The sequence below is a fragment of the Pseudomonas sp. HN2-3 genome (assembly GCF_020691745.1).
GTDB classification, from domain to species: domain Bacteria; phylum Pseudomonadota; class Gammaproteobacteria; order Pseudomonadales; family Pseudomonadaceae; genus Aquipseudomonas; species Aquipseudomonas capeferrum.
Map to the genome: position 1 here is coordinate 5,345,893 of NZ_CP085704.1, position 114,884 is coordinate 5,460,776.

Sequence of the window (114,884 nt, forward strand, 5' to 3'; positions counted from 1 at the left end):
GTACGGGTGTTCCACTCGTCCATGCGCGCCAGCACTTCGTCACTGTGGTGAATGGCGATCACCGGGCCTTCGGCCAGGGTGTTCAGATCGCTGTCGGTGACAATCGTGGCCATCTCGATGATGACGTCGCTGTCCGGATCCAGGCCGGTCATTTCCAGGTCGATCCAGATCAGGTTCTGTGGGTTGTGCATGCAGGGGCTCCTCGTATAGGCCGTCATAGTAGCCTAGCGGGGGCGGCCGGCGCATGCGCGGCGCAAAGGTAAGCCCAATGGTCGAGCGCCCGGCGTGCTAAACTGCCTGCCGTTTTCAATCTGTCCCAGCACGGAACCTTCATGGCCAAACGCCAGCTCAATCGTCGCCAAAACTGGCGTATCGAAAAAATCCAGAACGAGCGCGCCGCTCGCGCCGCCAAACGCGAGCAGCACACGCTGCATGAACTGGAGGGCGGCGACCTGGGGCCAGAACAACTGGGCCTGGTGATTGCCCACTTTGGTGTGCAGGTCGAGGTCGAGGCCCAGGACGGCGATACGGCCGGCCAGGTGTTCCGTTGCCACCTGCGGGCCAACCTGCCTGCACTGGTCACAGGCGACCGTGTGGTCTGGCGTGCAGGTAACCAAGGCATCGGCGTGATCGTCGCGCAGATGCCGCGCAGCACCGAACTGTGCCGGCCGAACAACCACGGCCAGCTCAAGCCGGTGGCGGCCAACGTCGACCTGATCGTGATCGTCTTCGCGCCAGCGCCCGAGCCACACCCGAACCTGATCGACCGCTACCTGGTAGCCGCCGAGCATGCCGGCATCCGTCCGCTGCTGCTGCTGAACAAGGCCGACCTGATCAACGACGAGAACGGCCCGGCCCTGCATGCGCTGCTCGAAGTCTATCGCGACCTCGGCTACCCCTTGCTGGAGGTTTCAGCCCACCAGGGTGATGGCATGCAACGCCTGCAGCAGATGCTGGACGGGCACATCAGCGTATTCGTCGGCCAGTCGGGCGTGGGCAAGTCGTCCCTGGTCAACAGCCTGCTGCCTGCCGCCGACACCCGCGTCGGTGACCTGTCCGAGTGGTCGGGCCAGGGCACGCACACCACCACTACCGCGCGCCTGTACCACTTCCCCAACGGCGGCGACCTGATCGACTCGCCGGGCATTCGCGAATTTGGCCTGGGCCATGTCAGCCGCGATGACGTGGAAGACGGTTTCATCGAGTTTCGCGACCTGTTCGGCACCTGCCGCTTCCGCGATTGCAAACATGACCGCGAGCCAGGCTGCGCACTGCTCCAGGCCTTGGACGATGGCCGTATCAAGCAGCAGCGCATGAACAGCTACCGCTCGATCATCGCCAGCCTGCCGGAAGACAGCTACTGATTAGCCTTTATTGTAGGAAGTATTACCGGGGCATGTAGGACTGCTCCGGTTTTACCGTCATCTATTGCCCCTTCTACTGCTTTCGCTGATGGTCATGCCTTCTATCAGGGAGGGCAACCGCCATGCCGGTTCTTATCAGCTACCGCCACGAAGAGCGGCTCGATGCGTTCATCCTCAATGAGCGCCTGCTGCTCGAAGGCATCGCCACCCAAGTGGTACAGCTTGACAGCGAAGGGCATACCCGCGATGACCTGCATGGCAGTTTTTGCCAGCAGATGAGCGATGCTACTCATTGGGTCGGGGTGCTGCCCGCCGACGCTGCCGAAGACTGGTGGACTGCTTGGCTGCTTGGGGCTGCGGCAATGGCCTGCCGGCGGATCAGCTTCTATCGCAAAGGGCCCGCGCCACTACCGGAATGCCTGGGCAGGTGGCCGTGCATGCGTGAGCGGGCGCATATCGACCTGTTCGTGCGGGCCTATCATGACGAGCGCACGTTCGAGCGGGCCATGACACTGCCGCCAGGGCGAGGGTTGGGTGCTGACAGGGATAATGCCGATTTCTTTCATGCCGATCTCAAGGCCAAGATCCGCCGAGGGTTTTGAGGGCCATGTGATGGCTGGCACCGGCTTCGCCGGTGCTCGCGGGGCAAGCCCGCCCCCACAGAGGCACAGCTATCAATGCGATAACTGTTTGTCTATCGGAGCGGCTGCGCGAGGGGTTACTGCTCTTTGGCGTCGTCCAGCTTCAGCGCCCCATCTTCGAAGATGTTCAGCTTCTCGCGCAGCTCACGCGGCTGCATCGGTGCCTGCTCGGCCTCTGGTACAGCCGGGGCCGAGGCGCCCGGTGCGGTGTCGGCAGGTGCTGCTGGCTCGGCCGGCGGCGTTTCGGGCGCTGCCTGTTCACCCTCGATGTTGCGCTGGGCCTTCTTGGTCAGCACGATGATGTCGATGCGCCGGTTGACCGGGTTGAACGGGTCCTTGCGGTCGAACAACGACGACGAGGCGTAACCCACCACCCGGGCCACTTGCTCGTCCGGATAGCCGCCAGCGACCAGCGCGCGCCGCGCCGCGTTGGCACGGTTGGCCGACAGTTCCCAGTTGCCGAACTCACCGGTGCCAGCAAACGGCTTGGCATCAGTGTGGCCACTGATGCTGATCTTGTTCGGCACCGCCTTGATGGTGTCGGCCATGGCCAGCAGGATGTCCTCGAAATACGGCTGCAAGCGCGCACTGCCGATGTCGAACATCGGCCGGTTCTCGGCATCCATGATCTGGATACGCAAGCCGTCCTGAGTGATCTCGAACAGAATCTGGTCCTTGAACTTCTGCAGTTGCGGGTTTTCCTCGACCTTGTTCTGCAGCTCCTGCAGCAACAACTCGAGGCGCTCGCGTTCGACCTGCTCGGCCATGGTCTCGACCTGGTCCTTGCTCAGCTGAACGCTGGATTCAGGCGTCGGTTCGGACTTCACTTCAGGGTTGATAGTCTTCTCCGGTGCCATCTCGGGCGAACCGCCCAGGTCGATGACGTAGGGCGTGCCACTCTCGGAAAAGCCGATCGGGTCCTTGAAATAGCCGGCAATGGCGATCTTCTGCTCAGGCGTGGCTGTGGACAACAGCCAGAGCACCAGGAAAAACGCCATCATCGCCGTGGCGAAGTCGGCAAAGGCGATTTTCCAGGCGCCGCCATGGTGGCCGCCGCCGAAGCGCTTGACGCGCTTGATGATTATCGGCTGATTGTTCTCCATGACTCAGCGACCGCGAACCGCTTGTTCCAGCTCGGCAAAACTTGGGCGATGCTTGGGGTAAAGCACCTTGCGACCGAACTCGACAGCCAGGGACGGTGGCATGCCCGAGGCCGACGCGACCAGCGAGGCCTTGATCGACTCGTACAGGTTGATCTCTTCCTTGGCATCGTGCTCCAGGCACTTGGCCAACGGGCCGAAGAAGCCATAGGCCGCCAGGATACCGAAGAAGGTACCGACCAGTGCCGCACCCACGTGCATGCCGATGGCCGCCTGGTCGCCCTCGCCGAGCGAGGCCATGGTCACCACGATGCCGAGTACCGCCGCAACGATACCGAAGCCCGGCATGCCGTCGGCAATGCCGTTCACCGCATGGGAGGGGTGTTCGAGCTCTTCCTTCATGCTCAGCAGCTCCATGTCGAACAAGCCTTCGAGCTCGTGCGGGGCCATGTTGCCGGTGGACATGATGCGCAAGTAGTCGCAGACGAACGCGGTCATGCGCTCATCAGCCAGTACGGTGGGGTACTTGGCGAAGATGGGGCTGGCCGCGGCGTCCTCGATATCACTCTCGATGGCCATCATGCCTTCACGACGGCTCTTGTTGAGGATCTCGTACACCAGGCCCAGCACCTCCAGGTAATAGGCGTGGGTGAAGCGCGAGCCGAACATCTTCATCGACTTCTTGATGACGTGCATAGTCATGTGGCCAGGGTTGGCCTGCAAGAATGCACCGAAGGCCGCACCGCCGATGATCAGTACTTCGAACGGCTGGATCAGCGCCGCGATCTTGCCGTGGGAGAGCACGTATCCGCCGAGCACGCTCGCGAATACGACGATGATGCCGATAATTTTAGCCATAGGTTCAAAGCACTTGCTGTCGTGGTCAGGGTGAGAGACGGGAGCTTTAAAACTCTTCTTCTACTTATCGGCAGAACTGCGCCAGACTATAGCCACTCAAAGCGAAAAGCCAGTTCGGACTGATGTCAAAATGCCAATTGAAACCAAGGTGCCCGCTCAGCCGCCACGTACGTTAGAGGCCTGGGTAAAGCTGCTGGAGAGTGTTCGCATACCTGTGCCGAAACAGAGTTACGACCGGGTATTGGCGGCCATAAACGACAGCCGCCGCTCCCTGCGCGATATCGCCGAACTGATGCAGGATAGCCCGGCACTGGTGCTTTCGGTCATGCGTGAGGCCAATCACCCGGCCAACGCCAGCCAGGCCGAGCCCGCCGAGAGCCTGGAAATTGCCCTGAACCGGCTGGGCCTGACGCGTATCGAGCAGTTGCTCAAGCGCCTGCCCTCGCTGCCAGCCGACGAGGTCCCGCCGGTACTGGGCCAGTTCCAGCTGATCAGCCAGCACGCCTCGCAGCAGGCCAGCGGCCTGTTCGCCAGCCGCCTGGCGCGCTTGTGGCAAGAAATCCACTGGGGCAGCCTGCTGTTCCTCGCCCCACTCTGGCCGCTGGCACTGGCCTACCCGAAGCTGCTCGACACCTGGGAGCTGCGGGTTATCCACAAGGGTGAGAAAGCCGCCGAGGTGGAGCAGGAACTGTTCGGTGTGCGCATCATGGCGCTGTGCCAGACCATGGCCGAGTACTGGCGCCTGCCGCAATGGGTGACCCAGGGCTACCGCATGCTGCTGGATGAACGCGAGCAACTGGCGCAGGTGTTCAACATTGCCCGCGATCAGGACGTGCTGAGCCAGCAACACCGCCTGGATGAGGAGCCCGGCCTGCGCCGCTGGTTCAACCAGCCGGCCAATACCGCGCTGCTGGCCAACGGCCTGGCCCTGGCGGCGCAGGTGGGCTGGGACAACCCGCACCTGCTGCGCTGGCAGTTGCTGACCGCGCTGTACCTGCAGACGTCGCTGGATGACGTGCAGCAGCAGGTTCACCAACAAGCGGCGGCCAGCGCCCGGCGCCATGCCCACCAGGCACTGTTCCACCCGGCCGAAGCGCTGATCTGGCCCTGGCAGCAACGCCGCCCGCACCCAGGCATGCTGGCGCCACCGCCGCCCAGCAGTGAAGAACTGAACCGCTGGCGCACGCTGTGCCAGGACCTGCTGGCGCAGCCAAGCCCGTTCACCAATACCGTGCACCTGGCCACCCAGGCCCGCGAGGCCCTGCTGGCCTGCGGCATGCAGCGCATCATGCTGCTGACCCTAGACAAGGCGACCGACTACCTGCGCGTACAGCAGACCGCCGGCCTGCCCAAGGAAGCCGCTGCCATGGCCTTGCAAGTGCCGCAAAGCAAGCTGCTGCAAAAACTGATGAGCAAGGCCGGGCAACTGCGCCTGACCCCGGAAAACCACGGCCAGTTCTCGGCCCTGCTGCCTGCACCGCTGCGCGCGCTCTTTCGGAGCGAGCACCTGCTGCTGCGCTCGCTGGCAGTCAACGACCAGGTCATGATGCTGGCGGTGGCCGACCAAGGCGGCAACCCTCTGGCCGATATCAGCGTGCAAGCCTTTGGTAAAACCGCGCAATGCATCGAGCGCGCGCTGTCCGTGTTTGCCAACCGCAAGGGCTGAGCCTTGCGCTACAATCGCCCCTCTTTCCACACTGGAGACCGTGGATGACTGACTTTTCCGGCCTGCCCCTGGTGATCGAAGCCGCGGATCTCTTGCCGCGCCTGGGTTCGCCGCACTTGATCCTGGTCGACTTGAGCAGCGCGAACCGTTATGTCAGCGGGCACGTCCCCGGCGCCCGCTTCGTCGAAGGCAAGCGCACTCAGCTGGGCCTGCCACCAGCGCCGGGCCTGCTGCCGGCACTGGCCGACCTGGAAAAACTGTTCAGCGAGCTCGGTCATCGCGACGATGCCGTCTACGTGGTCTATGACGATGAAGGCGGCGGCTGGGCCGGGCGCTTCATCTGGTTGCTCGACGTGATCGGCCACAAGGCCTACCACTACCTCAATGGCGGCATTCAGGCCTGGCCGGCGGACACGCTCTCCACCGACGTGCCGGCCAGCGGCAATGCCACCGTGCGCCTGCAGGTGCACAGTGAGCCAACGGCCACCCGCGAATACCTGCAAAGCCGCCTGGGCGCCGATGACCTGGTCATCTGGGACGCCCGCGGCCCGCTGGAGTACAGCGGCGAGAAGGTGCTGGCAGCCAAAGGCGGCCACATCCCCGGCGCGGTCAACTTCGAGTGGACGGCCGGCATGGACCTCAACGACCACTTGCGCATCCGCAACGACATCGCCGAAGTCCTGCAAAAGCTGGGCATCACGCCCGACAAGGAAGTGATCACCCATTGTCAGAGCCACCGCCGCTCCGGTTTCACCTACCTGGTGGCCAAAGCCCTCGGTTACCCACGCGTCAAGGCCTACGCTGGCTCGTGGAGCGAATGGGGCAACCACCCGGACACGCCTGTTGAAGTTTAAGGAACCTGCATGAAATCCCGTTTGTTCATCATCAGCCAGTACCTGCTGCCGCACCACCTGCTGTCGCGGCTGGCCGGCTGCATTGCCGAGTGCCGTGCACGCTGGTTCAAAAACGCCTTCACCGCCTGGTTTGCCAAGCGCTACCAGGTGAACATGTCCGAGGCCCTGGTCGAGGACTTGAGCGCTTACGAACACTTCAACGCGTTCTTCACCCGTGCCTTGAAGCCCGGCGCCCGTCCGCTGGACGAAACCCCCGGCGCCATCCTGTGCCCAGCCGACGGTGCTGTCAGCCAGCTTGGCCCGATCGAGCACGGCCGCATCTTCCAGGCCAAGGGCCACGGCTACAGCGCCCTGGAGCTGCTGGGTGGCGACCCGGCCCTGGCCGCGCCGTTCATGGGCGGCGAATTCGCCACCATTTACCTGTCGCCGAAGGATTACCACCGCGTGCACATGCCGCTGGCCGGCACCCTGCGCGAGATGGTGTACGTACCGGGCCGCCTGTTCTCGGTGAACCAGACCACGGCCGAAAACGTGCCCGAGCTGTTTGCCCGTAACGAGCGCGTCGTCTGCCTGTTCGACACCGAACGCGGCCCGATGGCCGTGGTGCTGGTAGGTGCGATGATCGTTGCTTCGATCGAGACGGTCTGGGCCGGCCTGGTAACGCCGCCCAAGCGTGAGTTGAAGACCTTCCGTTACGACGAAGCCAGCCGTGCGCCGATCCACCTGGAAAAAGGTGCCGAGCTGGGCCGCTTCAAACTGGGCTCGACCGCCATCGTGCTGTTCGGGCCAGAGCAGGTGAAGTGGGCTGAAAGCCTGGGTGCGGGGTCGGCAGTGCGCATGGGCCAGCAGTTGGCAGCGCCTGCGCAGGCTTGATCACCTTGTAGAAGCTGGGGCTGCTGTGCAGCCCCGGTCGTTCAGATCAACCGCGCGCGTCGCGATCGCGCAGGCCCAACAGGTACAGCACCCCATCCAGCCCCAGGGTGGAAATCGCCTGCTTGGCCGATTGACGCACCAGCGGCTTGGCGCGGAAGGCCACGCCCAGGCCGGCCAGCGACAACATTGGCAGGTCGTTGGCGCCATCCCCCACGGCGATGGTCTGGTCCAGTTGCAAGCCCTCTTCGCTGGCCAGTTGCTGCAGCAGTTCAGCCTTGCGCTGAGCATCGACAATCGGCTCCACGGCAACGCCGGTCACCTTGCCGTCGACCACTTCCAGCTCATTGGCGAACACATAGTCGATACCCAGGCGCGCCTGCACCTGCTTGGCGAAGTACGTGAAGCCACCGGACAGGATCGCAGTCTTGTAACCCAGGCGCTTGAGCTCGGCGAACAGGTTCTCGGCACCTTCGGTCAGGCGCAGCGACGCACCGATCTCATCCAGCACCCCTACATCCAGGCCTTTGAGCAACGCCATGCGCTCCTTGAAGCTGGCGCGGAAGTCCAGCTCGCCACGCATCGCCCGCTCGGTGATCGCTGCCACCTGCTCGCCAACGCCAGCGGCCTTGGCCAGCTCGTCGATGACTTCGGCCTCGATCAGGGTCGAGTCCATGTCGAATACCGCCAGGCGGCGGTTGCGACGGAACAAGTCGTCCTTCTGGAAAGCGATGTCGACACTCAAGGCTTCTGCCAGGGCGAAGAAGTCTGCGCGCAACGCCTGAGCATCGCTCGGCACGCCGCGCACGGAGATCTCGATGGCCGCCTTGCCCTTCTCGGTCTCGGCATCCAGCCCCACGCGGGCAGACAGCCGTTCGATGCGCTCGATGGTCAGGCCGTACTGGCTGATGACCGCACTGACGCGCTGCAACTGCTCAGGGGTGATCTTGCGGCTGAGCAGGGTGACGATATGACGCGCCTCACCGTGGCCATCGGCCCAATGCTGGTAATCCGCCTCGGAAATCGGCGTGTAACGGGCCTGCAGATTCAGTTCGTGGGCCTTGGCCTGCACGCTTTGCAGCAGGCGAGTGGCCACTTCGTTGTCCGGGATATCGACCAGAATGCCGAACGACAACGTGCCGTGCATGACGGCCAGGCCGATGTCGAGAATGCTCACACCGCCCTGCAGCAGGACGCCAGTGATGGCCGCAGTGAGACCTGGACGGTCTTCACCTGTGATGTTGATCAGGACGATTTCGCGCAAGACCGGACTCCGACTTCGATGAAAAATGCGCATTCTACCGATTTTCAGTGACCATCGGGCGCGAACGATGCTTTGCCGACAAAACCGGTGTCGCTATACTGCCCCACACTTTTATGCCATTAAGAGCCGAGCGCTGTGAACCGGCCCACCCCCGTCAAGCCAGACAACTTCTTCCTGATGATCTATCGTGCCCTGAGTCAACGTCGCGTCCCTCTGGCGCTACGCATCGCCTGCACCAACATATTCCTGGTGGCACTGGCACTGGTCATCTATGCCTGTGTGATGGGCCTGCAGTTCAAGCAGGCCATGCACGAGCAGGCCGACGCGCTCGGCCAGAGCCTGACCACGCAGACGGCCACGTCGGCCACCGAGCTGTTGGTGTCCAACGACATCCTCAGCCTCAACGTGCTGCTGGGCAACCTGGTGAAAAACCCGCTGGTGGCCCATGCGGCCATCTACAGCGTGGACAACCGCATCCTCGCCGAGGCTGGCCAGCGTCCGCGCAATAGCCTGCTGGGTGAAGCCGAAGGCCTGTACCAGACCAAGATCACCTTCCAGGACGTCACGGCCGGGCAACTGCGCATCAGCCTGGACATGAGCCAGTTCCAGCAGCCGATGCTGATCAGCCTGCAGAGCATGGGCATCCTCGCCGCCATCCTGCTGGCCCTGGCGCTGAGCCTGAGCCTGCGCCAGGCACGCCATATCACCACACCGCTGCTGCAGTTGCGGGTGTGGCTGCGCGACCCGCAGCCCTATACGCCGGCCACCGACCGCCAGGACGAGATCGGCGATATTGCCCGCCAGCTGCATACTCGCCTCGCTCCGCCGCCGCCACCTGAGCCAGAGCCGGAAGAAGAGGACGACGAAGACGACTTCGACGACCTGCACGATCACGCGCCGGCCCCTAAGACTGCGCCGCGCGCCAAGGTTGTCGCCCAGGTTGACGAAGAGGACGACGATGCCTTTGCCGGGCTGCTGGACAACGACGAAAGCGCGCCCAAGCCTGTGCCATACGATTCGGACGAGCCGCAGAACAGCGCCGTACTGGCCGTTCAGCTCGGCTCCCAGGAGCAACTGCGCCGTCTGCCGCGCACGCGCCTGACCGAATTGCTCGAGCGCTACCGCGACTGCCTGGAACAGGCCGCTTCGCTGTATGAGGGTGAAACCCACACGCTTAACGACGGCAGCACCCTGGTGCTGTTCCACAGCCGCGACTGTGGCGAGGACTACCTGACCAACGCGATCTGCTGTGGCGAGTTACTGCGTGCGCTGGGCCATGCCTTGCAGATCGAAGTGGCCGACAGCGGCATTACCCTGCAACTGCAGCTGGGCCTGGCGCTGGGTAATGACCTGCAAGGGTTGGAGCTGGTTGACCTGCTGATGGCCGAAAAAGCCCAGGATGCCCTGGCGCTGTCGCAGCACAGCCGTAACCTGCTGCTGGTGGAGCGCCAGATCAGTGATGACGCGCTGATCCGTCAACGCGCGCGGATCCGCCCGATTGCCAGCCCGGAAGGCGCTTGCTGTGTAGAGCGGTTGATGGAGCCGTATCCGTCGATGCTGGAGCGGCAATTGGCGCGGATGCACGAGCGCCGGGCCTGACACAAAGGCCGCCTTGCCGGGGCGCCGGACCGGTCGGAAAGGGCTGCGCAGCGCCCCTTGTAGGAGCGGCCTTGCGTCGCGAAAGGGGCGCGCAGCGGCCCTTGTAGGAGCGGCCTTGCGTCGCGAAAGGGGCGCGCAGCGGCCCTTGTAGGAGCGGCCTTGCGTCGCGAAAGGGGCGCGCAGCGGCCCCAGCAATAGTGGCGTCGACGCTGAAATCTGGGGCCGCTGCGCAGCCCTTTTCGCGACGCAAGGCCGCTCCTACAAAGGCCCGCGCAGCTGATACAAAAAAGCCCGCATCGATGCGGGCTTTTTTGTATCAGGCGGAACCATCAGAACCGATAGACTTCCATATCGGTACGAATCGGCGAAGCCATCGGGATCTTGGACTTCTCGGGTGCCTTCTTGACCTGTACCGGCGCAGCGGGCTTCTTCGGCGCCTCTTCGGCAATGGCTGGCTGATTGGCCAGCGGCTTGACCGCCGTGCTCAGCTGTTCGGCCAGCTTTTGCAGCAGTTGCCCTTGAGCCTGCACCTGCGACGCTTCGCTGCCCTCATGCTGCTGCTCAAGGTGAACGATGCGGTTGTCACGCACATGGCCACGACGGTCGAGCAGGCGCCATTGGGCGTCCAGAATCGCCGGTTGGTCCTTGCCCGAGTCCAGGCGGGTAATCGACAGCAACACTTGCACGTCCGGGCTGAAACCGGTGGTCGCCGGGGCCAGCACCACGCGCTGGCTGTCCAGGCGCCAGGCCAGCTGGCGAACCAGCAACTGGTCAATGTCCGACGAGAGGCTGCCGGCCCAACGACCGTCGGTCGCCGAACTCAGGCTGCCATCGGCCTGACGCTGCAGGAACGTCTCGCGTTGCAGGTAATCGGCAACCGATACCGGGCCCAGCACCACGGCCATGCCCGCGCTTTGCGACGGCTGGCCAGGATCACCGCTGTCGAGCTGGTACAAGGCCACAGGCTGATGCATGCTGCATCCGCCCAGCCCCAGAAGGCCCGTCATCAACAGCGCAAATGGAAGGCGCAGAAGTTTCATCATCCCATCCAGGCGGTCGCCACAGGCAGACCGCAGTGATACTCATGTAGATTCAATCGGGCACACGGCCACGCCGGCACCGCAAGGGCCATATCATCCGCGAAATAGCTGTCCGACTCCAGCATTTCTGCCCGGAACGGCCCTGAAATTGCCGTTCCAGACATTTCAGCAGCTTACGCCGGGCCTTCCACCTGCAACCCATCGACGCGCTGGAAGCCGCGTGGCAGCTTGCTGCCGCGCCGGCCCCGTTCGCCCTTGTAGTGCTCCAGATCGTCCGCTTTCAGCGATAGCGTACGCTTGCCGGCTTGCAATACAAGGGTTGCGCCTTCAGGGATTACCGCAAGGTCGGTGACAAATTCTTCACGACTGGCCACCCGATCACCAGGCACGCCGATGATCTTGTTGCCCTTGCCTTTGCCCAACTGTGGCAAGTCGCTGACCTTGAACACCAGCAGCCGGCCCTCGGTGGTGACCGCCGCCAGCCAGTCCTGCTCGCGGTTGGCCACCGGGCGCGGGGTCATGACCTTGGCGCCGTTGGGCAGGCTGAGCAGGCCTTTGCCGGCCTTGTTCTTGGCCTGCAGGTCTTCGCCCTTGACCACGAAGCCGTAACCGGCATCCGACGCCACCACATACAGCGCATCGTCCTCAGGTAGCAGCACGCACTCGAAGGTCGCCCCAGGTGGCGGCGCCAGGCGGCCCGTCAGCGGCTCGCCCTGCCCCCGCGCAGACGGCAAGGTATGCGCGGCCACCGAGTAACTGCGGCCGGTGGAGTCGATCAATACGGCAAACTGGTTGGAGCGCCCGGCGGCTGCGGCCTTGAAGCCATCGCCAGCTTTGTACGAAAGGCCGGTGGCGTCGATGTCGTGGCCCTTGGCGCAGCGCACCCAGCCCTTTTCCGACAGCACAACGGTGACCGGCTCGGTCGGCATCAGCTCGTTTTCCGACAGCGCCTTGGCTTCTGCACGCTCGACGATCGGCGAGCGGCGGTCGTCGCCGTAGGTTTCGGCGTCCTTGATCAGCTCGCTGCGCACCAGCTTGCGCAGCTTGGCGTCGCTGCCGAGCAGGGCCTGCAGCTTGGCCTGCTCCTTGAGCAGCTCGTCCTGCTCGCCGCGAATTTTCATCTCTTCAAGGCGCGCCAGCTGTCGCAGGCGGGTCTCGAGGATGTAGTCAGCCTGGATTTCGGTCAGCTCGAAACGCTCGATCAGCGCCTGCTTGGGATGCTCCTCGGTGCGGATGATATGAATCACTTCATCCAGGTTGAGGAAGGCAGTCAGCAAGCCTTCGAGCAGGTGCAGGCGCCTCTGCACCTTGTCCAGGCGGTGCTGCAGGCGGCGCCGGACGGTGTTGGTACGAAACTCCAGCCACTCCAGCAACAGTGCCCGCAGGTTCTTCAACTGCGGCCGGCCGTCCAGGCCGATGATGTTGACGTTGACCCGGTAGCTGCTTTCCAGGTCGGTGGTGGCGAACAGGTGCTGCATCAGCTCGTCGGCATCCACCCGGTTGGAGCGCGGGATGATGACGATACGGCACGGGTTCTCGTGGTCCGACTCGTCACGCAGGTCGGCCACCATCGGCAGCTTCTTGGCCTGCATCTGTGCGGCGATCTGCTCCAGCACCTTGGCCCCGGAGACCTGATGCGGCAGTGCGGTGACCACCACGTCGCCATCTTCGACGCGATAAACGGCACGCATGCGGATCGAGCCGCGGCCGCTTTCGTAGATCTTCAGGATCTCGGCGCGGGGCGTGATGATTTCGGCTTCGGTCGGGTAGTCCGGGCCCTGGATATGCTCGCACAACTGCTCGATGGTAGCCTTGGGCTCGTCCAGCAGGCGCACGCAGGCACTGGCCACTTCACGCAGGTTGTGCGGCGGCACGTCGGTGGCCATGCCCACGGCGATGCCGGTGGTGCCGTTGAGCAGGATGTTGGGCAGGCGCGCCGGCAGTACTGCGGGCTCCTGCAGGGTGCCGTCGAAGTTCGGCACCCAGTCCACGGTGCCCTGGCCCACTTCGTTGAGCAACACTTCGGCGTAGCGCGACAGGCGCGCCTCGGTGTAACGCATGGCAGCGAACGACTTCGGATCGTCCGGTGCACCCCAGTTGCCCTGGCCATCGACCAGGGTGTAGCGGTAGCTGAACGGCTGCGCCATCAACACCATGGCTTCGTAGCAGGCCGAGTCGCCGTGGGGGTGGAACTTGCCGAGCACGTCACCGACGGTACGCGCCGACTTCTTGTGCTTGGCATCGGCATCGAGCCCCAACTCGCTCATGGCGTAGATGATGCGTCGCTGCACCGGCTTCAGGCCGTCGCCGATGTGCGGCAGGGCCCGGTCCATGATCACGTACATGGAGTAGTTGAGGTAGGCCTGTTCGGTGAAGTCAGCCAGCGAGCGGCGTTCGACGCCGTCGAGGCTGAGTTCCAGTGGGTCGCTCATGCGGGCCTCGTCATTTCAGGTTCTGGCGCAACAGCATGGTGCCGCCGCGCTGGGTAAATTCAAGTTGTTTCAGGGCGCTCATGCCCAGCAGCACGGTCTGGCCGTCCAGGCCTGGCACCACGGTTGCACGCACGCCCTGTAAACGGATATCGCCCAGTTGCAGGGTATTCAAGCGGGTGCGGTAGCCTTCGGTGCGGCCATTTGCGGTGCTGAGCAGCACCGGGCTGCCTCGCGCCAGGTCCAGCTCGCTGGCCAGGGCCTCGGGGATCGCCACGTCGGTGGCCCCGGTGTCGAGCATGAAATGCACCGCCTGGCCATTGATCGCGCCATTCACCACAAAATGCCCCTGGCCATTGCTCAGCAGGCGCACCTCGATAAAGCCTTCGCCGTGCTCGGAACGCACCTGGGCATTGGGATTGCGCTGGCTATCTTCCCATTGACCGAAAAAGCGCGTGGCAAGGAACAGCGCCGCCGCCCAGGCGACGATCATCAGTACCTTGCCAGCACGCTTGCCCGGTGCCTGGCTCATGGTTTGGCGCTCCAACCGCCCTCTGGCGCTTCGAAGCGCCAGACAATCGGCCGCACCTGGCCATCGGCGCGGCGGCCATTGTTGTTGTCCAGGCCAATCCAGGCGCCTTTGGCGTCGATCACCAGGGCTTCTGCCAGGCCGAACGGCTGATCATAGCGGCGAGCATCCACCAGCGCATCGGCGGCAAACGACCAGCAACGCTCGACCTTGCCGCTGTCGGCGTCGCGGCGACAGATGCGGTAGGCGTTACGCTCAAGGGTAAACAGCTTGCCCTCGAACCAGGCCAGGTCGGCGAAGTCACGCGACAGCGCGCGCGCGTTGGGCATCTGCGGCGGTTGCATCTCGACCCCGGCCTCGCTCAGCAGCACGCAACTGCGCCCGCACGTCCACACCGATTGCTGGCGCTCGATCGCCACCAGCCCCCGGCGCTCGCGCTCGGCGGCAAGCCAGATGCGGTCGCCCGCCGGGTTGATCGCCAAGCCTTCGAACAAGGCATTGAAGTTCAGCAGCATGCCGCTGGCCCGGGCCTGTCGTACCATGGCCGGGTCGATCTTCAACCAGTCCGGCTCGCCTTCGACGGGGACCTGCAAGACAGCAGCGTGGGCCTCACTGACCAGGTAAAGGTTACCGGCCTGGTCACAGGTGATGCCTTCGAAGTCCAGCTCACCACCGCGGACATAGGACGCCGCCCAGTTGCGCGACTTCAGCCCCCACGGCAAACCGCTCTCCGGTACCGGCGCAGGGATGAAGGTCAGCGGTTGGGCACGCCACACGGCATTTTGTTGATCGAACCGGTAAACGCGGTCGTCGTCACGGTCGGAAACGCCCCATAGCGCACCTCGGCACTGGGCCAGGCCAGACAGGTTGCCGCCGCGCATACCCTCGATCGGGTGCTCGGCGGCCATCTTCAACTGCGGCCAGTTGCCCGCCAAACTCGGCAAGGCAAACAGTGCAAGGCAAGCGGCAAGTAGCAGCCGAATCAAACCATGACCTCGGCCAGGTTGCCTTTGGTTTCCAGCCAGCTCTTGCGATCACCGGCACGCTTCTTGGCCAGCAGCTTGTCCATCAGCTCGCAGGTGGCCTCGACGTCTTCCAGGGTCAGCTGCACCAGGCGCCGGGTATTCGGGTCCATGGTGGTTTCGCGCAGCTGTGGCGGGTTCATCTCGCCCAGCCCTTTGAAGCGCGTGACTTGCGGCTTGCCGCGCTTCTTCTCGGCCACCAGGCGGTCGAGGATGCCATCACGCTCGGCTTCGTCGAGGGCGTAGTAGATTTCCTTGCCCAGGTCGATGCGGTAGAGCGGCGGCATGGCCACGTAGACATGACCGGCCTCCACCAGGGGGCGGAAGTGCTGAACGAACAGCGCGCACAGCAAGGTGGCGATGTGCAAGCCGTCGGAGTCGGCGTCGGCGAGGATGCAGATCTTGCCATAGCGCAGTTGCGACAGGTCGGCGGCGCCGGGGTCGACGCCGATGGCCACGGCAATGTTGTGCACCTCCTGGCTGGCCAGGACTTCACCGCCGTCCACTTCCCAGGTGTTGAGGATCTTGCCGCGCAGCGGCAGGATCGCCTGGAACTCTTTGTCCCGCGCCTGCTTGGCCGAGCCACCGGCCGAGTCACCCTCGACCAGGAACAGCTCGGCGCGCATCGGGTCCTGGCCTGCGCAATCCGCCAGCTTGCCTGGCAGCGCCGGGCCCTGGGTGATGCGTTTGCGTTCGACCTTCTTGCTGGCCTTGAGGCGACGGCCGGCGTTGCTGATGGCCAGTTCAGCCAACTGCATGCCCAGCTCGGGGTGTGCGTTGAGCCACAGGCTGAAGGCGTCCTTGACCACACCAGAAACAAACGCGGCCGCCTCACGGGACGACAGGCGCTCTTTGGTCTGCCCGGAGAACTGCGGCTCCTGCATCTTCATCGAAAGCACGAAGGTGATGCGCTCCCAGACGTCTTCCGGCGCCAGCTTGACGCCGCGCGGCAGCAGGTTGCGGAATTCGCAGAACTCGCGCATGGCGTCCAGCAGGCCCTGGCGCAGGCCGTTGACGTGGGTGCCGCCCTGGGCGGTGGGGATCAGGTTGACGTAGCTTTCCTGAACGCTGTCACCGCCCTCGGGCAGCCACAGCAAGGCCCAGTCCACGGCTTCCTTGTTGCCAGCCAGGCTGCCGCAGAACGGCTCGTCCGGCAGGCGCAGGTACTCGCTGACCGAGTCGACCAGGTAGGAACGCAGGCCGTCCTCGTAGTGCCACTCGACCTTCTCGCCGCTGCCCTTGTCCTCGAAGCTGACCAGCAGGCCCGGGCACAGAACGGCCTTGGCCTTGAGCACATGCTTGAGGCGGCTGATGGAGAATTTAGGCGAATCGAAATACTTCGGGTCGGGGCTGAAGTACACGCTGGTGCCGGTATTGCGCTTGCCGACCGAGCCGACCACTTCCAGTTCACTGGCCTTGAAACCATCGGCGAAGGTCATCTGGTACTCGTTGCCGTCACGCTTGACGCGCACGCGCACCTGGGTCGACAGGGCGTTGACCACCGAAATACCGACGCCGTGCAGGCCGCCGGAGAACTGGTAGTTCTTGTTGGAGAACTTGCCGCCCGCGTGCAGCTTGGTAAGGATCAGCTCGACCCCGGACACGCCTTCTTCCGGGTGAATGTCCACCGGCATGCCGCGGCCGTCGTCGCTGACTTCCAGCGAGTGGTCGGCGTGGAGGATGACCTGCACCGAACGGGCGTGACCGGCCAGGGCTTCGTCGACGCTGTTGTCGATGACCTCCTGGGCCAAGTGGTTCGGTCGGCTGGTATCGGTGTACATGCCCGGTCGCTTGCGGACCGGATCAAGGCCCGAGAGGACTTCGATGGCGTCTGCGTTATAGGCGCTAGCGCTGGGATTGGCCATGGGGTCTCGTCGTCAGTCAGGTGAATGCAAAAGGTCAGAGTACAAAAGTCAGAGCACAGAAAAGTCGAGCGCCGCATGCAAACTCGGGGCAACACCGGCGAAGGCCAGCATCGCCGGCAAGTGCTCGACGAAGCCCTGGAAGCTGTGGTCGCCACCGGCCTGGATACGCAGGGCACAAGCACGGTAATAGCGCTCGGCGTGGCGATAGTCCAGGGTTTCATCGGCGGTCTGCAACCACACTTGATAGCGGTTGGCATCCACGGGGGCGGGCACTTCCAGCTCGGCCAGGGCCTGCACGTGATCGTGAGTCAGCTCCCAGGCCTCATCGGTGTAAAGGTTGCGCTGGGTGCCGAGGTAGCCATCGAACAACCGATGCGGTGCCACTGCCGGGTTGATCAGCAGGGCCTTGAGGCCATGGCGCTCGGCCAGATAGGTGGCATAGTAGCCGCCGAGCGAACTGCCGACCAGCAGGGGCGCGCCCAACTCGGCAATAGCGCCTTGCAGTTGGGCAATGGCCTGGCGCGGGTGATGGTGCAAGGCCGGTACGCGCAATCGCTCGGACAACCCCAGCTGCTGCATGACGGCCTCGAGCTGGCGCGCCTTCTTCGACAGCGGCGAGCTGTTGAAGCCATGGATATAGAGGATGGAACCCGACATGCTGCCCCCGGAATCTGTGGCTTCGCGCCCAATCTGGCAGGCGCAGGGACGCGCAGTGTAGCGCGTTCGCCGGGTTTTGACGCAGCGGCGGGGTTTTCGCAACAATTTCTTCGGCAACCTGAAGGGCCGCTGCGCAGCAGCCCCAAGGTCGTCAATACCCCGGGCTGTCGAAGTCCAGCTTCACGTCGAAGTCCCGCGCCCGCTCTACACCAGTCTCCAACCGCCCGTCGGCGTGCAGACGCAGCCAGCGGTAGCCCGGCTGTTCCTCGCTCACCTTGAAGTCCTCGCTGTGCGCCGCGAACTGAATGCAGGTAGACGGCGTGGCCAGCAAGCGCAACCCCTCGCGCATTTCATCCCACGGCTGGTGGACATGCCCCCAAAGCAGCCCGCGCACCTGTGGATAACGTTCAACGATGCCGAACAGCGCCTGGGCATTGCGCAGGCCGATCGGGGCGATCCAGGCGCAGCCGATGTCCACCGGCTGATGATGGAAGCACACCAGGCAATGGCGCTCGCCCGCTGTCTTCAATGCACCCTCAAGCAGGCTCAGCTGAGCCTCTTCGAGCAGGCCATGGGTCGCGCCGGCCACCGCAGAATCGAGCATCACGATGCGCCAGCCACCGATATCGGTAACCGCTTGCACCAGGTCCGTGCCTTGCGCGATGTCGGCCATCACCCTGGCTTCGTCATGGTTACCCGGCAACCAGCGCGTCGCCACGCCAAACCCTGCGGTCAACTCGCGGAACGCTTCATACGACGCCACGCTGGCGTCCTGGGAAAGGTCCCCCGTGCACAGCAGCAGGTCGATGGCCGGTTGCTCGCGCTGCACCTGGGCAACCACATGGCGCAGGCTGTCCCGGGTATTGAGACCCAGCAGGGTGCCGGCCGGGTCGGCGAACAGGTGGGCATCGGTGAGTTGCACCACATGCACGGGGCGGGTTGGGTCTAGGTGCGGCAACGGCCGTCTCCTCGAACGGATTCAGCACGAATTATGGCTGTGCAACGGGTGCGAGCAAACACCCGAAGCCGACGCACATCACATTTCAGCGAACGCTTGCCAATTCGTGACCACAGGCCAGGCAGTGGCTCAGCCACTCGCCGAGGAACAGGTTGAGCTGCGCCTTTTCATCGGGCTGGTGCATGCCTGCATTGGGGTACGGGTAGATACTGCGCAGGCGCCGCGCGTGCTCGGCGCTGACCACCTCGGCCATGCGCGCATCGTGGTACACCTGAACCTCCAGGTGCGGCACTGGCAGCCACGGCAAGCTGTGCTCCTGGCGCACGTGCAGCGTGGTGGTATACGGGCAGGCCAGCACCACATCGAGCACCAGCACACCGAGCATCTGATCGCCTTGGGTCATACCGATACGACGCGAGCTCTGGGTGGTGCGCATGTCAGGCAACAAGCGCATCAAGCGGGCGTAGTTGGCCTCGCAGGCTGCTTGCAGCCCGACCAGGTCGACCCGATATCGCTCGCGCAGCAGGTTCACTTCCACATACCTCGAACTTCGTCTCTGTTGAGCGCCAGCCATTGCAGGCCAATGATCGTCGCAGCGTTGCAGATACGGCCGTCACGCACCGCCTGCAAGGCATCTTCGAACGACCAGACGCGCACTCGGATGTCCTCGCCCTCTTCTTCCAGGCCATGCAGGCCGCCCGCGCCCTCGCTGGTGCAACGCCCAAGGAACAGATGGACGTATTCGTCACTGCCACCGGGCGACGGGAAGTAGCGGGTCATCGGCCACAAGGCGCTGAAGGTCAAACCGGCCTCTTCTTCTGCCTCGCGGTGTGCAACCTCTTCAGGCTGCTCGTCCTTGTCGATCAGCCCGGCGACCATCTCGATCAGCCACGGGTTGGCGACCTTGTCGAGCGCGCCGACACGAAACTGCTCGATCAACACCACTTCATCGCGTAGCGGGTCATAAGGCAGCACACAGACCGCATCATGACGCACGAACAGTTCGCGGCTGATCTCGCGGCCCATGCCCCCGGCAAACAGTTCGTGACGCAGGTGCACCTTGTCGAGCTTGTAGAAGCCCTGGAAGCAGTTGGCCCGCTTGACGATCTCGACCGCCTTGGGGACTGAATTGAGCGTGTCTGACATAGAAATCCTCGTTACCTCATTTACCGCTTCGCGCCATCCTACTCCGCCTGCCGGCCTCTTTCATCCGTTTCCAGCAACCGTTCGCGCACTCGGGACAGCGCGCCTTCTGTCTGTTAGCTTAGTGGCGAACTGAAGGCCGCGCCGACGGTCAAAGGCCGACTTTTCCCTGTTCTGCAAGGATCATCATGACACTTGTCAAACTGACTTCCGTGGCCGTGCTGGCACTGGCCCTGGGTGCCTGCCAGAGCCTGTTCACGCCTAATTACCGGGCACCGCTCGAGGTCAAGCGTGACGCCTGGGAGCACGTCAAACCCGGCTGCAGCGAAAGCGACTGCCCCCTGGTGAACATCGACACCATTCACTTCCCGGCCCTGCCCAAGCTCGACGGCATCGTCGAACAGCGCCTGCTGCAACTGACCGAAGACAACCAGCGTGGCGCCGCGCCAACCACCTTGCAGGCGTACGAGCAGCAGTACCTGGCCAGCGCCGACAAGCGCAACAGCAGCTACCTGCAGGCCAAGGTACGCGAGCAGCATGACGGACTGGTGATCATCGAACTGTCCAGCTACCTGGACAGCGGGGGTGCCCACGGCATGCCGGGGCGTGGCTTCATCAACTATTCGCGCAAACTGGACAAAGTCCTGACCCTGCAGGACATGCTGGTGCCAGGCCAGGAAGAGACCTTCTGGAAAACCGTCGAAGAGTCGCACCGCGCGTGGATGATCAGCGTGGGCATGGACAAGGACGCCGAATTCATCAAGACCTGGCCCTTCAAGAAGTCGCCGCACGTCGCCCTGACGTACGGCGCGGTGGTGGTCAAGTATGAGGTCTATGCCATCGCGCCCTACTCCATGGGCCACGTCGAGCTGAAGATCCCCTACCCGCGCCTGAACGGCGTGATCAAGCCTGAGCTGTTTCCCGGCCGCGGCTGAAGCTCAGTAGCGCATGCAGCACACCTGCCAGCACCAGCGCTGGCAGGGTCGCACCCAGGTCCGGCGCTTGCGCGGCGATCAGATGATAAGCCGCCACCCCCGCGGCCCAGGCCAGCAACGCCTGCCAGTGCAAGCCATCGACCTGCGCCGGCAAGCGGCGGCGGCGGATCACGTAGTGGTCCATCAGCACCACGCCGAACAGCGGTGCGAACACCGAACCGATCAGCAGCAGGAAGTTTTCGTACTGGGCCAGCGGCGCCAGCAGGGCGATCAGGGTGCACAGCACGCCGATGGCCAGCGCCAGGTGCTCGACCTTCAGTGGCAAAAGCACACCGGTTGAAACCGCTGCCGAATGGATGTCGGCGAAGGCCTTTTCCGACTCGTCCAGCAGAATGAGCAGCAGCGGAATACCCATGCCGGCGCCAGCCAGGGCCAGCAGCAGGGCATTGACTTCGCCGCTGGCGGCAAAGGCCAGGGTGTAGGCCACGCCCAGGCTCATCAGCCAGGTGTTGCCGATAAAGTACCCAACTACCGTGCCGCCGAACACATGCTTGCCATTGCGGGCGAAGCGCGAGTAGTCGGCGATCAACGGCAACCAGGACAGCGGCATGGCGATGACGATGTCAAAACCCACCGCCAGCGACATAGAGCCATCCCCGGCGCGGCTCCACAGCTCAGCCAGGTCGGCCTTGGCAAACAGGTTCCAGGTCAGCCACAGGCAAGCGCCCATCAACAACCAGATACCCCAGGCGCGCAGCACCTTGCGCACGAAAGCCAGTGGCCCGCTGACTGCCAACACAGTGGCCAGCGCACCGAAGCACAGGGTCCACAGCACCGGGCTGTTCCAGGCACTGTCTTCACCGAAGGCCCGCGCGCCCAGCAGGCTGGCGGCATCGCGCATGACGATGATCTCGAAGGCGCCCCAACCGACCAGTTGCAGCAGGTTGAGCAGTGCCGGCAAACGCGCGCCATGGCTGCCCAGGCTCAGGCGCAGGGTGCCCATGGCGGACAGGCCGGTGTCGCTGCCGATAACCCCGGCGGCCCCTAGCAACAGCACACCCACACCGGTGCCCAGCGCGATGGCCAGTACCGCGCCGGCAAGGCCCAGGCCTGGGGCCAGCATGGCGCCGACCTGCAGCACCATCAGGCCGATGCCGAGGGAGAACCACAGCGCGAACAGGTCACGTGCGCCAAAGATGCGTTGCGGGGTGGGGACCGGGTGGTCGGGGGAGAATTGGCTGGGGGTGGTCATGCTTGCAGACACTCGGCATTAAAGGAGGTTGAACACGGTCGCTGTAGGAGCGGCCTTGCGTCGCGAAAGGGGCGCGAAGCGGCCCCCCGGTTTCAGCTTCGCCGCTGATCGTGCCGGGGCCGCTTCGCGCCCCTTTTCGCGACGCAAGGCCGCTCCTACAGAGGGCAGTTTTGCAGTCAGACTTTTTTGTACAGCTGGCTGCCTTCCTGGCGGAACCGCTCGGCCTGCTCACGCATGCCATCTGCAACCGTCACGTCCACGGTTTCGATCTTGGCGGCGTATTCACGCACTTCCTGGGTGATCTTCATCGAGCAGAACTTCGGCCCGCACATCGAACAGAAGTGCGCGACCTTGGCCGACTCCTTGGGCAGGGTTTCGTCGTGGTAGGCGCGAGCGGTGTCTGGGTCCAGGCCAAGGTTGAACTGGTCTTCCCAACGGAACTCGAAACGCGCCTTGGACAAGGCGTTGTCACGAATCTGCGCGCCCGGGTGGCCCTTGGCAAGGTCGGCGGCATGGGCGGCGATCTTGTAGGTGATGATGCCGGTCTTGACGTCGTCCTTGTTCGGCAGGCCCAGGTGCTCCTTGGGCGTCACGTAGCAGAGCATGGCGCAACCGAACCAGCCGATCATCGCCGCGCCGATACCCGAGGTGATGTGGTCGTAACCCGGCGCAATGTCGGTGGTCAGCGGGCCGAGGGTGTAGAACGGCGCCTCGTCGCAGCATTCCAGCTGCTTGTCCATGTTCTCCTTGATCAACTGCATCGGCACGTGGCCTGGGCCTTCGATCATGCACTGCACGTCGTGCTTCCAGGCGATCTTGGTCAGTTCGCCTAGGGTTTCCAGCTCACCGAACTGTGCAGCGTCGTTGGCGTCGGCAATCGAGCCCGGGCGCAGGCCGTCGCCCAGCGAGAAGCTGACGTCGTAGGCCTTCATGATTTCGCAGATTTCGTCGAAGTGGGTGTACAGGAAGTTTTCCTGATGATGCGCCAGGCACCACTTGGCCATGATCGAGCCACCCCGGCTGACGATGCCGGTGACGCGCTTGGCGGTCAGCGGTACATACCGCAGCAGCACGCCGGCATGGATGGTGAAGTAGTCCACGCCCTGCTCGGCCTGCTCGATCAGGGTGTCGCGGAACAGCTCCCAGGTCAGGTCTTCGGCGACGCCGCCGACTTTTTCCAGGGCTTGGTAGATCGGCACGGTACCGATCGGCACCGGCGAGTTACGGATGATCCACTCGCGGGTTTCGTGAATGTGCTTGCCGGTGGACAGGTCCATGACCGTGTCCGAGCCCCAGCGAATGCCCCAGGTCAACTTGGCCACTTCTTCCTCGATCGAGGACCCCAGCGCACTGTTGCCGATGTTGCCGTTGATCTTCACCAGGAAGTTGCGGCCGATGATCATCGGTTCCAGCTCGGTGTGGTTGATGTTGGCCGGGATGATCGCGCGGCCGCGGGCGATTTCTTCGCGGACGAATTCGGGGGTGATTTCTTTCGGGATATTGGCGCCGAAGCTGTGGCCGGCGTGCTGCTGGTCGAGCAGGCCGGCAGCGCGGGCTTCCTGCAGCTTCATGTTCTCGCGGATGGCCACGTATTCCATCTCGGCGGTGATGATGCCCTGGCGGGCGTAGTGCATCTGCGAGACGTTGACGCCAGCCTTGGCGCGGCGCGGGTTGCGCACGTGGTTGAAGCGCAGCTTGGCCAGCTCTGCATCGTTCAGGCGCTGTTGGCCGAAGTTCGAGGTCAGGCCGCCCAGGCGTTCGGTGTCGCCGCGGGCGTCGATCCAGGCCGAACGGACGTCGGCCAGGCCCTTGCGCACGTCGATGATGACGTCAGGGTCGGTGTAAGGGCCGGAAGTGTCGTAGACCAGCACCGGGGCATTGGTTTCGCCGCCGAAGTCGGTCGGGGTGTCGTGCAGGCTGATTTCGCGCATGGGCACGCGGATGTCCGGGCGAGAGCCCTCGACATAGACCTTGCGCGAACGGGGGAACGGTTGCACGGACTGCTGATCGACTTGTGCCGATTCGCTGAGGTTGATCGTTTTTTCTTGTTTGCTCATCACGGGCTCTCCAGACAGCTTCCTAGCGGATGGAATGTCGGGGAGAACCTGAAAGACGCGGACGCACCCAGAGATGGATGCAGTGCCGGACATGGGGGTGCCTTGCGCTTTTTACAGCGGCGACAATCCCGGACCTGGCACAAGAGGCTCACCGGGAAAGCGAGCAATCTTGTTCCCTACGCAGGCGCTAACCTGATCAGGTTCAACGGGATCCGGAACTTCCGATCTCAGCCTTTGCAACAAGGCACCCCGACAAGAACATGCGCAGTCTAGACTGGAGTGGCCGGCAAAGCCAAGCGGGTAAATGCGGGGATGATGAAAGGCGCACTGGGCGATTGTTGCCGGGGGCGCATGGCACTACACTGGCCCATCGCTCGATACTCAACAGTTCAGTAATTAATTTTCGTACAAGGATTGCCTCTATGCTGCGCAAACTCTCACTGGCGATAGCCGTGTCTTGTGCGTCCAACGGAGTGGTCTGGGCAGCGGATGTGCCCATGACGGTGAAGACCGACCTGGTCAGCGTCTACCAGGAGGCGGTCGACAACAACGCCGACCTTGCAGCGGCCCGCGCCGATTATGGCGCCCGCCGCGAGGTGGTACCGCAGGCCCGCGCCGGCCTGCTGCCGAACCTGTCGGCCGGTGCCGAAATGTTGAACACCCGTACCAAGCTCGACGAACCGTCGATGACTTCCAACCGCAGCGGCAACGCCTGGAGTGCGACCCTGGCGCAGCCGGTGTTCCGTGCCGACCGCTGGTTCCAGTTGCAGGCCGCCGAGGCGGTCAACGAGCAGGCAGCGCTTGAGCTGTCGGCCACCGAGCAGAACCTCATTCTACAGACGGCGCAAAACTATTTTGCGGTGCTGCGCGCCCAGGACAACCTGGCCGCGACCAAGGCTGAAGAATCAGCCTTCAAGCGCCAGCTCGACCAGTCCAACGAGCGTTTCGACGTGGGCCTTTCCGACAAGACCGACGTCTTGCAGTCCCAGGCCAGCTACGACACCGCCCGCGCCAACCGGATCATCGCCGAGCGCCAGGTACAGGATGCCTTCGAAGCCCTGGTGACCCTGACCAACCGCGAGTACGCGTCGATCCAGGGCGTTGTCCACACCCTGCCGATTCAGGTGCCCACGCCCAACGATGCCAAAGCCTGGGTCGAGACCGCCGGGCGGCAGAACCTCAACCTGCTGGCGACCAACTACGCCGTCAACGCCGCTGAAGAAACCCTGCGCCAGCGCAAGGCCGGCCATGCCCCGACCCTGGATGCGGTGGCCAAGTACCAAAAGGGTGACAACGACAGCCTCGGCTTCACCAACCCTTCGCAGCTGGGCGTGCGTTACAGCGGCGACGTCGAGCAGACCAGCATCGGCCTGCAGCTGAATATTCCGATCTACAGCGGCGGCCTGACCAGTTCGCAAGTGCGCGAGGCCTACCAGCGCCTGAGCCAGAGCGAGCAACAGCGCGAAAGCCTGCGCCGCCAGGTGGTAGAGAACACGCGCAACCTGCACCGTGCGGTGAATACCGATGTGGAACAGGTGCAGGCGCGCAAGCAGTCGATCATTTCCAACCAGAGCGCGCTGGAAGCCACCGAAATCGGCTACCAGGTCGGTACCCGCAACATCGTCGACGTGCTCGACGCCCAACGCCAGCTGTACACCTCGGTGCGTGACTACAACAACAGCCGCTATGACTACATTCTCGACAACCTGAGCCTCAAGCAAGCGGCCGGCACCCTGAGCCCGCAAGACCTGCAGGACCTGGGGCGGTATCTGAAACCGGACTACAACCCGGACAAGGACTTCCTGCCACCAGACCTGGCGGCAGCTGCAGCGAAGAACTTCGAACGCAGGCCTTGAGATGGGTAGGGCTTCTTCGCGGGTAAAACCGCGAGGAAGCCAGAACCAGAATCAGCGAATAAGCGCACCCAGCCCATCCAGCAACCGCTGCAAGGCCCCCTGATTGGCCTGCATCACCGCCCTGCCCGCCTCGCCCATGCGCTGACGATCCTGCGGCAATTCGATCAGCCGCCGTACCGCCTCGGCCAGCCCTTCGACATCCTCGACCTGCTGCAACGCCCCGGCTGCCTTCAGCATCGCGCTGATTTCAAGGAAGTTGAACACATGTGGCCCCATGATCACCGGCAATGCCAGCGCTGCCGGTTCCAGCGGGTTGTGCCCGCCAGTGGCGACCAGGCTGCCGCCGACGAAGGCGATGTCGGCCAGTGCATAGAGGAACAGCAACTCGCCCATGGTATCGCCGAGCAGTACGCGGGTCTGGCCATCGACTGCGGCACCGGTTGAACGGCGCACGGTGGCGAACTGCTCGGCACACAGGGCATGCACCGAGTTGAACCGCTCAGGGTGGCGAGGCACCAGTATCAGCAGGGCATCGCCGTGCACCTGCAGCAACGCCCGATGGGCCTGCAGGATCAAGGCATCCTCACCTTCATGGGTGCTGGCGGCGATCCACACCGGGCGCTGGCTTGCGCCCCATTGCTCGCGCAGCGCCCTGGCGCGCGGCAGCAGTTGGTCATCGACCTTCAGGTCGAACTTGATCGAACCGGTCACCTGCACACACGCAGGCAGCGCGCCCAGGTTGCGAAAGCGCTGCGCTTCGGTGTCGGTTTGCACCGCGATCAGGCTCATCTCGGCGAGCATCGGCCGGGTCAGCTTGGCGAAACGCGCATAACCACGGGCGGAGCGCTCGGACAACCGGGCATTGGCCAGCGCCACCGGGATGCCCCGCTTGGCACACTGGTGGATGTGGTTAGGCCACAACTCGGTTTCCATGATGATGCCCAGCTTCGGCTGCACATGGTCGAGAAAACGCCCGGCGGCCCATGGCAGGTCGTAGGGCAGGTAGCAATGCTGCACGCGCGGTTCGTCGGCAAACATGGCGCGAATGCGTTCGGAACCGGTCGGGGTCATGCAGGTAAGCGTGATCGGCAGGCCTGGGTAGGCCTTGAGCAGCGCCCGCACCATGGGTGCGGCGGCGATGCTTTCACCCACCGACACGGCATGCACCCAGATGCCGCCCCGCTGCATGGCCGGCAGGTTGAAGGCGAAGCGCTCGCCGATGCGCTGGCCGTAGGCCGGTGCCTTGCGCGCCCGCAGGAACAGGCGCAGCGCAACCAGTGGCAGGCCCAGGTGAAACAGCAAGGTATAGAGAGTTCTGTTCATGGCGGCGAAGTTTACCCGATCGCGCGCAGGTGCACCGCAAAGCGCTCGGCCAGCCATTGCGCGGCCGGCCCCAACGGCTCGTCACGGCGCCAGGCCAGCTCGACGACCAGCGCCGGCGGCCGCCACTCGCTGGCAAGCTCGACCATTTGCGCCTGGTAGGTGGGGTACTGCACCACATGCCGGGGCAGCCAGGCCCAACCCAGGCCGCGCATCAGCAGTTCAGCCATGGCGTAGAAGCTGTCGGCACGCCAGACCTGCGGGCTGATCGCTTCGCCGCCGGGGTAGCCACTCTGCTGCGGGGTGATCAATAACTGCCGGTGGCGTGCCAACTGCTGGCGGCTGACCCTTGCCTGCTGCGCGAGCGGATGGCCGACCGCGCACACCGTGACCATTTCCACACTGCCCAGGGCACGACGCTCCAGCGACGCCGGCATGCTTTCATGATGAAAAAACAGGCCAAGGTCGGCGCGCCGCTCCACCAGCTTGCGCGCCACATCACCCTGGGCGGCGCTGGCCAGTTGCACGTCCAGGTACGGGTAGCGGCTGGCCAGCTCGTCCAGGCTGTCGATGACGGGCTGATAAGGCATCGCCTCGTCCTGGGCGACCCGCAACAGGGCTTCCTGCCCGCGCATCAGGGCCAAGGCGCGCCCGTCCAGGCGCTCGCATTGGCGCAGCAATTCACGGGCGTCCTCCAGCAGCGCGGTGCCGTTTTCGGTCAGCTTGGGCTGGCGGCCGCTGCTGCGTTCGAACAGGGTTACGCCCAGGTCCGCCTCCAGCAGGGCGATGGCGTTGCTCACCGCCGACTGGGCCTTGCGCTGTTCACGGGCAACGGCGGAGAACGAGCGCAGTTCAACAACGCGCACGAAGGTGCGTAGTTGCTCGAGGTTCCACTGTTCGGCCATCAACCTATCTCCATGGGTGATAGGTAATGACTTTAACCCATCCAGGCAACGTCTAGAATGCCCGACCAGTCACCGGAGAACCGCCATGAACGCCTACACCTACCTTGCCATCGCCATCTGCGCCGAAGTCATCGCCACTGCCTCCATGAAAGCGGTGAAGGGGTTCAGCACGCCTCTGCCGTTGCTGCTGATGGTGGTCGGCTACGGCATCGCGTTCTGGATGCTGACCCTGGTGGTGCGCAGCATTCCGGTGGGGATCGCCTATGCCATCTGGTCGGGGCTGGGCATTGTGCTGATCAGCGTGGCGGCACTGGTGATCTATGGGCAGAAGCTGGATGTACCGGCAATGCTGGGCATGGCGATGATCGTCGGTGGGGTGGTGGTGATTCAGCTGTTCTCGAAGACTGCCGGGCATTGATACGGGCTGTATACTTGCCAGCTGTCCCAGTCTTCGAGGTACCGCCATGCCAACCGCCATTTCCACTGACGTACTGATCGTCGGCGCCGGGGTCGCAGGCCTCTGGCTCAATGCCCGGTTGCGCCGTCAGGGCTTTTCGACCGTGCTGGTGGAGCGCGCCAGCCTCGGTGGCGAGCAGACCATCAAGTCTCAGGGCATCATCCACGGCGGCACCAAGTACGCCCTGCACGGCGCCCTGACCGGCGCCTCGGAAGCCATCGCCGACATGCCGCGGCGCTGGCGGGAGGCTTTGGCGGGCAATGGCGAACTGCCGCTGGGCAACACCCGCCTGCTGTCCGAGGCACACTACCTGTGGTCCCCCGGCACCCTGGCCGGCAACCTCACCAGTTTCTTCGCCAGCAAGGCCGTGCGCGGCCGGGTCGATCAGGTCAAGGGCGAGCAACTGCCGCCGGCCCTGCAGGACCGCGCCTTCAAGGGCAAGGTCTATCGCCTGGCGGAACTGGTCATCGACGTGCCCAGCCTGCTGGCCAACCTGGCCGAACTGGCCGGCGACAGCCTGCTCGCCGGCGAGCGCATCGAACCCCTGCGTGACGGCGATGAGCTGGTGGGTTTGCGCGTGGACGACCGTGAAATCCGCGCGCAGCGTATCGTGCTCAGCGCCGGCGCCGGCACCGAAGACCTGTTGCATGCGCTGGGCCTGAGCCAGCCGGCCATGCAGCGCCGCCCCTTGCACATGGTCATGGCCAAGGGGCCGAACCTCAAGCCGCTGTATGCGCACTGCCTGGGCGGCGGGCCCAAGCCACGGGTCACCATTACCACCCACCCGGCGGCCGATGGCCAGTGGGTCTGGTACCTCGGCGGCGACCTGGCCGAGGCCGATGGCGTGGCCCGCGAGCCGGCCGCGCAGATTGCCGCGGCGCAAAAGGAAATCGCCAACCTGCTGCCCTGGGTCGACCAAGGTCAGGTCCGCTGGGCAACCCTGCGCGTGGATCGCGCCGAGCCCGCGCAGTCGGGCCTGGTGCGCCCGGACAACGCCTTTATCGCCGACCAGCAACGCCTGCTGGTGGGCTGGCCGACCAAGCTGGCGCTGGCCCCGGACTTCAGCGACCGGGTAATCGCCATGTTTGAACGCGACGGCATCCGCCCAGGCGCCCAGGCCGACCTCAGTGGACTGCCGCGCCCTGCGCTGGGCGTGCCTGCCTGGGAGCGACTGCTGCCATGAGCCTGCCGACCCTGCACGACTTCCATCGCCCCCTGGGCAGTACCGGCCTCAAGGTCTCGCCCCTGGGCCTGGGCACGGTCAAGCTTGGCCGCGACCAAGGCGTGAAATACCCCACCGGCTTCACCATCCCCGATGATGACGAAGCCCGCATGCTGCTGGCCCAGGCCCGCGAACTGGGCATCAACCTGATCGACACCGCGCCGGCCTATGGCCGCAGTGAAGAGCGCCTTGGCCCGCTGCTGCGCGGCCAGCGTGATGCGTGGGTGATCGTCAGCAAGGTCGGTGAAGAGTTCGACAACGGCAGCTCGCACTTCGACTTCAGCGCCGCCCACACCCGCCGCTCAGTGGAGCGCAGCCTGCGCCGCCTGGAAACCGACCACATCGAGCTGGTGCTGGTGCATTCCGACGGTAATGACCTGGCGATCCTCGAGCAGCAGGAGGTCTACCAGACACTTGCGGCCCTTAAGCAAGAAGGCAAGATCCTTGGCTTCGGGCTGTCGGGCAAGACCGTCGCAGGTGGCCTCAAGGCCTTGGAACAGGGCGACTGCGCCATGGTCACCTATAACCTGAACGAGCAGGCAGAACGCCCGGTGCTGGACTACGCTGCCGAACACGGCAAGGCGATCCTGGTGAAGAAGGCCCTGGCCAGCGGGCACATCTGCCTGGCACCCGGGGTCGACCCGGTGCAGGCCAGCTTCGAGCTGCTGTTTTCCCGCCCGGGCGTCAGCAGTGCTATCGTCGGCACCATCAATCCGTTGCACCTGGCCCATAACGTGGCCACCGTCGCCCGAATTCTGGGCCAGCATTGAGCCGCCCTCGCGGGCGTCCGACAGGAGGAGGAACCTCGTGCCGCGAACGCTGATCCGCAAGAACCCGAGCAACTTCAAGACACTGCCGCTGCATGTCGAGGCCACCGCCGAAGGCCTGGTTTACCAAAGCATCGGCATGCCGCTGAACTTCGCCCAGACCCAACAGCGGCGCCGTGCCATCCAGCTGCCCGACACGCAGCGCTTCGTGGCCGAGCTTGCCAACCTGGGTGTCTCGGTACGCCTGACCCTGCACTGGCAAAACCGTGACTACTGGGTATTGGTCCGTCAGCGGCGCCAGGACCGCGGCGACGTGGTGCTGAAGCTGATTTCTGGCTACGTCCCCGCCCAAGAACTCAACTTGCCGCTGCACACCGCCGTGCAGGAAGTGGCCGAAGAATGCCTGCTGGAAACCCCGGAAGGCTGGCTGGGTGGGCGTTTCAATGACACCTGGCTGCCGGCCCCCTACGCCGCCGCTCTGCACTACCGCGAAGCGCTGCCGTTTGTGCTGACGCCGGAGTCTGGTGCCGCACGGCCGGTGCACTGCGCCAACCTGATGCTGCTCGAACGGCCACGGGCCTATGTGCACTTGCCGACCGCCTCGTTGCAGCTCATCTATGACATGCGCCTGCAGGTGCCCAGGGACGCCAAGAAGCTCAGCCTGTTCCATGTCGATGAACGCCTGGAAGGCGACCAGTTGGTGGCCCGGCTCAATCGCAAACGGCCGGACCTGTACCTGATGCCCTTGAAGGACGGGCAACCGTTGGCCGAACTCTACACGCTGAAAAAGGACGAGCTGGTGCCGGCGAGCACACGCGGGCTGTACCTGGCCGAGAGCTTTGCCCGGCAAGAAGGTTGGGTGGTCAGGGATGAGCGGATTCGCTGGCGGGATTGGGTGAAGCAGCAAGGGTTGGTGGAGGCCAAGCCCGGGCGGGCTTCACATCTGCAGCGGTTTGGCGACAAGGCGCGGGCATTGCTGGCCAAGGCGCGGACTTCGTTGCACAAGTAACACTGGGGCCGCAACGCGGCCCCAGTTACATCAGTTTTTGCGGATCTTCTCGACAATGGCTGTGGTCGAGCTGTTCTCGACGAGCCCCAGCACCTTCACGGTGCCGCCATAGGCCTTGACGATGTCGGCACCCACCACCTGGTCGATGCCATAGTCGCCGCCCTTGACCAGCACATCCGGCTTGACCTGGCTCAGCAGGTTTTCCGGCGTACCCTCGGGGAAGCTGATCACCCAATCCACCGCCCCCAGCCCTGCCAGCACCGCCATGCGGCGGTCGACGCTGTTGATCGGGCGGCCCGGGCCTTTCAGGCGGCTGACCGACGCATCGTCGTTGACCGCGACGATCAGCCGGTCGCCCTGGGCACGCGCCTGCTCCAGGTAGGTGACATGGCCGGCATGCAGAATGTCGAAGCAGCCGTTGGTGAAGACGATCTTCTCGTTGTGCGCACGCGCATCATCGATCGCCAGCAGCAACTGCTCGAGGCCCAGCACCCCGCGCTCGGAGCCCTCTTCGCGCTGGATCGCCCGGCGCAGCTCAGGGGCGCTGATGGCGGCGGTACCCAGCTTGCCGACCACGATACCCGCCGCCAGATTGGCCAGGGCCACCGCGTGCGGCAGGTCTTCACCGGCCGCGATGGCCGCCGCGAGGGTGGAGATCACCGTGTCGCCGGCACCGGTGACATCGAACACTTCGCGGGCGCGGGCCGGCAGGTGCAGTGCGGGGTGGCCCGTACGCAACAAGGTCATGCCGTGCTCGCCACGGGTCACCAGCAAGGCGCCAAGGTCCAGGTCCAGCAGCAACTGCAGGCCTTTGGCGACCAGCTCTGCCTCATCGGCGCAACGGCCAACGATGGTTTCGAACTCGCTGAGGTTCGGGGTGATCAGGCTGGCGCCGCGGTAAATGGAGAAATCCTTGCCCTTGGGGTCGGCCAATACTGGAATACCCTTGGCGCGTGCAGCCTGGATCAGGCTCTGGTGGTTCTTCAGCGCGCCTTTGCCATAGTCGGACAACACCAGCACCTTGACGCCATCGAGCAGGCTGTCGACCTCCGTACCCAGCGAGAGCGGGTCGGTGGCGAACGGTTCTTCGAAATCGATACGCAGCAGCTGCTGGTGGCGGCTCATGACCCGCAGCTTGACGATGGTCGGCTGGTGCGCGATGCGCTGGAACACCGAGCGCACGCCCGCAGCTTGCAGGCTGTTGGCCAGGCTGTCGGCCGCCTCGTCCTGGCCGGTAACACCGATCAGCGACGCGGGCGCACCCAGGGCGGCGATGTTCAAGGCAACGTTGGCCGCGCCGCCGGGGCGATCCTCGATCTGATCGACCTTGACCACCGGGACTGGCGCTTCAGGCGAGATACGCGAAGTACCGCCATGCCAGTAGCGGTCGAGCATGACATCGCCGACCACCAGTACCGGGGCTTGATCGAAACGCGGCATGGACAACTTCATGGGCAACCCATATGAAAATAATGAACAGGGGCAGGATATTAGCACAGGGCAAGCGACGGCTTTACGGCCAGATCGGGCCCTTGAAAATTCCGGTGACAATCGGGGCCGGCACGGCCCCGATCAAAGAGGTTCAGGTGATATCGGCCTTGGCCGGCTCATCCAGGCCCATGGCATGCAGGCGGGCATAATGGCCATTAGCCTGAAGCAGCTCGGCATGGGTGCCACGCTCGACCAGGCGGCCCTGGTCCATGACCAGGATCATGTCGGCCTTTTCGATAGTCGACAGGCGGTGGGCGATCACCAACGTGGTACGGCCCTCCATCACATGGTCCAGTGCCGCCTGGATGTGCCGCTCGGACTCGGTATCCAGCGCCGAGGTCGCCTCGTCGAGAATCAACAACGGCGCGTCCTTGAGCAGCGCCCGAGCAATGGCCAGGCGTTGGCGCTGGCCACCGGAGAGCAGCACGCCGTTCTCGCCGACCTCGGTGTCGAAGCCCTTCGGCAGCTTGTCGACGAACTCCTTGGCGTAGGCATCTGCAGCCGCAGCCTCGATGTGTTCACGCGGCGCACCGGCCAGGTCACCGTAGGCAATGTTGTTGGCGACGGTGTCGTTGAACAAGGTGACGTGCTGGGTAACCTGGGAAACATGGCGACGCAAGTTGCGCAGGCGATAGTTTTCGATCTCCACGCCATCGAGCAGAATCTGCCCCTTGTCGTGGTGATAGAAACGTGGAATCAATGCCGCCAGGGTCGACTTGCCACTGCCAGAGCGGCCCACCAGGGCGATCATCTGCCCCGGCTCGGCGACGAAGCTGATGTCGCTCAACACCTCACGGTCGGTGCCTGGGTAGGTGAAGCTGAGATCACGCACTTCCAGACGGCCTTCGACCTTTGCCTTCTCGATGGTGCCGCTGTCCACTTCAGGCTCTTCGTCGAGCTGCTCGAAGATGCTTTCTGCGCCTGCCAGGCCTTTCTGGATGGTCGAACTGACTTCGGAAAGCTGGCGAATCGGTTTCGGCAACAAGCCCGCTGCGGTGATGTAGGCCACCAGGTCACCGGCGGTGGAGTCACCACGGAGGTACAGCACCAGGAACATCAAGGCGGCCATGGCGCTGTAGATCACCAGCTGCAGCATCGGCGTGTACAGCGAGCCGGTCTTGGTCATGCGCAGCTGCTTGTCGGTGTTGCTCTGGCTGGCGCGGCCAAAGCGCTGCTGTTCGTAGGCCTCGCCACCAAAGCTGCGCACCACGCGATAACCCTGGATGGTCTCGGAGGCGACGTGGGTCACATCCCCCATGGCCACCTGGATTTTCTTGCTCTGCTTGCGGAATTTCTTGCTGGCGACGCTGACCATCACCGCGATCACCGGCAGGATGGCAACCATGACCAGGGTCAGGTGCCAGTTCATCCACAGCAGGTAGGCAAACAGGAAGACAACCGTCAGGCCCTCGCGGATCACCACCTTGATCGCATCGGTCGCGGCACCGGTGACCATGGTCACGTTGAAGGTGATGCGCGAGATCAGATGGCCCGAGTTGTGGTTGTCGAAGTAGCGGTTGGGCAGCACCAGCAATTTGTTGAACAACTCGACCCGCAGGTCATGCACCAGGCACAACGACACTTTGGCCAGGAAGTAGTTGCCCAGGAACGAGCCCAACCCCTGCCAGGCCGCGATCAGGATGATCAGCAGTGGCACCGCCTGCAGCAACTGCAGGTCGCGCAGGTAGGGCACGGTAGGGAACAACACCGCTTGCGGATTGCTCAGGCCATCGACGAAATACTTGAGAATGCCGGCCAGCATTGGCTGGGTCGAGGCGAAGATCACGAAACCGACGATGCTCAACAGGAAAATGCCGGCATAGGGTTTCACGTAGCTCAACAGCCGGAAGTAGATCTTCAGGCTGGAGGTGTGCTCCGCGGTTCGCGGTGTTTCGGCCATCATCGAGCTCGCTGTTCAGGTTGAACCGGAAATTTTACCACAGGCTTCATTTTCGGCACGCCCCCAGGGCAACAACATGGCCAGGCCGACCGGCAACCAGCTGATGAACCACTCCGCACGCGGCGTACCGGTCAGGCTGGCGGCATCGAACTGCATGGCCAGGGTCGAGTAGACCCAGAAGCACAAGAGTACCTTGCCGAACAGTGTGGCACGGGCCCGGACGATTTCACCGAGGGTGTACAGCCACACGGTCACCCACAGCAGCATGCCGGGCAGGCCCATTTCCACCGCAACGTGGGTGAACATGTTGTGGGTATGGTCGAAGTGCTTGCCGACTGCGCTCACATCGTACCCAGCGCCCAGGCCCAGGCCTGTCCAAGGATGGGCGGCAATCATGTCCACCACCGCATGGAAAATCTCCGGCCGGTAGGACGAGCCGCGCTTGGCGATCAGGTCGTACATCACATAGAACGCAGCGCCCGTGGCGATGACCGCCAGGATCGAGAACACCCGGCTGTGACGATCACGGAACCACAGCGGCGCCATCACCACCGTGATCACCAGGGCCAGGATCGCCCCGCGGCTCTGGCTGAGCACTGCAAACGCGCCCAGGCAGGCCAGCGCTGCCAGCCACAGCAACTGCATGCCACGCTTTTGCGGCGGCTCGTACAACAGGAACAGCGCGGCGGCCCCGACCACATAGGCACCCAGAATGGGGTGTGATATTTCGCCGATGCCTGCCAGCCGGGCCAGCAGCGATTTGCCCTGCAACCCGTAGAAGTTGATGATCGACACCAGCGCGGCGAAGGCCAAAAGGCCACTCCCCAGCAGCAACAACTGGCGGATCCGGGCCAGCCCCAGCTGGGCCAGCAACGGGAACGCCATCAGGAAGACCAGAATGTAGATCAGGCGCTTGATTTCACGCCCCGGCTCTTCGGCCGGCGACCAGGCCAGGCTCAACCCGCTCCAGGCCAGCAGCAACAAGATACTGCCCCACAATGCCGGCTGACGCCGCCAGGCCTGGGCAAACACCTGCCGGGCAGACCACGCCAGCACGAGCGTCGGTAACCACAAAAACAACACCAGCCCTTGCTGGTAGATCTTGTTGCTGGGCGCCAATGCAATTGCCGCCAGGAACCAGACCAGACCCAAACCTAACCAGGCCCGAGCCCAGCGTTTTTCATACAACATCCTTTTCCCCCGATGAATCAAAGACACCATCCATGGTGCTACCGCATTATTTTCGGCATTATTGCCGGTCATTTTGCTCGCCAGACGACAAGGCTCTATTCATGCAATGCTCCCGGCTCACCCAGATCGACTTCGATCAGCTGACACTAGGCGCACAGGTGCTAGAGGCAGACAGCCATGGCGCCAAAGTCTACCTGCTCAAGGATGGTAATTTCCTTAAGGTTTTTCGCCGTAAGCGATTGATTTCATCTGCCCTGTTGCGCCCCTACTCGCAGCGCTTCGTCGACAACGCCGCGCGCCTGGCGCAATTGGGCATTCCCACCCTCGAGGTGATCAGCCAGCACAAACTCGACCTGCCCGGCAGAACCGCGGTGCTGTATCGCCCGCTGCCCGGGCGGACCCTGCTGCAGATGTCGCGCGACGCCGACTTCAGCTGGGACACCTATCTGCCGCGATTGATCGAACTCATACGCCAGTTGCACCGCGCGGGTGTCTACTTCCGCTCACTGCACCTGGGCAATGTCGTGGTCACCCCCGATCAGCGCCTGGGGTTGATTGATGTGGCCGACATGCGGTTCCTGCGCCCGCCGTTATCTGCCCGCATGATTCGTCGCAACGTGCAGCACATGGTGCGCTACATCGAGCGGGAGAACCTGGGTGACCAGTTCCCCCTCGCCGACTTCGAGGCAGCCCTGCTGGCCCGCTGAGGGTCAACCTCGCAGCAGGTTTTGCGAGCCATTCTGGAAGGCTTGCCAGGCCTGCTCCGGCGCCAGTGCCTGGCGTTGTCGGGCGGCCACGGCTGCGGCGTCTGGCAGGCTGCAGCGCGCTATCGCCTCGGCCCAGGCATGCTCATCGGCAATGGGCAGGTAGCCACCGGTGTCCAGCAACTGCTCACGGAACACCAGCAGGTCACTGCACACCACCGGCACGTCGGCCATCACCGCCTCTTGCACCACCAGCCCCAGGCCCTCCGAACGCGAAGGCACCAGTAGCCAGTCAAATGCCCGGTACAGCCGCTGCAGGTCTTCACGATGGCCGCACAGATGGACCTGCCCGGCCAGGCCCAGTTCGTCGATGCGCGCTTGCAGCACGGCATGCAGAGGGCCTTCACCAATGATTGCCATCTGCAGATCGGGCTTGTCGACAACGGCCTTGGCAAACGCCTCGATCAGCATTTCAAAGCCCTTGCTTTCGACCAGCCGCCCCACCGCACCGAGCACCTGGCCGTTGCCTGGCCGCAACGCCAGTGCCTGCCTGGCCTGCTCGCGGCTCAACAGCGTTTCGACGAAGGCCCGAGGGTCGAGCGCCATGCGCAGGGTCTGTACCGGCCGCCCAAGGTCATGCTCCAGGGCTTCGGCAAGCGTGTGCGAAACCGCTGCGATGCTCAAGCGCTCGGCGGGCAATGCCCGCAACAGGCGGATATCACTCGCCGTCAGGCGCGTCTTGCCGTGGAACAGTACCTTGGCACGCACCTCGGGAATCTGCTGCAGCAGCGGCAGCACCAGCCTTGCCACGCCGACACCGTCGAGCAGCACGATCTCGGCCTGGGCCTCGGCCAGCGCCTTGCGCAGGCGCATGCGCAGCCACGGCCGCAGCAGGCGCCACAGGTGCCGGCCCTTGAGCGCACGCGGCGGCATGTGCCACTCCCGGGTCGAGCCGAGCCCACAGCACAGCCCGCTGCCCAACAGCAGCCAGTTGCTGATCCTGGCATCGGGCCCGGCGTGGGACAGCACCTGTCGGTGAACCTTGTGGATGGACATGTACGGCGAACCGCCTGCCCACATCATATTGACGATGTTCATGGGGTTAGCGCCCCTCTCCCGCTCAAAGTCAGGTGGGACTGCGACTTCATTGAACAAAAATGGTGATACCCATGCCGATCACGGCACCTGCCACCAGCGTCAATGCCAGCTTTATCCGATCACGTTGACGACGTTTGGCCTTGCGCTCCACTTCTATGGGCAAGGTCACGTGATTACCAAATCCTGTGTGCAATACTGCATCACCCTCCAAGGTGACCGCTGTCAGATTTAACTCAGCATAACGACGGGAAAGCGCCTTTTCTCCAGCATAGGCGGCAAATGGTGCACAGCGCTGATAATCGCTCAAACGACGCAGGCCGGGGTTGAGCGAAAACGCTTGCCACTCCGCTTTTTCGGAAAGCAGTGGGTAGCAAGGCACGCCCGCGATCACCTGACGGTCGCCCAGGTGGATGTAAGGGCTGTGCACGGACAGGTCATGGGCATGGCTGCGCAGCCAGACCTGCAGGAGGTTGGGGCTGACCTCCAGGATCGCCCGGGAATCTTCGACAAAGCCCTGCCGGTAGAAATGCCAGTCATCCTCGCAATGGAAGATGTAAGGCGTCTTGACGTGGCTGTAAGCCAGGTCGATCGACGGCAGCTGGCCCAGCTTCGGCCGATTGACGAACACCTTGCAATGCGGTTTCCAGTGCTCTGGCACTGCCCCATGCACGGCATCGTCACCGGAATCTTCGGTGATGAAGACTTCGCGAATGGGCGCGGTGTTGTAGCGATCGAAACTCTCAAGGGTGTCTTTGAGCAGATCGAACCGCCCACAGCTGGTCACGACCAGCGTGACATCACTCTCATTTGAAAAGCGCACCGGACTCCCTCCGCATTGCGACAATCGACTTCCAGCACCCGCTCCGTAGGCACGAAAGTGCTTTATTAAATGCCCAGTTTCAGACGTAGCCGCTGCCAGGCAGACAACGGCGGATGAGGCCTGAGCGCAGGGCGCATGTGGTCGACGATGCTACGTCCAACTTCACCGAAACTGAAACGAGAAACCGCCAGATGGCGGCCATTTTCAGCAATCCGCTGGGCCAGCGCAGGGTCGGCGCGCAAACTGCGCAGCTTTTCCTGGAGGGTCGGGATGCTGTCATAGAACACCACGTTGTGCATGTCCTGCAGGCCCAGGGCGCGGTTTTCTTCCTCGCCCTGGTCGAACGCCAGCAACACACAGCCACAGGCCATGGCCTCGAAGTTCTTGATCATGTACTCGCCCATGCCGACATCGGCACTGACGAAGAAACGAATACGGTTGAGCGTGTTGCAATAGTCCTCACCCGACTTGGTGCGGGTCACCACCAGGTTCTCGACCCGCCCCAACTCGTCCAGCAGCGCCTTGCGCCCGCTGTAGGCAACGCTGTTGGTACTGCCGACGAACGCCAGGTCGATATCGCGCTCACGTTCCTGGTCGGTCAGCAGCTGCTCATCGTAGCCCTTGGGCACGAATACCGCGTCAAAGCCTTCCTGGCGCAGGCGCTCGCTGACCATGTAGCCCGAACTGATCACCCGCGCCCACGGCAGTTTGCGGTAATGCGCGCTGAACTTGCCGGTGTACTTGCAGGGGATGTAGTTCTGGTAGGCGTCATGTTCGAGGATGACCAGGTTTGGCACCGTCTGGATGAACGCCACTTGGCGGATTTCCTGCTTGAAGCGCAGGAAGAACACGATGCGGTCGTAACGCTCCACCTGCACTTCACGCTTGAAGTAGCGGCGCAGGTTACGCTGGTCTTCACTGGTCAGCCAGCGCAGGTCACATTCGCAGTTGGCCGCGACGCCATCGTACAGGCGGTCGAGGATCGCCCGCTGTTCCTTCTGCACCAGAAATAAGACTTTCATTGCTTTCCTTGGGCGCGCTGCGCCATCGCGGTCAACCATGGGCATTGTTTACAGCTCACGGCGCCAGAACAGTTCATGCCGGCGCACAGCCTTGCGGAAGAATTCGTTTTCGCCATAGGGCGACGGCCTGCGCCCGGCAAGCCAGCGTTGCAACAACCGCCGCAGGCGGCGTTTGAACGGCGCGGGAGGCTGCAGGTCGTGCATCATGCCCAGGGCCATGGCTTTGTCGTGCTGGGTCGGCACGTCCAGCACCAGCGAGCACGGTGCCCACGGCTGCTCGGCACTCAGTTGTGGTGGCAAGGCCACACCGTCGCCGCTGTCACCCATCGGCCAGCGGTCGTTGTCATGCAGGTGGTTGGCGTAGCACAGCAGCGTTTGCGGCTGCCACGCTAGGCCTTGCAGGGCTTCCAGCACGGCCGCCTGGGCACAGACATGATCGGGGTGCGGGTCGAGTTGCGGGTGCGGCATGACCAGCACCTCGGGCTTGGCCATTGCCAACAGCGCACGCAGGTCGGCCAGCAGGTTGTGCCAGGTCGGCGCACCGTCATTGTCGGCCGGCAGCGGGAACGGATTGAACTGGCGGAACGGGCGGATATCAGCCATGTCGGCTTCGCGTGAAGCCGCCGGTACATCTGGCGCGGCCTGCATGGCGGGCAGTTGCAGGCAGAAGTAGCCCAACTGCACGCAGCGCGATTGCGGCACGCCAGCCCAGCGCGGCACGGCAATGCTGTCCCAGGCGCGCAAGCGCCCTTTCAGGCGTGCCGCCTGGGCCTTGCCCAGGCCCATTTTCTGATAGTGCTCGGCTTCGATCTCGCCGGCAGTCAGGGTGACCACCCAGGTTTCGTCAGCCTGGCTGTACAGCCCATAAGCCGCCAGCTCGGCATCATCGGCATGCGGCGCAATCACCATGACGCGGCGGCGCTGCAACTCGACGCTGGGGGTTATCCACAGGCGCGGTTCGCCCTGCAGCTGGCAATGGCGGCCACGCACACGCAGCGTGCCGGCCTTGAGCGGCAAGGCCATGCCGGTCAGGTTCAGGAAGCGCACCCCGTTGACGCCGCGCTCGAAGGTTTGCCGATCACTCAGCGCATCCGCAGAAAGCTCCACCCGCGGGTCGAGAAAGCGCCCCAGCCAGGTGCTCTTTATCCGCAGTTCCAGGACGAGGGTCTCGTCACCTTGCAGTGTCGCATCGGCCTGCAGCAGCCCACCCTGCAGGCTGACCGCCGCCGCGCGGGTTTGCTCACCGAAGTTGTAGGCGTAATCCTCGCCGGGTGCGTAGAACAAGTGATCGGCGAACCAGGCCTCATGGGCGGCCCAGACCAACGGCAGCAGCAAGAGCGGCAGCCACCACCAGGCCAGTACCCCCAGCGCGATCAGTGCGACCAGGCCGGCAAGCAGGCCCAGGCGCTTGTTGCGCCGATGGTGCTTGAGCAATTGCTGCTTGCGGCTCACGCCTGGAACACCGGCACGGGGTTGCACCAGCGATCCTTGTACTCGCGGTCGGCACGGCCGAACGAGAACCGCAGTGGCTTGTTACGTGCGCGGGCGTCTTCCCAGGCTGCCTGGGTGTTGAGGAAGCTCAGCACGCTACCGGGGCTGAATGCCTTGGTCTCGGGGTCGACGCCGCCGTTGACGTACTCGACGCTGATCCACTCGGGCGCTTCGACCCGGTACACCAGCTGAATCGCGATCGGTTTGTCGTCCAGCAGCAGCACCGAACCGATCAGCAGCTCGCGTAAACGCTCGAGCACCTCGGCCAGGCGCTCGGCGCCGGTAGCCGGGAAGCCCCAGCGGCGCTGGAACAGGTCACGGTACATGGCGGCTATCTGGCCGGCGTCGAAGTCACTAATCGGCCGCACCACCCCGCCCGCCTCTTCCAGCAGGCGCAACTCGCGGCGCTGGTTGTAGCGGAACTTCTTAGACAGGTCTTCATGAGCGCGGGCCATGGCCAACTGCTCGGTCTGTGCCTTGAGGCCGGTAAAACGACCCTGATTCAGCTCGGACAGGTAACGCGCGGCATGGCGCAGCGGCGCGCTGGCATCGGCGGCGGCCGGCAGGATGATCTCGGCATTGCCCAGGTCGAACAGGCCCTTCTTGCCCGCGCGCTTGAGCACGTCCTTGGACAGCGCCAGGTGGCGCCCCCAAGTCGGAATCGCCGCTTTCAACTCGCCGTCTTGCAGCCATCCCAGGTAGCGCACGGGGATCTGCGCCAGCTCAGCCAACTGCTCGACCACCCGCGGATGGGTGGCAACGCTGCCACCAAACCGCGCCCAAGCCTCGGCATACGCCTTGGCGTCGATGACTTGCCAGCCGCGCTCGCGGAAGGCTTGAATACGATTAAGCATCACGCCTTCGCCACCAAGGCACGCACCTGCGGCAGTTGCCAGAAGGCTTCGCGTACCGCCGAGTCAGAGAAGCGCTGGTGCAGGCGTTGCAGCATGTGCTCGGCGCACGCCTCGCGCTGCTGGTCGTCTAGCGCGGCCATGTGCTTCAGGCCTTGAGCCAGCTGCGCATTATCGCCAAGGGGGAACAGCACACCCACACCCTCGACCACTTCGCGTGCCCCACCACAGGCCGTGGCCAGCAGTGGTACGCCCGCGACCATGGCTTCGAGCAGGACCATGCCGAACGGCTCATGATCGGAACTCAGGGCAAACACATCGAACGCCTTGAAATAGCGCCGCGCGTCCGGCACCTGGCCGAGGAAATCCACCTGGCCGGCAATGCCGAGCTCGGCCGCCAATGCCTTGAGTTGGGCTTCGAGGCGGCCTTTACCCAGAATCGCCAGGCGCGCGCCTGCGGGAAGCCCCGGCAGCGCTTCGGCAAAACCACGCAACAGCGTGGCCTGGTCCTTGTCCGGGTGCAGGCGCCCGACATTGCCGACAATCCACGCCTGAGGGTCCAGGCCAAGAGCCTGGCGCGCCGCTTCACGCGGCACCAATGCCGCTTGCAGGGCCTGGATATCGATACGGTTGTACAGGGTCTGGATGCGTTCGGCCGGCCACTGCGGCAGGCAACGGCGCATGTCGTCACGCACCGCATCCGAAACACCCAGCAGGCTCAGGCGCTTGCTGAACAGGTTGGCAAACAGCCGCCGCCCCTTGCGCTGATAGTCGCCAAAGGCATGGTGCACGCCGATTACCGGTAGGCCGGTACCCAGCAATGCCACATAGATCGGCTTGAACCGGTGGGCGATGCAGAAACTGAAATTGCGCTCGGCAGCAATCCGCCGCAAGGCGCGGATGGCGCCTAGCTTCAGGCCACGCACAGCCTTGGAGCTGAACTCCAGAAACAGCACCTCGTCCGACGCGCAGCCCGCCGCAACCTGCGGGTCGGCGGCGCCGGTGAGAAATACCGTGGTGACCTGGTAGCCACGCCCCTGAAACAGGCTGGCGTACTGACGGGCACAGTCCAGGAACGGCCCGTCATAGCCATGGCAGAACTGCAGGATGCGCGGTTCAGAGCGGCTGGTCATACGCGGCCGCGCCGTCCTTCACTACCAGGATGTCTTCCATGATCAGGTACTGCAGGTCCGAGCCAAAGAACATGTTCAAGGCATCGGTCGGCGAGCAGATCATCGGTTCACCACGGCGGTTCAGCGAGGTGTTCAGCGAGACGCCGTTGCCGGTCAGGTTTTCCAGCGCCTTCATCATGTCGTAGTAGCGCGGGTTGTACTCGCGCTTCAGCACCTGGGCACGCGAAGTGCCGTCCTCGTGGACCACTTCCGGCACACGGGTTTTCCACTCTTCAGCCACTTCGAAGGTGAAGGTCATGAAGGGCGCCGGGTGGTCGACCTTGATCATTTGCGGCGCGACGGTGTCGAGCATCGACGGGCAGAAAGGCCTCCAGCGCTCGCGGAACTTGATCTGGTGGTTGATGCGGTCAGCCACGCCTTCGACGCTCGGGCAACCGATGATCGAACGACCGCCCAGGGCGCGCGGGCCGAACTCCATGCGGCCCTGGAACCAGGCCACCGGGTTGCCGTCGACCATGATCTTGGCGATCTGCTCTGGCATGTTGTCGAGCTTGCGCCACTTCGGCTGGTCCGGGTGACGGGCGCAGGCGGCGATCACGTCCTCGTTGGAGTACGACGGGCCGAGGTAGACATGTTCCATCTTCTCGACCGGCACGCCACGGGCGTGGGAAACATAAGCAGCAGCACCCACCGCAGTACCGGCGTCACCGGATGCCGGCTGGACGAACAGCTCCTTCACATCCGGGCGGGCGATGATCTTCTGGTTGAGCTTGACGTTCAGCGCGCAGCCGCCGGCGAAAGCCAGCTTGCCAGTCTGCTTCAAGGTGTCGCCCAGGTAATGGTCGATCATCTGCAGGGCCAACTTTTCGAACAGCGCCTGCATGCTGGCTGCGTAGTGGATGTACGGCTCGTCGGCAATGTCGCCTTCGCGCTTGGGGCCCAGCCATTCGATCAGCTTCGGCGAGAAGTAGAAGCCCTTGCCCTTCTCTTTATAGCGGCGCAGGCCGATGACGTTGGCGTATTCGGTGTTGATCACCAACTCGCCGTTCTCGAAGCTGGCCAGGCGCGAGAAGTCATACTTGCTGGCATCGCCGTACGGCGCCATGCCCATGACCTTGAACTCGCCGTCGAGCATCTCGAAACCGAGGAACTCGGTGATCGCGCCATACAGGCCGCCCAGGGAGTCCGGATCGAAGAACTCCTTGATCTTGTGGATCTTGCCGTTTTCGCCGTAGCCGAAGAAGGTGGTGGCGTACTCGCCCTTACCGTCGATGCCGAGGATCGCGGTTTTTTCCTTGAAGCCCGAGCAGTGGTAGGCGCTGGAGGCGTGGGCCAGGTGGTGCTCGACCGGCTCGATCTTGACCTTTTTCGGGTCGAAACCCAATTGCTCCAGGCACCAGACGATCTTCTTGCGGTAGCGCTTGTAGCGGCGGTTGCCCATCAGGATCGCGTCGAGGGCGCGGTCCGGGGCGTACCAGTAACGCTTGGCATAGTGCCAGCGGGCTTTGCCGAACAGGCTGATCGGGGCAAACGGAATGGCTACCACGTCGACGTCGGACGGTTTGATGCCCGCCTGCTCCAGGCAGAACTTCGCCGACTCGTAGGGCATGCGGTTCTTCGCATGCTTGTCACGCACGAAGCGCTCTTCTTCGGCGGCGGCAATCAGCTTGCCGTCAATGTACAGGGCCGCGGAAGGGTCATGGCTAAGGGCGCCGGACAGGCCAAGAATCGTCAATGCCAAGGGATTAGCCTCTTCATTCGGTAGAGATGCGCCAGCGGCCTTGTGGGCGGATGGCGGCTAAAGGGCGGGATTATAACGCAAACAACAAGGACACACCGCCCCTTGTAGGCGCCTGGTTATTCGGCGATCAGCCAGTCCATCCGGTAGCTGCCAGCGGTTTGCGCCAGCTCTTTGGCCAACCACGGCAGCAGCTCGTGGAGCTCTTCTTCCAGCCCCCACGGCGGGTTGGCAATGGCCAGGCCAGAGCCATTGAGCCCCTGCGGGCTGTCCTGGTGGTGCACGTACAACTCGACACGCAACAGCTTGGGCGCGCCGGTGCTGGTCAGGTCCTGATAAAAGCGGGTCAGCGAGCGCTGATCCTTGATCGGGTACCAGATGGCCGCGACAGTCTGGCGCATGCGCCCGATTGCCTCTTTCATCGAGTTGGTGCAGCGCTTGAGCTCATCGGCCTGCTCGAACGGCGGGTCGATCAGCATGATCGCGCGTTTTTCCTGCACCGGCAGCAGGGCACGCGGCACATGCCAGCCCTCGCCCAGGTGCACGAATACGCGCGGGTCCTTCTTCATGTTCTCTTTGAGCAGCGGCCCGTCTTCGGGGTGCTTCTCGTTGAGCAGGGCGCGGTCCTGCTGACGCATCAGGCGGCGGGCGAGCTCTGGCGAGCCTGGGTAGTAACGCAGTTCGCCATCGGCATTGAGCCGCTTGATGATGCGCAGGTAATCGCCGGCCATGGCCGGCAGGTCGTCGCGATTCCACAGCCGGGCAACGCCCTCGAGGTATTCACCGGTGCGGGTCGCCTGGTCGCCCTGCAAGTCATACAGTCCAAGGCCTGCGTGGGTGTCGATATAGGCGAACGGCTGCTCCTTGCGCGACATCAGGGCGATGAGGCGGGTCAGCACGATGTGCTTGAGGACGTCGGCGTGGTTGCCGGCGTGGAAGGCGTGACGATAATTCATGGCAACTCCTGCGGGGGTGGCAAGTTTACCTTGCCTTGCAGGCGGAGTCAGGCCTGGCTGTCGATCAGCGGCGCCCGCGAAGCAGGCACCGCTCATTCAACAGGTATTACTTGTCGGCGTGATACGCCGCGTCGGCCGTCTCGAAGCGCTGCACCATCGCTTGCGATGGGCTGCCCAGCTTGCTCACCAGAATGATGGCGATGCTGCCCAACAGGAAGCCCGGGATGATTTCGTACAGGCCCCAGACATCGATCTGCTTCCACACGATCACGGTCAGCGCACCCACCACGATACCGGCCAGGGCACCGTTACGGGTCATGCCCTTCCACAGCACCGAGATCAGCACCACCGGACCAAAGGCAGCACCGAAGCCTGCCCAGGCATAAGCCACCAGGCCCAGTACACGGTTGTCCGGGTCGGCTGCCATGGCGATGGCGATCAGCGCCACGGCCAGCACCATCAGGCGGCCGATCCAGACCAGCTCGCGCTGCGAGGCATTCTTGCGCAGGAAGGCTTTATAGAAGTCTTCGGTCAAGGCACTGGAGCAAACCAGCAACTGGCAGCTCAGGGTGCTCATCACCGCCGCCAGGATGGCCGACAGCAGCACACCGGCGATCCATGGGTTGAACAGGATCTTCGCCAGCTCGATGAACACGCGCTCGCGGTTCTCGGTGACCGGGCCTGCCAGGTCAGGGTGCGCCGAGAAGTAGGCGATGCCGAAGAAGCCCACGGCGCAGGTGCCAGCCAGGCACAGGATCATCCAGGTCATGGAGATGCGGCGTGCCTTGGCGATCGACTTGACCGAATCGGCGGCCATGAAGCGCGCCAGGATGTGCGGCTGCCCGAAGTAACCCAGGCCCCAGCCCATCAGCGAGATGATGCCGACGAAGGTTGCACCTTTGAGCATGTCGAAGTTGGCCGGGTTCTGCGCCTCGATGGCCAGGAAGGTGGTGTCGACGCCACCGGTGGAGATCAGCACGATGATCGGGGTAAGGATCAGCGCGAAGATCATCAGCGATGCCTGCACGGTATCGGTCCAGCTCACCGCCAGGAAGCCACCGACGAAGGTGTAGGCGATGGTCGCCGCAGCACCGGCCCACAGCGCGGTTTCATACGGCATGCCGAACGTGCTTTCGAACAGACGAGCACCGGCCACGATGCCAGAGGCGCAATAGATGGTGAAGAACACCAGGATGACGATGGCCGAGATGATCCGCAGCAGGCCGCTTTGGTCTTCGAAACGGCTGGCGAAGTAGTCCGGCAGCGTCAGTGCATCGCCGTTGTGCTCGGTCTGCACCCGCAGGCGGCCGGCAACGAACAGCCAGTTCAGGTAGGCACCAACGGTCAGGCCGATGGCGATCCAGGCTTCGGAAAGGCCCGAGAAGTAGATGGCGCCCGGCAGGCCCATCAACAGCCAGCCGCTCATGTCGGAGGCACCGGCGGAAAGCGCGGTAACCACACTGCCCAAGCTGCGCCCGCCAAGGATATAGTCGGAAAGGTTATTGGTGGCGCGATAGGCGGCGAAGCCGATCAGCACCATTGCCGCGATGTAGATCACGAAGGTGATCGTTAGTGGATTGCCCATGCGTGTGCCCTGGCGTTTGTTTTTATTTCATGCACAACCACAACGAGGTGGTTGCACCCAGGCGACGAATCCTATGCAACAACACAAACGAGGTGCAACCATTTTTCTTCCTGTAGTTGCACCTACTTATGCATTTTCAGTTATTGCCTACTTTTTGCTCCTTTTTGGAGCAAAAACCGCGTTTTTCAGATTAAAACGCACCATAAACAACCCTTTATTACGTGTAGGAATGTTCGCCGGACGAGTTGCACCTTTTCTGCCAAAAAAACGGGTTGCACCTGGTTGCACCCGAATTGCCCTACAGATACTCTTGGCGTCAGCTTAGGCCACAACCGTGGCAATAACGAGGATAAGAAATGGCGACGACCACCCTTGGGGTCAAACTTGATGACCCTACCCGTGAGCGACTCAAAGCAGCTGCGCAGTCCATCGACCGCACGCCGCACTGGTTGATCAAGCAAGCGATCTTCAACTACCTGGAGAAGCTCGAGGGTGGCGCCACCCTGACCGAACTGAACGGTCAGGCCAGCAACCTGGCCGACGACGCGGGCGAAATCCAGCCCGACCATGCTCACCAGTGCTTCCTTGAGTTCGCCGAGAGCATCCTGCCGCAATCGGTCCTGCGTTCGGCCATCACTGCCGCCTATCGCCGCCCCGAGCAGGAAGTCATCCCGATGCTGCTGGAGCAGGCTCGCCTGAGTGCGCCGCTGGCAGAGGCCACCAACAAACTGGCCGCCGGCATCGCCGAGAAACTGCGCAACCAGAAGAGCGCAGGCGGGCGTGCCGGCATCGTCCAAGGGCTGCTGCAAGAGTTCTCGCTGTCGTCCCAGGAAGGCGTGGCGCTGATGTGCCTGGCCGAAGCCTTGCTGCGCATCCCCGACAAAGGCACCCGTGACGCGCTGATCCGCGACAAGATCAGCAACGGCAACTGGCAGCCGCACCTGGGCAACAGCCCGTCGCTGTTCGTCAACGCCGCCACCTGGGGGCTGTTGCTGACCGGCAAGCTGGTGTCTACCCATAATGAGTCTGGCCTGACCTCGTCGCTTACCCGCATCATCGGCAAAAGCGGCGAGCCGATGATCCGCAAGGGCGTCGACATGGCGATGCGCCTGATGGGCGAGCAGTTTGTCACCGGCGAAACCATCGCCGAAGCCCTGGCCAACGCCAGCCGTTTCGAGGCCAAGGGTTTCCGTTATTCCTACGACATGCTCGGCGAAGCTGCACTGACCGAGCACGACGCCCAGAAGTACCTGGCGTCCTACGAGCAGGCCATCCACTCGATCGGCAAAGCCTCCCATGGCCGCGGCATCTATGAAGGCCCAGGCATCTCGATCAAGCTGTCGGCGCTGCACCCACGCTACAGCCGCGCCCAGTACGAGCGCGTGATGGAAGAGCTGTACCCGCGCCTGCTGTCGCTGACCCTGCTGGCCAAGCAATACGACATCGGCCTGAACATCGACGCCGAAGAGGCCGACCGCCTGGAGCTGTCGCTCGACCTGCTCGAGCGCCTGTGCTTCGAACCTTCGCTGGCTGGCTGGAACGGCATTGGTTTCGTTATCCAGGCCTACCAGAAGCGCTGCCCGTACGTCATCGACTATGTCATCGACCTGGCCAAGCGCAGCCGCCACCGCCTGATGATCCGCCTGGTGAAAGGCGCCTATTGGGACAGCGAGATCAAGCGCGCCCAGGTTGAAGGCCTGGAAGGCTACCCAGTCTATACCCGCAAGGTGTACACCGACGTTTCCTACGTTGCCTGTGCACGCAAGCTGCTGGCAGTACCCGAAGCCATCTACCCGCAGTTCGCCACGCACAACGCCCACACCCTATCGGCCATCTACCACATCGCCGGCCAGAACTATTACCCAGGCCAGTACGAGTTCCAGTGCCTGCACGGCATGGGCGAGCCACTGTACGAACAAGTGGTCGGCAAGATCTCCGAAGGCAAGCTGAACCGCCCGTGCCGCGTGTACGCGCCGGTCGGCACCCACGAAACCCTGCTGGCCTACCTGGTCCGCCGCTTGCTGGAAAACGGCGCCAACACCTCGTTCGTCAACCGCATTGCCGACCATTCCATTTCCATCCAGGAACTGGTCGCCGACCCGGTCGCCAGCATCGAGCGCATGGGTACCCAGGAAGGCAGCCTCGGCCTGCCGCACCCGCGCATTCCGCTGCCGCGTGAGCTGTATGGCAGCGAGCGGGCCAACTCGGCCGGTATCGACATGGCCAACGAACACCGCCTGGCGTCGCTGTCCTGCGCCATGCTGGCCACCGCCCATAACGACTGGAAAGCCACCCCGCTGCTGGCCTGCGCCGCCAGTGAAGCAGCCGTAGCACCGGTACTGAACCCGGCAGACCACCGCGACGTGGTCGGCCATGTTCAGGAAGCCACCGTTGCCGACGTCGACAACGCCATCCAGTGCGCACTCAACGCCGCGCCGATCTGGCAGGCCACCCCGCCCGCCGAGCGCGCTGCGATCCTTGAGCGCACCGCCGACCTGATGGAAGCCGAGATCCAGCCGCTGATGGGCCTGCTCATCCGCGAAGCCGGCAAGACCTTCGCCAACGCCATCGCCGAAGTGCGCGAGGCCGTGGACTTCCTGCGCTACTACGCGGTGCAGGCACGCAACGACTTCAGCAACGACGCCCACCGCCCGCTGGGCCCGGTGGTCTGCATCAGCCCGTGGAACTTCCCACTGGCGATCTTCACCGGCCAGGTGGCCGCTGCCCTGGCGGCCGGTAACCCGGTCTTGGCCAAGCCTGCCGAACAGACCCCGCTGATCGCGGCCCAGGCCGTGCGCCTGCTGCTTGAGGCCGGCATTCCCGAAGGCGTCCTGCAACTGCTGCCAGGCCGTGGCGAGACCGTGGGTGCTGGCCTGGTCGGTGACGAGCGCGTCAAAGGCGTGATGTTCACCGGCTCCACCGAAGTCGCCCGTCTGCTGCAGCGCAACGTCGCCGGGCGCCTGGACAACCAGGGCCGGCCGATCCCGCTGATCGCCGAAACCGGCGGCCAGAACGCGATGATCGTCGACTCCTCGGCGCTGACCGAGCAGGTGGTGATCGACGTGGTGTCCTCGGCCTTCGACAGCGCCGGCCAGCGTTGCTCGGCCCTGCGCGTACTGTGCCTGCAGGAAGATTCTGCCGACCGCGTGATCGAAATGCTCAAGGGTGCCATGGCCGAAAACCGCCTGGGCAACCCGGACCGCCTGGCCGTGGACATTGGCCCGGTGATTGACGCCGAAGCCAAGGCGGGTATTGAAAAACACATCCAGGGCATGCGTGAAAAAGGCCGCTCGGTGTACCAGGTCGCCATCGCCGATGCTGGCGAGGTCAAGCGCGGCACCTTCGTCATGCCGACCCTGATCGAGCTGGACAGCTTCGATGAGCTCAAGCGCGAGATCTTCGGCCCGGTGCTGCACGTGGTGCGCTACAACCGCCGCAACCTCGACCAGTTGATCGAGCAGATCAACAACTCCGGCTACGGCCTGACCCTCGGCGTGCACACCCGCATCGACGAGACCATTGCCAAGGTGGTGGAGAACGCCAACGCCGGCAACATGTACGTCAACCGCAACATCGTTGGTGCGGTGGTGGGCGTGCAGCCGTTCGGTGGTGAAGGCCTGTCTGGTACCGGCCCGAAAGCTGGTGGCCCGCTGTACCTGTACCGCCTGCTGTCGACCCGCCCGGCTGACGCGATTGGCCGTCACTTCCAGCTTCAGGATGGCGAAGGCAAGCCGGACCGCACCCTGCACGAGCAGTTGATCAAGCCGCTGCACAGTCTCAAGGCCTGGGCCGAGAGCAACCAACAGGCCGACCTGGCCGCGCTGTGCACACAGTTCGCCGGCCAGTCGCAGAGCGGCATCGCCCGCCTGCTGCCAGGGCCTACCGGCGAGCGCAACAGCTACACCATCCTGCCGCGCGAGCACGTGCTGTGCCTGGCGGACAACGAGGCTGACCTGCTGGCGCAGTTTGCCGCGGTGCTGGCCGTTGGCAGCTCGGCGGTGTGGGTGGATGGCGAGCCAGGCAAAGGCCTGCGCGGCCGCCTGCCGAAGGAGCTGCAGGGCAAGGTCAAGCTGGTGGCAGACTGGAACAAGGATGACGTGGCGTTCGATGCCGTGATCCACCATGGTGACTCGGACCAGCTGCGTGGCGTTTGCCAGCAGGTGGCCAAGCGCGCCGGGGCGATCGTCGGGGTGCACGGGTTGTCCAGCGGGGATCATCAGATTGCGCTGGAGCGCTTGGTGATCGAGCGGGCGGTGAGTGTGAATACCGCTGCTGCTGGCGGTAATGCCAGCTTGATGACCATTGGTTGATAGCTGACGGTTGGTGAAGAAGGAGAGCTTAGGCTCTCCTTTTTTTTATGGGTTTGGTGTTACGGCCACCAGGTGCATGCCACTGGCTTCTCGGGCGCGCTCAAGATCGAGCGCCGCCCGCGCGGCGCATCGCGACGCAAGGCCGCTCCTACATTTGTTTCGGGCCAATTATTCCTGAGGTATTGGCGCGCGGCTCCTTGGTGTTCGCCTCGATATTGCGTCGTGCGAACAAGGCGGTCGCGCGCAAATGCCATAGGCCTCACTGGCCCGAAACAAATGTAGGAGCGAGCAGGCTCGCGATGCGCCGCGCGGGCGGCGCTCGATCTCAGGACCAGCAAATACGTCACGGCTAGCGCCTGCCCGCCCCCACACCTTCTAAACCCATATCACCCCCACCTATTAACCTGTCTCCCACCCCTATTTCAATCCTAGACTCGGTCCAACCCCGCCCAAGGACCGCCCCGATGCCCGAGACCCTGCTCAGCCCCCGCAACCTCGCCTTCGAACTCTACGAAGTGCTCGACGCCGAAGCCCTGACCCAGCGCCCGCGCTTCGCCGAGCACAGCCGCGAAACCTTCGACGCGGCCCTGACCACCGCCCGCACCATCGCCGAAAAGTACTTCGCGCCCCACAACCGCAAGGCCGACGAAAACGAGCCGCGCTATGTGGACGGCCGCGCCGAGCTGATCCCGGAGGTCAAACCGGCAGTCGATGCCTTCCTCGATGCGGGGTTTCTCAACGCCAACCGCGACTTCGAAGCCGGCGGCATGCAGCTGCCCAGCCTGGTCTCGCAAGCCTGCTTCGCCCACTTCCAGGCTGCCAACGCCGGCACTACGGCCTACCCGTTCCTGACCATGGGCGCGGCCAACCTGATCGAAAGCTTCGGCAGCGAGGAGCAAAAGCGCCTGTTCCTGCAGCCGATGATCGAAGGCCGCTACTTCGGCACCATGGCCCTGACCGAACCGCATGCCGGGTCTTCACTGGCCGATATCCGCACCCGCGCCGAACCCGCCGGCGATGGCAGCTACCGGCTCAAGGGCAACAAAATCTTCATCTCCGGCGGCGACCACGAACTGTCGGAAAACATCGTGCACATGGTCCTGGCCAAGCTGCCGGACGCACCGCCCGGCGTGAAGGGGATCTCGCTGTTCATCGTGCCCAAGTACCTGGTCAACCAGGACGGCAGCCGCAGTGAACGCAACGACGTGCTGCTGGCCGGCCTGTTCCACAAGATGGGCTGGCGCGGCACCACCTCTACCGCGCTCAACTTCGGTGACAACGGCCAGTGCGTCGGCTACCTGGTCGGCCAGCCGCACCAGGGCCTGGCCTGCATGTTCCAGATGATGAACGAGGCACGTATCGGCGTCGGCATGGGCGCGGTGATGCTCGGTTATGCCGGCTACCTGTATTCGCTGGAGTACGCCCGCCAACGGCCGCAGGGGCGCCTGCCAGACAGCAAGGACCCGCAGAGCCCCGCCGTCCCTATCATTGGGCACAGCGACGTGAAGCGCATGCTGCTGACCCAAAAAGCCTACGTGGAAGGCGCCTTCGACCTGGGCCTGTACGCTGCGCGCCTGTTCGACGACACCCAGACCGCCGACGACCAGAGCTCTCGGCAACAGGCCCAGACACTGCTCGACCTGCTGACCCCGATCGTCAAATCCTGGCCGTCGGCGTACTGCCTCAAAGCTAACGAACTGGCCATCCAGATCCTCGGCGGGCACGGCTACACCCGCGAATACCCGGTCGAGCAGTATTACCGCGACAACCGCCTGAACCCGATCCACGAGGGCACTGAGGGCATCCAGTCACTCGACCTGCTCGGCCGCAAACTGGCGCAACACAACGGCGCCGGGCTCAAGCAACTGATCCGCCTGATCGCCAGCACGGCCGAGCGCGCCAGCCACCACCCCGGCCTCGACACCCTGCGCCAGCCACTGGAGCAACTGGTCAATCGCCTGCAAGCCGTCACCCTCGCCCTGCTGGGCGATCTCGCCCAAGGCAAGGTCAATGCCGCCCTGGCCAACTCGGCCCTGTACCTGAAGGCGTTCGGCCATTGCGTGATCGGTTGGCGCTGGCTGGAGCAAGCCCTCCACGCTGAACTGGGCCTGCTCAAGGGCAATGCCGCAGACCGCGACTTCTACCAGGGCAAACTGCAGGCCGCCCGTTATTTCCTCACCTGGGAAGTGCCTGGCTGCCATAATGAGCTGGCATTGCTCGAGGCCCGCGACGATACGTGCCTGAGCATGCAAGAGGAGTGGTTCTAGGGGGAGCCACCACTGACTCGGAGGTTCCCGCATGTTCGATTCCAGCGCCCTGCTGCGCCAGCGCTTCGCCGCGCTGCGCAGCACGGCGGAGTTGTTTTCCCTGCGCCATGTGAAACAGTCGCACCAGGCGCTGTCGGTGCGCCGCAATGTGGCCGAGCCACCGTTCTTCAGCCAGGACGAGGGCGCCATGCTCACCGTGCGGGTCAATGGCGTGGAGGCTTATGCAGCCACCGCAGACCTGTCCCAGCACGGCCTGCAACAGGCACTCGAACGCGCCGAAGCCCTGGCCCGGCAGATCGCCGGGCATAGCCTGCTGGACCTGCGCGAGCAACCGGTGACCAGCGCGCGCCACGACCACGTTTCGCCCCACTTCGATCAACCCTTGCCCAGCCTTGCCGACTGCCTCGGCCTGCTCGCCGCCGAATCGGCCAGCGTGCCCAAGGACAGCCGCCTGGTGGACTGGCAGGCCGGCCTGGGCATGAGCGTGGTCGAGCAAACCTACCTCAACTCTGCCGGCGCCGAACTGCGCCACGCCCAGCGTTTCCTGTTCCCAGGCCTGAGCGTGACCGCCAGCGACGGCCAGGACAGCCAGAGCCGCAGCCTGGGCCGTGACAACTTCGGCCAGCAGGGCGGTTTCGAGATCGTCGAGCGCTGTGGCCTGGTCAGCGCCGCCAGTCGCGTCGCCGACGAAGCGCTGCAACTGTTGCTGGCACCCAATACACCCAGCGGCCCGCGCGACCTGCTGCTGATGCCCGACCAGATGATGCTGCAGATTCACGAGTCCATCGGCCACCCACTGGAGATGGACCGCATTCTCGGCGACGAGCGCAACTACGCCGGCACCAGCTTCGTCAAAGCCAGCGACTTCGGCCACCTGCAATACGGCTCGGCGCTGCTCAACGTGACCTTCGACCCGACCATCGGCGAAGAGCTGGCCAGCTACAGCTACGACGATGACGGCACCCAGGCCAGCAAGCAATTCCTGATCCGCGACGGCTTGCTGTTGCGCCCGCTGGGCGGCGCCCTGTCGCAGTTCCGCTCGGGCCTGGACGGCGTGGCCAACAGCCGTGCCTGTGGCTGGAACCGCGCACCGATCGACCGCATGGCCAACCTCAACATCGAGCCAGGCGACCGCTCGCTGGCACAATTGGTCAAGGGCATCGAGCACGGCATCCTGATGCGCACCAACCGCTCGTGGTCCATCGACGATGCACGCAACAAGTTCCAGTTCGGCTGCGAGTGGGGCCAACTGATCGAGAACGGCGAACTCAAGGGCGTCGTCAAAAACCCCAACTACCGCGGCATCTCGGCGCAGTTCTGGCGCAACCTGTCGGCAGTCGGCGACCGCAGCACCTTCCAGGTGCTGGGCACGCCCAACTGCGGCAAAGGCGAACCCAACCAGGTGGTACGGGTCGGCCACGCCTCGCCGGCCTGCGTGTTCCGCCAGATCGACGTATTCGGAGGCGACGCCTGATGAGCGCCACACCCCAGCAACGCTTCGAAACCCTGCTTGGCGCCCTGCGCGATACCCTTCAGGTGGGCGAGCAGTTCACCCTTGGTTACAGCGCCGAACAGTCGCAGTTCATCCGCTTCAACCACGCCCTGGTGCGCCAGGCCGGCGAGGTCAGCCAGGCCAGCGTGCAATTGCGCCTGATGCGTGACGGCCGCCAGGCCGAGCAGCAGATCACCCTCGGCGATGATGCCGTGCTGGACCGCACGCGCCTGGCCGATGCCCTCAACCAACTGCGCCAGACCCTGCCGCTGTTGCCGGTCGACCCCTACCTGCGCCTGGACGATACCCCATGGCACAGCCATAGCCAGCAGGATCACCCGCTGCCGGAGCTGGATGAGGTCCTTGCCCTGATCGAACGTGAAGCCGGCGACCTGGACTTGGTCGGCATCTATGCCGCCGGGCCGATCTGTCGCGGTTTCGCCAACTCGTTCGGCGCCTTCGGCTGGCACCAGGCCAACAGTTTCAACATGGACTGGAGCCTGTTCCACAGCAACGGCCAAGCAGTGAAAGCCAACTATGCCGGGCAGGTGTGGCACGCCGACGACTTCACCGCCCGCCTGCGCCAGGCCCGCGAACAGCTGGCCTTCCTCGGCCGCCCGGCGATTACCTTGAAGCCGGGCAGCTACCGCGCCTACCTGGCGCCTGCGGCCATGGACGAGATTGCCGGCATGCTGTGCTGGGGCGGTTTTTCCGCGCAGGCGCTGGCCACCGGCAACAGCGCCCTGCAACGCCTGTACAACGGCGATGCCCGCTTGAGCCCGCTGGCCAGCTTCGACGAGCAGATCAGCGGCTCGCTGAGCCCGGCGTTCTCGGATGAGGGTTCACCACGCCTCGATGTGCCGCTGATCACCCAAGGCCAGGCCGTGCAGCGTTTGATCAGCGCGCGTAGCGCGGCCGAGTTCGCACTGCAGGCCAATGGCGCCGACAGCTACGAGTCGCCCTGCGCCTTGAGCCTGGCGCCGGGCAACCTGGCCAGTGAGGCGATCCTCGAACGGCTTGGCACCGGGCTGTATATCAGCAACCTGTGGTACCTGAACTACTCGGACCTGCCAGCGGCGCGCATGACCGGCCTGACCCGCTTTGCCACCTTCTGGGTAGAGAATGGTGAGATTCAGGGGCCGGTGAGCACCATGCGCTTCGATGACAGCCTGTACAGCCTGCTGGGCAACCAACTGGAAGACCTGACCCGCGAGCGCGAGATGATCCTTTCCACCAGTACCTATGGACAGCGCAGTACCGGGTCGAGTCATTTGCCGGGGGCTCTGGTCAAAGGCCTTACCCTGACATTGTGATTGGCGTTGCTGGCCTCTTCGCGGGGCAAGCCCGCTCCCACACATAGCCGCCGCTTCTGGTGGCTGCGCGGTACTTGTGGGAGCGGGCTTGCCCCGCGAAGAGGCCGGTACTGACAAACGAGGACGTCATGCCCGAACGCACCCCGCTCGACCCCGTCACCGCCCGCTGGATCCCGTGGGTAGTGGCCATCGCTTTCTTCATGCAGTCCCTGGACGGCACCATCCTCAACACCGCGCTGCCGGCCATGGCCCGCTCGCTGGAAGAGGACCCGCTGCGCATGCAAGGCGTGATCATCGCCTATATGCTCACCGTGGCCTTGCTGATACCCGCCTCCGGCTGGATCGCCGACCGCTTCGGCACCAAGCGCATCTTCTTCAGCGCCATCCTGTTGTTCAGCTTTGGCTCGCTGCTGTGCGCGGCCGCCAACAGCCTGGGCTTTCTGATCCTGGCGCGGGTCGTGCAGGGCCTGGGCGGCGCGCTGATGCTGCCGGTCGGGCGGCTGGTGGTGCTGCGCGCCTATCCACGCACCGAACTGGTGCGCATCATGAGTTTCATCACCATCCCCGGCCTGCTCGGCCCTCTGCTCGGCCCTACGGTCGGCGGCTGGCTGGTAGAGATCCTCAGCTGGCACTGGATCTTCCTGCTCAACCTGCCGGTGGGCGCCATCGGTTGTTATGCCGTGTGGAAGTTCATCCCCGACCTGCGCGGTGCCGAGCGCACCAGCTTCGATGGCCCGGGTTTTCTGCTGTTCGGCGCGGCGATGGTGCTGATCACCATCGCCATGGAAGGCTTGGGTGAGCTGCACTTGCCACACCTGCGGGTAATGTTGCTGCTGTTCGCCGGCATGGCCTGCCTGGCCGCGTACTGGCTGCGTGCCGGGCGCGACCCAGAGCCGCTGTTCTCACCCAGCCTGTTCCGTGTACGCACCTTTGCCATCGGCATCCTCGGCAACCTGTTCGCCCGCCTGGGCAGCGGTGCCCTGCCCTTCCTGGTGCCCTTGCTGTTGCAGGTGGCGCTAGGCTATTCGCCGGCCCAGGCCGGCATGAGCATGATCCCGCTGGCAGCGGCGGCGATGCTCGCCAAGTCCATCGCCCGGCCGCTGATCGAGCGCCTTGGCTACCGCATCATCCTCACCGGCAACACCCTGCTGCTGGGGCTGCTGCTGGCCAGCCTTGGGCTGATCGACGAACAGACCCCCTACGCCGTACTGCTGATACACCTGGGCCTGCTCGGCGCGGTCAACTCCATGCAGTTCACGGCCATGAACACGGTGACCCTGATCGACCTCGACGATGCCAGCGCCAGCAGCGGCAACAGCCTGCTGTCGGTGGTCGCCCAGCTGGCCCTTAGCCTGGGCGTGGCCTGCGCCGGGGCATTGCTCGGCGGCTTCACCGCCGCGGGCAGTGCCGAAGGCGTGGAAAGCACCTTGGGGGCGTTCCAGCTGACCTTCGTCACCATCGGCATCATGTCGATGCTGGCAGCGGCGATCTTCCTGCAACTGGCGCCGACAGACGGAAGGCGTGCCCGTCGTCCGGAACAACACATGGAGTCGTAGGGCGAATGGCCACGAGGCTGGTAGACTGTGCGGCATTTTTCGCTTCGCTACACAGGCCCGCCTCGTGACCACCGAAACCACCGCCTTTGCCACTCTGCCGCTGTCCGCCGCCATGCTGGCCAACCTGGACGCCCTCGGCTACGCCTCGATGACGCCGATCCAGGCCCAGAGCCTGCCGGTCATCCTCAGGGGCCAGGACCTGATCGCCCAGGCCAAGACCGGCAGCGGCAAGACCGCTGCGTTCGGCATCGGCCTGCTGAACCCGATCAACCCGCGTTACTTCGGTTGCCAGGCACTGGTGCTGTGCCCGACCCGCGAGCTCGCTGACCAGGTCGCCAAAGAGCTGCGCCGCCTGGCCCGTGCCGAGGACAACATCAAGATCCTGACCCTGTGCGGCGGCGTCTCGCTCGGCCCGCAGATTGCCTCGCTGGAGCACGGTGCGCACATCATCGTCGGCACCCCGGGGCGCATCCAGCAGCACCTGGAAAAGGGCACGCTGGTACTCGACGGGCTCAACACTCTGGTGCTGGACGAAGCCGACCGCATGCTCGACATGGGCTTCTTCGACGCCATCGCCAGCATCATCGGCAAGACCCCGGCGCGTCGCCAGACCCTGCTGTTCTCGGCCACCTACCCGGCCGGCATCGAGCAACTGGCCGCAGACTTCATGCGCAAGCCGCAGCAGGTCAAGGTCGAGAGCCTGCACACCGACAACCAGATCGAACAACGCTTCATCGAAATCGACGCGCAGCAGCGCCTGGATGCGGTGACCCGCGTGCTCGGCCACTACCGCCCGCAATCGTGCGTGGCGTTCTGCTTCACCAAGCAGCAGTGCGAAGACGTGGTCGCCCACCTCACCGCCAAAGGTATCGTCGCCCAGGCCCTGCACGGTGACCTCGAACAGCGCGACCGCGACCAGGTGCTGGCGATGTTCGCCAACCGCAGCAGCTCGGTGCTGGTGGCGACCGACGTGGCCGCACGCGGCCTGGACATCGACGGCCTGGACATGGTGCTCAACGTCGAACTGGCGCGGGATGCCGAAATCCATGTGCACCGTGTCGGCCGCACCGGCCGTGCGGGTGAGAAAGGCGTTGCGGTCAGCCTGGTGGCCCCGGCCGAAGGGCATCGCGCCCAGGCCATCGAGGCACTGCAGAAGAGCCCGTTGCGCTGGGACCAGCTCGACAGCCTGAAAAACAAGGGCGGTGAGCCGCTGCTGCCGGTGATGAGCACCTTGTGCATCGCTGCCGGGCGCAAGGACAAGCTGCGCCCGGGTGACATCCTGGGTGCACTGACCGGTGATGCCGGCATCCCGGGCAAGCAGGTGGGCAAGATCGCCATCTTCGACTTCCAGGCCTTTGTGGCGGTGGAGCGAGCACTGGCCAAGCAGGCCATGCAGCGGCTGAACAGCGGCAAGATCAAGGGCCGCGTTCTGAAAGTTCGTATTCTCTGAAATCCTTTGGGGCCGCTTTGCGGCCCGTTCGCGACACAAGGCCGCTCCTACAGGGGCATGCATATCCCTGCCGCAGCCCAGCAATCTCCAAGAGGTACCCCGTGCATTCCACCGACGTGATCATCCTCGGCGCCGGCGCCGCCGGCCTGATGTGCGCCCAGCTCAGCGCCCGCCGTGGCCGCCGGGTGCTGCTGCTCGACCACGCTAACAAGCCAGGCAAGAAGATCCTCATGTCCGGCGGCGGGCGCTGCAACTTCACCAACATGTACACCGAGCCGGCCAACTTCCTCTCGCACAACGCGCATTTCTGCAAGTCGGCCCTGGCCCGCTACACCCAGTGGGACTTCATCGAGCTGGTGGCCAAGCACGGTGTGCCCTACCACGAGAAAAAGCTCGGCCAGCTGTTCTGCGACAACAAGGCCAGCGACATCCTCAACATGCTGCTGGCCGAGTGCGACGAAGCCGGTGCCGAGTTGCGCATGGACACCAGCATCTCGCACATCGAAAAGACCGAAACCGGCTACCTGCTGCAGACCAGTGCCGGGCAGTTCGCCTGCCAGTCGCTGGTGATCGCCACCGGCGGCCTGTCGATCCCGACCCTGGGCGCCAGCGGTTTCGGCTACCAGGTGGCTCGCCAGTTCGGCCACACCCTGCTGCCGACCCGCGCCGGGCTGGTGCCCTTCACCATCACCGAGCCCCAACTCAAGGCACTGTGCACAGAACTGTCGGGCACCTCGCTGGACTGCACCGCCAGCTGCAACGGCACCCATTTCCGCGAAAACCTGCTGTTTACTCACCGCGGCCTGAGTGGCCCGGCGATCCTGCAGATTTCTTCGTTCTGGGAGGCGGGCGACACGGTGGAGATCAACCTGCTGCCCGACCGTGACGCCCTGACCTGGCTGCAACAGCAGCAGGCCGAGCGCGCCAATGCAGAGCTCAAGACCGTGCTCGGCGAGGTGTTCACCCGCAAGCTGGCCAACCTCTTGGCCGAGCAGTGGTTCGAATCGAAGCCGATGAAGCAGTACACCCCGGCCGAACTGACGCAGATCGCCGACAAACTGGCGGCCTGGCAGGTCGTACCTGCCGGCACCGAGGGCTATCGCACCGCCGAAGTGACCCTAGGCGGCGTGGATACCCGCGAGGTGTCGTCCAAGACCATGGAGTCGCTCAAGAGCCCAGGGTTGTACTTCATTGGCGAGGTGCTGGATGTGACCGGCCACCTGGGCGGGTTCAATTTCCAGTGGGCGTGGGCATCGGCTAACGCAGCGGCACAGTTCGTGTAGAGTAGAATCCATTCAGCAGCACGGAACGCTTCTTGCTGGTCCGTGCGGCAATGTATTCATTCGATCACAGCCCAAGGCCATCATGTCATCGAGCTCGTTCCGTCAGTCACTGCGTCGCCTGTGGGGCCAAGACAAGTTCAGCTATAGCATCCGGGTAACGGTCGCCCTCACCGGCAGCATGGCCTTGTGCTGGTACCAGGATGAAATGGCCCTGCTGATCCCGTTGTTCCTGGGCATCATCGCCAGCGCACTGGCCGAGACCGACGACAGTTGGCAGGGCCGTCTCAGTGCCCTGGCCGTGACCCTGGTGTGCTTTGCCATCGCTGCCCTGGCCGTGGAGCTGCTGTTCCCCTACCCGTGGGTGTTCGCCATTGCCCTGGCCCTGGCGGCGTTCGGCCTGACCATGCTGGGCGCCTTGGGCGAGCGCTATGGCGCAATCGCCTCGGCAACGCTGATCACGGCGGTGTACACCATGATCGGCGTGGACCAACGCGGCGGCCTGGTCACCGACTTCTGGCACGAGCCGATGCTGCTGGTGGCGGGCGCAGCCTGGTACGGCCTGCTGTCGGTGCTGTGGCAGGCGCTGTTCTCCAACCAGCCGGTACAGCAAAGCCTGGCCAAGCTGTTTTTCGAGCTGGGGCGCTACCTCAAGCTCAAGGCCAACCTGTTCGAGCCGATCCGCCACCACGACCTGGAGGCCCGGCGCCTGGAACTGGCCCAGCAAAACGGCAAGGTGGTCGCGGCGCTCAACGCCGCCAAGGAAATCATCCTGCACCGGGTCGGCAACAGCCAGCCAAATTCCAAGGTCAGCCGCTACCTGAAGCTGTACTTCCTGGCCCAGGACATCCACGAGCGGGTGAGCGCCTCGCACTACCCCTACAACGCACTGGCCGAAGCGTTCTTCCACAGCGACGTGATGTTCCGCTGCCAGCGCCTGCTGCGCCATCAAGGCTCGGCCTGCCAAGACCTGGCGCGCTCGATCCGCATGCGTCAGCCGTTTGTCCTCGACAGCCGATTTGCCGACACCCTGGAAGACCTCAACGCCTCCTTGGAGCACCTGCGCAACCAGAACAACCCAGCCTGGCGCAGCCTGCTGCGCTCGCTGCGGGCCCTGGCGGCCAACCTGGCCACCCTGGACCGCCTGCTGGGTGCCGCCAGCAACCCGGACAGCCTGGCCGATGCCAGTGACAGCAGTCTGCTCGACCGTTCGCCACGCTCCCTGAAGGACGTCTGGAGCCGCCTGCGCACCCAGCTCACACCCACCTCGCTACTGTTCCGCCATGCCTTGCGCCTGCCCTTGGCACTGTCGATCGGCTACGGCATGGTGCACCTGATCCACCCCACCCAGGGCTACTGGATCATCCTCACCACACTGTTCGTCTGCCAACCCAACTACGGTGCCACCCGGCGCAAGCTGGTGCAGCGGATTTTCGGCACGGCCATCGGCCTGACGGTTGGCTGGGCGCTGTTCGACCTGTTCCCCAACCCGATCATCCAGTCGATGTTCGCCGTGGTCGCCGGGGTGGTGTTCTTCGTCAACCGGACTACCCGTTACACCCTGGCCACGGCGGCGATCACCTTGATGGTGCTGTTCTGCTTCAACCAGATCGGCGACGGCTACGGCCTGTTCCTGCCGCGCCTGTTCGATACTCTGGTGGGCAGCCTGATCGCCATTCTGGCGGTGTTCCTGTTCCTGCCCGACTGGCAAGGCCGGCGCCTGAACAAGGCGTTGGCCAACACCTTGGCCTGCGCCAGCGTGTACCTGCGCCAGATCATGCAGCAGTATGCTCATGGCAAGCGCGACGACCTCGCCTACCGCCTGGCTCGGCGCAACGCCCACAACGCCGATGCAGCGCTGTCCACCACGCTGGCGAACATGCTCATGGAGCCAGGGCACTTCCGTAAGGAGGCGGACGTCGGCTTCCGCTTCCTGGTGTTGTCGCACACCCTGCTCAGCTACCTCTCGGGGCTGGGCGCGCACCGTGATACCGCCCTGCCGGCGGAGGTTCAGGAGCAATTGATCGAGGGCGCCGGGCAAAGCCTGGCCAACAGCCTGGACGAAATCGCCAACGGCCTGGCAGCGCGGCTACCGGTCGCCATCCACAGTGATGCCGAAGAGGCGCTGGCCAACGACCTGGAGCAGATGCCGGAAGAGCTGGATGAACATCAGCGGCTGGTGCAGACCCAACTGGCGCTGATCTGCCGGCAACTGGCACCGTTGCGCACGCTGGCGGCGCACCTGGTCAAGGAAAGCCCTACGGGCTGAGTGCTTTGTGGCCTGGGTCAAAAACCATGCTGGCGCAGCAGGCGCGCATAGCTGCCATCCGCCTTCATCGCCGCTATCGCCTGCTCGAAACGTTCGACGATCTGCTGGTGCTGGGGGTGCTTAAGGCTGACCAGAATATGCAGGCTGTTCTCCCCCAGAGGCGGCTCGACCATCTCCACGCCATCGCGCACCGCCTGCGGTTCACGTTGCAGGTTGTAACGGGCCACGTATTCATCCTCCACCGCCAGGTTCACCCGGCCGGCCGCCAGCATGCGCACGGCCGACGAGAAGTTGCGCACCGCTACCTTGTGCAAGCGGGTGTCGCTGTCGAACTCGGGTGAATAGGCATAATCGCGCACCACGGCGATGCTGTAGGGGTACAAGTCGGACGGCTGCTGGTAGGCGAAGGCCTCACCCTTGCGTTTGAGCAGGTGAATCTTGTTGTTCAGATAAGCGTTGGAAAAATGCCCGATGCGTGTACGTGAGTCGTTGTACCAGGCATTGATCAACACGTCGTAGCGCCCTTCGCTGACGCCCATCAAGGCCCGTGCCCATGGCGCCTCCTCAAACCCGCTGGCGTAGCCGGCCCGGGTCAGTGCCGTGGTAACGATGCTGGTCGCCAAACCGCCGCCCGGCATGCTTGCATCGGTGAACGGTGGCCATTTGTCTGCCACCAGCCGCAGCTTGTCTTCACCCAGGGCTGGCGCAGCCAGCAGGGCTGCCAGCAATCCCAGAACACCAAGCAGTGGCCGCATGCTCAAGTCCTTTTGCAATGGAGGGCGCACACTGTGTAGGCGGCCTTTGCCGCGACTGCGGATGAGAGTACACAAAGCCGTGGCTCACGGCAGCGGGCAATAGTGTCATTTTGCCTCTATTTTGGCCGAGACACGCAGGCAATGCCCTGCAGCAATCATCCACTCGTCCACAGCCACAGGATTTGCGATGATCGACGGCCCATTCAAGGAGTTCGCCAATGTCTATCGACTGGCTCTGCAAGCACCACACCGACCTGAGCAAGGACCAGCTCTACGCCATCCTGCAATTGCGCACCGAAGTGTTCGTGGTCGAGCAGCGCTGCAGTTACCAGGAAGTCGATGGCCAGGACCTGACCGGCGATACCCTGCACTTGATGGCGTGGCAGGACGACAAGCTGGTGGCCTACCTGCGCCTGCTCGACCCGCAATCCCAGGGGGGTGATGTGGTGATCGGGCGCGTGGTGACCTCACCGGCGGCGCGTGGGCTGAAGCTTGGGCATGCGTTGCTGCTGAAAGGGCTGGAGGCTGCCGAGCATTGCTGGCCGGGGACGCCGGTGTATCTGTCGGCGCAGGCGCATCTGCAAGGGTTTTACGCAGGGCATGGGTTCGAAGCGGTTGGCGAGCAATACCTGGAGGATGACATACCGCACATCGGCATGCGTAAGGGCTGAGAAAGCCGGGGGCGCTTTGCGCCCCCACAATCACCGATACCCCAGCACTTCTCGGATTTGCCGCAAATGCTGGATGATCCACTGCTTGTCGATCGCGCCCCAGTCATGAATGCGGTAGTGCCCGGCATGATTGCGCGCGCCCTCCTGCTGCTCGAACTCGCAGATGATATCCAGGTCGGCCAGGGCGGCGATGGTGTCCTGGGCGGTGCGCCGTGGCATGCCGGTGGCCTCCATCAGGGCCGGCACGCTGGTCGCAGTCTGGCTGTCGATCAGCCAGGCCACGTACAGGCGCCGGTAGAAGCTGCTCTTGGTCTTGCTCACTTCCATGCTGCGTGGTCCTTAACAGTTGCCCGGCAGCTCCCGATAGGTCAGGTAGACGCGCAGGTCGAATTCCAGTTGGTGGTAGTCCGGCTCCATGTGCTGACAGAGCTGGTAAAACGCCTTGCTATGGTCGCGCTCACGCAGGTGCGCCAGCTCGTGCACCACGATCATGCGCAGAAACTGCGGCGCGGCCTCCTTGAACAAGGAGGCGATGCGGATTTCCTTCTTCGCCTTGAGCTTGCCACCCTGAACCCGCGATACCGCCGTGTTGAGCCCCAGGGCACGGTGGGTCAGGTCGAGGCGGTTGTCGAACAGCACCTTGTCCAGGCCGGGCGCGCTGCGCAGGTACTGCTGGCGCAAGTCCTGGGCATAACTGTACAACGCCTTGTCGCTCTGCACGTCATGGCGGTCGGAGTAGCGACGCTGCAGGTAGTCCCCCAGGCGGTCGCTGTCGATCATCTGCCGTACCTGCTCCTGCAGGTGTGGCGGGTAGGCTTGCAAGTAACGTAATACGGTCATGGCACTGCATTCGGCGGGGCGAATGGCGATTCTAGCCAATCATGGCCGGGGCCAGGAGAAAATCGCCGGGAAGCCGCTGGCATCCGCCGCCGTCATCGGGTGTGCAACCAGAAACCCCTGCACGTAGGCACAGCCATTGGCCTTGAGCCAGTCGGCCTGGGCCGGGGTTTCCACGCCTTCGGCTATCACCGTGATGCGGTAGTCGGCGCACAAGCCGATCACACTGCGCACCAGCGCGGCGTCTACCGCAGAGCCCGGCAAGCGCGCAACCAGGTGGCGGTCGAGCTTGAGGGTGTCGATCGGCAAGTCACGTAGCATGCGCAACGAGCAGTCACCGGCGCCAAAATCATCCAGCGCCACCCGCACGCCCAGTTCGCGCAGCCGGTGTATCTGCTTCACGGCCGCGTCGATGTTGTACATCAACGACGTCTCTGCCACCTCGACCTCTAGCTGCGCCGGGTCCAGCTGGTAGTCCTGGATCACCCGCTGCAGCTCCTCGACCAGGCCCGGCATGACGAACTGAGCGCGGCTCAGGCTGATGCCCAGCACCAGCCCCTGGGCAAAACGTTCGCACCAGGCCTGGCGCTGGGCCGCGCCCTGGCGGTAGATCCAGCTGGCCAGGCGGTTGATCAGCCGCGCCTCTTCCAGCAAGGGGATGAACAGCCCCGGGGGCACATCGCCAACACTGGGGTGCTGCCAGCGCAGCAACGCCTCGAAACCGCGCAAGTGGCCGTCGGCGAAAGCCACCTGGGGCTGATACACCAGGCTGAAATCGTGCTGCTCGATAGCGGCGCGCACGCTGTCTTCGAGCATCAGCCGTGAGCGCGCCCGGCCGTTGAGCTCCTGGTCATAGAAGCGATACTGCTGACGCCCGGCCTGCTTGGCCGCATACATCGCCGCATCCGCAGCCCGCAACAGGCCTTCGACAGTTGCGCCACAGTCAGGAAAGGTGGCGATGCCAATGCTGACGCCAAGGCATACATCCAGCCCTTCTATCTGCTGGCTGATCGAAACGCGCTCGAGCAGTCGCTCGGCGTAACGCCCGGCCTGCTCGGGGTACGGCAGGCTGTCGAACAACGCCGTGAACTCGTCACCGCCCATCCGCGCCAATAACGCCTCGCTGCCCAGGCAGTCCTTGAGCTGTTCTGCCACCCAGCGCAGCACGCGATCGCCCGCCTCATGGCCCAATGAGTCGTTGATCCGCTTGAAGCCATCCAGGTCCATGTACATCAGCGCCTGGGCCTTGTCCGAACGCTCGTTGCGCAGCAGCACGCCCTCGGCAGACTGATAGAAGCCGCGGCGGTTGAGCAGGCCGGTGAGTGGGTCGGTCACCGCCTGGTACTCAAGCTGTTGGTGCAGGTTGCGCACCACCGACATGTCCAGCACCGTCACCACCATCGCCTGCTGATCGGCTGGCAACGGCGCACAGGACAGCGCGACCGGCACCAGTTGGCCACCCAGGGTGCGCAACTGCGCATCGTGCACGCGAAAGATCTGCCGCCCCAGGTAGGCCTGGTAGAAGTCCGACTCGTTCCACAGATTGGCATTGGCCATCTGCACCAGGTCAAGCAACTGGGCGCCCTGCAATTGCTCCACCGCAGCGGCCAGCAAGCGTGAAATGGCCGGGTTGGCGAAACTGATGGTACCTGCGGCATTCACCACCAGAATGCCTTCGGCAGCGTTCTCCAGGATCGAGGCGTTGAATGCCCTCGCCGCTTCCAGCTCGCGGCTCAGGCGTTGCAGCATGCGCCGGTTACGCTGCTGGTCGAGCAGGGCCTGGACCTTGGGCTTGAGAATTTGCGGGTCGAACGGCTTGAACATGTAGTCCACGGCGCCACTGGCGTAACCCTTGAGCACAGCGGCATCGGACTGCTCGTTGGCGGTGAGGAAAATGATCGGGGTCAGCCGTGTACGCTGGCTGCCGCGCATTAGCCGGGCGACTTCGAAGCCGTCCATTTCCGGCATTTGTACATCCAGCAAAACCAGGTCGACGTCGTGCTCGAGCAAGGCGCTCAGGGCTTCTGTCCCTGAACTGGCAGTCAACACTTGCCAATCCTGCCGGGCCAGCAAGGCCCGCATGCTGATGAGATTTTCGGGGTAATCGTCTACTACCAGCAGAACCGAGCTGCCATCCACTGGCTGAGGTTGAGGGTGAGCGCCATCCATGCTGCTTCTCTATTTGTGACCGACTTCACATCGCGGTTGGATCCGATAACTACTCTAGACCCGAGTTTGTAACAAGCAATGCAATCAGAACGCTATCAGTGCCTAAACTGTACGGTAGCCGACTAACGGTTGCTCTGCGGTGAATATCTGCGCGCTTGAGCGCAGGCATAAAAAAACCCGCATCGCTGCGGGTTTTTCAGTGCGGCCTGCGAATCAGTTGACCTTGGCGGCCAACTCACCTTTCAGGTAGCGCTGGTACATGCCGTCCAGGGAGATCGGTTTGATCTTGGAGGCATTGCCGGCAGTACCGAAGGCTTCGTAACGGGCGATGCACACGTCACGCATGGCCTTGACGGTTTCACCGAAGAACTTGCGCGGGTCGAACTCACTTGGATTCTGCGCCATCAGGCGACGCATGGCACCGGTGGACGCCAGACGCAGGTCGGTGTCGATGTTGACCTTGCGCACGCCGTGCTTGATGCCTTCGACGATCTCTTCGACCGGTACACCGTAGGTCTCTTTGATGTCGCCGCCGTACTGGTTGATGATCGCCAGCCACTCTTGTGGCACCGAGGACGAACCGTGCATGACCAGGTGGGTGTTGGGGATGCGCTTGTGGATTTCCTTGATGCGGTCGATCGCCAACACGTCACCGGTAGGTGGCTTGGTGAACTTGTACGCACCGTGGCTGGTACCGATGGCGATGGCCAGGGCATCGACCTGGGTCTTCTTGACGAAGTCGGCCGCTTCTTCCGGGTCGGTCAGCATCTGGCTGTGGTCCAGCACGCCTTCGGCGCCGATACCGTCTTCTTCACCGGCCATGCCGGTTTCCAGCGAACCCAGGCAGCCCAGCTCGCCTTCTACCGAAACGCCACAGGCGTGTGCCATGGCAACGGTCTGCTGGGTAACGCGGACGTTGTACTCATAGTCGGTCGGGGTCTTGCCGTCTTCGCCCAGCGAGCCGTCCATCATCACCGAGCTGAAGCCCAGCTGGATCGAACGCTGGCACACGTCAGGGCTGGTGCCGTGGTCCTGGTGCATGCACACCGGGATGTGCGGGAATTCTTCGATGGCGGCCAGGATCAGGTGACGCAGGAAGGGCGCGCCGGCGTACTTGCGGGCACCGGCCGAAGCCTGGACGATCACGGGGGAATCGGTCTTGTCGGCCGCTTCCATGATGGCGCGCATCTGCTCGAGGTTGTTGACGTTGAAAGCTGGAACGCCGTAACCGAACTCGGCGGCGTGGTCCAGCATCTGGCGCATGCTAATGAGTGCCATTGTGTATCTCTCTCCCGACAAGCGTCGTTTGTTTCGTGCAAGCCTGCCGCAGGGGCGGTTGCTGTTCAAGTAGTGTGGGCCACCATGGCGGCCCGGCCAGTCACGGTGCCTTGCAGCCCCGCCCAATCAGATCGTTGGTTGCCACCCAGTACACCAGGCCTTCTTCGCCCTTGGTGTGGAAGGCCAGCACGCCATCGCTGTACATCGCCCCCGACGCGCTCGGCTCGGACTTGAGCCGGTAGACCTGGTCGCCGCCACCGAGGCGGACGTCGACCGAGTCCTGCTGCGGGTCAGCGAAGCGCCACAGCACCTCGGTCTGGCTGTCACAGACCCAACGGGTCCAGTCGTCTGCCGGGGCGGGTTGCGCCGGCTGCAGCAGTGAGCATCCTGCCAGTGTCGCCAGGGCCATCAAGGCCATCAGCGCTTTCATTACGTATCCTCTAGATGACCACACAACGGTCGCTTGGTTGCCTGCTCCGACGAAGCGCATCGGTTCAAGGGCAGCCTGGAGCCTTGCGCTGGTGGTCTTCGTCATACTTCTCCAGGCCTTCAGGGCCCACGCGCTTGTTGATGACCGGTACGGTTTCGGCCTGCCACTCGGACTGGTAGCAACCGCCCTTGGGCGGCTGCGCCGGGTCATCGTCCGAAGAGGGGCTGCCGGAGCAGGCGCTCAGCAGGCCGGCCAGGATCATCACAGGCAATTGCTTGACCATCAGGTCGCTCCCTTTGCCAGGCGCCGCCATTGTCAGGCTTTAGCCCGCTCTTCCAGGATCGCCACAGCCGGCAGTACCTTGCCCTCGACGAACTCGAGGAAGGCACCACCACCGGTAGAAATGTAGGAGATTTCCTTGCTGACGCCATATTTGTCGATCGCCGCGAGGGTGTCACCGCCACCGGCGATGGAGAACGCAGGGCTTTCGGCGATGGCCTTGGCCAGCACCTTGGTGCCATTGCCGAACTGGTCGAACTCGAACACGCCGACTGGGCCGTTCCACAGGATGGTCTTCGACGACTTCAGCAGCTCGGCGAAGTTGGCTGCAGTCTGTGGGCCGATGTCCAGGATCATGTCGTCAGCGGCAACGTCGGCGATAGCCTTGACGGTGGCTTCAGCGTTTTCGGCGAATTCCTTGGCGACCACCACGTCGACTGGCAGCGGTACGCTGACCTTGGCGGCGATGGCTTTTGCGGTGTCGAGCAGGTCAGGCTCATACAGCGACTTGCCCACAGGGTGACCAGCAGCGGCCAGGAAAGTGTTGGCAATACCGCCACCTACGATCAGTTGGTCGCAGACGCTGCTCAGGCTGTTCAGCACGTCCAGCTTGGTGGAAACCTTGGAGCCGGCAACGATGGCCGCCATTGGCTTGGCCGGGGCCTTCAGGGCCTTGCCCAGGGCGTCCAGCTCGGCAGCCAGCAGTGGGCCAGCAGCGGCAACCTTGGCGAACTTGGCCACGCCATGGGTCGAACCCTCGGCGCGGTGGGCAGTACCAAAGGCGTCCATCACGAACACGTCGCACAGGGCAGCGTATTGCTGCGCCAGTTCGTCGGCGTTCTTTTTCTCGCCCTTGTTGAAGCGCACGTTCTCGAACAGCACCAGGTCACCGGCCTTGACCTCGACACCGGCCAGGTAGTCGGCGACCAGCGGCACGTCGCGGCCCAGGGCCTTGCTCAGGTACTCGGCGACCGGCTTAAGGCTGTTTTCGGCCGAGAATTCACCTTCGGTAGGGCGGCCCAGGTGCGAGCAGACCATTACCGCCGCACCCTTCTCCAGGGCCAGCTTGATGGTCGGCAGCGCAGCCAGGATACGCGCGTCGCTGGTTACCACACCGTCCTTCACAGGCACGTTGAGGTCTTCGCGGATCAGTACGCGTTTACCTTGCAGGTCGAGGTCGGTCATCTTCAACACGGTCATGAATGCAGTCCTTCAGGGCTGTTTGTTGCGGGTTGGGTGAACGACGTGCAGAAAGTGTTCGGCGACGTCGAGCATACGGTTGGCGAACCCCCATTCGTTATCGAACCAGGCCAGCAGGTTCACCAGGCGGGGGCCGGAAACACGGGTCTGGCTGGCATCGACGATCGCCGAATGCGGGTCGTGGTTGAAATCACAGCTGGCATGGGGCAGCTCGGTGTAGGCCAGCAATCCTTTGAGCGGGCCTTCCAGCGCTGCCTCGCGCAGCACCCGGTTGACCTCGGCGGCACTGGTGTCGCGGGCGGTCTGCAGGGTGATGTCCAGGCACGACACGTTGACGGTCGGCACGCGTACCGCTTTGGCCTGGATTCGCCCGGCAAGTTCCGGCAGCAACCGCTCGATGCCCCGTGCCAGCCCGGTGGACACCGGGATCACCGACTGAAACGCCGAACGCGTGCGGCGCAGGTCTTCGTGGTGGTAGGCGTCGATCACCGGCTGGTCGTTCATCGCCGAGTGGATGGTGGTGATCTGCACGTATTCGATGCCGAACGCCTGGTCCAGCACGCGCAACAGCGGCACGCCGCAGTTGGTGGTGCACGACGCGTTGGACACCAGGCGCTCGCTGCCGGTCAGGCACGCCTGGTTGATGCCGTAGACCACCGTGGCATCCACGTCCGCCTCGCTGGCCATGGGCTGCGAGAACAGCACGCGTGGCGCGCCGGCATCCAGAAAACGCTGGCCATCGGCGCGGGTGTTGTAAGCGCCGGAGCACTCCAGCACCAGGTCGATGCCCAGGGCGGCCCAGTCGATGCCTTCCGGGGTGGCACTGCGCATTACCTTCACGCAGTCACCATTGATATGCAGACAATCGCCGTCGACCTTCACCTCACCGGGGAAACGCCCGTGGGTGGAGTCGAAGCGTGTCAGGTATTCAAGGCTGGCCTGATCGGCCAGGTCGTTCAGCGCGACAATCTCGAAACCGGCCTTCGCCCCCCGCTCGAACAACGCGCGCAGGACACAGCGGCCGATGCGGCCATAACCGTTGAGTGCAACTTTGTAGGGACGCGGGTGGGACATAGGTAGCTCTTGAACTCCGGCGGTTGAACGGAGCCGCCATGCGGCCCATTCGCGGCACAAGGCCGCTCCCACAGGGTACTGCGGTTTATGCAGATCCTGTGGGAGCGGCCTTGTGCCGCGAATGAGGGCCTGCGGCCCTCACTTTGCCTGTATCAGTCTTCCAGCAGCTCTTCGGCGGTACCCAGGATGTTCTCCAGGGTGAAGCCGAACTCTTCGAACAGGGCAGAGGCCGGGGCCGACTCACCGTAGGTGGTCATGCCGATGATACGACCTTCCAGGCCGACGTACTTGTACCAGAAGTCGGCATGGGCAGCTTCGATGGCGATGCGCGCGCCCACTTCCAGTGGCAGTACCGACTGCTTGTAGGCAGCGTCCTGGGCATCGAACACGCTGGTGCACGGCATGGAGACCACGCGGACCTTGCGGCCCTGCTCGGTCAGCTTGTCGAAGGCCTGAACCGCCAGGCCCACTTCGGAACCGGTGGCAATCAGAATCAGCTCAGGCTCGCCAGCGCAGTCCTTGAGGATGTAGCCACCGCGGCTGATGTCGGCGATCTGCTGGGCGTCGCGGTCCTGGTGCTGCAGGTTCTGGCGCGAGAAGATCAGCGCCGATGGGCCGTCGTTGCGCTCCAGGGCGTTTTTCCAGGACACGGCCGCTTCGACCGCGTCGGCTGGGCGCCAGGTGTCCAGGTTCGGCGTGCTGCGCAGGCTGGTCAGCTGCTCGATCGGCTGGTGAGTCGGGCCGTCTTCGCCCAGGCCGATGGAGTCGTGGGTGTAGACGTGGATCACGCGCTGCTTCATCAGGGCCGACATGCGCACTGCATTGCGGGCGTATTCCATGAACATCAGGAAGGTCGCGCCGTAAGGCACCAGGCCGCCGTGCAGGGCAACGCCGTTCATGATCGCGGTCATGCCGAACTCGCGCACGCCGTAGTACACGTAGTTGCCGCTGGCGTCATGGGCTTCGACGCCCTTGCAGCCTTTCCACAGGGTCAAGTTGGAACCGGCCAGGTCAGCCGAGCCGCCGAGGAACTCAGGCAGCAGCGGGCCGAAAGCGTTCAGGGCATTCTGGCTGGCCTTGCGGCTGGCGATAGTCTCGCCTTTGGCAGCGACTTCATTGATGTAGGCCTGGGCCTTTTCCGAGAAGTCGGCCGGCAGCTCGCCGCTGTCACGGCGCTTGAACTCGGCAGCCAGCTCCGGATGCGCCTTGGCGTAGGCGTCGAAGCGCTGGTTCCACTCGGCCTCAGCCTTGGCACCGGCGGCCTTGGCGTCCCACTCGGCATAGATGTCGGCCGGGATTTCGAACGGGCCGTGGTTCCAGTTCAGTGCTTTGCGGGCCAGGGCGATTTCGTCGTTGCCCAGCGGGGCACCGTGGCAGTCTTCCTTGCCCTGCTTGTTCGGCGAGCCGAAGCCGATGATGGTCTTGCAGCAGATCAGGGTCGGCTGCTCGCTCTTGCGCGCGGTCTCGATCGCCATCTTGATTTCTTCGGCATCGTGGCCGTCGACGTTGCGGATCACCTGCCAGTTGTAGGCTTCGAAACGCTTGGGCGTGTCATCGGTGAACCAGCCTTCGACTTCACCGTCGATGGAGATGCCGTTGTCGTCGTAGAACGCGATCAGCTTGCCCAGGCCCAGGGTGCCAGCCAAAGCGGCGACTTCGTGGGAGATGCCTTCCATCATGCAGCCGTCGCCGAGGAACACGTAAGTGTTGTGGTCGACGATGTTGTGGCCGTCACGGTTGAACTGCGCGCCCAACACTTTCTCGGCCAGGGCAAAGCCCACGGCGTTGGCCAGGCCTTGGCCCAACGGGCCGGTGGTGGTCTCGACACCCGGGGTGTAGCCGTATTCCGGGTGGCCCGGGGTACGGCTGTGCAACTGGCGGAAGGCCTTGAGGTCGTCGATCGACAGGTCGTAGCCGGTCAGGTGCAGCAGCGAGTAGATCAGCATCGAGCCGTGGCCGTTGGACAGCACGAAGCGGTCACGGTCGGCGAAGCTCGGGTTGCTCGGGTTGTGCTTCAGATAGTCGCGCCAAAGCACTTCGGCGATATCCGCCATGCCCATAGGGGCACCTGGGTGGCCGCTGTTGGCCTTTTGCACGGCATCCATGCTGAGTGCACGAATGGCGTTGGCACGTTCACGACGGCTGGGCATCGCTGATCTCCTGGGGCTTGAATAAGTAGTGAAACGAAAAAAGGCGGCCATTTTCGCCCACTGGGGGGGCTGGGGGCAAACATTAAAGCTGCGAGCGGCAAGCTTTAAGCTGCAAGCGAAAGCAGACCCGCGCGCGGAACGCTCTATTCTTGCAGCTTGAGCCTTGCGGCTTGCAGCTCATCGCCAATATCAAAACTTTTTGATATTGGTCTTGCGGGGGCAACGATGCCTGTCTAGACTGCCGCCCCATGAACCTCCGTGCGCAATCGATCCCCGAGCGAAGCGACACACTGGCTGCCCTGTGCAAAGCCAGTGGCGATGCGCTGCGCCTGAATGTCTTGCGTGCGCTGGCCAGCGATTCATTTGGCGTGCTGGAATTGGCGCAAATCTTCGACATCGGCCAGTCCGGCATGAGCCATCACCTCAAGGTACTGGCCCAGGCCGAGCTGGTGGCTACCCGCCGCGAAGGCAACGCCATCTTCTACCGCCGCGCCCTGCCCGACAGCCTGCGCCTTGGCGGGCGCCTGCACACGGCGCTGCTCGAGGAGGTCGACGACCTGACCTTGCCACCGGCGGTACAGGCACGTATCGCCCAGGTGCAGCAGCGCCGTGCGGCCACCAGCCAGGACTTCTTCCAGCGCGTGGAAGAAAAATTCCGCGCCCAGCAAGACCTGATCGCCGGCCTGCCGCAGTACCGCGAAAGCCTGCTGGCCATGCTCGACAAACTGAATTTTGGCCCGGCTGCCAGTGCACTGGAGGTAGGCCCCGGCGACGGCGGCTTCCTGCCGGACCTGGCGCGGCGCTTCGGCACGGTGACCGCGCTGGACAACAGCCCGACCATGCTCGAGCTGGCCCGCCAGGTCTGCCAGCGTGAAGGCCTGGACAATGTGAACCTGCAGTTGGCCGATGCACTGGATGCAACGGATGTGGCAGCCGACTGCGTTGTGCTGAACATGGTCCTGCACCATTTCAGCGACCCGGCCCTGGCCCTGCGCCTGCTGGCCAAACGGGTGAAAGCGGGCGGCAGCCTGCTGGTCACCGAACTGTGCAGCCATGACCAGGGGTGGGCGCGGGATGCCTGCGGCGACCTCTGGCTGGGCTTCGAACAGGACGACCTGGCCCGTTGGGCCAACGTTGCCGGGCTGGTCCCCGGGGACAGCCTCTACGTGGGCTTGCGTAACGGTTTCCAGATACAGGTCCGCCACTTTCAGCGGGCGACTGGCGACATACACCATCGGTAAATTTTAGGAACCCTTCGAGATGAGCGAATACTCCCTTTTCACCTCCGAGTCCGTGTCCGAAGGGCATCCGGACAAGATCGCCGACCAGATTTCGGACGCTGTCCTTGATGCCATCATCGCTCAGGACAAATACGCCCGCGTAGCCTGCGAAACCCTGGTCAAGACCGGTGTCGCCATCATCGCCGGCGAAGTGTCCACTTCCGCCTGGGTCGACCTCGAAGAGCTGGTACGCAAGGTCATCATCGACATCGGCTACAACAGCTCCGACGTCGGCTTCGACGGCGCCACCTGCGCCGTGATGAACATCATCGGCAAGCAGTCGGTAGACATCGCCCAAGGCGTCGACCGCTCCAAGCCGGAAGACCAGGGCGCTGGCGACCAGGGCCTGATGTTCGGCTACGCCAGCAACGAAACCGACGTGCTGATGCCGGCGCCGATCTGCTTCTCGCACCGACTGGTCGAGCGCCAGGCCGAAGCGCGCAAGTCCAAGCTGCTGCCGTGGCTGCGCCCGGACGCCAAGTCGCAGGTCACCTGCCGCTACGAAAACGGCAAGGTGGTCGGTATCGATGCCGTCGTCCTGTCCACCCAGCACAACCCTGAGGTGTCGCAAAAAGACCTGCAGGAAGCGGTGATGGAGCTGATCGTCAAGCACACCCTGCCGGCCGAGCTGCTGCACAAGGGCACCCAGTACCACATCAACCCGACCGGCAACTTCATCATCGGTGGCCCGGTGGGTGACTGCGGCCTGACTGGCCGCAAGATCATCGTCGACTCCTACGGCGGCATGGCCCGTCACGGTGGTGGCGCGTTCTCCGGCAAGGACCCGTCCAAGGTCGACCGTTCGGCCGCCTATGCCGGCCGCTACGTGGCCAAGAACATCGTTGCTGCCGGCCTGGCCGAGCGCTGCGAGATCCAGGTGTCCTACGCCATCGGCGTGGCCCAGCCGACGTCCATCTCGATCAACACCTTCGGTACCGGCAAGGTCTCGGACGAGAAGATCGTACAGCTGGTGCGCGAGTGCTTCGACCTGCGCCCGTACGCCATCACCAAGATGCTCGACCTGCTGCACCCGATGTACCAGGAAACCGCTGCCTACGGCCACTTCGGCCGCACGCCACAGCAGAAGACTGTCGGCGACGACACCTTCACCACCTTCACCTGGGAGCGCACCGACCGCGCCCAGTCGCTGCGTGACGCTGCCGGGCTGTAATTTTCCTACAGCGGTAAACGAAAGCCCCTGCCGAGCGATCGGCAGGGGCTTTTGCTTTTCAGGTTTTCGCCGTGAGCGTTGTGACATATCGACTGACAACTGCTCACAGCAACCAGCGCGCTACCTGCCTAGGCTGAAGGCTCCTCCCGCCATGCAAGGATGCTGGCCATGTCGTTCATACTGCTATTTGCACTGCTGCTCTCACTGCAGGCCTCGCTGGCAAAGGCCGCCTCATGCCCCGACTGGCCCATGCAACAAGCCGAAACCGAAGTTGCCCACCTGCGCGACACACTTGCCCAATGGGATGACCACTACCACCGCCAGGGCATCGCGCTGGTGGCAGATGAGCTGTATGACCAAAGCCGACAACGCCTGCACCACTTGCAGCAATGTTTCGGCCTGCTGGCAGGACTTGACCCCCTGGCGACGGCACGTGGCCCGGTTCCCCACCCCATCCCGCATACCGGCGTCGACAAGCTCGCCGACGAGCAGGCCGTTGGCCGCTGGATGGCTGGCAAGACGGGCCTGTGGATACAGCCCAAGGTCGATGGCGTGGCGGTCTCCGCTCGCTATCGGCAGGGGCAGCTGGTGCAGTTGCTGAGCCGCGGTGATGGGGTGCAAGGGCACGACTGGAGTCGCCACATCCCTCGGCTCGGCGCCATCTCGCGGCAGCTGCCCCAAGCGCGCGACCTGGTGCTGCAAGGTGAGCTGTACCTGCGCCTGGACGCACATATCCAAGCCCAGGCTGGCAGCGCCAATGCGCGCGGGACCGTGGCCGGGCTGCTCGCCCGCAAGCAGTTCAGCGTGGAACAAGGGGCCGGCATCGGCCTGTTCGTCTGGGACTGGCCACAAGGCCCCGTTAGCCAGGCCGAACGGGTCTCGCAACTGGCGCAACTGGGCTTCCCCGACAGCCAGCGCTACAGCATCGCGATCGACTCCGCCACCCAAGCCGCGCACTGGCGCCAGCACTGGTACCGCTCACCCCTGCCCTTCGCCACCGATGGCGTGATTCTGCGCCAGGGTACGCGGCCGCCCGCCGAGCGCTGGCAGGCCAAGGCCCCTTACTGGCTCGCAGCCTGGAAACACCCTTACGCCCAAGCCCTGGCAGACGTGCGCGAAGTTAGCTTGCGGGTCGGCCGCACCGGGAGGATCACACCGGTGCTGCAGCTTCAACCGGTCAAACTGGACGACCGGCTGATCACCCAGGTAAGCCTGGGGTCACTGGCCCGCTGGCAGCACCTCGACATTGCCCCGGGTGACCAGGTGGCAATCAGCCTGGCAGGGCTGACCATCCCGCGTTTCGAGCGCGTGGTGCATCGCGCGGCCGTGCGCCAACCGGTGGAGGTGCCGCCGCCAGGGCGCTATCACCCGCACAGTTGCTGGCACGCAGGCGATGGCTGCAACGAGCAGTTCATCGCACGGCTCACATGGCTCAGTGGCAAGCAGGGGCTGGCCATGCCACGCACCGGGCCAGGTACGTGGCGGCGCCTGGTCGATGCGGGGGTGGTTACCTCGATGACTGACTGGCTGCACCTCGATGCCCAGCGCCTGAGTGAGGTGCCAGGTATCAGCGAAGCGACGGCCGCACAGCTGGTGAACAGCTTCGAGGGCGCGCGGTCACAACCCTTTGCCCGATGGCTGCGGGCGCTTGGCGTACCCGCCCCCGGCGGCATGCAACTGGAAGGTGAGTGGGCCCAGCTATCCTTGCGTACTGCCGGTGACTGGCGAGCATTGCCGGGTATCGGCGCCGTACGCGCGCATCAGCTTGAGGCGTTTTTCATGGCCAACGAGGTTCGAGCCATCGCAGTGCGGTTGAACGAGGCCGGCGTCAACGCATTCCAATTCAGCGACAAAGCCCCCGCGCAATGAATTATTACCAAAATCCATGTAGGGAAAGTCTGAATATCGACCAGAAAAAACCAACAAGGGTTTCTAAATAGGCAAAACCAAGGCAGGATTTCCCCCAACTTTTCTGCCCGCCCCGTTCAGGAGGCTTTTCATGAAACGTATTTCGACTCTTTTCCTGCTCGCAACCCTTGGTCTGACCGCTGGCGCCGTGCAGGCCGCCCAGCCGGATGCCGGCCTGACCGGCTGCGACGCCAAACGCAGCGCCATCGAAAACCAGCTGAAGATTGCCCGTGAACATGGCAACAGCGACCAGGTCGCGGGGCTCGAGCAGGCATTGGAAGGCGTAAAAAACTGCACCGATAACAGCCTGCGCAAAGAGCGCGAACAAAAAGTGCTCGATGCACGTCATGAAGTCGCACAGCGCGAAAAAGACCTGAAGAAAGCCGAGAAAAAAGGCGACGCCGAAAAGATAAACAAGCGTAAAGACAAGCTCGCAGAGTCCAGGAAGGAACTGCAGGAAGCAGTGGACGAACTGGACCGCTGACAGGCCCTGCTTATGCTGCCTGCCCTGGCTCCATCAGCGGTTTCCCGGTGATGGAGCCAGGGCATTTACCCTCAATGATTGCGAAACTCGGTATGACAGGCCTTGCATGCTGCCTCGACCTTGTCCATCGGCCCTTTCAATTGCGCAGCGTCCAGCGGCTGGCCCCGAGTCGCATCGACCAGCTCGCCAGTCACGCCCTCCAGTTGCCGGGCAAGGTCATGGAAGCGCGCCTGACGCTCCCACACCTCTGCTCGTGCACTGCTGTCGCCGCCATCGCGCACCTGCGGGAAGTGCTGCCACGGCTGCTGCGACAGGGTGTCGAGCTTCACGGCCCCCTCGGCAAACTTCACCCCGTCGAAGGGCAAACGACCGCGCAACATGCCGCCCAGGTCTTCGCTGGCCTTGAGCATGTCCTTGAAGATCACCTTACGCTTGCCCAACGGCGAATTCGGGTCAACACGGTCACAGGCATTCAGGGCCAGGGCTGCGAGCAGAACAACGGTCAATCGCTTGAACATCACGGTCACTACGGCCTACGAAAATGGGCAGCCAGTATCGCTGCCCAGGGGCCAAACACCAATAGCCACATAAAAAACAGGGGCGAATATTCATCTTCGCCCGTGACAGGAAGCCCCACATGAAATCTGCCCTGCGCCACCTGGCCTGGACACTCCCGGCGCTGGCCCTGCTGGCCGGCTGCAACGGCGGCGAAAGCGCCAAGCCAGAGCCCCATGCCATTGCCACCTATGCCAACGCCACCTGGCAGGACCTGCCCAGCGTCAGCGACGCCGACCTGGTTGCCGGCTTCCACGCGTGGCGTAATGGTTGCGAGAAGCTCAAGCGCGACACAGTCTGGGCCGCCACCTGCGAGGCCGCTGCCAGCGTGCCCGACGATGCCCTGCAGATACGCGCTTTCCTGCAGCAGAACCTGCAGGTCTATGGCCTGCGCTCGGCCGAAAACAATGCCAACGGCCTGATCACCGGTTACTACGAGCCGGTCTACCCCGGCAGCCTGAAGCCTACCGAGGCCAACCACGTCGCAGTTTACGGCGTGCCCGACGACATGATCGTGGTCGACTTGGCCAGCGTGTACCCAGAGCTCAAGGGCAAGCGCTTGCGTGGGCGCCTGGACGGCCGCGTGCTCAAGCCTTACGACACCGCCGAGGTGATCAACCGTGAGGGCGTCAAGGCACCGGTGCTGGCCTGGCTGACCGACCCGATGGACCTGCAGTTCCTGCAGATCCAGGGTTCGGGCCGGGTACAACTGGAAGATGGCCGCCAACTGCGCCTGGGCTACGCCGACCAGAACGGCCACCCCTATCGGCCGATAGGCCGCTGGCTGGTGGAGCAGGGCCAATTGAAGAAGGAAGAGGTGAGCATGGGCGCCATTCACGCCTGGGCCCAGGCCAACCCACAGCGAGTACCGGAATTGCTCGCCAGCAACCCCAGCTACGTGTTTTTCAGCACCCGCCCCGACAGCAACGAAGGCCCGCGCGGCTCGCTCAATGTGCCATTGACGGCCGGGTACAGTGTGGCAATCGACCGCAAGGTGATTCCGCTGGGCAGCCTGCTCTGGTTGTCGACCACGCGCCCGGACGGTACGCCGGTGGTGCGGCCGGTAGGCGCTCAGGATACGGGCGGAGCCATTGCTGGCGAAGTGCGTGCGGACCTGTTCTGGGGCACCGGGCCTGAGGCAGGCGAGCTGGCCGGTAACATGAAGCAGCAGGGGCAGATCTGGATGTTGTGGCCCAAAGGCAAACCGCTGCCTGAAGTGCCGAAAGTCCTTTGATACGGTGCTGAATGCTTCGCGGATAAAACCGCCCCCACAGGGATCGCAATGGCCCCTGTGGGGGCGGGTTTACCCGCGAAAAGAGCGACGATTCAGGCCGAAACGACGAAGAACGACACGATCAGCGCCAACCCGGCAAACCACACCAGCGAGCGCAACGCCGCCCAGTCCGCCAGGTAGCAGATGATGTAGAGCAGCCGACTGGTGATGTACATCACGCCCAGCACGTCCTGCGTCACTTGTTCGGCATTGCCGACGATATCGGCCACCAGCACGGCCGCCGCAAATGCCGGAAACGCCTCGTAGCTGTTCTGCTGCGCGGCGTGGGCACGGCGCGGCAGGCCCGATAGCGTATCGAGGAAGGCGCGCGGGTCGTGATTGTCCTTGAGGCCGAAACGGCCACTGCTCACCTTGGCGATCAACGCACAAAGCGGCGGCAGTGCCAGCGCGATCAGGATGCACCACAGGGCAACGGTCATGGACAGGACTCCTTGTTCAATAATCGGGTTAGAGCTTCATTACCAGCATGCCTGCCAGCACCAGCCCGCAAGCTAGGAGTCTTGGCCCGCCAAAAGGTTCTTTGAGGTAGCGCATGCCAAACAGCACCACCAGAATTACGCTCAACTCTCGCAACGCTGCCGCTTCAGCCACCGACCCCAAGTGCATGGCCCACAGCACCAGGGCATAACTGAACAACACGCAAAACCCTACGGCCAACCCCAGCCGCCATTGGGTTCGCCAGAACAGCACGAAGGGTGCCCGCCGCGCCACACTGGCCAGCAGCGGGAAGGGCCAGGCGCTGAGCAAGGTCAGCCATACCAGGTAGTCCCACGGCTTGCCCCACAGCCGCACCGCCTGCCCATCGAACCAGGTGTAGCAACCGATGCACAGGCCAATCAGCGCCACTACCGGCAACATCGACCACGGCAGGCGATCACCCCCTCCCCCCTGCCAGAGCAGGCATGCCATGCCGCAAGGGATGAGCAGGATGCCGATGATCTGCTGCTGGCTCAGTGACTCCCCGGCAAACGCCAGGGTCAGCCCCAGCACCACCAACGGCGACAAGCCACGCATCAGAGGATAGACCAGCCCCAGGTCACCGACCCGATAGGCCTGGATCAGCAGGAAACGGTACAGCTGCTCAGCCAGCGCCGAGGCGATCAGCCAGGGCCAGATTTCAGCGGGGGGCACCTCGACGAAGGCGACGGCGAGCACTGCGAAGGCCAGTGCGACGGTGTCCATGCTGGCGATCACCAACAGGCGCTCGCCGCTGAATTTGATCAGGGTGTTCCAGGTCGCATGCAGCAAGGCGGCGACCAGTACCAGGGAAGTTGCCAACACGCCGTGAGGTCCTTGTGACGTTATTGAGGCCTGAATATATCGCCTTCAGAAGGGCGCAGTCTGGCATTTGCATGGCGAAAGTGCCTCAGCGCTTTGACATCGAGTGCCGCGCGGGCGGCGCTCGATCTCCCAGGCGCAAAAAGCCCTAAAGGCATGCACCTGACAGCCCCAATACGCCCTAAACCCAACACATCCGGAACGATTCCAACAATTCCGGTCAAATCGTGTGTCCCGAACCCCTCGCCAGGTCATCAAAGAACTGCCCGAGCCATTCGGGTACGACTTGGAAGCCACTGTTACAGGATTCGGGATGCTTGAATTAGTTGCCGCGTTTATCTGCCTCACCACCCTCCTCACCTACGTCAACTACCGCTTCATCGGCCTGCCACCCGCCATTGGCGTGATGGTCACCGCGTTATTGTTCTCCCTGATGCTGCAGGGCCTGAGCCTGATCGGCTTCCCTGGCCTGGAAGAACGCGTCGAAGGCCTGATGAACCAGATCGACTTCAACGATTTGCTGATGCACTGGATGCTGGCGTTCCTGCTGTTCGCCGGCGCCTTGCACGTCAACCTCTCGGACCTGCGCAGCTATCGCTGGCCGATCGGCCTGCTGGCCACTATCGGCGTGCTGATCGCAACCGTGGTCATCGGCTACCTGTCGCATTGGGTGTTCGCGATGTTCGGCTGGCAGGTGCCGCTGATCTATTGCCTGCTGTTCGGCGCGCTGATTTCGCCCACCGACCCGATTGCCGTGCTCGGCGCATTGCGTACCGCCAATGCATCCAAGCCACTGAAAACCACCATCGTCGGCGAATCGCTGTTCAACGATGGCACCGCAGTCGTGGTGTTCACCGTGCTGCTGGGCATCATCCAGCTGGGCGAAACCCCCAGTGCCTACGACACGGCGGTGCTGTTCGCCCGTGAGGCCATTGGCGGCGTGGTATTCGGCGGCCTGATCGGCTACGCCACCTACCGCATGATCAAGAGCATCGAACAGTACCAAGTCGAGGTCATGCTGACCCTGGCACTGGTCATCGGTGGCTCGGCGATGTGCTACGAGCTGCACGTCTCGGCGCCGATCGCCATGGTGGTGGCCGGCCTGATCATCGGCAACATGGGGCGCAACCTGGCGATGAACGATATGACCCGTCGCTACATGGACGGTTTCTGGGAGTTGATCGATGACATGCTCAACGCCTTGCTGTTCGCGCTGATCGGCCTGGAGCTTCTGCTGCTGCCGTTCAACTGGATGCACCTGGCGGCCGGTAGCGTGCTGGCGTTTGCGGTACTGCTGTCGCGGCTGTTGACCGTGGCCCCGGCAATCGTGCTGCTGCGGCGCTGGCGCCCGGTCCCCAAAGGCACTGTGCGGGTGCTGACCTGGGGTGGTTTGCGCGGTGGGGTTTCGGTGGCCCTGGCGCTGTCGCTGCCGCTGGGCGAAGAGCGTGACCTGCTGCTGTCGATCACCTATATCGTGGTGCTGTCGTCGATCCTGGTGCAGGGGCTGAGCATCGGCCGCGTGGTGCGCAAGGTCAGCGCCCAACCCTGAAAAACCACGGGGCCGCTTTGCGGCCCCCGGGTTTTCACTCCACCGCAGAATCCGGGAACTGGTCCTGCACGTACTTGATCTCGGTCCGCCCATGCGCCGCTGGCTGGCCATCTTCACCCAAGTTGACGAAGACCATCTTGTCGACCGTCAGGATGCTCTTGCGGGTGATCTTGTTACGCACCTCGCACTTGAGGGTGATCGAGGTACGGCCAAACTCGGTTGCGGTAATACCCAGCTCGATGATGTCGCCCTGGCGCGATGCACTGACGAAGTTGATCTCCGACATGTACTTGGTCACCACACGCTGGTTGCCCAGCTGAACGATGGCGTAGATGGCCGCCTCCTCGTCGATCCAGCGCAACAGGCTGCCACCGAACAGGGTGCCATTGGGGTTGAGGTCTTCGGGTTTTACCCATTTGCGGGTGTGAAAGTTCATCTGTACTCCTGACCTGCTTGGCTAACGTGTACTCATGATGGCAGAGCCGCCGTCACCGCTCCATTGAACATCGACTATCGTCTCGATTAATCGACAGAAAACCTTGGGCGAAGGTCCCGGTCACGGCTATAATCTGTGCCGTTTTACATGGCCACCCGCCGCGGGGCCATGCCCGCCACCTGTCCGAGGGGCGCTGCAGCAGGCTAGGCCTGTCAGGCTCGGATGGGGCGTTGTCCGCTTCTGCGGACGCTCAACGCACAACGGCGCCCATTCGCACACTACGAATGGAGGCTCTCATGAGCGCTGTAAACACGCCTGCTGGTTTTACCGATTTCAAAGTCGCTGACATCTCCCTGGCCGCCTGGGGCCGTCGCGAAACCATCATCGCCGAATCGGAAATGCCTGCACTGATGGGCCTGCGCCGTAAGTATCTCGCCGAGCAACCGCTCAAGGGCGCGAAGATCCTGGGCTGCATCCACATGACCATTCAGACCGCCGTGCTGATCGAAACCCTGGTTGCCCTGGGTGCCGAGGTGCGCTGGTCGTCCTGCAACATCTTCTCCACCCAGGACCAGGCCGCTGCCTCCATCGCCGCCGCCGGTATCCCTGTGTTCGCCTGGAAAGGTGAAACCGAGGAAGAGTACGAGTGGTGCCTGGAGCAGACCATCCTCAAGGATGGCCAGCCATGGGACGCCAACATGATCCTCGACGACGGCGGCGACCTGACCGAGCTGCTGCACAAGAAATACCCGGCCGTGCTGGACCGCGTCCACGGTGTGACAGAAGAAACCACCACCGGCGTGCACCGCCTGCTGGACATGCTGGCCAAGGGCGAGCTGAAAGTCCCGGCGATCAACGTCAACGACTCGGTCACCAAGAGCAAGAACGACAACAAGTACGGCTGCCGTCACAGCTTGAACGACGCCATCAAGCGCGGCACCGACCACCTGCTGTCGGGCAAGCAAGCCCTGGTGATCGGCTACGGTGACGTGGGCAAGGGCTCGGCCCAGTCCCTGCGTCAGGAAGGCATGATCGTCAAGGTCACCGAAGTCGACCCGATCTGCGCCATGCAGGCATGCATGGACGGCTTCGAGCTGGTCTCGCCGTTCATCGACGGCATCAACGATGGCAGCGAAGCCAGCATCGACAAGGCCCTGCTGGGCAAGATCGACCTGATCGTCACCACCACCGGTAACGTCAACGTCTGCGACGCCAACATGCTCAAGGCCCTGAAAAAGCGCGCCGTGGTGTGCAACATCGGCCACTTCGACAACGAGATCGACACCGCCTTCATGCGCAAGCACTGGGCCTGGGAAGAGGTCAAGCCGCAGGTACACAAGATTCACCGTACCGGCGCTGGCGATTTCGACCCGCAAAACGACGACTACCTGATCCTGCTGGCCGAAGGCCGCCTGGTGAACCTGGGTAACGCCACCGGTCACCCAAGCCGCATCATGGACGGTTCGTTCGCCAACCAGGTGCTGGCCCAGATCTTCCTGTTCGAGCAGAAGTACGCCGACCTGTCGGCCGAGAAGAAAGCCGAGCGCCTGACCGTTGAAGTGCTGCCCAAGAAACTCGACGAAGAAGTGGCCCTGGAAATGGTCCGCGGCTTCGGCGGCGTCGTCACCAAACTGACCGCGCAGCAAGCCGAATACATCGGTGTGACTGTCGAAGGCCCGTTCAAGCCGCACGCCTACCGCTACTGATAAGCGGCAAGCTTGAAGCTGCAAGCGGCAAGAAAAGGCGCCCCGTGCCGCTGTCGCTTGTGGTTCATGCACTAACGATCTTGAACGATGCCAAGCCAGATCGGCCATCACCGATCTGGCTTTTACTTGCAGCTTGCCGCTAGCAGCTTGCTGCTTGAGGAAAGAGTGATGTCACAAGAACGCCGCTACAGCTTCGAATTCTTCCCGACCAAGACCGATGCCGGTCACGAAAAGCTGATGGGCGTTGCCCGCCAGCTGGCCACCTACAACCCGGACTTCTTCTCCTGCACCTACGGTGCCGGCGGCTCTACTCGCGACCGCACGCTGAACACCGTGCTGCAGCTGGAAAGTGAAGTGAAGGTACCTGCAGCGCCGCACCTGTCGTGCGTTGGCGATAGCAAAGAAGAGCTGCGCAGCCTGCTGGCCGAATATAAGGCAGCGGGCATCAAGCGTATCGTCGCCCTGCGCGGCGACCTGCCCTCGGGCATGGGCATGGCCAGCGGCGAGCTGCGCTATGCCAGCGACCTGGTCGAGTTCATCCGCCAGGAAACCGGTGATCACTTCCACCTGGAAGTGGCCGCCTACCCCGAGATGCACCCGCAGGCGCGCAACTTCGAGATCGACCTTGCCAACTTCGTGCACAAGGTCAAAGCCGGTGCCGACAGCGCCATCACCCAGTATTTCTTCAACGCCGACAGCTATTTCTATTTTGTCGAGCGTGCGCAGAAACTGGGCGTCGAGATCCCGGTGGTGCCCGGCATCATGCCGATCACCAACTACAGCAAGCTGGCACGCTTCTCCGACGCCTGTGGCGCCGAGATCCCGCGCTGGATCCGCAAGCAACTGGAAGCCTATGCCGACGACACCGCCAGTATCCAGGCATTCGGCGAAGAAGTGATCACCCGCATGTGCGAACAGCTGCTGCAAGGCGGCGCACCGGGCCTGCACTTCTATACGTTGAACCAGGCCGAAGCGAGCCTCGCGATCTGGAACAACCTGAAGCTGCCTCGCTGAAACTTCTTGGCAATATCTGCTTAAGAAATGATTAAGGCTTTGGTCATAGACTAAGGCCTTATTTATTTTCGGGTTAAACAGGTCTTGCCTGACATGCAGCATCCCCAGCCATCGCGCCCTCAGCTCGTCTACCTGGCTTTCGGCCCGGCCACCTACCATCAGGAAGCCTGCTTCAGCATCGTCAGTGCCCTTGCCCACCTGGGCCGGTCGGCAGACGAGGCCCTGGACATCCAGGTCTACACCGACAACCCAGCGCCGTATGCCAAGCTGCCGGTCACGGTGCATCTGCTCGACGAAGCCACGCGCACAGCGTGGAATGCGCCCCACGGTTATCACTTTCGCAGCAAGCACGTGCTGCTCCGCCAGGTACTCGAGCAGCACCCACTGGCCATACTGATCGATACCGACACCTTCTTCCGGCAATCGCCGATGCGCCTGTTCGAGCGCGTCAAGCCCGGCCAACTGCTGTGCAACGCCATCGGTGGCCGCTACGGCGCCAACCAGAAGTGCCTGCTGTACAAGAACCTGCTGGCCGTTCTCCAGAGCCGAGGCCTGGCCGATTGCCAGATGCCGCTGATCAACTCTGGCGTGATCGGGCTCAGCGCCGAAGACGCGCCGACCCTGGACCACTCCATCGCCATGATGGACGAGTTCTACCCACTGGCCCGCGAGGCTTACACCCTGGAGGAGTTCTGCCTGGCGGTGGCGGCCTACCGCAGGCTGAAGGTGGCCGAATGCACCGACGTCATTCACCACTACTGGAGCCGCAAAGCCCAGTTTCGCGCCAAGATCCAGGCCTGGCTACGCAAGCACGGCGATGCGCCGCTTTGCGAGGCGGCGCTGGCCGATGTCGCACGGGTCAACGATCAACTGCCACGGCCGCCAACCCTGCACCGTTTGGGCTACAAGGCACTGAGCCTGACCCTGCCCCGAAACGAGCGGCAGTTTGCCCGCGAATTGCTTTACGGCAGCTACCCCTACCCCAATGAATTCGACCGCGCCTGTGCATCGGCCTGGTGGGACAAAGCCTTGGAAAACTTCAATGCGCGCCACGGCCGCATCGAGCCCGAGCAGTTGCGCCAGTGTCTGCGCCACCCGGGCTTGCGCCTGTCGCTGGGGGCGCGGCGCAAGGATATCGAAGCGCACCTGTTAAGCTCGGCGCAGGCCTGAACAGCCTCCTCTTACTGGCCTTGAGCAGGCCGAGCGCGTAATCTGCGGCCCATGTCCGCCATCATCCGCCTCTTCTGGATCCTGCTGCTCGCCTGCCTGAGCCCGTTGGCCCTGGCCGAACGCTTGCGCCTGGTGTCCGACGACTGGGCGCCATATGTCTACCAGCAGAAAGGCCAGCCCCGAGGTATCGATTACGAGGTCACCACCCAGGTCTTCAAGCGCTTGGGTGTAGAGGTGGAATGGCAATTTCTGCCCTGGAAGCGCTGCCTGGCGATGATCGAGCAAGGGCTGGCGGACGGTATTGTCGATATCTTTCAGATCGACGCGCGCAGGCCTTTTCTGATCTACCCGTCGGAGCCCATGTCGGATGTCGAGTTCGTGCTGTTTCAGGCCCGCAGCCGTCGGCACGCAGTGACCGGCCTGAATGACCTCGCTGGCCTCAGCGTAGGCACATCGCCCGGCTATATCTACGGCTCGGCCTTCAACGACTCGCCCCGTTTCCGACGCGAAGCAGCCCCCACCCATGAAGCCAACTTCGGCAAGTTGATGCTTGGCCGTATCGATCTGCTGATTACCGACCGCAGGGTTGGCCGCTACCTGATGCGTCAACTGGGCCTGGAACAGCAGGTCGAAGAACTGCCGCTGCTGATCAGCCGACAGACGCAGTACCTGGGGCTGACCCGTAAACCTGGGCGCGAAGCATTGGCCCAGGCGTTCGCTGAAGAATTGCAGCGCTTCAAGCAAGAACCCGCCTATGCCGCCATCAACAACCGTTACACAGGCGACATCGGAAACATTCTCAACGCCGTTGAGCAGCAGGAAAGCAGCACGCCGCGATAGCTCTGTTATACTCGGGCCTTCCCGCCAGGCTTACGCCCGGACGCTCGGCCTAGCAACAGGCATCCCGATCGGCATCGACGCCCTACCGCGTCAGCCCTCCGCTTCCTGGATGTGCAGTGAAAGCCAAGCTGGACCGGACGCGATCGCATCTCACCGATGCCCGTCGCGCCAGGCAGAACATCCCAACGGGCCCAGCCCACACGAGAACAGGATCGCCCATGTCCTTTGCTTCCCTCGGTCTCTCCGAGGCTCTTGTCCGCGCTATCGAGGCTGCGGGCTATACCCAGCCGACTCCGGTGCAACAGCGGGCTGTTCCCGCCGTGTTGCAAGGCCGCGATCTGATGGTCGCCGCACAGACAGGTACTGGTAAAACCGGCGGTTTTGCCTTGCCGATCCTCGAGCGCCTGTTCCCCGGTGGCCACCCCGACAAGTCGCAGCGCCATGGCCCACGCCAGCCCCGCGTATTGGTCCTGACCCCGACCCGCGAACTGGCGGCCCAGGTGCATGACAGCTTCAAGGTCTATGCTCGTGACCTGCCACTGGTCAGCGCCTGCATCTTCGGCGGTGTCGGCATGAACCCGCAGATCCAGGCCATCGCCAAAGGTGTCGACGTCCTGGTGGCGTGCCCTGGTCGCCTGCTCGACCTGGCCGGTCAAGGCAAGGTTGACCTGTCCCATGTAGAAATTCTGGTCCTCGATGAAGCCGACCGCATGCTCGACATGGGCTTCATCCACGACGTCAAGAAGGTCCTCGCCCGACTGCCGACCAAGCGCCAGAACCTGCTGTTCTCGGCCACCTTCTCCAAAGACATCACCGACCTGGCCGACAAGCTCCTGCACAACCCGGAGCGCATCGAAGTCACGCCGCCCAACACCACGGTCGAACGCATCGAGCAGCGCATCTACCGCCTGCCCGCCAGCCACAAGCGTGCACTGCTGGCACACCTGATCACCCTGGGTGCCTGGGAACAGGTATTGGTGTTCACCCGTACCAAGCACGGCGCCAACCGCCTGGCCGAGTACCTGGAAAAGCACGGCCTGACCGCCGCCGCCATCCACGGCAACAAGAGCCAGAACGCTCGCACCAAAGCCCTGGCCGACTTCAAGGCCAATGCCGTACGGGTGCTGGTTGCCACCGACATCGCCGCCCGCGGCCTGGACATTGATCAGTTGCCCCACGTGGTCAACTTCGAGCTGCCCAATGTCGAAGAAGATTACGTGCACCGTATCGGCCGTACTGGCCGTGCAGGCCGTTCGGGTGAGGCTATTTCCCTGGTCTCGCCAGACGAAGAGAAGCTGCTCAAGAGCATCGAGCGGGTCACCAAGCAGAAGATTGCCGATGGCGACCTGATGGGCTTTGATGCAAGCCAGGTGGAAGCCGAGAAGCCTGAAGTACGCGAACGCCCGCAGAACACCGGCCGTGGCGGTCGCAACCAGCCACGCGGCGAAGGCGGCAAAGACGCCAACGGTGGCCGCAAGGACAAAGGCAAGGATAAAGGCAAGGCCAAGCAGCCCGCTGCCGACAAGCCTGCCGAGAAGGAAAGGTCCGGCGACAAGCCGCAGCAGCGCAAGCCGCGTGACAACAAGCCACGCCAGCAGCAAGCCAGCCAGAACAGCACACCCAAAGCGCCATCTGACCGTGCGCCGGATGAGTTCCTGGATGACGAAGTCGACAACTTCGGCAACCGCGCCGACTACGTCAGCCCGTACCAGGGCAAGAACCAAGGGCGTAACCGTCGTCCTGGTGGTGGTGGCGCTGGTACTGGCGCAGGCCAAAGCCAAGGTGCTGCCCAGCGCAGCAACGGTGGTGGCGGTGGCCAAGCTCGCAATGGCGCCCAGCCACGCAGCACCAGCGGCGAGAAGCGCCCGCCGCGCAACAACAACGGTGGCGGTGCACGCCGTGATGGCGGTGGCGGTGGCGGTGGCCGCGGTCGCCCGGCTCGCGATGATGCTGCCCGTCAGGAACCTGCAGTACGCAGCTCGCGTGAGCCGCAGAACCAGCCGGTGATCATCCGCAAGGAATCCAAGCTCGACCGTTACCCGACGCCTGAGCAACTGGACGATCTGCCAAGCCGCCCACGTGGCGAGCGCCCGGCGCTGCTGACTCGCAACCGCTGATCGTAAAAAGCTGGGGCCGCTGCGCGGCCCTTTCACGGCAAAAGGCCGCTCTGTGTAGGAGCGGCCTCGTGTCGCGAAAGGGCCGCACAGCGGCCCCAGCTTTTTCAGCTACAACACATTACTTCTGCTTCACGCCTTCAAGGCTGATATCCAGGTCCACGGTCTGCGAAGTCGCGCCTGGCCCCTTGATGCCAAAGTCATTCAGGTTCAGCGTCGTGGTGGCGTTGAAGCCAGCACGCTCGCCACCCCATGGGTCCTTGCCTTCACCGTTGAAGGTGGCTTTGAAGGTGACCGGCTTGGTCACGCCGTGCAGGGTCAGGTCACCGGTCACGTCAGCGGTCTTGTCACCGGTCGATTTGACGGCAGTGGAAACAAACTTGGCGTCTGCAAACTTGCCCACATCGAGGAAGTCTTTGCTGGCGATGTGCTTGTCACGCTCGGCGTGGTTGGACCACAGGCTGGCAGTCTTCACGTCGACGCTGATCTTGCTCGCTTCAGGCTTGGCGCTGTCCCAAGTGAAGTTGCCGTCGAAGTCCTTGAAAGTACCGTGGATGAAGCTGTAGCCCAGGTGGCTGATCTTCCAGTCGACGAACGCGTGCTGGCCTTCCTTGTCGATCTTGTACTCGGCGGCCATGGCGCCAGCGGAGAACAGTGCAGTACCGAGCGCCAGAGCGGCAAAAGTCTTTTTCAACATCCTTTCTATTCCTTGCAATTGAGGTTGAGAGTCAAGCTTTGCGGCCCAGCATACGGGTCAGGGTCGCGTCACGGTCGATGAAATGGTGTTTCAATGCGGCCAGGCCATGAAGCACGGCAAAAATCACCAGGCCCCAGGCCAGCCAAAGATGAATCACACCAGCCAGGTCCGCCTGATCGGGCAGGTCGCTGACCAGTGCCGGTACTTCGAACAGACCGAATACCGGAATACCGACGCCGTCGGCGGTGGAGATCAGGTAACCGGCGATCATCACCGCGAACAGCCCCACGTACAGTGCCAGATGGCCCAGTTTGGCGGCCACGCGGGTGAGTGCCCCGTGGTTGGCCGGCGCCGGCGGTGGCGGGCTGATGAAACGCCAGATCAGACGCAGCAGCATCACACCCAGCAGCATCAGGCCGATGCTTTTGTGCAAGTCCGGGCCGGCTTTGCGCCAAGGGTCGTAGTAGTCCAGACCGACCATCCACAGCCCCAGGCCGAATAGGCCGAAGACTGCCAGCGCTACACCCCAGTGCAGGATGATGCTGACCACGCCGTAGCGAGAAGGTGAATTGCGCAGTTGCATGTTGGCGTGTTTCCCCGTGAAAGCTGTGCACAGACTAACGCGTAACGTATCGAATAAAAGCGGAAAAAATTGCTTCGGATTATCGAGAAATCCGATATGTATTGTGTAAGCTTCCCATTAAGGAAACATTAACGATAGTTGGATTAACGCGGGCCGCCAGTGCCGGCCCTTAAGCCGGCACTGGGAGGAGGTCAGCCTGCCTTGGCCTGGGTATCGGCCACTGGCTTCTTGGCCGGCGCCGATTTTGCCGTGGCCTTTTTAGCCTCGACAGGCTTGTGCGCCTGTTTTGCCGCCGGCTTGTGTGCTGGCGCATGCTTGGCAGGGGTTACCTGGGTTGCGGCGGGCTTGGCGGCAGCAGGCTTGGCCGCCTCTTGCTTGGCCTCAACTGCCGGTGCAACGGGGGTTGGCGCAGCAGGCGCCGGTGCCACTTCGTCGGCCTTGGCAAGCGGCTCGGCTTTCACCTCAGGCTTGTCAGCCCCGCCAAACAGGCGCGAGAAGAACCCTGGCTTGTCCTGCTTGGCCTCATCTTTCAGCGGCTCGGCCTTGGCGGGGGCTTTTTCAGACTTGTCGGTCTTGCCGGACCCGCCACCGAACATGTTCGAGAAGAACCCGCCCTTGTCCTTGGCCGCAGCAGCACCTGCTGCGGCTGCGGCCGCAACCGGCACAGCCTTGGCGGGGTCGAATGACTTGCCGGCCAACAGGTCCTGTGCCTGGCTGGCCGCACGTTGGCCGCTGCGCAGAGCGCCTTCCAGGGTGCCAGGGTAGAGGGCGTCGGTATGCTCGCCGGCAAAGGTGATGCGCTGCACCGGGCGCTCCCACAGGCGCCAGTACTTGCTGATCTGCCCCGGGCCATAGGCCAGGTAGGCGCCGCCCATACCGGCGTCGGTGCTGTAGCGCTTGACCTCGTAGCCGGTGAACGAGCCCCGGGCCTGTGGATAAAACGCGTGCAGGCGGATCAACACCTGGTCGACCATCTGCTTGTCACCGAACGCCTGCAACAGGCGGGCGTTGTCGCCGGACAGGTTGATCACCACGTTGGCGCCGCCTTTGAGTGCCGGTTCGATCCACAGCATGCCCAGGCCGGCGTTGCTGAAGATTTCGCCAGACATGCGCGCCCGGCTTTCCCACACCGGCTTCTTGAACTTGAGCATCAGCTGGTCGCGCCAGCCATAGTTGGTGCCCTTGATCGCCGCCAGGTGCTGGTTGTCCAGGCCCGGGGTCATCTGGATCTTGGCCAGGGCGCGCAGGGGCACAGCCATGACCAGGTAATCGGCCTGGTAGCCCACGCTGCCCACCTTGACCGTGACGCCGTCCTTGTCCTGGACGATGGCGGTGACCGGCGAGCTGGTCTTGATAGTCTTCAGCTGTTTGACAAAAGCCTGAGCCAGTACCGGGCTGCCACCGGGCAGGCGCGCGGCGCGCAGGTCACGGTCACTGACACCCCGATACACGCGATTCTGCTGGGCGAAGTACAGCAGCGACAGGCGTGACGGCTCATCGTAGCGGCTACGGATCTGCTGGTTGACCAGCTGACGCGCGGTGGCTGGCAGTTGCAGCTTGTCGAGCCAGGTGGAAACGTTGATCTGGTCGAGCGCGAACAATGTGCTGGTCGCCTGGGGGTTCAGCGGGTCGTCGATCGACCGGGCCAGGTCATCGAGGGTTTTCTCATAGCGCTTGAGCGCCTCGGCGGTGGCGGGCTGCTTGGTGGCCAGGTCGGTGGCACTGAAGTATTCACCGTCGATCAGGTAACCCGGCGTGCGCACGAACTCCGGCGCAGGCAGTGTTTCAAGCTTGAAACGGTCGAGGTACTGGTTGAGCACCGGCTGCGCCTTGGCATTGCCGATCCACTCGCTGGTCGCCAGGCCCGAGCGGCCGCCCATGCCCGACTTGGCTTCCAGCAGCGTCACCTGCCAGCCCTTGCTCTGCAGCTCGTAGGCTGCGGTAAGGCCCGCCAGGCCGCCACCCACGACGATGGCCGTGGGCGTTTTGTCCTTCGCCAGCGCGGCGCCGCTGGACACACCGATCAATACCAACGCGCACAGGCGCACCCAAGCAGCAGCCATGTTGGCGAACTCCGAGTCAGACGTTTCAGAAAAAAAGGGAGGCAGAAATGCCCCGAGACAGATGCGTTAAGAATACGTCAGGTCTGCCAACCCTGCCACCACAGCGACATCAAGTCCTTTTGGCAACTGACATTTTTGTCAGTAGCCAGCTCGCACCACGGCAGGTAATGCTGACGCGAATGGCCAAGCGCCCGCCAGGAGGGCCTGCAGATGATCTTCGAGGAGTGTTTCACTCACGTCGCACGGCAATTTCTCTGGCACAAACAAACCTTGTGCACGGCATCTGGCCTGAGTATTCGCGCCAACAGCACATCCTGGACGGGCTTTCACGAAGCGTTCAGGGGCGACGATGGCACGGAACTGGTAATTGGCGAAAACAGCGATGTGGATATCACCTTCGCCCAAGAGGTCGAATGCTTGCGACTGGAGTACTACGTGGTCAGCGACTTCCTTTGTGACGACCTGCACATGCTGTTCGATGCCGAAGGCCACGATTACGACCTGGCTGCTCCCGCGCCACGCAACTTCTACTGGATCACGATCGAAGGCAGCGGTTTTACTGACCTGATGCCCGGCCCCATCTCCACACAACCCTATCACCAGGTCATCGACGGGCCTTTCCGGCGTCTGACCATTTCCACCTCGCAGGCCGGCACCGTACATATTCGCAAGCTCGAATGGACCGGCACCCAGCGTCATTGATGAGCAGCGGTTGTCCTGCCCGGCAGCTTTGCTTAGGCTTACGCGGTCCAAGCCAGCAGTGCAGCCAGGAGAAGTACCCATGGGCCTCAACGATCAGTGGATGCAACGTGACCTTAAGGTCCTGTGGCACCCCTGCACCCAGATGAAAGACCACGAGCAGTTGCCGCTGATCCCGATCAAGCGCGGTGAAGGCGTGTGGCTGGAAGACTTCGAAGGCAAACGCTACCTGGACGCCGTGAGCAGTTGGTGGGTCAACGTGTTTGGCCATGCCAACCCGCGCATCAACCAGCGCATCAAGGACCAGGTCGACCAGCTGGAACACGTGATCCTGGCCGGCTTCAGCCACCAGCCGGTAATCGAGCTGTCCGAACGCCTGGTCGCCATGACCCCGGCGGGGCTGGACCGGGTGTTCTACGCCGACAACGGCTCGTCCTGCATCGAAGTCGCACTGAAGATGAGCTTCCATTACTGGCAGAACATCGGCAAACCCGAGAAGAAACGCTTTGTCACCCTCACCAACAGCTACCACGGCGAAACCATTGCCGCGATGTCGGTGGGCGACGTGCCGCTGTTTACCGAAACCTACAAGGCGCTGCTGCTCGATACCATCAAGGTGCCCAGCCCGGATTGCTACCTGCGCCCCGACGGCATGAGCTGGGAAGAACACTCGCGCAACCTGTTCCAGGCCATGGAGCAGACCCTGGCCGAACACCACGCCAGCATCAGCGCGGTCATCATCGAGCCGCTGATCCAAGGCGCGGGCGGCATGCGCATGTACCACCCGATCTACCTCAAGCTGCTGCGCGAAGCCTGTGACCGCTACGGCGTGCACTTGATCCACGACGAAATCGCCGTGGGCTTTGGCCGCACCGGGACGATGTTCGCCTGCGAACAGGCGGGTATCCGTCCAGATTTCCTGTGCCTGTCCAAGGCACTGACCGGGGGTTACCTGCCGCTGGCGGCGTGCCTGACCACCGACACCGTGTACCAGGCCTTCTACGACGACTACCCGACGCTGCGCGCGTTCCTCCACTCGCACAGCTACACCGGCAACCCGCTGGCGTGCGCCGCCGCGCTGGCGACGCTGGATATTTTCGCGCAGGACAACGTGATCGAGGCCAACAAGCCCCTGGCCGCACGCATGGCCACGGCCACCGCGCACCTGGCCGATCACCCGCATGTGGCCGAGATCCGCCAGACCGGCATGGCCCTGGCCATCGAGATGGTCCAGGACAAAGCTGGCAAGGTCGCCTACCCCTGGCAGGAACGCCGTGGCTTGAAGGTCTTCGAGCACGCCCTGACCCGTGGCGCCTTGCTGCGCCCGCTGGGCAGCGTGGTGTACTTCCTGCCGCCGTACGTGATCACGCCCGAGCAGATCGACTTCCTTGCCGAGGTGGCCGGTGAAGGCATCGACATCGCCACGCGAGACAGCGTCAGCGTGGCGGTGCCGGCCAACTTCCACCCCGATTTCCGCGACCCGGGCTAACCCAACACCACGCATTCCCTGGTAGGAGCGGCCTTGCGTCGCGAAAGGGGCGCGCAGCGGCCCCGGCGATATTTGTTGCGCCACAGAACCTGGGGCCGCTGCGCGCCCCTTTCGCGACGCAAGGCCGCTCCTACAAGGGTCGATGACTTCTTCACTTCCTGAGCTTAACCATGAGACTGTCCCGCTTCTTCATCGACGCCCCCCTGAGCCTTGGCGAGCATGACTTGCCCGAGGCCCAGGCCCATTACATCGGCCGCGTGCTGCGCATGGCCCCGGGCGATGCCGTGCAACTGTTCGACGGCAGCGGCCAGGAGTTTCGCGGCCAGTTGCTCGAAGTCGGCAAGAAAACCGTGCGCGTAGCACTGGACCAGACCCTAGCCGGCCAGGCCGAATCGCCGCTGCACATCCACCTCGGCCAGGGCTTGTCCCGTGGCGAACGGATGGATTGGGCGATCCAGAAAGCCACCGAACTGGGCGCCAATGAAATTACCCCGATCGTCAGCGAACGCTGTGAAGTCCGCCTGAAAGACGAACGCGCCGACAAACGCCTGGCCCACTGGCGCCAGGTGGCCATCAGTGCGTGCGAACAGTGCGGCCGGTCGAGCGTGCCGGTGATTCACTCGCCGGTGACACTGGCCGAATGGGTCAAGCACACCGAGGCCGACCTGAAACTGGTGCTGCACCCGGTGGCCGAACCGCTGACCAGCCACGCCACGCCGTCACGCCTGGCCTTCTTGATTGGCCCTGAAGGTGGCCTGAACGACGCCGAAGTCGACCAGGCCAAGGCCGCCGGCTTCCACGCCGCCCGCCTCGGCCCACGCGTGCTGCGCACCGAAACCGCGCCAGTGGTGGCGTTGTCGGTGGCACAGCAGTTGTGGGGCGACTTTTAACCCAGCGCCTAGCGCACGTAGAACGACACGGCAATGAAGTGCATCACACTGCCTGCTATCACGAACAGGTGCCAGATGCCGTGCCAGTGTCGAAAACGGCTGTCGAAGGCAAAGAAGATGATGCCCACCGTGTAGAACACGCCGCCGGCCGCCAGCCAGGCGAAGCCGGCGGTGCCGAGGCTGCGCAGTAGCGGGTCGACCGCCACCAGGACGATCCAGCCCATCACCGCATAGATGATGATGGACAGCACCCGCGCCTCGGAGCGGGGCTTGATCTCCTGCAGCATGCCGATTACCGCCAGCCCCCACACCACCCCGAACAGGCTCCAGCCCCAGGGCCCGCGCAAGCTGACCAGGCAGAATGGCGTATAGCTGCCGGCGATCAGCAGGTAGATCGACAGGTGATCGAGCTTGCGCATGATCACCTTCGCCCGCCCGCGCGTGCTGTGGTAGAGGGTGGAGATGCTGTACAGCAGCAGCAGCGTGCCGCCGTAGATGGAGAAACTGACGATCTTCCAGGGGTCGCCCTGCAGGCCCGCGACGACGATCAGCCAGATGGCACCTATGCAGGCCAGGACGGCACCGACCAGGTGGGTCCAGGCGTTGAAGCGTTCACCGTAATACATGCAAACACAGACCTCCTTTGGCGGGCTGGGTTCCTGAGGTGTTCCGTTCGTCCCTCTTCGCGGGGCAAGCCCGCTCCCTCAGGTTGGACAAAATGCTGTGCCTGTGGGCGCGGGCTTGCCCCGCGAAGAGGCCCGATCAAACGCCCTATTATCCAGGCTCAGGTTGCAATTGCGCGTCACGCACCAAGCGCTCCAGCGCCACCAGGTCCGGCACCCGCGCCACCTGCTCGCCCACCTGCACCGCTGCCAACTCCAGGCTGCCCAGCGCCACGTCCACGTAATTGAGCTGGCTGTCGAGCTTGCACGAACGCGGGATGTCCTGCAGCAGTACCGCCAGGTAACGCAGCCCGGTATCGCCCAGCGCATTGAGCACCACGATACGTGCCCGCTCACCACACGGGGTATCCCCCCCGCACGCCGCCTCGAAACCGATCAGCGGCAACCGTTGCTGGCGCCAGTCTATCCAGCCCAGGTGCCAGGCAGGCTCGCCACGCTGACACAGCAGGTTGCGCTGGGCGATCAGTTCGGCCACGGCAACATTGGGCAAGACCAAAGTCCGGTCGCCCAAGGGCAGCAACAGGCCGGTCAGGCTGCTGCGCTGGCTGGAGATAAGTTCAAGCATGGGCCTGGCTCCAATGGGCGATGCTCTGCAACAACACAGACTCTTGATAAGGCTTGCCCAGGTACTCGTTGACACCGATGGCCATGGCACGGTCGCGGTGCTTCTGCCCTGTGCGTGAGGTAATCATGATGATCGGCAAGCCCTTCAGGCGCTCGTCACGGCGGATGCGCGTGGCCACCTCGAAACCGTCCATGCGCGGCATCTCGATATCCAGCAGCAACACATCGGGGCGATGCTCTTCCAGCTGCGCCATGGCATCGACCCCGTCCTTGGCCGTCAGTACGTTCATGCCATGACGCTCCAGCAGCCGGCTGGTGACCTTGCGTACCGTCACCGAATCGTCCACCACCATCACCAGCAGTGCCCGTCGCGGCGCCGGGCCGAACAGCTGGCGCTGCGCGTCGCCACCACCCGGCAGGCGCGCCAGGCGCCTTTGCTGACCACGCAACTGGCCAAGCAGGTCGAGAATCAGCACCACCCGGCCGTCACCCAGCAAGGTCGCCCCAGACAACCCGGCAACCGCTGCGAATTGTGGGCCGAGGCTCTTCACCACGATCTCGCGGCTAGGCGACAGGCTGTCGGCCTGGATCGCGAACGACTGTTCCTGGGAATGCACCAGCAGCACTGGCAGCGGCACGCTCTGGCCAAGCAGGCTGGGCCGTGGCAACCCTTGCAGCAGCTCACCCAGGTAGCGCAACGCGTAGGTGTGGCCCGCGTAGACGTACTGCGGGGTATCCAGCTGGTAACAGGCCGCCAGCTCCGCCGGCGGCACGCGGACGATGCCCTCGATGGTATTGAGCGGGATCGCGTATTGGTCCTCGCCCAGGTGCACCATCAGCGCACGGTTGATCGACACGGTGAACGGCAGCCGGATCAAAAAGCGCGCGCCCTTGCCCTGGGCCGACTCGATGGTCATCGAGCCGCCCAACTGTTTGACCTCTTCGTGCACCACGTCCATGCCCAGGCCACGCCCGGAGATCTGGGTGATCTTCTCGGCGGTGGAGAAACCGGGGCGCAGAATGAACTGCAACACCTCGTGGTCGCTCAAGTGCGCCTGCGGGTCCAGCAGGCCACGCTTGATCGCCTTGCGCCGCACCGCCTCCAACGGCACGCCGGCGCCGTCGTCGGTCATCTCGATGACAATGTCGGCGCCTTCGTGCAACAGGTTCAGGTGAATCGTGCCGTGCTCCGGCTTACCCGCCGCCAGGCGCGCTTCGCGGCTTTCCAGGCCATGGTCTACAGCGTTGCGCAGCATGTGCTCCAGGGGCGCCACCATGCGTTCGAGCACGCTGCGGTCCAGCTCGCCCTCGGCATTGCCGACCACCAGCTCGACCTGCTTGCCCAGCTCACTGGCAACCTGGCGCACCACGCGCTGCAAGCGCGGCACCAAGCGTTCGAACGGCACCATCAGGGTGGCGGTCAGGCCTTCTTGCAACTGGCTGTTCACCCGCGCCTGCTGCTGCAACAGGCTATAGGCCTCCTGTGCCCGCTGGGCCAGGGTTTCCTTCAGGTCGAGCAGGTCGGACGCCGACTCGAACAAGGCCCGTGACAGCTGCTGCAACTGCGAGTGGCGGTCCATTTCCAGCGGGTCGAAGTCGTCGTAGGCGTCGCCCTCGAACGCCTGCCGGCTGGAGATTCGCCCCTGGGTCTCGACGTCCAGGCGCAGCAGCTGGTCGCGCATGCGCTCCAGGGTGGTTTCCATTTCGTTGAGGGTGAATTGGGCATCGTTGACCTGCTGCTCGATGCGGCCACGGATGACCGAATGCTCACCGGCCAGGTTGCCCAGGTCGTCGAGCAGTTCGGCATCGACCTTGACCATGTCACCCGCCACCCGCTCCGGTGCCGCCACGGGCGCCTCGAGGGCCGTAGCCTCCTGCGGCCCCTGGCCCGCGGCGCTGTCGGTCAGGGCCGCGCTGCTGAAGTTGCGGATGTAGTCGATCAGCGCCGTGGCCGCGTGCAGCGGCTGCCCCAGGCGCACGGCATCGAGCATGTGCGCCAGGCGGTCATGGCAATTCTGCAACAGGGCAAACAGGGGCGGGCTCGGCGGCAGGCGGCCGGCGGCGAGCAGTTCGTACAGAAATTCCAGTTCGTGGGCCAGGTCGCCGATGGCGGCGATCTCGACCATGCGCGCGCCCCCTTTGAGGGTGTGCAGGTCGCGCAGCAGGTTTTCCACCTCGACGCTGTTGCGCGGGTCAGCCTGCCAGCGCGCCAAGGCCGCCGCAGCGCTCTCGACGATGTCCGAGCTTTCTTCCAGAAAGACGTCCAGCAGCTCCTTGTCGCCTGGGCTGTCAGGCTCCTCGGCCGACACGTCGCCTGCAGCCGGCAGCAACGCAGGGCGCGACAGCCCCAAGCCAAGCTCCATGTCGGGGTGCAGCGGCGTGACCGAATCGATACCTACCAGGCCGGTGGCGTCCGGGGCCAGGGCCTGCGCCAACAGGCTGCGCAAGCTGTCGACCAGTGCTGGCCGGGACGAAATTTCTTGCCCTGCGGCCACTTCGTCGAGCATGTCGAGCAGGGCTTCGTGGCCCGATTGCGCGTGGGCGAAAAAGCGCGGGTCGGCGGCCAGGCTGCCCTCCTCCACGGCGCCATAGACATCGAGCAGGGCCTCGCAGACGTCGTCCATCTGCCACAGGTCGGCCAGGTGCGCCGCATGGCCAAGGCTGGTCAGCTCATCGAGCAGGGTATCCAGGGGCCCGCGTTGGCCCGGCTGCTCCTGCCAACGCGACAGCAACGACTCGGCGTCGAGCAGAATGTCCATGGCCTGGGCCAGGAAGCTGGCGGTCTGCTGCGGGTCGCGCTTGCTGCGCCGCGCATGCTGGGCATCTTCATGCAGGCTGGCCAGGCGCACATCCACCGCCTGGCCGACCTGTTCGATCAAATCGCCAGCGCCGGGGATGGCCGCCAGCGGCGTGCTGTCCAGTTGTGCCAGCCCCAAGTGGAACAGTGAACGCCCCGCTTCCAGCCATTCGAGCTCGGCCACTTGCAGGGGCAACTGGTGGCCCTTGTACTCGCGCGCCAGGCGGTCGAACGCGGTGGCCAGCTCGGCGACCGGCATCACCCCGGCCATCGCAGCACTGCCCTTGAGCGTATGCAGGGCACGCTGCAGGCTGTCGCTGACCGGCGTGTCCTGGCCTTCGGCGCCCTGCAAAAATGCCTCAAGGCTGTCCAGGTGGCCGTGCGCCTCGTTGCGGAAGATATCCAGCAATTGTGGGTCGAGGCCATCGATGTCGGCGGCGGGTGGCGCATCGTTTTCGGCCAGCGCGTGCAGATGCCCGGCCAGTTGCTCGATTTCGGTCAGTTGCGGCAACTGCCCGGCAGCAAAGTCGGACAACAGGTCCGGCAGGTGCACGAACGCCTGCTGCAAGGCCACCACCCCTTCCGGGGTAAGCACGATACGGCCTTCGAGCATGCGGTTGAGCAAGTGCTCCGCGCCCCAGGCCAGTTCCGCCACCGCCTCGGCATGCACCATTCGGCCGCTGCCCTTGAGCGTATGCAGCGCGCGGCGCACCTCCAGCAAGGCATCGCGCTGCTGGTTGTCGGCTCGCCAGCGCAACCAGTGGCGTTCGATTTCCGGCAGCAGCTCACCCGCTTCTTCCAGGAACACTTCGCGCAGCTCGTCATCGATGCCGTCGCCGTTGTCGTCCAGGCCGAGGCCCGTTTCGCTGACCAGGCACGTCACGCCCAGCGCCGCCAGGCTGACACGCGCCATGTCGATGAAGGGCTGGCCATCGGCCAGCGGGTCGGCCACCCGCCATTGCAGATAGCACTCGGCAGCGCTCAGGGCGTCGGCCAGGTGTGCCAGCTCATCGGCCGGTGGTTCGACGTCCAGGTGCTGCAACCAGCGCTGCACGTAGCTCGCGCACCCGGCAAAGACCTCGGCTGGCCCGGGCAGCATCAGCATCGCCAACGCCCCGCGCACCTGCTGCAGCAACCCCGGCAGCGGCTGCAGGCGTTGCCGCGGCCAATCGGATTCCAGGCAATCACCGATCAAGTCCTTGGCCTGCTGCAAGACCGCCAGCGACTCGCTCAGCACCAACTGGCGGATCTCGGCCAGGTCCGAGCCCGGCATGCCGCCCTGGCCGCTTTCTTCCAGCGGGCCGACCATGCCATTGAGCGTCGCCTCCACATACAACAGGGCACCCGCCACATCCATCAATACCGCGTCATCCACCGAGCCCTCGCCCGGTGCCAGGGCCTGCAGCGCCAGCACCTGGTCGATGATCACCCGCCGCGGCTGCTGGAAGCCCAGTACCGCCAGGGTGTCGGCGACATGGCGCAAGGGGGCGAGCAAGGCTTGCGATTGTTCACTGTGCGGCAGGCCGCCACGCACGAACTGGTCCAGGCGCTCCTTGATACGCATCAGGTCGTCGCACAGCGCGCTCACCACCGAGCGCAAGGCATCGCGACCGGGCCCGGCCTGCATCTGCTCCCGCCAGTTGCCCAGCGACAGGTCGAGGTTGGCCAAATCGTCGGAACCGGCAAAGCGCTGCGCCGTGCCGCTGATCAGGCTGGCCTGGGCCAGGGGCTCCACGCCACGGCAGGCGCGCAGTTGGTTGAGCAACGGCAGCATCACCAACGGCAGGTCGTGGCGGGCGCCGCGCAGCCGCTCCAGGTACGACGGCAGTTGCTCCAGGCCTCGGAACAATGCCCCCAGGCAGTCACCCCGAGGGCTGACTTGGCCCTCGGCCAAGGCCCGGGCGAACAGCTCCAGCTCTTCGGCCAGGCGCGTCGCGCCGCGCAGTTCGAGCATGCGCAGGCAACCGTGCACCTGGTGCAGGTTGTCGACCACGAACGCCAGCATGGACAAGTCGCCCGGCTCGCCGGCAAAGCGCTCCAGGGCCTGTCGCGCCTGGCCCAGGCAGTCGAGGATGGCGGCCTTGGTCCAGGCCAGCGCTACCGTTTCGTGGCGCTCGGGGCTTACAGCAGCAGAAGCCATGGGCATTCCTCAGCGCGGCTCGGCGGGTGCCGGCAGGGTAAAACCAGAGACCGACCGGCGCATTTCGCTGGCCATGCGTGCCAGGTGGCGGATGCTGTCGGCCGTGGCGCCAGACCCTGCCGATGTCTGTGCGGTGATCTGCTGGATGACCGCCATGGTGTGGGAAATCTGCCCGGCAGAGGACGTCTGCAACTGGGCCGCGTCGGAAATACTGTGGATCAGTTCGGCCAGGGTCTGTGACACCCCTTCGATTTCCGCCAGCGCCACCCCGGCATCCTGGGCCAGGCGCGCGCCGCGTACCACTTCGGCGGTGGTCTGCTCCATGGAGATCACCGCCTCGTTGGTATCGGCCTGAATGGTCCGTACCAGCGCTTCGATCTGTCGCGTGGCCGACGACGACCGTTCGGCCAGCCGCTGCACCTCGTCGGCAACCACCGCAAACCCGCGCCCGGCTTCACCGGCCAGCGACGCCTGGATCGCCGCGTTGAGGGCGAGGATATTGGTCTGGTCGGCAATGTCGTCGATCAGGCTGACGATGTCGCCGATCTCCTGGGAAGATTCCCCCAGGCGCTTGATCCGTTTGGCGGTGTCCTGGATCTGCTCGCGAATGTTGTCCATACCGTTGATGGTGTTGTGCACCACCTCGTTGCCCTTGTTGGCAATCGCCACCGAGCGCTCGGCCACCTTGGCCGACTCGTACGCATGCGCCGAAACCCGGTCGATCGACTCGACCATGTCGCCCACCGCCTCGGACGCCTCGCTGATCTGCTCGGCCTGGTGTTCGGACGCCTTGGCCAGCTGGCGGGCGGTGTTCTGCGTGTCCTGCACGGCAGCGGCCACCTGTACGGCGCTGTGGTTGATGGTGGCGACCAGGTCGCGTAGCTGGTCGACCGAATAGTTGATCGAGTCGGCGATGGCGCCAGTGAAGTCCTCGGTAACCGACACGGTCACGGTCAGGTCGCCATCGGCCAGCTCTTCGATTTCGTCGAGCAGGCGCATGATCGCCTGCTGGTTGCGTTCGTTCTTTTCCGCCGTCTCGCGCAACTGCCGGTTGGTGGTGCGCACCATGACCAGGCCGATCAGGATGATCGAGGCCAGCGCCAACAGGCCCAGGGCGTAGCCACCGACGGTATCGAGGGTGCGCCCGCCGGCCAGGTTCTCGAAGCTGTTGGCCAAGTGCGAGGCCTCATCGAGCAGGGTCTGCGACAGGCTGAAGATGTTGCCCGCCGCTTCGCGCACGCGGAACAGCTCAGGCGATGTTTCGAGGATTTCGTCAACCGAGCCTGCGACGAACTGGAACAGCTCGGCGATTTCGGCCAGCCGCGCCCGCGCATCGGCGTCCTCGACGCGGGTCACCTGGATGGCCGGGTTGCCGCCGAGCATGCCCTCGAGCACCTGGCCAAAGCGCCCGGCATCGCGGCCGAAGGCGTCGGCGGCCTGGGCCGCGGTGTCATCACCGGCCAGCACGGTATTGACCGAGCCGAGGATGCGTTCGGCCAGCAGCAACTGACGCTGGGCCACCACCACCTGGTTGGCCGGGGCGCCGCTCTGCAGCAGGATCTCGACCACTTTTTCGTATTCGACCTGCAATTGCGGCACGGTCTCGGCAAGGGTCGCGGCCACCTGGTGCAGGGACAACACCGTCTGCTCACTGGCCAGAATGGTATCGGTGTTCTTGCGCAGGTTCTCCCAGTCCTGGCGCACCGCCTCCATCTCATCGCGCACCGTGACTGGCGCCGCCGGCAGGCCGGTGGACTTGTCGCCTTCACGCAGGTAGCTCCAGCGCCGTTCGAAATCGTTGCGTGCATCCGACAGCAGCTTGAACGCCAAGGCCTTGCCGGCCGCCGCCTCGGTGGCGTTCTTGGCAATGCGCTGGGACAACACGCGAAGCTCGCCGGCATGGCCGATGTACTGCTTGTCGTAGTTGGACTGGGTGCTCAGGTAGGCAAAATTGGCGAACAGCAGGATGATCGACAGGATCAGGATCAGAAACAGCACGGTGATCTGCGCGATGCTGCGCGTGCGCGGAGCCATGGGCGTTGCGGTAGCACGGGTGGCGGGGTTGTTCACGTTCGCAGGTCCTATAACGCCACATCGAGAAAGCCCGGCGCCTGGGCCAGGGCGAAGGGGCTGAAGATCGCCCAGTTGCGTTCACGCGGGAAGTGCCCCTGCACGAAGCGGGCAGCCGCGCGGATCAATGGCTGCGGCGGTGACAGTTCCAGGCTGCTCAGGGCAAAGTGCTGCAGGCCCAGCACCTCGTCCACCAGCAGGCCGACGAACAAGTCTTCGTGGTCGAGCACCAGCACCCGCCGCTGCTTGCCGGGCGCCGCCGGGCCGAGCCCGAAGAAACTGCTCAGGTCCATGACCGGCAACAACCGCCCGCGCAGGTTGGCCACCCCGCAGACCCAGGGTTGCACCCCCGGCACACGGCTGCTGCGCGGCTCGCGCAGCACTTCGGCGACTTCGCCCATGGGCGCGACGAACCATTGCCCGGCGATGCGAAAGCCGATCCCGCTCCACTGCTGCAGGCGGGTGTCCTGCGGGGGTTGGTCCGCCACCAGCAGGCGGCAGCGCCGGTCGATGTCCAGCAACAACTCGAAGGCGGTCAGCGACGCGCCCTGCGGGCGGGTGGTCAACCCCCCAGCACTGCGTTGAGCTTGGCGATCAGCGCGTCCTCTTCGACCGGTTTGGTCAAAAAGTCGCGAGCGCCCTGGCGGGTGGCCCAGATGCGGTCGGTTTCCTGGTCCTTGGTGGTGACCACGATCACCGGGATGGCACTGGTTTCCAAGTCTTTGCTCAACTGGCGGGTGGCCTGGAAGCCGTTCATGCCGGGCATGACGATGTCCATCAGCACCGCGTCGGGCTTTTCCTGACGCGCCAGGGCCACGCCGTCGGCACCGTTGTTGGCCTTGAGCACCTCGTAACCGTGCTTTTCCAGCCATTCGGTCAATCTGTACATCTCTGTCGGCGAGTCGTCGACAATCAGAACTCGGGCCATGCTGTTTCCCCATCAGGAAAGAAAGACCGCGCCATGGCGGACGCGGTCAGGGTGCGTGTTGTTGGTGTTCGGCAAAACCGGGCACATGGGCCCTGATCGCATCGAGCAGTTCTTCCTTGCTGAACGGCTTGGTGAGGAACTGGTCGGACCCCACCACCCGCCCGCGGGCCTTGTCGAACAGGCCGTCGCGCGACGACAGGAGAATCACCGGTATGTCCTTGAAGGCACTGTTGTGCTTGATCACGGCGCAGGTCTGGTAACCGTCCAGGCGCGGCATCAGCACATCGACGAAGATGATCTGTGGCTGGTGGTCGACGATCTTGGACAGGGCATCGAAGCCATCGCTGGCGGTAATCACCTCGCAACCCGCTTCGCCGAGCAACATCTGCGCGGTACGGCGGATCGTGCGTGAGTCGTCGATCACCATCACCTTCAGGGGTTGTTCCATAGACGCCTACCAATAGGAATGAAGCTGCAAGTTGCAAGCGGCAAGCTACAAGAACAGCGGCTCGGCGCATGGATGCTGTTTTCTTGAGGCTCGTAGCTTAAGGCTTGCAGCTGCATTTTTAGCATACTCCGGGTGGCCATTCCATCTGCTGCGCCCCTTGACCATCGGCGCTCCCGGCGCCACCCTGAGCCACTTTTCTTTCGATCCATCGCGGCTGCACGCCGCCAAAGAGGAACCACCCATGAGCGTTCGCCTCGGCATTGTCATGGACCCCATCGCGTCCATCTCCTACAAGAAGGACAGTTCGCTGGCCATGCTGCTGGCCGCCCAGGCACGCGGCTGGAGCCTGTTCTACATGGAACAGCGCGACCTGTACCAGGGCGAAGGCAAAGCGCGTGCGCGGATGCGCCCACTGAAGGTATTCGCCGACCCGGCTCGCTGGTACGAACTGGGCGAGGAGCAGGACAGCACCCTGGCCGAGCTGGACGTGATCCTGATGCGCAAGGACCCACCGTTCGACATGGAGTTCGTCTACAGCACCTACCTGCTGGAGCAGGCCGAGGCCGACGGCGTGCTGGTGGTCAACCGCCCGCAAAGCCTGCGCGACTGCAACGAAAAGCTGTTCGCTACGCTGTTCCCGCAGTGCACGCCACCGACTCTGGTCAGCCGCCGCCCGGACATCATTCGTGAGTTCGCCGCCCAGCATGGCGATGTAATCCTCAAGCCGCTGGACGGCATGGGCGGCACCTCGATCTTCCGCCACCGGGTCGGCGACCCCAACCTGTCGGTGATCCTCGAAACCCTGACCGCGCTGGGCGCGCAGCAGATCATGGCGCAGGCCTACCTGCCGGCGATCAAGGACGGCGACAAGCGCATCCTGATGATCGACGGCGAGCCGGTGCCCTACTGCCTGGCGCGCATCCCGGCCAGCGGCGAAACCCGTGGCAACCTGGCCGCCGGTGGCCGTGGCGAAGCGCGCCCGCTGAGCGAGCGTGACCGCTGGATCGCAGCCCAGGTCGGCCCGACCTTGCGCGAGAAAGGCCTGCTGTTCGTCGGCCTGGACGTGATTGGCGACTACCTCACCGAAATCAACGTCACCAGCCCGACCTGCATCCGCGAGATCGACAACGCCTTCGGCACCGATATCGGCGGGCAATTGATGGACGCCATTGATCGCCAGCTGAAGGCGCGCTGACCGGCAACGCGCGGCATAAACCCAGAGTGGGGTATGATGCGGGTCCCTTTTACCTGACCCGCTGCCCCGCCCTGCGGTTGCTGGATACCTGATGACGCTGCCCGCTGACATCCCCTCCGACCTGCTGCCACCCCGCGTTCGCCCGGTGGACCGGCTTGGCTTTACCTTGTTTCTGGCTGCCCTGGTGCACCTGGCGCTGATCCTTGGGGTCGGCTTCAGCGTGGTCAAACCTGCCGAAATCCGCCACACCATGGACATCACCCTGGCCACCTTCAAAAGCGAGAAAGCGCCCGAGAAGGCTGACTACCAGGCCCAGGACAACCAGCAAGGCAGCGGTACCCTGGAGAAGAAGGCGGTGCCCAAGACCACCGAGGTCGCCCCCTTCCAGGACAGCAAGATCAACAAGGTCACGCCGCCGCCTGCAGCCAGGCCCGAAGTGGTGCCGCCGCCCACGCCCGAGAAGTCGGCGGTGGTGACCCAGGCCGCCAAGCCTCATAAAGTCGAGCCCAAGCCCAAGGAAAGCAAGGCGCAGCCCAAGCCGGCAACGCCGACGCCCGATTTCGACAGCTCGCAGCTATCCAGCCAGATCGCCAGCCTTGAAGCGGAGCTGTCCAACGAACAGCAGTTGTACGCCAAGCGCCCGCGCATCCATCGCCTCAATGCGGCCTCGACCATGCGCGACAAGGGCGCCTGGTACAAGGAAGAGTGGCGCAAGAAGGTTGAGCGGGTGGGCAACCTGAATTACCCCGACGAAGCGCGGCGCCAGCAAATCTACGGCAACCTGCGCATGATGGTGTCGATCAACCGCGATGGCTCGCTCTACGAGGTGCTGGTGCTGGAGTCGTCCGGGCAAGCGGTGCTGGACCAGGCCGCGCAACGCATCGTCAGGCTGGCGGCGCCGTTTGCGCCCTTTACCGGCGACCTGGCCGAATATGACCGGCTGGAGATCATTCGTACCTGGCGGTTTGCCCGTGGGGACCGGTTGTCCAGTAATTGATTTACGCCTGTGCCGGCCCTTGCGCGGAGCAAGCACAGGCGACACAAACCACCTTGTCAGCCTCGCCACCTGGCGCCACACTATCCCCCATGAAAACCCTCGCCCCGAGCTACCTCAAGCATCAGTTCCTGATCGCCATGCCACACATGGCCGATCCGAACTTTGCCCAGACCCTCACGTACATCGTCGAGCACAACGCCAATGGCGCCATGGGCCTGGTGGTCAACCGACCGCAGGAGCTCAACCTGGGCGACATCCTCGAGCAGTTGCGCCCGGACGACGAACCGCCGGCCAGCACCTTGCACGTGCCGATCTACCAAGGTGGCCCGGTGCAGACCGATCGCGGTTTCGTGCTGCACTCCAGCGAGTGCACCTACCAGGCCACCGTCGAGCTGCAGGGCCTGTCGTTGTCCACCTCACAGGATGTGCTGTTTGCCATCGCCGAAGGCGTCGGGCCGCAAAACAGCCTGATCACCCTGGGCTACGCCGGCTGGGAAGCAGGCCAACTGGAAGCGGAGCTGGCCGACAATGCCTGGCTCAACTGCCCGTTCGACGCCGACATCATCTTCGGCCTTGCCAGCGACCAGCGCCTGAACGCCGCGGCCGCCAGCCTTGGCATCAACCTCAGCCTGCTGACCAGCCAGGCGGGCCACGCCTGATGGCCGAACTACGCCTGCTGCTGGGCTTTGACTACGGCACCAAACAGATCGGCGTGGCCGTTGGCCAGGTCATCACGGGCCAAGCCCGCGAGCTGTGCACCCTGAAGGCGCAAAACGGTGTGCCGGACTGGGCCCAGGTGGAAAAACTGGTCGCCGAATGGAAACCCGACGCCATCGTCGTCGGCCTGCCGTTGAACATGGACGGCACGCCGAGTGAAATGAGCGCGCGCGCCGAGAAGTTCGCCCGGCGCCTGAACGGCCGCTTCAACCTGCCCGTGCACACCCACGACGAACGCCTGACTACCTTCGAGGCCAAGGGCGAACGCCTGAGCCGAGGCGGCCAGCGCGGCAGCTACCGCGACAACCCGGTCGACGCCATTGCCGCCGCCCTGCTGCTGCAAGGCTGGCTGGAGGCCAACACCTGATCATCTTTGCCGCCGGGCCAAGCCGGCGGCCCCCGAGGAGCACGCAATGAGCCTACCCAATCCCGCCGATCTGATCCGGCAGATGGCTGTCGACCTTCGCGCCCACCTGGCCCGCCGTGCTATCACCGAGCCGCGCTTCATCGGCATCCGCACGGGCGGCGTCTGGGTCGCCCAGGCGCTGCAGGAAGAAATGGGCGATACCAGCCCCATGGGCACCCTGGATGTGTCGTTCTACCGTGATGACTTCAGCCAGAACGGCCTGCACCCGCAGGTGCGCCCGTCCGACCTGCCATTCGAAATCGAAGGCCAGCACCTGGTGCTGATCGACGACGTGCTGATGAGCGGCCGCACCATTCGCGCCGCGCTCAACGAACTGTTCGATTACGGCCGTCCGGCCAGCGTCACCCTGGTCTGCCTGCTCGACCTTGACGCCGGTGAACTGCCGATTCGTCCCAATGTGCTCGGTGCCACCCTGTCGCTGGCGGCCCATGAACGGGTAAAATTGACCGGACCCGCACCGCTCGCCCTCGAGCGACAGGACCTCGCCTCCGCTTCCGCCCTTTAAGAGTCCCCCGCGATGACGCCAATCGACGCCAAGCGCCCGCTGCAGCTCAATGATCAGGGCCAGCTGCGCCACTTTCTCTCGCTCGACGGTTTGCCCCGCGAACTGCTGACCGAGATCCTCGACACCGCCGACTCCTTCCTGGAAGTCGGTGCCCGGGCCGTGAAAAAAGTCCCGTTGCTGCGCGGCAAGACCGTGTGCAACGTGTTCTTCGAAAACTCGACCCGCACCCGTACCACCTTCGAACTGGCCGCGCAGCGCCTGTCGGCCGACGTGATCAGCCTCAACGTGTCGACCTCCTCGACCAGCAAGGGCGAAACCCTGTTCGACACCCTGCGCAACCTGGAAGCGATGGCCGCCGACATGTTCGTCGTGCGCCATTCCGACTCGGGCGCCGCGCACTTCATCGCCGAACACGTGTGCCCTGACGTTGCCGTGATCAACGGCGGCGATGGCCGCCATGCGCACCCGACCCAGGGCATGCTCGACATGCTGGCCATCCGCCGGCACAAGGGCAGCTTCGAGAACCTCTCCGTGGCCATCGTCGGCGACATCCTGCATTCGCGCGTGGCCCGCTCCGACATGCTCGCGCTCAAGGCGCTGGGCTGCCCGGACATCCGCGTGATCGGCCCGAAAACCCTGATCCCGATCGGCATCGAGCAATACGGCGTGAAGGTGTACACCGACCTCGCCGAAGGCCTCAAAGACGTCGATGTGGTGATCATGCTGCGCCTGCAGCGTGAGCGCATGGCCGGCGGCCTGCTGCCCAGCGAGGGCGAGTTCTACCGCCTGTTCGGCCTGACCACCGCGCGCCTGGCCGGCGCCAAGCCCGATGCCATCGTCATGCACCCTGGCCCGATCAACCGCGGCGTGGAGATCGAATCGGCGGTGGCCGACGGCAAGCACTCGGTGATCCTCAACCAAGTGACGTACGGCATCGCCGTGCGCATGGCCGTGCTGTCCATGGCCATGAGCGGGCAAAACACGCAACGCCAACTCGACCAGGAGAACGCCCTGTGAGCATCAGCATTCTTGGCGCCCGGGTCATCGACCCCAACAGCGGCCTGGACCAGGTCACCGACCTGCACCTGGATGGCGGCCGCATTGCCGCGATCGGCGCGGCACCGGCCGGTTTCAGCGCCAGCCGCACGATCCAGGCCGAGGGCCTGATCGCAGCACCTGGCCTGGTCGACCTCGACGTGGCCCTGCGCGAGCCGGGCTACAGCCGCAAGGGCAGCATCGCCAGCGAAACCCGCGCCGCCGTGGCCGGTGGCGTGACCAGCCTGTGCTGCCCACCGCAGACCAAACCGGTACTGGACACCTCGGCCGTGGCCGAGCTGATCCTCGACCGCGCCCGCGAAGCCGGCAACAGCAAGGTCTACCCGATCGGCGCCCTGACCAAGGGCCTGGAAGGCGAACAGCTGGCCGAGCTGGTGGCCCTGCGCGACACCGGTTGCGTGGCCTTCGGCAATGGCCTCAAGGAAATCCCCAACAACCGCACCCTGGCCCGTGCCCTGGAGTACGCCGCCACGTTCGACCTGACCGTGGTGTTCCACTCCCAGGACCGTGACCTGTCCCAGGGCGGCCTGGCCCATGAGGGCGCAATGGCCAGCTTCCTCGGCCTGCCCGGCATCCCCGAGACTGCCGAGACCGTGGCCCTGGCACGCAACCTGCTGCTGGTCGAACAGTCCGGCGTGCGCGCGCACTTCACCCAGATCACCAGTGCCCGCGGCGCGCGGCTGATCGCCCAGGCGCAGGAGCTGGGCCTGCCGGTTACCGCCGACGTGGCGCTGTATCAGCTGATTCTCACCGACCAGTCGCTGCGCGAGTTCTCCAGCCTGTACCACGTGCAGCCACCGCTGCGCACCGCCGCCGACCGTGACGGCCTGCGCGCGGCGGTCAAGTCGGGCGTGATCCAGGCGATTTCCAGCCATCACCAGCCCCATGAGCGCGATGCCAAGCTGGCCCCGTTCGGCGCCACGGAGCCGGGTATCAGCAGCGTCGAAGTGCTGCTGCCACTGGCCATGACCCTGGTCGAGGACGGCCTGCTCGACCTGCCGACCTTGCTCGCGCGCCTGAGCAGCGGCCCGGCTGCCGCCATGCGCCTGCCGGCAGGTGAGCTGAAGGTCGGTGGCGCAGCGGATTTGGTGCTGTTCGACCCGAAAGCCTCGACGGTCGCCGGCGAGCAATGGCTCTCGCGTGGCGAGAACTGCCCGTTCATCGGCCACTGCCTGCCAGGGGCGGTGCGTTATACCTTGGTCGATGGGCACGTCTGCCACGAAGCCTGACCACCAGCTGTAAGCCTCAAGCTGCAAGCCACAAGAAAAAGCAGGCATGGCGCCGACGCGCTTTTTCTTGCAGCTTGCAGCTTGCAGCTGGTCGCTAATGGTTGAAATCCTTCCCCCCACCCCCATATGAGTCTGCATCAGGCACTTTCGCCCCGCTGCGTGGAGACTCTCCCCTTGACCACCATCGTTTCTGTCCGCCGTAACGGCAAAGTCGTCATGGGCGGCGACGGCCAGGTTTCCCTCGGCAACACCGTGATGAAAGGCAACGCCAAAAAGGTCCGTCGCCTGTACCACGGCCAGGTCATTGCCGGGTTCGCCGGCGCCACCGCCGATGCGTTCACCCTGTTCGAGCGTTTTGAAGGGCAACTGGAAAAACACCAGGGCCACCTGGTCCGTGCCGCCGTCGAGCTGGCCAAGGAATGGCGTACCGACCGCTCCCTGAGCCGTCTGGAGGCCATGCTGGCCGTGGCCAACAAGGACGCCTCGCTGATCATCACCGGCAACGGCGATGTGGTCGAACCCGAAGACGGCCTGATCGCCATGGGTTCCGGTGGCGCCTACGCCCAGGCAGCAGCCCGTGCCCTGCTGAACAAGACCGACCTCTCGGCCCGCGAAATCGCCGAGACTGCCCTGAACATCGCTGGTGACATCTGCGTGTTCACCAACCATAACCTGACCATCGAGGAGCAGGACCTGGCCGACTGATCAGTTGTTTTGGCGTCCCGCCCGCGGCGGGACTTTTCCACACTGATTGCTCTGCTCGAGGACCATTTTCATCATGTCCATGACCCCCCGCGAAATCGTTCACGAACTGAACCGCCACATCATCGGCCAGGACGACGCCAAGCGCGCCGTGGCCATCGCCCTGCGCAACCGCTGGCGGCGCATGCAGCTGCCGGCCGAGCTGCGTGCCGAGGTGACGCCGAAGAACATCCTGATGATCGGCCCCACCGGTGTCGGCAAGACCGAAATCGCCCGCCGCCTGGCCAAGCTGGCCAACGCGCCGTTCATCAAGGTCGAAGCGACCAAGTTCACCGAAGTCGGCTATGTAGGCCGTGACGTCGAATCGATCATCCGCGACCTTGCCGATGCCGCGCTGAAGATGCTCCGCGAGCAGGAGATCATCCGCGTGCGCCACCGCGCCGAAGATGCCGCCGAAGACCGCATCCTCGACGCGCTGCTGCCGCAGGCGCGGGTCACCAATTTCAGCGAGGAAGCCGCGCAGACCAGCAGCGATTCAAACACTCGCCAACTGTTCCGCAAGCGCCTGCGCGAAGGCCAGCTGGACGACAAGGAAATCGAGATCGAAGTGGCGGATGCCGTGGGCGTCGAGATTGCCGCGCCGCCTGGCATGGAAGAGATGACCAACCAGTTGCAGAACCTGTTCGCCAACATGGGCAAGGGCAAGCGCAAGGCGCGCAAGCTCAAGGTCAAGGAAGCGCTGAAGATGGTCCGCGAGGAAGAAGCGGGCCGCCTGGTCAACGAAGAAGAGCTCAAGGCCAAGGCCCT

General features: G+C 64.0%; 99 protein-coding genes and 2 riboswitches (2 of these 101 only partly in view). Of the genes, 46 read left to right on the forward strand and 53 right to left on the reverse strand.

All coding sequences use genetic code 11. The features are described from left to right. On the reverse strand, window positions 1-191 hold the beginning of the coding sequence (orn, locus tag LJX93_RS24300; protein ID WP_033701818.1) for an oligoribonuclease. The gene continues 352 nt to the left of window position 1, outside the view; the window shows 191 of its 543 coding nt (coding positions 1-191); its start codon is at window positions 189-191; its stop codon lies beyond the left edge, outside the window. A gap of 141 nt (window positions 192-332) precedes the next feature. Between orn and rsgA the strand changes: the two genes are divergently transcribed. After that, complete coding sequence (gene rsgA, locus LJX93_RS24305) at window positions 333-1,364, forward strand: small ribosomal subunit biogenesis GTPase RsgA (protein ID WP_033701819.1); 1,032 nt, start codon at window positions 333-335, stop codon at window positions 1,362-1,364. A gap of 122 nt (window positions 1,365-1,486) precedes the next feature. Continuing rightward, entirely contained in the window at window positions 1,487-1,966 is a 480-nt protein-coding gene (locus LJX93_RS24310) for a molecular chaperone Tir (protein WP_033701820.1), read from the forward strand. A 116-nt stretch (window positions 1,967-2,082) separates the two neighbouring features. Here the strand turns inward: LJX93_RS24310 and motB are convergent, their stop codons facing one another. Further along, window positions 2,083-3,108, reverse strand: a complete 1,026-nt coding sequence (gene motB, locus LJX93_RS24315; RefSeq protein ID WP_033701821.1) for a flagellar motor protein MotB — start codon at window positions 3,106-3,108, stop codon at window positions 2,083-2,085. Between the two features lie 3 nt (window positions 3,109-3,111). Then, a complete protein-coding gene (motA, locus tag LJX93_RS24320) occupies window positions 3,112-3,963 on the reverse strand; it encodes a flagellar motor stator protein MotA (RefSeq protein ID WP_033701822.1) in 852 nt (283 codons plus the stop codon). 130 nt (window positions 3,964-4,093) lie between these two features. Here motA and LJX93_RS24325 point away from each other — a divergent pair, with 130 nt between their 5' ends. From LJX93_RS24325 to asd, 3 genes are read left to right on the forward strand one after another with little or no spacing between them, the layout of a single operon-like run. Continuing rightward, window positions 4,094-5,629: an HDOD domain-containing protein gene (locus LJX93_RS24325; protein ID WP_047582298.1), complete on the forward strand. Its 1,536-nt coding sequence runs from the start codon at window positions 4,094-4,096 to the stop codon at window positions 5,627-5,629. A 44-nt stretch (window positions 5,630-5,673) separates the two neighbouring features. Further along, window positions 5,674-6,483: a rhodanese-like domain-containing protein gene (locus LJX93_RS24330; RefSeq protein ID WP_033701826.1), complete on the forward strand. Its 810-nt coding sequence runs from the start codon at window positions 5,674-5,676 to the stop codon at window positions 6,481-6,483. Between the two features lie 9 nt (window positions 6,484-6,492). Next, window positions 6,493-7,356: an archaetidylserine decarboxylase gene (asd, locus tag LJX93_RS24335; protein WP_033701827.1), complete on the forward strand. Its 864-nt coding sequence runs from the start codon at window positions 6,493-6,495 to the stop codon at window positions 7,354-7,356. A 46-nt stretch (window positions 7,357-7,402) separates the two neighbouring features. Here the strand turns inward: asd and serB are convergent, their stop codons facing one another. Then, window positions 7,403-8,617 (reverse strand): phosphoserine phosphatase SerB, encoded by a 1,215-nt coding sequence (gene serB / locus LJX93_RS24340; RefSeq protein WP_033701828.1) that lies wholly within the window; start codon window positions 8,615-8,617, stop codon window positions 7,403-7,405. Window positions 8,618-8,752: 135 nt separating this feature from the next. On the opposite strand from serB, the gene LJX93_RS24345 reads away from it, so the two are divergent. Continuing rightward, window positions 8,753-10,216: an AhpA/YtjB family protein gene (locus LJX93_RS24345; RefSeq protein WP_047582294.1), complete on the forward strand. Its 1,464-nt coding sequence runs from the start codon at window positions 8,753-8,755 to the stop codon at window positions 10,214-10,216. A 329-nt stretch (window positions 10,217-10,545) separates the two neighbouring features. On the opposite strand, the gene LJX93_RS24350 is transcribed toward LJX93_RS24345, so the two are convergent. The 9 genes from LJX93_RS24350 to LJX93_RS24390 form a co-directional block, all read right to left on the reverse strand. Continuing rightward, on the reverse strand, window positions 10,546-11,256 hold the full coding sequence (locus tag LJX93_RS24350) for a membrane integrity-associated transporter subunit PqiC (RefSeq protein ID WP_033701830.1): 711 nt from the start codon (window positions 11,254-11,256) through the stop codon (window positions 10,546-10,548). Between the two features lie 173 nt (window positions 11,257-11,429). Continuing rightward, entirely contained in the window at window positions 11,430-13,688 is a 2,259-nt protein-coding gene (gene parC / locus LJX93_RS24355) for a DNA topoisomerase IV subunit A (RefSeq protein WP_033701831.1), read from the reverse strand. Between the two features lie 10 nt (window positions 13,689-13,698). Continuing rightward, window positions 13,699-14,217, reverse strand: a complete 519-nt coding sequence (locus LJX93_RS24360; RefSeq protein ID WP_227696493.1) for a TIGR02281 family clan AA aspartic protease — start codon at window positions 14,215-14,217, stop codon at window positions 13,699-13,701. Further along, entirely contained in the window at window positions 14,214-15,200 is a 987-nt protein-coding gene (locus tag LJX93_RS24365; RefSeq protein WP_227696494.1) for an esterase-like activity of phytase family protein, read from the reverse strand. Before LJX93_RS24365 ends, LJX93_RS24360 begins: the two co-directional genes overlap by 4 nt. Next, on the reverse strand, window positions 15,197-17,101 hold the full coding sequence (gene parE / locus LJX93_RS24370; RefSeq protein WP_033701834.1) for a DNA topoisomerase IV subunit B: 1,905 nt from the start codon (window positions 17,099-17,101) through the stop codon (window positions 15,197-15,199). Before parE ends, LJX93_RS24365 begins: the two co-directional genes overlap by 4 nt. A 48-nt stretch (window positions 17,102-17,149) precedes the next feature. Continuing rightward, complete coding sequence (locus tag LJX93_RS24375; protein WP_227696495.1) at window positions 17,150-17,758, reverse strand: YqiA/YcfP family alpha/beta fold hydrolase; 609 nt, start codon at window positions 17,756-17,758, stop codon at window positions 17,150-17,152. A 151-nt stretch (window positions 17,759-17,909) separates the two neighbouring features. After that, window positions 17,910-18,716, reverse strand: coding sequence for a 3',5'-cyclic-AMP phosphodiesterase (cpdA, locus tag LJX93_RS24380; RefSeq protein ID WP_033701836.1), 807 nt, complete (start codon window positions 18,714-18,716; stop codon window positions 17,910-17,912). Between the two features lie 85 nt (window positions 18,717-18,801). Continuing rightward, a complete protein-coding gene (locus LJX93_RS24385) occupies window positions 18,802-19,254 on the reverse strand; it encodes a DUF1249 domain-containing protein (protein WP_027592506.1) in 453 nt (150 codons plus the stop codon). Next, window positions 19,245-19,862, reverse strand: coding sequence for an NUDIX domain-containing protein (locus LJX93_RS24390; protein WP_033701837.1), 618 nt, complete (start codon window positions 19,860-19,862; stop codon window positions 19,245-19,247). Before LJX93_RS24390 ends, LJX93_RS24385 begins: the two co-directional genes overlap by 10 nt. A 185-nt stretch (window positions 19,863-20,047) precedes the next feature. Between LJX93_RS24390 and LJX93_RS24395 the strand changes: the two genes are divergently transcribed. Continuing rightward, on the forward strand, window positions 20,048-20,794 hold the full coding sequence (locus LJX93_RS24395) for an RsiV family protein (protein ID WP_033701838.1): 747 nt from the start codon (window positions 20,048-20,050) through the stop codon (window positions 20,792-20,794). Here LJX93_RS24395 and cytX read toward each other — a convergent pair. Next, complete coding sequence (gene cytX / locus LJX93_RS24400; RefSeq protein ID WP_227696496.1) at window positions 20,763-22,046, reverse strand: putative hydroxymethylpyrimidine transporter CytX; 1,284 nt, start codon at window positions 22,044-22,046, stop codon at window positions 20,763-20,765. The two genes, LJX93_RS24395 and cytX, sit on opposite strands and share 32 nt — an antisense overlap. Before the next feature lie 176 nt (window positions 22,047-22,222). Beyond that, a complete protein-coding gene (thiC, locus tag LJX93_RS24405; RefSeq protein WP_033701840.1) occupies window positions 22,223-24,103 on the reverse strand; it encodes a phosphomethylpyrimidine synthase ThiC in 1,881 nt (626 codons plus the stop codon). 156 nt (window positions 24,104-24,259) lie between these two features. Continuing rightward, window positions 24,260-24,365, reverse strand: a riboswitch (TPP riboswitch). A 160-nt stretch (window positions 24,366-24,525) separates the two neighbouring features. Here thiC and LJX93_RS24410 point away from each other — a divergent pair. Beyond that, window positions 24,526-25,959 carry a TolC family outer membrane protein gene (locus tag LJX93_RS24410; RefSeq protein WP_033701841.1) on the forward strand — a complete coding sequence of 478 codons (1,434 nt, stop codon included), beginning with the start codon at window positions 24,526-24,528 and terminating at the stop codon, window positions 25,957-25,959. Window positions 25,960-26,010: 51 nt separating this feature from the next. On the opposite strand, the gene waaA is transcribed toward LJX93_RS24410, so the two are convergent. Further along, window positions 26,011-27,282 (reverse strand): lipid IV(A) 3-deoxy-D-manno-octulosonic acid transferase, encoded by a 1,272-nt coding sequence (gene waaA / locus LJX93_RS24415; RefSeq protein ID WP_227696497.1) that lies wholly within the window; start codon window positions 27,280-27,282, stop codon window positions 26,011-26,013. Between the two features lie 11 nt (window positions 27,283-27,293). Then, on the reverse strand, window positions 27,294-28,184 hold the full coding sequence (locus tag LJX93_RS24420; protein WP_033701844.1) for a LysR family transcriptional regulator: 891 nt from the start codon (window positions 28,182-28,184) through the stop codon (window positions 27,294-27,296). Between the two features lie 85 nt (window positions 28,185-28,269). Here LJX93_RS24420 and LJX93_RS24425 point away from each other — a divergent pair, with 85 nt between their 5' ends. From LJX93_RS24425 to LJX93_RS24440, 4 genes are read left to right on the forward strand one after another with little or no spacing between them, the layout of a single operon-like run. Then, window positions 28,270-28,602: a DMT family transporter gene (locus tag LJX93_RS24425; protein WP_033701845.1), complete on the forward strand. Its 333-nt coding sequence runs from the start codon at window positions 28,270-28,272 to the stop codon at window positions 28,600-28,602. Between the two features lie 46 nt (window positions 28,603-28,648). After that, a complete protein-coding gene (locus LJX93_RS24430; RefSeq protein WP_033701846.1) occupies window positions 28,649-29,824 on the forward strand; it encodes an NAD(P)/FAD-dependent oxidoreductase in 1,176 nt (391 codons plus the stop codon). Then, the gene (locus LJX93_RS24435) at window positions 29,821-30,633 is read left to right on the forward strand and encodes an aldo/keto reductase (protein ID WP_227696498.1); all 813 of its coding nucleotides are present in this window, start codon (window positions 29,821-29,823) and stop codon (window positions 30,631-30,633) included. The genes LJX93_RS24430 and LJX93_RS24435 overlap by 4 nt, the downstream gene beginning before the upstream one ends. Before the next feature lie 37 nt (window positions 30,634-30,670). Continuing rightward, window positions 30,671-31,639, forward strand: coding sequence for a hypothetical protein (locus LJX93_RS24440; protein WP_033701848.1), 969 nt, complete (start codon window positions 30,671-30,673; stop codon window positions 31,637-31,639). Between the two features lie 30 nt (window positions 31,640-31,669). On the opposite strand, the gene hldE is transcribed toward LJX93_RS24440, so the two are convergent. The 3 genes from hldE to LJX93_RS24455 all read right to left on the reverse strand — a co-directional run bounded on the left by hldE (window position 31,670) and on the right by LJX93_RS24455 (window position 36,221). Then, the gene (gene hldE / locus LJX93_RS24445; protein WP_033701849.1) at window positions 31,670-33,091 is read right to left on the reverse strand and encodes a bifunctional D-glycero-beta-D-manno-heptose-7-phosphate kinase/D-glycero-beta-D-manno-heptose 1-phosphate adenylyltransferase HldE; all 1,422 of its coding nucleotides are present in this window, start codon (window positions 33,089-33,091) and stop codon (window positions 31,670-31,672) included. Between the two features lie 130 nt (window positions 33,092-33,221). Further along, window positions 33,222-35,030, reverse strand: a complete 1,809-nt coding sequence (msbA, locus tag LJX93_RS24450) for a lipid A export permease/ATP-binding protein MsbA (RefSeq protein WP_033702580.1) — start codon at window positions 35,028-35,030, stop codon at window positions 33,222-33,224. Between the two features lie 15 nt (window positions 35,031-35,045). Further along, window positions 35,046-36,221: an O-antigen ligase family protein gene (locus LJX93_RS24455; RefSeq protein WP_033701850.1), complete on the reverse strand. Its 1,176-nt coding sequence runs from the start codon at window positions 36,219-36,221 to the stop codon at window positions 35,046-35,048. A gap of 101 nt (window positions 36,222-36,322) precedes the next feature. On the opposite strand from LJX93_RS24455, the gene LJX93_RS24460 reads away from it, so the two are divergent. Beyond that, window positions 36,323-36,928 carry a lipopolysaccharide kinase InaA family protein gene (locus LJX93_RS24460; RefSeq protein ID WP_033701851.1) on the forward strand — a complete coding sequence of 202 codons (606 nt, stop codon included), beginning with the start codon at window positions 36,323-36,325 and terminating at the stop codon, window positions 36,926-36,928. Between the two features lie 3 nt (window positions 36,929-36,931). On the opposite strand, the gene LJX93_RS24465 is transcribed toward LJX93_RS24460, so the two are convergent. The 9 genes from LJX93_RS24465 to putP all read right to left on the reverse strand — a co-directional run bounded on the left by LJX93_RS24465 (window position 36,932) and on the right by putP (window position 47,619). Then, window positions 36,932-38,023, reverse strand: a complete 1,092-nt coding sequence (locus tag LJX93_RS24465) for a glycosyltransferase (RefSeq protein ID WP_186652796.1) — start codon at window positions 38,021-38,023, stop codon at window positions 36,932-36,934. A gap of 46 nt (window positions 38,024-38,069) precedes the next feature. Then, the gene (locus LJX93_RS24470) at window positions 38,070-38,843 is read right to left on the reverse strand and encodes a glycosyltransferase family 2 protein (RefSeq protein ID WP_033701853.1); all 774 of its coding nucleotides are present in this window, start codon (window positions 38,841-38,843) and stop codon (window positions 38,070-38,072) included. Window positions 38,844-38,908: 65 nt separating this feature from the next. Next, window positions 38,909-39,865 carry a glycosyltransferase gene (locus tag LJX93_RS24475; RefSeq protein WP_033701854.1) on the reverse strand — a complete coding sequence of 319 codons (957 nt, stop codon included), beginning with the start codon at window positions 39,863-39,865 and terminating at the stop codon, window positions 38,909-38,911. Between the two features lie 48 nt (window positions 39,866-39,913). Then, a complete protein-coding gene (locus tag LJX93_RS24480; RefSeq protein WP_227697316.1) occupies window positions 39,914-41,317 on the reverse strand; it encodes a PIG-L deacetylase family protein in 1,404 nt (467 codons plus the stop codon). After that, a complete protein-coding gene (locus LJX93_RS24485; RefSeq protein ID WP_033701856.1) occupies window positions 41,314-42,210 on the reverse strand; it encodes an antimicrobial resistance protein Mig-14 in 897 nt (298 codons plus the stop codon). The genes LJX93_RS24480 and LJX93_RS24485 overlap by 4 nt, the downstream gene beginning before the upstream one ends. Next, entirely contained in the window at window positions 42,210-43,340 is a 1,131-nt protein-coding gene (locus LJX93_RS24490) for a glycosyltransferase (protein ID WP_033701857.1), read from the reverse strand. The genes LJX93_RS24485 and LJX93_RS24490 overlap by 1 nt, the downstream gene beginning before the upstream one ends. Next, complete coding sequence (locus LJX93_RS24495) at window positions 43,324-45,081, reverse strand: carbamoyltransferase (protein ID WP_027592485.1); 1,758 nt, start codon at window positions 45,079-45,081, stop codon at window positions 43,324-43,326. Before LJX93_RS24495 ends, LJX93_RS24490 begins: the two co-directional genes overlap by 17 nt. Window positions 45,082-45,197: 116 nt before the next feature. Continuing rightward, on the reverse strand, window positions 45,198-46,034 hold the full coding sequence (locus LJX93_RS24500; protein ID WP_033701858.1) for a 23S rRNA (adenine(2030)-N(6))-methyltransferase RlmJ: 837 nt from the start codon (window positions 46,032-46,034) through the stop codon (window positions 45,198-45,200). Between the two features lie 106 nt (window positions 46,035-46,140). Further along, complete coding sequence (putP, locus tag LJX93_RS24505; RefSeq protein ID WP_227696499.1) at window positions 46,141-47,619, reverse strand: sodium/proline symporter PutP; 1,479 nt, start codon at window positions 47,617-47,619, stop codon at window positions 46,141-46,143. Here putP and LJX93_RS24510 point away from each other — a divergent pair. The 9 genes from LJX93_RS24510 to yccS all read left to right on the forward strand — a co-directional run bounded on the left by LJX93_RS24510 (window position 47,618) and on the right by yccS (window position 63,556). Further along, the gene (locus LJX93_RS24510) at window positions 47,618-47,944 is read left to right on the forward strand and encodes a hypothetical protein (RefSeq protein ID WP_143500709.1); all 327 of its coding nucleotides are present in this window, start codon (window positions 47,618-47,620) and stop codon (window positions 47,942-47,944) included. The two genes, putP and LJX93_RS24510, sit on opposite strands and share 2 nt — an antisense overlap. Before the next feature lie 31 nt (window positions 47,945-47,975). Next, entirely contained in the window at window positions 47,976-51,929 is a 3,954-nt protein-coding gene (gene putA, locus LJX93_RS24515; protein WP_033701860.1) for a trifunctional transcriptional regulator/proline dehydrogenase/L-glutamate gamma-semialdehyde dehydrogenase, read from the forward strand. Between the two features lie 464 nt (window positions 51,930-52,393). Continuing rightward, window positions 52,394-54,196, forward strand: a complete 1,803-nt coding sequence (locus tag LJX93_RS24520) for an acyl-CoA dehydrogenase (RefSeq protein WP_095063884.1) — start codon at window positions 52,394-52,396, stop codon at window positions 54,194-54,196. Window positions 54,197-54,227: 31 nt separating this feature from the next. Next, the gene (locus tag LJX93_RS24525) at window positions 54,228-55,670 is read left to right on the forward strand and encodes a TldD/PmbA family protein (RefSeq protein WP_047582265.1); all 1,443 of its coding nucleotides are present in this window, start codon (window positions 54,228-54,230) and stop codon (window positions 55,668-55,670) included. Beyond that, complete coding sequence (locus LJX93_RS24530; protein ID WP_227696500.1) at window positions 55,670-57,001, forward strand: TldD/PmbA family protein; 1,332 nt, start codon at window positions 55,670-55,672, stop codon at window positions 56,999-57,001. The genes LJX93_RS24525 and LJX93_RS24530 overlap by 1 nt, the downstream gene beginning before the upstream one ends. 128 nt (window positions 57,002-57,129) lie before the next feature. Further along, on the forward strand, window positions 57,130-58,557 hold the full coding sequence (gene mdtD / locus LJX93_RS24535) for a multidrug transporter subunit MdtD (protein WP_033701864.1): 1,428 nt from the start codon (window positions 57,130-57,132) through the stop codon (window positions 58,555-58,557). 112 nt (window positions 58,558-58,669) lie between these two features. Next, complete coding sequence (dbpA, locus tag LJX93_RS24540) at window positions 58,670-60,007, forward strand: ATP-dependent RNA helicase DbpA (RefSeq protein WP_236643895.1); 1,338 nt, start codon at window positions 58,670-58,672, stop codon at window positions 60,005-60,007. A 101-nt stretch (window positions 60,008-60,108) separates the two neighbouring features. Beyond that, window positions 60,109-61,290 carry an NAD(P)/FAD-dependent oxidoreductase gene (locus LJX93_RS24545; RefSeq protein WP_186652814.1) on the forward strand — a complete coding sequence of 394 codons (1,182 nt, stop codon included), beginning with the start codon at window positions 60,109-60,111 and terminating at the stop codon, window positions 61,288-61,290. A gap of 82 nt (window positions 61,291-61,372) precedes the next feature. After that, window positions 61,373-63,556 (forward strand): YccS family putative transporter, encoded by a 2,184-nt coding sequence (yccS, locus tag LJX93_RS24550; RefSeq protein WP_033701868.1) that lies wholly within the window; start codon window positions 61,373-61,375, stop codon window positions 63,554-63,556. Window positions 63,557-63,573: 17 nt separating this feature from the next. Here the strand turns inward: yccS and LJX93_RS24555 are convergent, their stop codons facing one another. Beyond that, entirely contained in the window at window positions 63,574-64,311 is a 738-nt protein-coding gene (locus tag LJX93_RS24555; protein WP_033701870.1) for a substrate-binding periplasmic protein, read from the reverse strand. A gap of 218 nt (window positions 64,312-64,529) precedes the next feature. On the opposite strand from LJX93_RS24555, the gene LJX93_RS24560 reads away from it, so the two are divergent. Next, window positions 64,530-64,982: a GNAT family N-acetyltransferase gene (locus tag LJX93_RS24560; RefSeq protein ID WP_033701871.1), complete on the forward strand. Its 453-nt coding sequence runs from the start codon at window positions 64,530-64,532 to the stop codon at window positions 64,980-64,982. A 30-nt stretch (window positions 64,983-65,012) separates the two neighbouring features. On the opposite strand, the gene LJX93_RS24565 is transcribed toward LJX93_RS24560, so the two are convergent. From LJX93_RS24565 to tkt, 9 genes are all read right to left on the reverse strand, one after another. Then, window positions 65,013-65,309: a winged helix-turn-helix domain-containing protein gene (locus LJX93_RS24565; protein ID WP_033701873.1), complete on the reverse strand. Its 297-nt coding sequence runs from the start codon at window positions 65,307-65,309 to the stop codon at window positions 65,013-65,015. A gap of 12 nt (window positions 65,310-65,321) precedes the next feature. Further along, window positions 65,322-65,822: a M48 family metallopeptidase gene (locus LJX93_RS24570; RefSeq protein ID WP_227696501.1), complete on the reverse strand. Its 501-nt coding sequence runs from the start codon at window positions 65,820-65,822 to the stop codon at window positions 65,322-65,324. 39 nt (window positions 65,823-65,861) lie between these two features. Then, the gene (locus tag LJX93_RS24575; protein WP_033701877.1) at window positions 65,862-67,988 is read right to left on the reverse strand and encodes a putative bifunctional diguanylate cyclase/phosphodiesterase; all 2,127 of its coding nucleotides are present in this window, start codon (window positions 67,986-67,988) and stop codon (window positions 65,862-65,864) included. Between the two features lie 213 nt (window positions 67,989-68,201). After that, the gene (fba, locus tag LJX93_RS24580; RefSeq protein ID WP_033701878.1) at window positions 68,202-69,266 is read right to left on the reverse strand and encodes a class II fructose-bisphosphate aldolase; all 1,065 of its coding nucleotides are present in this window, start codon (window positions 69,264-69,266) and stop codon (window positions 68,202-68,204) included. A 100-nt stretch (window positions 69,267-69,366) separates the two neighbouring features. Continuing rightward, entirely contained in the window at window positions 69,367-69,696 is a 330-nt protein-coding gene (locus LJX93_RS24585) for an MliC family protein (RefSeq protein ID WP_033701879.1), read from the reverse strand. Between the two features lie 64 nt (window positions 69,697-69,760). After that, the gene (locus LJX93_RS24590) at window positions 69,761-69,979 is read right to left on the reverse strand and encodes a hypothetical protein (protein ID WP_033702581.1); all 219 of its coding nucleotides are present in this window, start codon (window positions 69,977-69,979) and stop codon (window positions 69,761-69,763) included. A gap of 32 nt (window positions 69,980-70,011) precedes the next feature. Beyond that, window positions 70,012-71,175, reverse strand: a complete 1,164-nt coding sequence (locus LJX93_RS24595; protein WP_033701880.1) for a phosphoglycerate kinase — start codon at window positions 71,173-71,175, stop codon at window positions 70,012-70,014. A 12-nt stretch (window positions 71,176-71,187) separates the two neighbouring features. Further along, window positions 71,188-72,249, reverse strand: a complete 1,062-nt coding sequence (epd, locus tag LJX93_RS24600) for an erythrose-4-phosphate dehydrogenase (RefSeq protein WP_033701881.1) — start codon at window positions 72,247-72,249, stop codon at window positions 71,188-71,190. 152 nt (window positions 72,250-72,401) lie between these two features. Further along, window positions 72,402-74,399: a transketolase gene (gene tkt / locus LJX93_RS24605; RefSeq protein WP_033701882.1), complete on the reverse strand. Its 1,998-nt coding sequence runs from the start codon at window positions 74,397-74,399 to the stop codon at window positions 72,402-72,404. Window positions 74,400-74,647: 248 nt separating this feature from the next. Between tkt and LJX93_RS24610 the strand changes: the two genes are divergently transcribed. The 4 genes from LJX93_RS24610 (at window position 74,648) to LJX93_RS24625 (ending at window position 79,242) form a co-directional block, all read left to right on the forward strand. Next, window positions 74,648-75,640, forward strand: coding sequence for an ArsR/SmtB family transcription factor (locus LJX93_RS24610; RefSeq protein ID WP_033701883.1), 993 nt, complete (start codon window positions 74,648-74,650; stop codon window positions 75,638-75,640). A 19-nt stretch (window positions 75,641-75,659) separates the two neighbouring features. Next, on the forward strand, window positions 75,660-76,850 hold the full coding sequence (gene metK / locus LJX93_RS24615; RefSeq protein WP_033701884.1) for a methionine adenosyltransferase: 1,191 nt from the start codon (window positions 75,660-75,662) through the stop codon (window positions 76,848-76,850). Between the two features lie 168 nt (window positions 76,851-77,018). Then, window positions 77,019-78,719 (forward strand): NAD-dependent DNA ligase LigB, encoded by a 1,701-nt coding sequence (gene ligB / locus LJX93_RS24620; RefSeq protein ID WP_227696502.1) that lies wholly within the window; start codon window positions 77,019-77,021, stop codon window positions 78,717-78,719. A gap of 130 nt (window positions 78,720-78,849) precedes the next feature. Further along, complete coding sequence (locus LJX93_RS24625) at window positions 78,850-79,242, forward strand: DUF1090 domain-containing protein (RefSeq protein ID WP_033701887.1); 393 nt, start codon at window positions 78,850-78,852, stop codon at window positions 79,240-79,242. 71 nt (window positions 79,243-79,313) lie between these two features. On the opposite strand, the gene LJX93_RS24630 is transcribed toward LJX93_RS24625, so the two are convergent. Then, a complete protein-coding gene (locus tag LJX93_RS24630; RefSeq protein ID WP_033701888.1) occupies window positions 79,314-79,760 on the reverse strand; it encodes a c-type cytochrome in 447 nt (148 codons plus the stop codon). Between the two features lie 119 nt (window positions 79,761-79,879). On the opposite strand from LJX93_RS24630, the gene LJX93_RS24635 reads away from it, so the two are divergent. Then, window positions 79,880-81,031 carry a murein transglycosylase A gene (locus LJX93_RS24635; protein ID WP_033701889.1) on the forward strand — a complete coding sequence of 384 codons (1,152 nt, stop codon included), beginning with the start codon at window positions 79,880-79,882 and terminating at the stop codon, window positions 81,029-81,031. A 92-nt stretch (window positions 81,032-81,123) separates the two neighbouring features. Here the strand turns inward: LJX93_RS24635 and LJX93_RS24640 are convergent, their stop codons facing one another. Beyond that, on the reverse strand, window positions 81,124-81,510 hold the full coding sequence (locus LJX93_RS24640; protein ID WP_033701891.1) for an MAPEG family protein: 387 nt from the start codon (window positions 81,508-81,510) through the stop codon (window positions 81,124-81,126). Between the two features lie 28 nt (window positions 81,511-81,538). Continuing rightward, complete coding sequence (locus LJX93_RS24645; RefSeq protein ID WP_033701892.1) at window positions 81,539-82,372, reverse strand: EamA family transporter; 834 nt, start codon at window positions 82,370-82,372, stop codon at window positions 81,539-81,541. A gap of 310 nt (window positions 82,373-82,682) precedes the next feature. Here LJX93_RS24645 and LJX93_RS24650 point away from each other — a divergent pair, with 310 nt between their 5' ends. After that, complete coding sequence (locus LJX93_RS24650) at window positions 82,683-83,918, forward strand: cation:proton antiporter (protein WP_227696503.1); 1,236 nt, start codon at window positions 82,683-82,685, stop codon at window positions 83,916-83,918. Between the two features lie 34 nt (window positions 83,919-83,952). Here the strand turns inward: LJX93_RS24650 and LJX93_RS24655 are convergent, their stop codons facing one another. After that, a complete protein-coding gene (locus LJX93_RS24655; protein ID WP_012312432.1) occupies window positions 83,953-84,354 on the reverse strand; it encodes an acyl-CoA thioesterase in 402 nt (133 codons plus the stop codon). Between the two features lie 179 nt (window positions 84,355-84,533). Then, window positions 84,534-84,630: riboswitch (S-adenosyl-L-homocysteine riboswitch) on the forward strand. A gap of 20 nt (window positions 84,631-84,650) precedes the next feature. Between LJX93_RS24655 and ahcY the strand changes: the two genes are divergently transcribed. The 5 genes from ahcY to LJX93_RS24680 all read left to right on the forward strand — a co-directional run bounded on the left by ahcY (window position 84,651) and on the right by LJX93_RS24680 (window position 91,201). Beyond that, on the forward strand, window positions 84,651-86,060 hold the full coding sequence (gene ahcY, locus LJX93_RS24660; RefSeq protein ID WP_033701894.1) for an adenosylhomocysteinase: 1,410 nt from the start codon (window positions 84,651-84,653) through the stop codon (window positions 86,058-86,060). Between the two features lie 168 nt (window positions 86,061-86,228). Further along, window positions 86,229-87,074, forward strand: coding sequence for a methylenetetrahydrofolate reductase [NAD(P)H] (metF, locus tag LJX93_RS24665; protein WP_033701896.1), 846 nt, complete (start codon window positions 86,229-86,231; stop codon window positions 87,072-87,074). A 93-nt stretch (window positions 87,075-87,167) separates the two neighbouring features. Beyond that, window positions 87,168-88,244, forward strand: a complete 1,077-nt coding sequence (locus tag LJX93_RS24670; protein WP_033701897.1) for a hypothetical protein — start codon at window positions 87,168-87,170, stop codon at window positions 88,242-88,244. Window positions 88,245-88,295: 51 nt separating this feature from the next. Continuing rightward, window positions 88,296-89,084, forward strand: coding sequence for a substrate-binding periplasmic protein (locus LJX93_RS24675; RefSeq protein ID WP_047582247.1), 789 nt, complete (start codon window positions 88,296-88,298; stop codon window positions 89,082-89,084). A 218-nt stretch (window positions 89,085-89,302) separates the two neighbouring features. Next, window positions 89,303-91,201 (forward strand): DEAD/DEAH box helicase, encoded by a 1,899-nt coding sequence (locus tag LJX93_RS24680; RefSeq protein ID WP_186652843.1) that lies wholly within the window; start codon window positions 89,303-89,305, stop codon window positions 91,199-91,201. 118 nt (window positions 91,202-91,319) lie between these two features. Here the strand turns inward: LJX93_RS24680 and LJX93_RS24685 are convergent, their stop codons facing one another. The 3 genes from LJX93_RS24685 to LJX93_RS24695 form a co-directional block, all read right to left on the reverse strand. Next, complete coding sequence (locus tag LJX93_RS24685; RefSeq protein ID WP_033701900.1) at window positions 91,320-91,895, reverse strand: YceI family protein; 576 nt, start codon at window positions 91,893-91,895, stop codon at window positions 91,320-91,322. Between the two features lie 31 nt (window positions 91,896-91,926). Then, entirely contained in the window at window positions 91,927-92,478 is a 552-nt protein-coding gene (locus LJX93_RS24690; protein ID WP_033701901.1) for a cytochrome b, read from the reverse strand. Between the two features lie 191 nt (window positions 92,479-92,669). Then, window positions 92,670-94,541: a flavin monoamine oxidase family protein gene (locus LJX93_RS24695; protein ID WP_095063889.1), complete on the reverse strand. Its 1,872-nt coding sequence runs from the start codon at window positions 94,539-94,541 to the stop codon at window positions 92,670-92,672. Window positions 94,542-94,751: 210 nt separating this feature from the next. On the opposite strand from LJX93_RS24695, the gene LJX93_RS24700 reads away from it, so the two are divergent. The 3 genes from LJX93_RS24700 to LJX93_RS24710 all read left to right on the forward strand — a co-directional run bounded on the left by LJX93_RS24700 (window position 94,752) and on the right by LJX93_RS24710 (window position 97,619). Further along, on the forward strand, window positions 94,752-95,243 hold the full coding sequence (locus tag LJX93_RS24700; RefSeq protein ID WP_047582241.1) for a hypothetical protein: 492 nt from the start codon (window positions 94,752-94,754) through the stop codon (window positions 95,241-95,243). Window positions 95,244-95,322: 79 nt separating this feature from the next. Then, entirely contained in the window at window positions 95,323-96,729 is a 1,407-nt protein-coding gene (locus LJX93_RS24705) for an adenosylmethionine--8-amino-7-oxononanoate transaminase (protein ID WP_227696504.1), read from the forward strand. Between the two features lie 170 nt (window positions 96,730-96,899). Further along, complete coding sequence (locus tag LJX93_RS24710) at window positions 96,900-97,619, forward strand: 16S rRNA (uracil(1498)-N(3))-methyltransferase (protein ID WP_033701905.1); 720 nt, start codon at window positions 96,900-96,902, stop codon at window positions 97,617-97,619. 8 nt (window positions 97,620-97,627) lie between these two features. Here the strand turns inward: LJX93_RS24710 and trhA are convergent, their stop codons facing one another. The 7 genes from trhA to LJX93_RS24745 form a co-directional block, all read right to left on the reverse strand. Further along, a complete protein-coding gene (gene trhA / locus LJX93_RS24715) occupies window positions 97,628-98,245 on the reverse strand; it encodes a PAQR family membrane homeostasis protein TrhA (RefSeq protein ID WP_033701906.1) in 618 nt (205 codons plus the stop codon). Between the two features lie 148 nt (window positions 98,246-98,393). Next, window positions 98,394-98,867 (reverse strand): chemotaxis protein CheW, encoded by a 474-nt coding sequence (locus tag LJX93_RS24720; protein ID WP_033701907.1) that lies wholly within the window; start codon window positions 98,865-98,867, stop codon window positions 98,394-98,396. Beyond that, complete coding sequence (locus LJX93_RS24725; protein WP_033701908.1) at window positions 98,860-103,803, reverse strand: Hpt domain-containing protein; 4,944 nt, start codon at window positions 103,801-103,803, stop codon at window positions 98,860-98,862. Before LJX93_RS24725 ends, LJX93_RS24720 begins: the two co-directional genes overlap by 8 nt. 9 nt (window positions 103,804-103,812) lie before the next feature. Continuing rightward, complete coding sequence (locus tag LJX93_RS24730) at window positions 103,813-105,837, reverse strand: methyl-accepting chemotaxis protein (RefSeq protein ID WP_156310511.1); 2,025 nt, start codon at window positions 105,835-105,837, stop codon at window positions 103,813-103,815. A gap of 47 nt (window positions 105,838-105,884) precedes the next feature. Further along, window positions 105,885-106,439 (reverse strand): chemotaxis protein CheW, encoded by a 555-nt coding sequence (locus LJX93_RS24735; protein WP_033701910.1) that lies wholly within the window; start codon window positions 106,437-106,439, stop codon window positions 105,885-105,887. Continuing rightward, window positions 106,436-106,801, reverse strand: coding sequence for a twitching motility response regulator PilH (pilH, locus tag LJX93_RS24740; RefSeq protein WP_033701911.1), 366 nt, complete (start codon window positions 106,799-106,801; stop codon window positions 106,436-106,438). The genes LJX93_RS24735 and pilH overlap by 4 nt, the downstream gene beginning before the upstream one ends. A gap of 46 nt (window positions 106,802-106,847) precedes the next feature. After that, the gene (locus tag LJX93_RS24745) at window positions 106,848-107,249 is read right to left on the reverse strand and encodes a response regulator (RefSeq protein WP_033701912.1); all 402 of its coding nucleotides are present in this window, start codon (window positions 107,247-107,249) and stop codon (window positions 106,848-106,850) included. Between the two features lie 241 nt (window positions 107,250-107,490). Between LJX93_RS24745 and gshB the strand changes: the two genes are divergently transcribed. The 9 genes from gshB to hslU all read left to right on the forward strand — a co-directional run. Next, on the forward strand, window positions 107,491-108,444 hold the full coding sequence (gshB, locus tag LJX93_RS24750) for a glutathione synthase (protein ID WP_033701913.1): 954 nt from the start codon (window positions 107,491-107,493) through the stop codon (window positions 108,442-108,444). A 91-nt stretch (window positions 108,445-108,535) separates the two neighbouring features. Beyond that, a complete protein-coding gene (locus tag LJX93_RS24755) occupies window positions 108,536-109,441 on the forward strand; it encodes an energy transducer TonB (protein ID WP_033701914.1) in 906 nt (301 codons plus the stop codon). A gap of 89 nt (window positions 109,442-109,530) precedes the next feature. Beyond that, entirely contained in the window at window positions 109,531-110,100 is a 570-nt protein-coding gene (locus LJX93_RS24760) for a YqgE/AlgH family protein (protein WP_033701915.1), read from the forward strand. Then, the gene (ruvX, locus tag LJX93_RS24765) at window positions 110,100-110,525 is read left to right on the forward strand and encodes a Holliday junction resolvase RuvX (RefSeq protein ID WP_033701916.1); all 426 of its coding nucleotides are present in this window, start codon (window positions 110,100-110,102) and stop codon (window positions 110,523-110,525) included. Before LJX93_RS24760 ends, ruvX begins: the two co-directional genes overlap by 1 nt. A 46-nt stretch (window positions 110,526-110,571) precedes the next feature. After that, window positions 110,572-111,090, forward strand: a complete 519-nt coding sequence (pyrR, locus tag LJX93_RS24770; protein ID WP_033701917.1) for a bifunctional pyr operon transcriptional regulator/uracil phosphoribosyltransferase PyrR — start codon at window positions 110,572-110,574, stop codon at window positions 111,088-111,090. 12 nt (window positions 111,091-111,102) lie between these two features. Continuing rightward, the gene (locus tag LJX93_RS24775; RefSeq protein ID WP_033701918.1) at window positions 111,103-112,107 is read left to right on the forward strand and encodes an aspartate carbamoyltransferase catalytic subunit; all 1,005 of its coding nucleotides are present in this window, start codon (window positions 111,103-111,105) and stop codon (window positions 112,105-112,107) included. Then, on the forward strand, window positions 112,104-113,375 hold the full coding sequence (locus LJX93_RS24780) for a dihydroorotase (RefSeq protein WP_162525079.1): 1,272 nt from the start codon (window positions 112,104-112,106) through the stop codon (window positions 113,373-113,375). Before LJX93_RS24775 ends, LJX93_RS24780 begins: the two co-directional genes overlap by 4 nt. Window positions 113,376-113,549: 174 nt before the next feature. Then, a complete protein-coding gene (gene hslV, locus LJX93_RS24785) occupies window positions 113,550-114,080 on the forward strand; it encodes an ATP-dependent protease subunit HslV (RefSeq protein ID WP_003249309.1) in 531 nt (176 codons plus the stop codon). Window positions 114,081-114,153: 73 nt separating this feature from the next. Further along, window positions 114,154-114,884 carry the 5' portion of an ATP-dependent protease ATPase subunit HslU gene (gene hslU / locus LJX93_RS24790; RefSeq protein WP_033701920.1) on the forward strand. Its footprint extends 613 nt past the window's final position, so only the first 731 of its 1,344 coding nucleotides appear in the window; its start codon is at window positions 114,154-114,156; its stop codon lies off the right edge, out of view.

Excerpts from the sequence above, each read along its gene's own strand:
- rsgA (WP_033701819.1), top strand. The coding sequence starts at position 333 with ATGGCCAAACGCCAGCTCAATCGTCGCCAAAACTGGCGTATCGAAAAA.
- LJX93_RS24310 (WP_033701820.1), top strand. The coding sequence starts at position 1,487 with ATGCCGGTTCTTATCAGCTACCGCCACGAAGAGCGGCTCGATGCGTTC.
- motB (WP_033701821.1), bottom strand. The coding sequence starts at position 3,108 with ATGGAGAACAATCAGCCGATAATCATCAAGCGCGTCAAGCGCTTCGGC.
- motA (WP_033701822.1), bottom strand. The coding sequence starts at position 3,963 with ATGGCTAAAATTATCGGCATCATCGTCGTATTCGCGAGCGTGCTCGGC.
- LJX93_RS24325 (WP_047582298.1), top strand. The coding sequence starts at position 4,094 with ATGCCAATTGAAACCAAGGTGCCCGCTCAGCCGCCACGTACGTTAGAG.
- LJX93_RS24330 (WP_033701826.1), top strand. The coding sequence starts at position 5,674 with ATGACTGACTTTTCCGGCCTGCCCCTGGTGATCGAAGCCGCGGATCTC.
- asd (WP_033701827.1), top strand. The coding sequence starts at position 6,493 with ATGAAATCCCGTTTGTTCATCATCAGCCAGTACCTGCTGCCGCACCAC.
- LJX93_RS24350 (WP_033701830.1), bottom strand. The coding sequence starts at position 11,256 with ATGAAACTTCTGCGCCTTCCATTTGCGCTGTTGATGACGGGCCTTCTG.
- parC (WP_033701831.1), bottom strand. The coding sequence starts at position 13,688 with ATGAGCGACCCACTGGAACTCAGCCTCGACGGCGTCGAACGCCGCTCG.
- LJX93_RS24360 (WP_227696493.1), bottom strand. The coding sequence starts at position 14,217 with ATGAGCCAGGCACCGGGCAAGCGTGCTGGCAAGGTACTGATGATCGTC.
- parE (WP_033701834.1), bottom strand. The coding sequence starts at position 17,101 with ATGGCCAATCCCAGCGCTAGCGCCTATAACGCAGACGCCATCGAAGTC.
- LJX93_RS24375 (WP_227696495.1), bottom strand. The coding sequence starts at position 17,758 with ATGTCGGGTTCCATCCTCTATATCCATGGCTTCAACAGCTCGCCGCTG.
- LJX93_RS24390 (WP_033701837.1), bottom strand. The coding sequence starts at position 19,862 with ATGTCAGACACGCTCAATTCAGTCCCCAAGGCGGTCGAGATCGTCAAG.
- LJX93_RS24395 (WP_033701838.1), top strand. The coding sequence starts at position 20,048 with ATGACACTTGTCAAACTGACTTCCGTGGCCGTGCTGGCACTGGCCCTG.
- cytX (WP_227696496.1), bottom strand. The coding sequence starts at position 22,046 with ATGACCACCCCCAGCCAATTCTCCCCCGACCACCCGGTCCCCACCCCG.
- thiC (WP_033701840.1), bottom strand. The coding sequence starts at position 24,103 with ATGAGCAAACAAGAAAAAACGATCAACCTCAGCGAATCGGCACAAGTC.
- LJX93_RS24410 (WP_033701841.1), top strand. The coding sequence starts at position 24,526 with ATGCTGCGCAAACTCTCACTGGCGATAGCCGTGTCTTGTGCGTCCAAC.
- waaA (WP_227696497.1), bottom strand. The coding sequence starts at position 27,282 with ATGAACAGAACTCTCTATACCTTGCTGTTTCACCTGGGCCTGCCACTG.
- LJX93_RS24420 (WP_033701844.1), bottom strand. The coding sequence starts at position 28,184 with ATGGCCGAACAGTGGAACCTCGAGCAACTACGCACCTTCGTGCGCGTT.
- LJX93_RS24425 (WP_033701845.1), top strand. The coding sequence starts at position 28,270 with ATGAACGCCTACACCTACCTTGCCATCGCCATCTGCGCCGAAGTCATC.
- LJX93_RS24430 (WP_033701846.1), top strand. The coding sequence starts at position 28,649 with ATGCCAACCGCCATTTCCACTGACGTACTGATCGTCGGCGCCGGGGTC.
- LJX93_RS24435 (WP_227696498.1), top strand. The coding sequence starts at position 29,821 with ATGAGCCTGCCGACCCTGCACGACTTCCATCGCCCCCTGGGCAGTACC.
- hldE (WP_033701849.1), bottom strand. The coding sequence starts at position 33,091 with ATGAAGTTGTCCATGCCGCGTTTCGATCAAGCCCCGGTACTGGTGGTC.
- msbA (WP_033702580.1), bottom strand. The coding sequence starts at position 35,030 with ATGGCCGAAACACCGCGAACCGCGGAGCACACCTCCAGCCTGAAGATC.
- LJX93_RS24455 (WP_033701850.1), bottom strand. The coding sequence starts at position 36,221 with ATGTTGTATGAAAAACGCTGGGCTCGGGCCTGGTTAGGTTTGGGTCTG.
- LJX93_RS24460 (WP_033701851.1), top strand. The coding sequence starts at position 36,323 with ATGCAATGCTCCCGGCTCACCCAGATCGACTTCGATCAGCTGACACTA.
- LJX93_RS24465 (WP_186652796.1), bottom strand. The coding sequence starts at position 38,023 with ATGAACATCGTCAATATGATGTGGGCAGGCGGTTCGCCGTACATGTCC.
- LJX93_RS24475 (WP_033701854.1), bottom strand. The coding sequence starts at position 39,865 with ATGAAAGTCTTATTTCTGGTGCAGAAGGAACAGCGGGCGATCCTCGAC.
- LJX93_RS24485 (WP_033701856.1), bottom strand. The coding sequence starts at position 42,210 with ATGCTTAATCGTATTCAAGCCTTCCGCGAGCGCGGCTGGCAAGTCATC.
- LJX93_RS24490 (WP_033701857.1), bottom strand. The coding sequence starts at position 43,340 with ATGACCAGCCGCTCTGAACCGCGCATCCTGCAGTTCTGCCATGGCTAT.
- LJX93_RS24500 (WP_033701858.1), bottom strand. The coding sequence starts at position 46,034 with ATGAATTATCGTCACGCCTTCCACGCCGGCAACCACGCCGACGTCCTC.
- LJX93_RS24510 (WP_143500709.1), top strand. The coding sequence starts at position 47,618 with ATGCGTGTGCCCTGGCGTTTGTTTTTATTTCATGCACAACCACAACGA.
- putP (WP_227696499.1), bottom strand. The coding sequence starts at position 47,619 with ATGGGCAATCCACTAACGATCACCTTCGTGATCTACATCGCGGCAATG.
- putA (WP_033701860.1), top strand. The coding sequence starts at position 47,976 with ATGGCGACGACCACCCTTGGGGTCAAACTTGATGACCCTACCCGTGAG.
- LJX93_RS24520 (WP_095063884.1), top strand. The coding sequence starts at position 52,394 with ATGCCCGAGACCCTGCTCAGCCCCCGCAACCTCGCCTTCGAACTCTAC.
- LJX93_RS24525 (WP_047582265.1), top strand. The coding sequence starts at position 54,228 with ATGTTCGATTCCAGCGCCCTGCTGCGCCAGCGCTTCGCCGCGCTGCGC.
- LJX93_RS24530 (WP_227696500.1), top strand. The coding sequence starts at position 55,670 with ATGAGCGCCACACCCCAGCAACGCTTCGAAACCCTGCTTGGCGCCCTG.
- mdtD (WP_033701864.1), top strand. The coding sequence starts at position 57,130 with ATGCCCGAACGCACCCCGCTCGACCCCGTCACCGCCCGCTGGATCCCG.
- dbpA (WP_236643895.1), top strand. The coding sequence starts at position 58,670 with ATGCTGGCCAACCTGGACGCCCTCGGCTACGCCTCGATGACGCCGATC.
- yccS (WP_033701868.1), top strand. The coding sequence starts at position 61,373 with ATGTCATCGAGCTCGTTCCGTCAGTCACTGCGTCGCCTGTGGGGCCAA.
- LJX93_RS24555 (WP_033701870.1), bottom strand. The coding sequence starts at position 64,311 with ATGCGGCCACTGCTTGGTGTTCTGGGATTGCTGGCAGCCCTGCTGGCT.
- LJX93_RS24560 (WP_033701871.1), top strand. The coding sequence starts at position 64,530 with ATGTCTATCGACTGGCTCTGCAAGCACCACACCGACCTGAGCAAGGAC.
- LJX93_RS24565 (WP_033701873.1), bottom strand. The coding sequence starts at position 65,309 with ATGGAAGTGAGCAAGACCAAGAGCAGCTTCTACCGGCGCCTGTACGTG.
- LJX93_RS24570 (WP_227696501.1), bottom strand. The coding sequence starts at position 65,822 with ATGACCGTATTACGTTACTTGCAAGCCTACCCGCCACACCTGCAGGAG.
- LJX93_RS24575 (WP_033701877.1), bottom strand. The coding sequence starts at position 67,988 with ATGGATGGCGCTCACCCTCAACCTCAGCCAGTGGATGGCAGCTCGGTT.
- fba (WP_033701878.1), bottom strand. The coding sequence starts at position 69,266 with ATGGCACTCATTAGCATGCGCCAGATGCTGGACCACGCCGCCGAGTTC.
- LJX93_RS24585 (WP_033701879.1), bottom strand. The coding sequence starts at position 69,696 with ATGAAAGCGCTGATGGCCTTGATGGCCCTGGCGACACTGGCAGGATGC.
- LJX93_RS24590 (WP_033702581.1), bottom strand. The coding sequence starts at position 69,979 with ATGGTCAAGCAATTGCCTGTGATGATCCTGGCCGGCCTGCTGAGCGCC.
- LJX93_RS24595 (WP_033701880.1), bottom strand. The coding sequence starts at position 71,175 with ATGACCGTGTTGAAGATGACCGACCTCGACCTGCAAGGTAAACGCGTA.
- epd (WP_033701881.1), bottom strand. The coding sequence starts at position 72,249 with ATGTCCCACCCGCGTCCCTACAAAGTTGCACTCAACGGTTATGGCCGC.
- tkt (WP_033701882.1), bottom strand. The coding sequence starts at position 74,399 with ATGCCCAGCCGTCGTGAACGTGCCAACGCCATTCGTGCACTCAGCATG.
- LJX93_RS24610 (WP_033701883.1), top strand. The coding sequence starts at position 74,648 with ATGAACCTCCGTGCGCAATCGATCCCCGAGCGAAGCGACACACTGGCT.
- metK (WP_033701884.1), top strand. The coding sequence starts at position 75,660 with ATGAGCGAATACTCCCTTTTCACCTCCGAGTCCGTGTCCGAAGGGCAT.
- ligB (WP_227696502.1), top strand. The coding sequence starts at position 77,019 with ATGTCGTTCATACTGCTATTTGCACTGCTGCTCTCACTGCAGGCCTCG.
- LJX93_RS24625 (WP_033701887.1), top strand. The coding sequence starts at position 78,850 with ATGAAACGTATTTCGACTCTTTTCCTGCTCGCAACCCTTGGTCTGACC.
- LJX93_RS24630 (WP_033701888.1), bottom strand. The coding sequence starts at position 79,760 with ATGTTCAAGCGATTGACCGTTGTTCTGCTCGCAGCCCTGGCCCTGAAT.
- LJX93_RS24635 (WP_033701889.1), top strand. The coding sequence starts at position 79,880 with ATGAAATCTGCCCTGCGCCACCTGGCCTGGACACTCCCGGCGCTGGCC.
- LJX93_RS24640 (WP_033701891.1), bottom strand. The coding sequence starts at position 81,510 with ATGACCGTTGCCCTGTGGTGCATCCTGATCGCGCTGGCACTGCCGCCG.
- LJX93_RS24650 (WP_227696503.1), top strand. The coding sequence starts at position 82,683 with ATGCTTGAATTAGTTGCCGCGTTTATCTGCCTCACCACCCTCCTCACC.
- LJX93_RS24655 (WP_012312432.1), bottom strand. The coding sequence starts at position 84,354 with ATGAACTTTCACACCCGCAAATGGGTAAAACCCGAAGACCTCAACCCC.
- ahcY (WP_033701894.1), top strand. The coding sequence starts at position 84,651 with ATGAGCGCTGTAAACACGCCTGCTGGTTTTACCGATTTCAAAGTCGCT.
- metF (WP_033701896.1), top strand. The coding sequence starts at position 86,229 with ATGTCACAAGAACGCCGCTACAGCTTCGAATTCTTCCCGACCAAGACC.
- LJX93_RS24670 (WP_033701897.1), top strand. The coding sequence starts at position 87,168 with ATGCAGCATCCCCAGCCATCGCGCCCTCAGCTCGTCTACCTGGCTTTC.
- LJX93_RS24675 (WP_047582247.1), top strand. The coding sequence starts at position 88,296 with ATGTCCGCCATCATCCGCCTCTTCTGGATCCTGCTGCTCGCCTGCCTG.
- LJX93_RS24680 (WP_186652843.1), top strand. The coding sequence starts at position 89,303 with ATGTCCTTTGCTTCCCTCGGTCTCTCCGAGGCTCTTGTCCGCGCTATC.
- LJX93_RS24685 (WP_033701900.1), bottom strand. The coding sequence starts at position 91,895 with ATGTTGAAAAAGACTTTTGCCGCTCTGGCGCTCGGTACTGCACTGTTC.
- LJX93_RS24690 (WP_033701901.1), bottom strand. The coding sequence starts at position 92,478 with ATGCAACTGCGCAATTCACCTTCTCGCTACGGCGTGGTCAGCATCATC.
- LJX93_RS24695 (WP_095063889.1), bottom strand. The coding sequence starts at position 94,541 with ATGGCTGCTGCTTGGGTGCGCCTGTGCGCGTTGGTATTGATCGGTGTG.
- LJX93_RS24700 (WP_047582241.1), top strand. The coding sequence starts at position 94,752 with ATGATCTTCGAGGAGTGTTTCACTCACGTCGCACGGCAATTTCTCTGG.
- LJX93_RS24705 (WP_227696504.1), top strand. The coding sequence starts at position 95,323 with ATGGGCCTCAACGATCAGTGGATGCAACGTGACCTTAAGGTCCTGTGG.
- LJX93_RS24710 (WP_033701905.1), top strand. The coding sequence starts at position 96,900 with ATGAGACTGTCCCGCTTCTTCATCGACGCCCCCCTGAGCCTTGGCGAG.
- trhA (WP_033701906.1), bottom strand. The coding sequence starts at position 98,245 with ATGTATTACGGTGAACGCTTCAACGCCTGGACCCACCTGGTCGGTGCC.
- LJX93_RS24720 (WP_033701907.1), bottom strand. The coding sequence starts at position 98,867 with ATGCTTGAACTTATCTCCAGCCAGCGCAGCAGCCTGACCGGCCTGTTG.
- LJX93_RS24725 (WP_033701908.1), bottom strand. The coding sequence starts at position 103,803 with ATGGCTTCTGCTGCTGTAAGCCCCGAGCGCCACGAAACGGTAGCGCTG.
- LJX93_RS24730 (WP_156310511.1), bottom strand. The coding sequence starts at position 105,837 with ATGGCTCCGCGCACGCGCAGCATCGCGCAGATCACCGTGCTGTTTCTG.
- pilH (WP_033701911.1), bottom strand. The coding sequence starts at position 106,801 with ATGGCCCGAGTTCTGATTGTCGACGACTCGCCGACAGAGATGTACAGA.
- LJX93_RS24745 (WP_033701912.1), bottom strand. The coding sequence starts at position 107,249 with ATGGAACAACCCCTGAAGGTGATGGTGATCGACGACTCACGCACGATC.
- gshB (WP_033701913.1), top strand. The coding sequence starts at position 107,491 with ATGAGCGTTCGCCTCGGCATTGTCATGGACCCCATCGCGTCCATCTCC.
- LJX93_RS24755 (WP_033701914.1), top strand. The coding sequence starts at position 108,536 with ATGACGCTGCCCGCTGACATCCCCTCCGACCTGCTGCCACCCCGCGTT.
- LJX93_RS24760 (WP_033701915.1), top strand. The coding sequence starts at position 109,531 with ATGAAAACCCTCGCCCCGAGCTACCTCAAGCATCAGTTCCTGATCGCC.
- ruvX (WP_033701916.1), top strand. The coding sequence starts at position 110,100 with ATGGCCGAACTACGCCTGCTGCTGGGCTTTGACTACGGCACCAAACAG.
- pyrR (WP_033701917.1), top strand. The coding sequence starts at position 110,572 with ATGAGCCTACCCAATCCCGCCGATCTGATCCGGCAGATGGCTGTCGAC.
- LJX93_RS24775 (WP_033701918.1), top strand. The coding sequence starts at position 111,103 with ATGACGCCAATCGACGCCAAGCGCCCGCTGCAGCTCAATGATCAGGGC.